Origin of the sequence: Breoghania corrubedonensis, assembly GCF_003053845.1 — a bacterium.
GTDB classification, from domain to species: Bacteria; Pseudomonadota; Alphaproteobacteria; order Rhizobiales; family Stappiaceae; genus Breoghania; species Breoghania corrubedonensis.
Map to the genome: position 1 here is coordinate 1,372,278 of NZ_QAYG01000001.1, position 115,343 is coordinate 1,487,620.

The 115,343-nt window shown below is 62.2% G+C and carries 91 protein-coding genes (1 of these 91 only partly in view); 49 read left to right on the forward strand and 42 right to left on the reverse strand.

Annotation, left to right across the window (positions count from 1 at the left end):
* From C8N35_RS06040 to C8N35_RS06065, 6 genes are all read left to right on the forward strand, one after another.
* Positions 1-41: the 3' end of a type IV toxin-antitoxin system AbiEi family antitoxin domain-containing protein gene (locus C8N35_RS06040; protein ID WP_107989115.1), read on the forward strand. It extends 577 nt beyond the left edge of the window; the window shows 41 of its 618 coding nt (coding positions 578-618); its start codon lies beyond the left edge, outside the window; its stop codon occupies positions 39-41.
* Positions 34-897 carry a nucleotidyl transferase AbiEii/AbiGii toxin family protein gene (locus C8N35_RS06045; RefSeq protein ID WP_107988643.1) on the forward strand — a complete coding sequence of 288 codons (864 nt, stop codon included), beginning with the start codon at positions 34-36 and terminating at the stop codon, positions 895-897. The genes C8N35_RS06040 and C8N35_RS06045 overlap by 8 nt, the downstream gene beginning before the upstream one ends.
* A gap of 68 nt (positions 898-965) precedes the next feature.
* Positions 966-3,944: a TrlF family AAA-like ATPase gene (locus C8N35_RS06050; protein WP_107988644.1), complete on the forward strand. Its 2,979-nt coding sequence runs from the start codon at positions 966-968 to the stop codon at positions 3,942-3,944.
* A 52-nt stretch (positions 3,945-3,996) separates the two neighbouring features.
* The gene (locus tag C8N35_RS06055; protein ID WP_107988645.1) at positions 3,997-5,559 is read left to right on the forward strand and encodes an AAA family ATPase; all 1,563 of its coding nucleotides are present in this window, start codon (positions 3,997-3,999) and stop codon (positions 5,557-5,559) included.
* A 3-nt stretch (positions 5,560-5,562) separates the two neighbouring features.
* Complete coding sequence (locus C8N35_RS06060) at positions 5,563-6,417, forward strand: HNH endonuclease (protein ID WP_107988646.1); 855 nt, start codon at positions 5,563-5,565, stop codon at positions 6,415-6,417.
* A gap of 313 nt (positions 6,418-6,730) precedes the next feature.
* Positions 6,731-11,746: an NACHT domain-containing protein gene (locus C8N35_RS06065; RefSeq protein WP_107988647.1), complete on the forward strand. Its 5,016-nt coding sequence runs from the start codon at positions 6,731-6,733 to the stop codon at positions 11,744-11,746.
* Between the two features lie 62 nt (positions 11,747-11,808).
* On the opposite strand, the gene C8N35_RS23575 is transcribed toward C8N35_RS06065, so the two are convergent.
* Both C8N35_RS23575 and C8N35_RS06075 read right to left on the reverse strand, forming a co-directional pair.
* Positions 11,809-12,576 carry a hypothetical protein gene (locus C8N35_RS23575; protein WP_146177350.1) on the reverse strand — a complete coding sequence of 256 codons (768 nt, stop codon included), beginning with the start codon at positions 12,574-12,576 and terminating at the stop codon, positions 11,809-11,811.
* Between the two features lie 151 nt (positions 12,577-12,727).
* Positions 12,728-17,275: a hypothetical protein gene (locus C8N35_RS06075; protein ID WP_146177351.1), complete on the reverse strand. Its 4,548-nt coding sequence runs from the start codon at positions 17,273-17,275 to the stop codon at positions 12,728-12,730.
* Positions 17,276-17,384: 109 nt separating this feature from the next.
* Between C8N35_RS06075 and C8N35_RS06080 the strand changes: the two genes are divergently transcribed.
* The gene (locus C8N35_RS06080; protein WP_107988650.1) at positions 17,385-17,789 is read left to right on the forward strand and encodes a hypothetical protein; all 405 of its coding nucleotides are present in this window, start codon (positions 17,385-17,387) and stop codon (positions 17,787-17,789) included.
* Between the two features lie 460 nt (positions 17,790-18,249).
* Here C8N35_RS06080 and C8N35_RS06085 read toward each other — a convergent pair whose 3' ends face one another.
* The 3 genes from C8N35_RS06085 to C8N35_RS24160 form a co-directional block, all read right to left on the reverse strand.
* Complete coding sequence (locus tag C8N35_RS06085) at positions 18,250-19,566, reverse strand: tyrosine-type recombinase/integrase (protein WP_107988651.1); 1,317 nt, start codon at positions 19,564-19,566, stop codon at positions 18,250-18,252.
* 370 nt (positions 19,567-19,936) lie between these two features.
* Positions 19,937-20,413, reverse strand: coding sequence for a DNA-methyltransferase (locus C8N35_RS06090; RefSeq protein WP_245926672.1), 477 nt, complete (start codon positions 20,411-20,413; stop codon positions 19,937-19,939).
* Positions 20,410-21,183 (reverse strand): phage late control D family protein, encoded by a 774-nt coding sequence (locus tag C8N35_RS24160; protein ID WP_245926673.1) that lies wholly within the window; start codon positions 21,181-21,183, stop codon positions 20,410-20,412. Before C8N35_RS24160 ends, C8N35_RS06090 begins: the two co-directional genes overlap by 4 nt.
* A gap of 451 nt (positions 21,184-21,634) precedes the next feature.
* Between C8N35_RS24160 and C8N35_RS06100 the strand changes: the two genes are divergently transcribed.
* On the forward strand, positions 21,635-22,561 hold the full coding sequence (locus C8N35_RS06100; RefSeq protein WP_107988654.1) for a LysR family transcriptional regulator: 927 nt from the start codon (positions 21,635-21,637) through the stop codon (positions 22,559-22,561).
* 292 nt (positions 22,562-22,853) lie between these two features.
* On the opposite strand, the gene C8N35_RS06105 is transcribed toward C8N35_RS06100, so the two are convergent.
* From C8N35_RS06105 to C8N35_RS06130, 6 genes are all read right to left on the reverse strand, one after another.
* Entirely contained in the window at positions 22,854-24,185 is a 1,332-nt protein-coding gene (locus tag C8N35_RS06105) for an MFS transporter (protein ID WP_170122033.1), read from the reverse strand.
* A gap of 70 nt (positions 24,186-24,255) precedes the next feature.
* A complete protein-coding gene (locus C8N35_RS06110; protein ID WP_245926674.1) occupies positions 24,256-25,053 on the reverse strand; it encodes an enoyl-CoA hydratase-related protein in 798 nt (265 codons plus the stop codon).
* Between the two features lies 1 nt (position 25,054).
* The gene (locus C8N35_RS06115; protein WP_107988656.1) at positions 25,055-25,855 is read right to left on the reverse strand and encodes a crotonase/enoyl-CoA hydratase family protein; all 801 of its coding nucleotides are present in this window, start codon (positions 25,853-25,855) and stop codon (positions 25,055-25,057) included.
* Positions 25,856-25,987: 132 nt separating this feature from the next.
* Entirely contained in the window at positions 25,988-26,761 is a 774-nt protein-coding gene (locus C8N35_RS06120; RefSeq protein ID WP_210203394.1) for an SDR family NAD(P)-dependent oxidoreductase, read from the reverse strand.
* Positions 26,762-26,832: 71 nt separating this feature from the next.
* Positions 26,833-28,008, reverse strand: a complete 1,176-nt coding sequence (locus C8N35_RS06125) for a LeuA family protein (protein WP_107988658.1) — start codon at positions 28,006-28,008, stop codon at positions 26,833-26,835.
* Between the two features lie 9 nt (positions 28,009-28,017).
* A complete protein-coding gene (locus tag C8N35_RS06130; RefSeq protein ID WP_107988659.1) occupies positions 28,018-28,914 on the reverse strand; it encodes a fumarylacetoacetate hydrolase family protein in 897 nt (298 codons plus the stop codon).
* 470 nt (positions 28,915-29,384) lie between these two features.
* On the opposite strand from C8N35_RS06130, the gene C8N35_RS06135 reads away from it, so the two are divergent.
* The 12 genes from C8N35_RS06135 to C8N35_RS06190 all read left to right on the forward strand — a co-directional run bounded on the left by C8N35_RS06135 (position 29,385) and on the right by C8N35_RS06190 (position 45,867).
* Complete coding sequence (locus C8N35_RS06135) at positions 29,385-30,002, forward strand: ANTAR domain-containing response regulator (RefSeq protein ID WP_245926675.1); 618 nt, start codon at positions 29,385-29,387, stop codon at positions 30,000-30,002.
* Between the two features lie 29 nt (positions 30,003-30,031).
* A complete protein-coding gene (locus C8N35_RS06140) occupies positions 30,032-31,345 on the forward strand; it encodes a CmpA/NrtA family ABC transporter substrate-binding protein (protein ID WP_342753481.1) in 1,314 nt (437 codons plus the stop codon).
* A gap of 371 nt (positions 31,346-31,716) precedes the next feature.
* Complete coding sequence (locus C8N35_RS06145) at positions 31,717-33,150, forward strand: CmpA/NrtA family ABC transporter substrate-binding protein (RefSeq protein ID WP_428977088.1); 1,434 nt, start codon at positions 31,717-31,719, stop codon at positions 33,148-33,150.
* 57 nt (positions 33,151-33,207) lie between these two features.
* Positions 33,208-34,299 carry an ABC transporter permease gene (locus C8N35_RS06150; protein WP_107988660.1) on the forward strand — a complete coding sequence of 364 codons (1,092 nt, stop codon included), beginning with the start codon at positions 33,208-33,210 and terminating at the stop codon, positions 34,297-34,299.
* 20 nt (positions 34,300-34,319) lie between these two features.
* Positions 34,320-36,068 carry an ABC transporter ATP-binding protein gene (locus C8N35_RS06155; protein ID WP_107988661.1) on the forward strand — a complete coding sequence of 583 codons (1,749 nt, stop codon included), beginning with the start codon at positions 34,320-34,322 and terminating at the stop codon, positions 36,066-36,068.
* A gap of 29 nt (positions 36,069-36,097) precedes the next feature.
* The gene (gene nirB, locus C8N35_RS06160) at positions 36,098-38,563 is read left to right on the forward strand and encodes a nitrite reductase large subunit NirB (protein ID WP_107988662.1); all 2,466 of its coding nucleotides are present in this window, start codon (positions 36,098-36,100) and stop codon (positions 38,561-38,563) included.
* Positions 38,560-38,901, forward strand: a complete 342-nt coding sequence (nirD, locus tag C8N35_RS06165; RefSeq protein WP_107988663.1) for a nitrite reductase small subunit NirD — start codon at positions 38,560-38,562, stop codon at positions 38,899-38,901. Before nirB ends, nirD begins: the two co-directional genes overlap by 4 nt.
* A 28-nt stretch (positions 38,902-38,929) precedes the next feature.
* Positions 38,930-39,778 (forward strand): formate/nitrite transporter family protein, encoded by an 849-nt coding sequence (locus tag C8N35_RS06170; protein ID WP_107988664.1) that lies wholly within the window; start codon positions 38,930-38,932, stop codon positions 39,776-39,778.
* Positions 39,779-39,890: 112 nt separating this feature from the next.
* On the forward strand, positions 39,891-42,578 hold the full coding sequence (locus C8N35_RS06175; protein ID WP_107988665.1) for a nitrate reductase: 2,688 nt from the start codon (positions 39,891-39,893) through the stop codon (positions 42,576-42,578).
* On the forward strand, positions 42,550-43,728 hold the full coding sequence (locus tag C8N35_RS06180) for an NAD(P)-dependent oxidoreductase (RefSeq protein WP_107988666.1): 1,179 nt from the start codon (positions 42,550-42,552) through the stop codon (positions 43,726-43,728). The genes C8N35_RS06175 and C8N35_RS06180 overlap by 29 nt, the downstream gene beginning before the upstream one ends.
* A 346-nt stretch (positions 43,729-44,074) precedes the next feature.
* Positions 44,075-45,151 carry a four-carbon acid sugar kinase family protein gene (locus C8N35_RS06185; RefSeq protein ID WP_210203395.1) on the forward strand — a complete coding sequence of 359 codons (1,077 nt, stop codon included), beginning with the start codon at positions 44,075-44,077 and terminating at the stop codon, positions 45,149-45,151.
* Between the two features lie 11 nt (positions 45,152-45,162).
* A complete protein-coding gene (locus C8N35_RS06190) occupies positions 45,163-45,867 on the forward strand; it encodes a FadR/GntR family transcriptional regulator (protein WP_107988667.1) in 705 nt (234 codons plus the stop codon).
* Between the two features lie 177 nt (positions 45,868-46,044).
* Here C8N35_RS06190 and pdxA read toward each other — a convergent pair whose 3' ends face one another.
* From pdxA to C8N35_RS06220, 6 genes are all read right to left on the reverse strand, one after another.
* Positions 46,045-47,025 (reverse strand): 4-hydroxythreonine-4-phosphate dehydrogenase PdxA, encoded by a 981-nt coding sequence (pdxA, locus tag C8N35_RS06195; RefSeq protein WP_107988668.1) that lies wholly within the window; start codon positions 47,023-47,025, stop codon positions 46,045-46,047.
* Between the two features lie 24 nt (positions 47,026-47,049).
* A complete protein-coding gene (locus C8N35_RS06200) occupies positions 47,050-48,012 on the reverse strand; it encodes a phosphoglycerate dehydrogenase (protein WP_107988669.1) in 963 nt (320 codons plus the stop codon).
* On the reverse strand, positions 48,009-48,896 hold the full coding sequence (locus C8N35_RS06205) for a dihydrodipicolinate synthase family protein (protein WP_107988670.1): 888 nt from the start codon (positions 48,894-48,896) through the stop codon (positions 48,009-48,011). Before C8N35_RS06205 ends, C8N35_RS06200 begins: the two co-directional genes overlap by 4 nt.
* Positions 48,893-50,392 carry a tripartite tricarboxylate transporter permease gene (locus C8N35_RS06210; protein WP_107988671.1) on the reverse strand — a complete coding sequence of 500 codons (1,500 nt, stop codon included), beginning with the start codon at positions 50,390-50,392 and terminating at the stop codon, positions 48,893-48,895. Before C8N35_RS06210 ends, C8N35_RS06205 begins: the two co-directional genes overlap by 4 nt.
* Positions 50,393-50,495: 103 nt before the next feature.
* Complete coding sequence (locus C8N35_RS06215) at positions 50,496-51,440, reverse strand: Bug family tripartite tricarboxylate transporter substrate binding protein (protein ID WP_107988672.1); 945 nt, start codon at positions 51,438-51,440, stop codon at positions 50,496-50,498.
* A gap of 80 nt (positions 51,441-51,520) precedes the next feature.
* A complete protein-coding gene (locus C8N35_RS06220) occupies positions 51,521-51,985 on the reverse strand; it encodes a tripartite tricarboxylate transporter TctB family protein (RefSeq protein WP_107988673.1) in 465 nt (154 codons plus the stop codon).
* A 461-nt stretch (positions 51,986-52,446) separates the two neighbouring features.
* Between C8N35_RS06220 and C8N35_RS06225 the strand changes: the two genes are divergently transcribed.
* Positions 52,447-53,562: an iron-containing alcohol dehydrogenase gene (locus C8N35_RS06225; protein ID WP_107988674.1), complete on the forward strand. Its 1,116-nt coding sequence runs from the start codon at positions 52,447-52,449 to the stop codon at positions 53,560-53,562.
* Between the two features lie 33 nt (positions 53,563-53,595).
* On the opposite strand, the gene pyrF is transcribed toward C8N35_RS06225, so the two are convergent.
* The gene (gene pyrF / locus C8N35_RS06230; RefSeq protein WP_107988675.1) at positions 53,596-54,303 is read right to left on the reverse strand and encodes an orotidine-5'-phosphate decarboxylase; all 708 of its coding nucleotides are present in this window, start codon (positions 54,301-54,303) and stop codon (positions 53,596-53,598) included.
* A gap of 171 nt (positions 54,304-54,474) precedes the next feature.
* Between pyrF and hisB the strand changes: the two genes are divergently transcribed.
* From hisB to coaA, 7 genes are all read left to right on the forward strand, one after another.
* The gene (gene hisB / locus C8N35_RS06235; RefSeq protein ID WP_107988676.1) at positions 54,475-55,068 is read left to right on the forward strand and encodes an imidazoleglycerol-phosphate dehydratase HisB; all 594 of its coding nucleotides are present in this window, start codon (positions 54,475-54,477) and stop codon (positions 55,066-55,068) included.
* A gap of 5 nt (positions 55,069-55,073) precedes the next feature.
* Positions 55,074-55,577: a DUF2628 domain-containing protein gene (locus C8N35_RS06240; RefSeq protein ID WP_107988677.1), complete on the forward strand. Its 504-nt coding sequence runs from the start codon at positions 55,074-55,076 to the stop codon at positions 55,575-55,577.
* Positions 55,574-56,227 (forward strand): imidazole glycerol phosphate synthase subunit HisH, encoded by a 654-nt coding sequence (gene hisH, locus C8N35_RS06245; protein WP_107988678.1) that lies wholly within the window; start codon positions 55,574-55,576, stop codon positions 56,225-56,227. Before C8N35_RS06240 ends, hisH begins: the two co-directional genes overlap by 4 nt.
* A 37-nt stretch (positions 56,228-56,264) precedes the next feature.
* Positions 56,265-57,002 carry a 1-(5-phosphoribosyl)-5-[(5-phosphoribosylamino)methylideneamino]imidazole-4-carboxamide isomerase gene (gene hisA, locus C8N35_RS06250; protein WP_107988679.1) on the forward strand — a complete coding sequence of 246 codons (738 nt, stop codon included), beginning with the start codon at positions 56,265-56,267 and terminating at the stop codon, positions 57,000-57,002.
* 2 nt (positions 57,003-57,004) lie between these two features.
* On the forward strand, positions 57,005-57,796 hold the full coding sequence (hisF, locus tag C8N35_RS06255) for an imidazole glycerol phosphate synthase subunit HisF (protein WP_107988680.1): 792 nt from the start codon (positions 57,005-57,007) through the stop codon (positions 57,794-57,796).
* Positions 57,797-57,897: 101 nt separating this feature from the next.
* Entirely contained in the window at positions 57,898-58,227 is a 330-nt protein-coding gene (locus C8N35_RS06260; protein ID WP_107988681.1) for a phosphoribosyl-ATP diphosphatase, read from the forward strand.
* A 221-nt stretch (positions 58,228-58,448) separates the two neighbouring features.
* The gene (coaA, locus tag C8N35_RS06265; protein WP_107989121.1) at positions 58,449-59,402 is read left to right on the forward strand and encodes a type I pantothenate kinase; all 954 of its coding nucleotides are present in this window, start codon (positions 58,449-58,451) and stop codon (positions 59,400-59,402) included.
* A gap of 244 nt (positions 59,403-59,646) precedes the next feature.
* On the opposite strand, the gene C8N35_RS06270 is transcribed toward coaA, so the two are convergent.
* Positions 59,647-61,338 (reverse strand): methyl-accepting chemotaxis protein, encoded by a 1,692-nt coding sequence (locus C8N35_RS06270; RefSeq protein ID WP_107988682.1) that lies wholly within the window; start codon positions 61,336-61,338, stop codon positions 59,647-59,649.
* 711 nt (positions 61,339-62,049) lie between these two features.
* Here C8N35_RS06270 and C8N35_RS06275 point away from each other — a divergent pair.
* On the forward strand, positions 62,050-63,735 hold the full coding sequence (locus C8N35_RS06275) for a methyl-accepting chemotaxis protein (RefSeq protein WP_107988683.1): 1,686 nt from the start codon (positions 62,050-62,052) through the stop codon (positions 63,733-63,735).
* A 576-nt stretch (positions 63,736-64,311) separates the two neighbouring features.
* Here the strand turns inward: C8N35_RS06275 and C8N35_RS06280 are convergent.
* Positions 64,312-66,000: a methyl-accepting chemotaxis protein gene (locus C8N35_RS06280; protein WP_107988684.1), complete on the reverse strand. Its 1,689-nt coding sequence runs from the start codon at positions 65,998-66,000 to the stop codon at positions 64,312-64,314.
* Positions 66,001-66,229: 229 nt separating this feature from the next.
* Positions 66,230-68,512 (reverse strand): transglycosylase domain-containing protein, encoded by a 2,283-nt coding sequence (locus tag C8N35_RS06285; protein ID WP_245926676.1) that lies wholly within the window; start codon positions 68,510-68,512, stop codon positions 66,230-66,232.
* A 258-nt stretch (positions 68,513-68,770) separates the two neighbouring features.
* Between C8N35_RS06285 and C8N35_RS06290 the strand changes: the two genes are divergently transcribed.
* Complete coding sequence (locus C8N35_RS06290; protein ID WP_107988685.1) at positions 68,771-69,064, forward strand: DUF1330 domain-containing protein; 294 nt, start codon at positions 68,771-68,773, stop codon at positions 69,062-69,064.
* Positions 69,065-69,202: 138 nt separating this feature from the next.
* Here C8N35_RS06290 and olsB read toward each other — a convergent pair whose 3' ends face one another.
* The 3 genes from olsB to C8N35_RS06305 form a co-directional block, all read right to left on the reverse strand.
* Positions 69,203-70,171 carry a l-ornithine N(alpha)-acyltransferase gene (olsB, locus tag C8N35_RS06295; protein ID WP_107988686.1) on the reverse strand — a complete coding sequence of 323 codons (969 nt, stop codon included), beginning with the start codon at positions 70,169-70,171 and terminating at the stop codon, positions 69,203-69,205.
* Between the two features lie 388 nt (positions 70,172-70,559).
* A complete protein-coding gene (locus tag C8N35_RS06300; RefSeq protein ID WP_107988687.1) occupies positions 70,560-72,923 on the reverse strand; it encodes a PAS domain-containing hybrid sensor histidine kinase/response regulator in 2,364 nt (787 codons plus the stop codon).
* Positions 72,924-73,202: 279 nt separating this feature from the next.
* Entirely contained in the window at positions 73,203-74,732 is a 1,530-nt protein-coding gene (locus C8N35_RS06305) for a YifB family Mg chelatase-like AAA ATPase (protein ID WP_107988688.1), read from the reverse strand.
* Between the two features lie 133 nt (positions 74,733-74,865).
* Between C8N35_RS06305 and C8N35_RS23580 the strand changes: the two genes are divergently transcribed.
* Positions 74,866-75,294, forward strand: a complete 429-nt coding sequence (locus C8N35_RS23580; RefSeq protein ID WP_146177352.1) for a hypothetical protein — start codon at positions 74,866-74,868, stop codon at positions 75,292-75,294.
* A gap of 10 nt (positions 75,295-75,304) precedes the next feature.
* On the opposite strand, the gene gshB is transcribed toward C8N35_RS23580, so the two are convergent.
* The 4 genes from gshB to C8N35_RS06330 all read right to left on the reverse strand — a co-directional run bounded on the left by gshB (position 75,305) and on the right by C8N35_RS06330 (position 79,415).
* A complete protein-coding gene (gene gshB, locus C8N35_RS06315; protein WP_107988690.1) occupies positions 75,305-76,249 on the reverse strand; it encodes a glutathione synthase in 945 nt (314 codons plus the stop codon).
* 170 nt (positions 76,250-76,419) lie between these two features.
* On the reverse strand, positions 76,420-76,875 hold the full coding sequence (gene dut, locus C8N35_RS06320; RefSeq protein WP_107988691.1) for a dUTP diphosphatase: 456 nt from the start codon (positions 76,873-76,875) through the stop codon (positions 76,420-76,422).
* A complete protein-coding gene (gene coaBC, locus C8N35_RS06325; protein ID WP_107988692.1) occupies positions 76,872-78,113 on the reverse strand; it encodes a bifunctional phosphopantothenoylcysteine decarboxylase/phosphopantothenate--cysteine ligase CoaBC in 1,242 nt (413 codons plus the stop codon). The genes dut and coaBC overlap by 4 nt, the downstream gene beginning before the upstream one ends.
* 84 nt (positions 78,114-78,197) lie before the next feature.
* On the reverse strand, positions 78,198-79,415 hold the full coding sequence (locus C8N35_RS06330; RefSeq protein ID WP_245926677.1) for a penicillin-binding protein activator: 1,218 nt from the start codon (positions 79,413-79,415) through the stop codon (positions 78,198-78,200).
* A gap of 289 nt (positions 79,416-79,704) precedes the next feature.
* Here C8N35_RS06330 and rsmI point away from each other — a divergent pair, with 289 nt between their 5' ends.
* The 3 genes from rsmI (at position 79,705) to cysK (ending at position 82,259) form a co-directional block, all read left to right on the forward strand.
* Complete coding sequence (gene rsmI / locus C8N35_RS06335; protein ID WP_107988694.1) at positions 79,705-80,664, forward strand: 16S rRNA (cytidine(1402)-2'-O)-methyltransferase; 960 nt, start codon at positions 79,705-79,707, stop codon at positions 80,662-80,664.
* Positions 80,657-81,025 (forward strand): YraN family protein, encoded by a 369-nt coding sequence (locus tag C8N35_RS06340; protein WP_107988695.1) that lies wholly within the window; start codon positions 80,657-80,659, stop codon positions 81,023-81,025. The genes rsmI and C8N35_RS06340 overlap by 8 nt, the downstream gene beginning before the upstream one ends.
* A gap of 271 nt (positions 81,026-81,296) precedes the next feature.
* A complete protein-coding gene (gene cysK / locus C8N35_RS06345) occupies positions 81,297-82,259 on the forward strand; it encodes a cysteine synthase A (protein WP_107988696.1) in 963 nt (320 codons plus the stop codon).
* Between the two features lie 81 nt (positions 82,260-82,340).
* On the opposite strand, the gene trpS is transcribed toward cysK, so the two are convergent.
* From trpS to mutS, 4 genes are all read right to left on the reverse strand, one after another.
* Positions 82,341-83,390: a tryptophan--tRNA ligase gene (trpS, locus tag C8N35_RS06350; protein ID WP_107988697.1), complete on the reverse strand. Its 1,050-nt coding sequence runs from the start codon at positions 83,388-83,390 to the stop codon at positions 82,341-82,343.
* 108 nt (positions 83,391-83,498) lie between these two features.
* A complete protein-coding gene (murJ, locus tag C8N35_RS06355; protein ID WP_107988698.1) occupies positions 83,499-85,070 on the reverse strand; it encodes a murein biosynthesis integral membrane protein MurJ in 1,572 nt (523 codons plus the stop codon).
* Positions 85,067-87,874: a [protein-PII] uridylyltransferase gene (locus tag C8N35_RS06360; protein WP_107988699.1), complete on the reverse strand. Its 2,808-nt coding sequence runs from the start codon at positions 87,872-87,874 to the stop codon at positions 85,067-85,069. The genes murJ and C8N35_RS06360 overlap by 4 nt, the downstream gene beginning before the upstream one ends.
* A 278-nt stretch (positions 87,875-88,152) precedes the next feature.
* The gene (mutS, locus tag C8N35_RS06365) at positions 88,153-90,885 is read right to left on the reverse strand and encodes a DNA mismatch repair protein MutS (protein WP_107988700.1); all 2,733 of its coding nucleotides are present in this window, start codon (positions 90,883-90,885) and stop codon (positions 88,153-88,155) included.
* A 137-nt stretch (positions 90,886-91,022) separates the two neighbouring features.
* Here mutS and C8N35_RS06370 point away from each other — a divergent pair, with 137 nt between their 5' ends.
* From C8N35_RS06370 to C8N35_RS06405, 8 genes are all read left to right on the forward strand, one after another.
* A complete protein-coding gene (locus C8N35_RS06370; RefSeq protein ID WP_107988701.1) occupies positions 91,023-93,302 on the forward strand; it encodes an NADP-dependent malic enzyme in 2,280 nt (759 codons plus the stop codon).
* A gap of 127 nt (positions 93,303-93,429) precedes the next feature.
* Positions 93,430-94,095: a phosphoribosylanthranilate isomerase gene (locus tag C8N35_RS06375; protein WP_107988702.1), complete on the forward strand. Its 666-nt coding sequence runs from the start codon at positions 93,430-93,432 to the stop codon at positions 94,093-94,095.
* Positions 94,092-95,306 (forward strand): tryptophan synthase subunit beta, encoded by a 1,215-nt coding sequence (gene trpB / locus C8N35_RS06380; RefSeq protein WP_107988703.1) that lies wholly within the window; start codon positions 94,092-94,094, stop codon positions 95,304-95,306. Before C8N35_RS06375 ends, trpB begins: the two co-directional genes overlap by 4 nt.
* Before the next feature lie 77 nt (positions 95,307-95,383).
* Positions 95,384-95,806, forward strand: coding sequence for a DUF2267 domain-containing protein (locus C8N35_RS06385; protein WP_342753488.1), 423 nt, complete (start codon positions 95,384-95,386; stop codon positions 95,804-95,806).
* A 223-nt stretch (positions 95,807-96,029) separates the two neighbouring features.
* On the forward strand, positions 96,030-96,212 hold the full coding sequence (locus C8N35_RS06390) for a hypothetical protein (protein ID WP_107988705.1): 183 nt from the start codon (positions 96,030-96,032) through the stop codon (positions 96,210-96,212).
* Between the two features lie 139 nt (positions 96,213-96,351).
* Positions 96,352-97,203, forward strand: coding sequence for a tryptophan synthase subunit alpha (trpA, locus tag C8N35_RS06395; protein WP_107988706.1), 852 nt, complete (start codon positions 96,352-96,354; stop codon positions 97,201-97,203).
* A 48-nt stretch (positions 97,204-97,251) separates the two neighbouring features.
* Complete coding sequence (gene accD, locus C8N35_RS06400; protein WP_107988707.1) at positions 97,252-98,190, forward strand: acetyl-CoA carboxylase, carboxyltransferase subunit beta; 939 nt, start codon at positions 97,252-97,254, stop codon at positions 98,188-98,190.
* A gap of 46 nt (positions 98,191-98,236) precedes the next feature.
* The gene (locus C8N35_RS06405) at positions 98,237-99,556 is read left to right on the forward strand and encodes a bifunctional folylpolyglutamate synthase/dihydrofolate synthase (protein WP_107988708.1); all 1,320 of its coding nucleotides are present in this window, start codon (positions 98,237-98,239) and stop codon (positions 99,554-99,556) included.
* 42 nt (positions 99,557-99,598) lie between these two features.
* On the opposite strand, the gene C8N35_RS06410 is transcribed toward C8N35_RS06405, so the two are convergent.
* The 3 genes from C8N35_RS06410 to C8N35_RS06420 all read right to left on the reverse strand — a co-directional run bounded on the left by C8N35_RS06410 (position 99,599) and on the right by C8N35_RS06420 (position 102,819).
* Positions 99,599-100,483 (reverse strand): methylated-DNA--[protein]-cysteine S-methyltransferase, encoded by an 885-nt coding sequence (locus tag C8N35_RS06410; RefSeq protein WP_428977101.1) that lies wholly within the window; start codon positions 100,481-100,483, stop codon positions 99,599-99,601.
* A 129-nt stretch (positions 100,484-100,612) separates the two neighbouring features.
* Positions 100,613-102,121: a helicase HerA domain-containing protein gene (locus C8N35_RS06415; protein WP_107988710.1), complete on the reverse strand. Its 1,509-nt coding sequence runs from the start codon at positions 102,119-102,121 to the stop codon at positions 100,613-100,615.
* A gap of 146 nt (positions 102,122-102,267) precedes the next feature.
* Positions 102,268-102,819: a DUF2244 domain-containing protein gene (locus tag C8N35_RS06420; protein WP_107988711.1), complete on the reverse strand. Its 552-nt coding sequence runs from the start codon at positions 102,817-102,819 to the stop codon at positions 102,268-102,270.
* 22 nt (positions 102,820-102,841) lie between these two features.
* On the opposite strand from C8N35_RS06420, the gene nth reads away from it, so the two are divergent.
* Entirely contained in the window at positions 102,842-103,585 is a 744-nt protein-coding gene (nth, locus tag C8N35_RS06425; protein ID WP_107988712.1) for an endonuclease III, read from the forward strand.
* A 189-nt stretch (positions 103,586-103,774) separates the two neighbouring features.
* On the opposite strand, the gene irrA is transcribed toward nth, so the two are convergent.
* Complete coding sequence (gene irrA / locus C8N35_RS06430; protein ID WP_281261764.1) at positions 103,775-104,215, reverse strand: iron response transcriptional regulator IrrA; 441 nt, start codon at positions 104,213-104,215, stop codon at positions 103,775-103,777.
* Between the two features lie 586 nt (positions 104,216-104,801).
* On the opposite strand from irrA, the gene fabA reads away from it, so the two are divergent.
* The 3 genes from fabA (at position 104,802) to fabI (ending at position 107,683) form a co-directional block, all read left to right on the forward strand.
* Positions 104,802-105,308, forward strand: a complete 507-nt coding sequence (fabA, locus tag C8N35_RS06435) for a 3-hydroxyacyl-[acyl-carrier-protein] dehydratase FabA (RefSeq protein ID WP_107988713.1) — start codon at positions 104,802-104,804, stop codon at positions 105,306-105,308.
* A gap of 192 nt (positions 105,309-105,500) precedes the next feature.
* Entirely contained in the window at positions 105,501-106,718 is a 1,218-nt protein-coding gene (gene fabB, locus C8N35_RS06440; protein WP_107988714.1) for a beta-ketoacyl-ACP synthase I, read from the forward strand.
* 137 nt (positions 106,719-106,855) lie between these two features.
* Positions 106,856-107,683, forward strand: a complete 828-nt coding sequence (fabI, locus tag C8N35_RS06445; RefSeq protein ID WP_107988715.1) for an enoyl-ACP reductase FabI — start codon at positions 106,856-106,858, stop codon at positions 107,681-107,683.
* Between the two features lie 88 nt (positions 107,684-107,771).
* Here the strand turns inward: fabI and C8N35_RS06450 are convergent, their stop codons facing one another.
* Positions 107,772-108,353 (reverse strand): SH3 domain-containing protein, encoded by a 582-nt coding sequence (locus tag C8N35_RS06450; protein ID WP_245926678.1) that lies wholly within the window; start codon positions 108,351-108,353, stop codon positions 107,772-107,774.
* A gap of 270 nt (positions 108,354-108,623) precedes the next feature.
* Here C8N35_RS06450 and C8N35_RS06455 point away from each other — a divergent pair, with 270 nt between their 5' ends.
* Positions 108,624-109,610, forward strand: a complete 987-nt coding sequence (locus C8N35_RS06455; RefSeq protein WP_107988717.1) for a 2-hydroxyacid dehydrogenase — start codon at positions 108,624-108,626, stop codon at positions 109,608-109,610.
* 30 nt (positions 109,611-109,640) lie between these two features.
* Here C8N35_RS06455 and dnaQ read toward each other — a convergent pair whose 3' ends face one another.
* The 5 genes from dnaQ to C8N35_RS06480 all read right to left on the reverse strand — a co-directional run bounded on the left by dnaQ (position 109,641) and on the right by C8N35_RS06480 (position 113,437).
* A complete protein-coding gene (gene dnaQ / locus C8N35_RS06460; RefSeq protein ID WP_107989124.1) occupies positions 109,641-110,357 on the reverse strand; it encodes a DNA polymerase III subunit epsilon in 717 nt (238 codons plus the stop codon).
* Between the two features lie 102 nt (positions 110,358-110,459).
* Entirely contained in the window at positions 110,460-111,050 is a 591-nt protein-coding gene (gene coaE, locus C8N35_RS06465; protein WP_107988718.1) for a dephospho-CoA kinase, read from the reverse strand.
* Positions 111,047-111,949 carry a shikimate dehydrogenase gene (locus C8N35_RS06470; protein WP_245926679.1) on the reverse strand — a complete coding sequence of 301 codons (903 nt, stop codon included), beginning with the start codon at positions 111,947-111,949 and terminating at the stop codon, positions 111,047-111,049. Before C8N35_RS06470 ends, coaE begins: the two co-directional genes overlap by 4 nt.
* Positions 111,946-112,542: a Maf-like protein gene (locus C8N35_RS06475; RefSeq protein ID WP_107988719.1), complete on the reverse strand. Its 597-nt coding sequence runs from the start codon at positions 112,540-112,542 to the stop codon at positions 111,946-111,948. Before C8N35_RS06475 ends, C8N35_RS06470 begins: the two co-directional genes overlap by 4 nt.
* Positions 112,543-112,546: 4 nt before the next feature.
* Positions 112,547-113,437, reverse strand: a complete 891-nt coding sequence (locus C8N35_RS06480; RefSeq protein WP_107989126.1) for a pyruvate, water dikinase regulatory protein — start codon at positions 113,435-113,437, stop codon at positions 112,547-112,549.
* Between the two features lie 423 nt (positions 113,438-113,860).
* On the opposite strand from C8N35_RS06480, the gene hemE reads away from it, so the two are divergent.
* On the forward strand, positions 113,861-114,886 hold the full coding sequence (hemE, locus tag C8N35_RS06485; RefSeq protein WP_245926680.1) for a uroporphyrinogen decarboxylase: 1,026 nt from the start codon (positions 113,861-113,863) through the stop codon (positions 114,884-114,886).
* A gap of 14 nt (positions 114,887-114,900) precedes the next feature.
* Positions 114,901-115,335: a protoporphyrinogen oxidase HemJ gene (gene hemJ / locus C8N35_RS06490; RefSeq protein WP_281261765.1), complete on the forward strand. Its 435-nt coding sequence runs from the start codon at positions 114,901-114,903 to the stop codon at positions 115,333-115,335.
* The last annotated feature ends 8 nt before the right edge of the window (positions 115,336-115,343 follow it).

Genomic DNA, 115,343 nt, shown 5'->3' on the forward strand with positions numbered 1-115,343 from the left:
TGATCCGCCCCTATCTGGAGGCGCTGACCACCAATGGCTAAGGAGATCAAGAATATCGGCGCTTCGGTGCGCGCCCGGCTCCTCAACCTCTCCAAGGCGAACGGACAGAGCTTCGATCTGGTGCTCACGCGTTTCGCGCTGGAGCGCCTCCTGTTCCGGCTCAGTCAGTCACCCCACGCCGAGCGTTTCGTGCTGAAAGGCGCAATGCTGATGATGAGCTGGTTCGACGATCCGCACCGCGGGACGCGCGATCTCGATCTGTTGGGTTTCGGTGACCCGAGCGAAGCCGCGATGCTGGCGACATTCCGGGACATCCTCGCTCAGGACGCCGAAGACGGCGTCGTGTTCGATCCGGACACGTTGCGCGTCGACCGCATTCGCGAGGAGCTCGACTATGGCGGTCTCCGGCTGCGTGCGATCGCTTCGGTCGGCGGCGCCCGGATCAACCTCACGATCGACATCGGCTTTGGCGATGCGCTGGAGCCTGGGGCGGAAGTCGTCGACTATCCCGTCATGCTCGATCTCCCCGCGCCGAGACTGCGCGCCTATGCGCGGGAGACGGTCATTGCCGAGAAGTTCCAGGCGATGGTGGCGCTGGGCCGGGCGAACAGCCGGATGAAGGACTTCTACGACATCTGGATTCTCAGCCGGTCATTCAGATTCGATGATGACAGGCTTGCCCAGGCGATCGCAGCGACTTTCGCAAGGCGCGAAACCACGGTTCCGACCGAGCTGCCCGATGCGCTCACGCCGGCTTTCGCCGCAGACGAACAGAAACAGCAGCAGTGGCGCGCCTTTGTCGAGGATGTTGCGGTTGAACCAGGGCCTCTTGCGCTGGTTCTTGAGGAACTCGCCGGCTTCTTGATGCCGCACGCCATTCGGGCAAACGGACTATGACCAGAGGGCAGAGTGGAAGATTGTACTGAGGAAAAACACTCTGAGACGAAAATAACTAAGGGGGGCTAATGCTGAATCGTGGATCGGAGTGGCGGAGGTGGGAGCCACATGTCCATGCGCCGGGTACCGTGATGAACAATCAGTTCAGCGGGCCGAACGCATGGGACGATTATCTCACGGCGCTTGAGCGAGCCACGCCGGTCATCGAGGCCATCGCGGTCACGGATTACTACGTGACCGATACTTACGAGACGGTGTTGCAACACAAGGCCGCCGGCCGCCTGCCCGGCACCAAGCTGGTCTTTCCGAACGTGGAGCTCCGGCTCGACGTCGCGACAGCAAAAGGGGGCTTCGTTAATCTCCACCTGTTCGTCAGCCCGGAGGATCCGCAGCATCTCGAAGAGCTGCGGCGTCTGCTGTCGCGCCTGCAGTTCAATGTCATGCAAGATCGTTTCGACTGCACGCGGGCTGATCTCGTCCGGCTCGGCAAGAAGGCCGATTCCACAATCATCGACGAGCGTGCCGCGCTGGCCTATGGGGCCAACCAATTCAAGGTCAATTTCCGGCAGCTTCGCGAAGTGTTCTCCGAAAGCGGATGGGCGAAGAAGAACATCCTGATCGCGGTGGCCGGCGGCGCGACGGATGGCACGTCGGGCGTGCGCGAGGCTGCGGATCAAACGATCCGGCGCGAGATCGAGGGCTTCGCCCATGTGATCTTCGCGGGCAGTCCGGCGCAGCGCGAGTTTTGGTTGGGGCAGAAGGATCTAAGTCCCAGTGAAATCCGCGCCCAGTACGGCGGCCTGAAGCCCTGCCTCCATGGGAGCGATGCGCACAAGCTCGATGATGTCGCGTCGCCGTTCGGAAATCGCTTCTCCTGGATCAAAGGCGGACTCGAATTCGACGCCCTTCGCCAGGCGTGCATCGATCCCGGCGGGCGAGCCTATGTAGGTGAGTTGCCGCCGCACTCGGCCATGCCGTCGCAGGTCATCTCACACATCCGCATCGACGACGCAGATTGGGCCACCACGCCCGACATCCCCCTAAACCCCGGCCTTGTCGCCATCATAGGCGCGCGCGGATCGGGAAAGACGGCTTTGGCGGATGTGATCGCGGCCGGCTGCGATGCGATCACGCCGGCGGGTTGGAATGCGGACGAGAACATCAGCCCTTCGTTCCTGGCGCGGGCGCGCAAGCTGGTCGGTGCGGCAACGACGACGTTGACCTGGGCTGGAGGCGCGACAGCCACGCGCGCGCTTGATGGCAGCGATGCCAACGGCCACATGTCGTTCCCACGCGCCCGCTATCTCTCCCAACAATTCGTCGAGGAACTCTGCTCTGCGAAGGGCGTCTCCGACGGCCTCATCGACGAGATTGAGCGCGTGATATTCGAGTCGCATTCGCAGGATGATCGCGAGTGGGCACTCGATTTCGCCGAGTTGCGCGAGCATCAGACCGCCCGGTTCCAGCAGGCGCGCGAGCGCGAAGCAGAGGCGATCGGCGACATCTCGGACCGCATCGCGACCGAGTTTGAGAAAGAGAGCCTCATCGCGACACTAACCACCCAGGTCGGACAGAAGAAGAAGCTGATCGTTGATTACAATGCTGATCGCGCCAAGCTAGTCGTCAAGGGCACCGAGGCGCAGGTGGCCCGTCACACCCAGCTCAGCGAGGCGGCCCAGAAGCTTCGAAATGGGATACAGGCCCTCGGCAACCAGCGCCGCACTTTCGTCGCCCTACAGGACGAGGTTCGTAGCATGCGTGCCACCGGGGCACCGGAAATGCTTCGCCAAGCCCAGGCGCGCCACGGCAATAGCGGTCTCGATGCCAAGCAATGGGACGATTTCCTGCTGATCTACAAGGGCGACGTCGACAAGAGTCTGACGGCCTACATCACGTGGGCCGATGGCGAGGTCCACAAGCTCAACGGCGTTCCGCCGCCGCCCGGCGACCCGAATGCCGCGCTGATTCCCGAAGCCGCCGATCTCTCGACGCTTCCGCTCGCACCGATCGCCGCTGAAATGGCGCGCCTCGAGGCGCTGTTCAGCGCCGACAAACTGGTCCGCGATCAATACGCGGCGCTTACTGGCCGAATTGCGCAGGAGAACTCTGCGCTCCAGACCCTCGAAACCCGGCTTACCGATGCGCAGGGCTCCGCCGGGCGTCGGAAGGATCTGCAGACCGAACGCGACTACACCTACGGCCGGGTGTTCGAGGCGATCATCAACGAACAGAACGCGCTCGCAGGCCTCTACGCCCCGCTGATGGCGCGACTTGCAGCGTCGTCGGGCACGCTCAAGAAGCTCAGCTTCTCGGTTCGCAGGATCGCCGACGCTCAAGCCTGGGGCTCGGTCGCGGAGGAAGAGCTCCTGGATCGGCGCAAGATGGGCCCGTTTTACGGCCGGGGCTCCCTGATTGCAGCCGCGACTGAAGCGCTCAAGCCGGCCTGGGAGACGGGATCGGCCGCCGAGGTTCAGGCGGCTATGACGGCCTTCATGGCGAAATACCTGAAGGACCTGCTATCGCACGCACCTTATGGGCAGACGCAGCAGGCCGAATTTAGGGCTTGGTCGAAACAGTTCGCACACTGGCTCTTTGGCACCGACCACATCACCGTCCGCTACGAGATCGCCTACGACGGCGTGGACATCCGGAATCTGTCGCCCGGGACGCGGGGTATCGTTCTGCTCCTGCTGTATCTGGCACTGGACGATTCAGACGATCGCCCGTTGATCATCGATCAGCCGGAGGAGAACCTCGACCCCAAGTCCGTGTTCGATGAACTCGTTGCGCTATTCATCGCCGCAAAGGCCAAACGTCAGGTGATCATGGTCACCCATAACGCCAACCTCGTCATCAACACCGACGCAGATCAGATCATCGTCGCATCCGCAGGCCCACATCTTTCCGGAGGTCTGCCGCCGATCGCCTATGTAGCCGGCGGCCTAGAGAGCGCCAACATTCGGAAGTCGGTCTGCGACATCCTGGAAGGCGGTGAGGCAGCTTTCCGCGAACGGGCGAGGCGGTTGCGAGTGAGGCTGGAACGATGAGTCTGCGTGCCGCATCACTGATGGGGGTGCCCGCCGCGAGGGGGAGATTGGAATGAGATTCATCGTCAAGTTCAGGTCCGGGGACTCGCCCACGACCAATCGCTACCCCCATGCCGTGCTCGTCCAGGATAACTGGGATGACTACGGCTACAAGACAACGTTCCACGTCACGCTGCACATATCGGCCGATGAAAGCTATGACCTCGGCAGCATCAAGATCATCGAAGCGGGTCGATCCAGCGGCTATACCGAAATGCCCAAGCGGCCTTTTCAGGAATTGCCCGCAGACCATGCCTCGCTGGGTGCAGACCTCGATTATTATGAGACGCTCTACAAACTCGGACGCGACGTCTTCGAACCGTATCTCAGAGGCCTTCGAGATGTCGCGTTCGACGACGAGATCAAAGCGAGTGTCGAAGACAGCGAGGCCTATCGTGTCTCGCTGCTGCGTTTTAGTGGCGCCGAGCGGACGATCGATGACGCCACGCGGTTACTGCGTGCGCCCACCCTGCCGACGAAACGGCGAAGCGCGGGGTTTAGGGTCAAGTTCAAAACGCGGGTGGCGCGAGACTCGAACGCCTTCACGATCGACTTCGATTTTCGGCGGCGCGGCCGGCTGCCGAACCGCATCAACGCCCTGATTGGCTACAACGGGACGGGCAAGACCCGCCTGCTCTCGAACCTCGCGATCGTGGCGAGCGGCTACGGCTACGGCAGCAAAGAAGACGTGCTGGACAAGGCGGCGGGTCGGTTCGTCGGCACCGCGCCGCCGTTCAAGACTGTGGTTGTGGTGTCCTACAGCGCGTTCGATACCTTCGTCATTCCAGGGCGCACCGACGAAGAGAAAGAGAGGCTCCAGGAGAGCGGAGAAATCTTTGGATACGTCTACTGTGGTCTTCGCGAGCGATCGGACGATGACGCGCCGAACGGTGAGCAAGCCTATCGGTTGCGCACACCGGCAGAGATCGAGGCAGAGTTCCTGTCTGCGCTGGAGCGTGTCCGCCAGGCCGACCGTCTGGAGAATCTGCTGGAAATATTGAAGCCGCTCCTGCGCGATCCATCGTTCCAGCGCATCGGATTGACCCAGCTTTACGCCAATCGCGATGATGACGAGCTCGGGGAGCTTTTCCGCGGGCTGAGCAGTGGTCACAAGGCTGTCCTCAAGATCGTCACCGAGCTCACGGCACACATCTCGGGGTCGGAGCCGACGCTGGTTCTCATTGACGAGCCCGAAACCCATCTCCATCCGCCATTGCTCGCCGCGTTTCTCAAGAGCGTGCGGGCCTGTCTGGAAGCGTTCGACGGCTATGCGATCATCGCCACTCACTCGCCGGTGGTCCTGCAGGAGACCCCGGCGAAATATGTCCATGTGCTGCGCCGAGCGGCCGATCAGAACCGCGTTGTCGCGCCGAGCGTGGAGACGTTCGCGGAAAGCATCGGCGTCATCACGCAGGAGGTCTTCAATCTCGGCGACGGCTCGACCGATTGGCACGAGACACTGAGCGCGCTGGCGCGCCGAAACACGCTTGAGGAGATCGAAGAGGCTTTCGGTCGCAAGTTGGGCTTCGCGTCGCGCTCCTACGTTTTGAGCATTCGCGATGAGATTGAGGAGTAGCGGATGCGCACGATCCCGCTGCTCGCCGTCGATGCGACGGACGTGTTCGATGAGATTGCCGCGGCCAAGCACCAACCGCGGCGGGGACGGATGCAGGCGGTGCGCGCGGTGGTGCTCGCCGCCTATCAGGGCTACGAGGATGCTGTGCCAGAGGTCGGCGGGTTGGATGAAGCTCAGCTAACCGGCCCGCAGAAGGAGGCGATGCGGCACGCGTTCACCGTGGAGACCGAGCCAATGACGGCGCTCCGCGGCGATCTCTTGAAGAGAATCAGCGTCGCGCGGTGCCCGTTCTGCGGGATCAGCGAATCCTCGACATTAGATCACTATCTGCCGAAGGAGCAGTACCCCGAGTTCTCGGTGTTCCCACAGAATCTCGTGCCGAGCTGCGCGGTCTGCAACACGCGCAAGCGGGATGGCATTCTGGACGAAGGGACGAATGTGCGGATGTTCCTGCACCCCTGTTACGACATGATTCCCGACGTGGCGTTTCTGGCGGTGCGCGCGCGCATGGAGGCGGACGCACTCATTCTATCCTACCGTCTGACGCGGCCGGCCGGGATGTCGCTTCAGACCTTCCAGCATCTGCGGTCGCACTTCAAGGAGCTCAACCTCGCTGACCGGTACAGACGGATGGGCCTCGAGCATTTGGGAGGACAATATCCCGCGCTTCGTCGCGCTTTTGGCTCGGCTGAAGATGCGGAGCGCGTCGCGGAGAAGTTGATCGAGGGAGCGGATGACTTCGAGGAAGTGTCAGGCCCGAACTACTGGCTCGCCAAGCTCTATCGAGCCCTGGCCGGCAATGAAGATTTCTGTGACGGCGGCTTCGAGGCGGTTCGGGTTCAAGTCCAACCACATTGACCGCCAGCTCCATCCTAGACTTTAGTCCGCCCATATTGAACTCATCGCCATTACGAGTGGGGCGACTGCCGGGCGAAGCAATCCAGGGCGGTTAAAGACTGCCCAGAATTAAGGGGACCAATGCCGACAAATTGCCATTACGCTTTCGCCTCAGTTTTTCGGGGGTGCATGAAAGCTCACTACGGCCCAGAACCGTTGAGTGCCTAAGACGATGTCAGGAGCGCGACCGATAGCCGATTCAAGCCCGAGAGCGACGGGACCCGCCGGTCCGCAGTTCGAAGCCAAGGTCGGCACACACTATGCCCTTGCCCTGTTGGCGAGCACCGAGCCGTTCGGGCTGCCGGGCGTGATTGTCGATCGGCTTGAGTTCCAGAGGGGCGGTCAAGGGCATCCGCTTGACGACGTGATCGTGCGGGGCGCTACGCCGCAAGGCGACGATCGGTTTCTTGAGGTCCAGGTCAAACGATCGATGGCCTTCACGGAAGGCGACGCCAATTTCGCGTCAATCGTGGACGGGATCATCAAGGCGCGAAAGATAGAGCCGGACCGACGCTTTGCCGTCGCCATAGAGCGGACGACAGGCGCGATTGAGAACGGCGTGCAGGAAGCGCTCGAACTGGCGCAGCAGACCATCGACGGCACTTCGTTCCTGACGCTCCTGGAGACGCCGGGGCGCGGCAACAGGGAAATGCGGGCCTTCGTGGCTGCGTTCAAAGCGCACCTCGCGGCGAACGGCGCGACCGGGGACGACGTTCTCCATGACGTGCTGCGGTCATTCTCGGTGCTGACTTTCGATTATGCGCGCCCGAACTCCATAGCCGAGCATCATGACCGCTTGCGGGCGCGACAGCTGGCGTCTGAGAAAGGCGGCGATCCTTATGACGCGTTGTTCGGGCTTGTTCTTCGCGCCGACGCGATTGGCGGCGAATTGAACCGGAGCGAATTGGTTCGCAAGCTGAACGACCTCGGCGTGAGCGTCGGTTCCGCACCAAGGCTCGCCGCCGCGCGTCGTCATATCGAGGAACTGAGCCGCCACGCGCTCGATGATATCGGTCTTACGGTGAGTAATTGCCGGCTCGCTCGGGAAAAGCCCAGGCGCGATTTGGAGGCGCTACTTCATGCGGCGGAAACCCAGGGCGGCGTAGTTGAAATTTCTGGGCCGAGCGGCGTCGGCAAATCCGCCCTCATGAGAACTGCGATTGAGGCGCGCAAGGCGGCATCGCGCATTGTGGTGCTGGCGCCAGATCGGACGCCGGCTGGCGGTTGGCCGGCGATGCGGGCCCTATTTGGTATTGAGGCGACGGCTGAGGAATTTCTGAGCGATCTCGCCTGCGACGGCGGCGGCTATCTCTGTGTTGACGGCCTAGACCGGTTTCGGGACGGCGGGCAACGAAAGACCTTGATCGACCTCTTGCGGGCGGTGCTGCATTGTCCAGGCGTCACGTTGCTGTTCACCGCTCGACCCGGATGGGAGGAGGAAGGCGCCCTCTGGGTTGGCGAAGAGATTCTCGGACAATTGTCTGCACGCAGCCGCTTGATTGTGGAAAGGCTCGACGATGATGAAGCCGAAGCGCTCGCGAAGATGGCCCCGCAGCTTGCACCCCTGCTGAGACCGGACCATCCGGCGAAAACGCTCGCCCGAAATCCGCTGAAGTTGCGGCTACTGGTCAGAACGCGACTAGATACGGCGGAAGCGATTAGCGAAGCGGCGCTGGCGCAGGACTGGCAAGCTTCCGGCGCGGGGATCGGCGAGCGCACAAAAGGCGAGCTTCATGCCCGCAAGCGCGTGCTTCATGTTGTCGCCAACGGTCTCATCGACAATGCCGGCCTTGTCGATGTCTCCGGACAAGACGCGCAGGCCGTTGCAGAATTAATCGCGGACGAGGTGCTCGTCGAGATCCATTCCGATAGAGTCCGGTACCGGCATGATCTGTTTACGGACTGGGCGGTCGCCTGCGTTCTATCTGATGATCCAAGCGTGATCGACAGGCTGGCACTGGACGCGCCGCCGCCCTTCTGGATGGCGCGTGGGTTTGAGTTGGCGTGCCGGATGCTCGCCGAAAGCGGCACGGCCGAGGCGTGGCCGGAACTGCTCGCGCGACTGGAGGCTGAGGGGGTCGCATCCGGATGGGCAGGGCTCGCATTGTTAGCGCTGGTCCGATCCGAACGTGCGGACGTGTTGCTCGAGCGATACGACGCTCTTTTGCTTGAAGATGAAGGGGGCCGCGCGGCGCGGTTGATCCGACGCTTTGTCGCGTCGCACACCCAGTCAGCCACATCCTTGTTCAAGGCGGTTCTGCCGGAGGGGGTCGTCATGCCGGAAGGGATGACCATTCCAACCGGACCGGAGTGGATGCGTCTGATCCTGTGGTGTTTGCAGCGTTTCGACCGCTTGGGGGCAACTGCCTTGTCCGCTGCGGTCGATCTCTTCCAGAACTGGCTTGTTCTTGCAGCGTTCGGCGAAAAGACCGTGACGCCGATCTTGCTCGATCGCTACGCCGATATTCTGATCGCAGATATTGAGCAGAGGGATCGTCCGCTGCCGCGGTATGGCGCGCGCCTTCCAGAGATCAAATATGCGGTAAGCGGCGATGCGCTTGAGACGGCCCGGCTCTACCTGGCGCTTTGGGCGCCGTCTTCCCCCGGCGCCGCAGCACGGTATCTGAACGCTGTAGCGCATTCGAAACGGCCTGAAGCGGCGATGAGTCAGATCCTCGAATTCCCGGGACGGTTGCCTGGTGCTGCGCCTGCCGAATTTACGGCCGCCTTTCTACGCGCGCTCGAAGACGATGACGAGGAAGACGAATATCGCATGAGGCCGAAGCGCCGCCGCTCCTATGCGATGTCGCGCATCGACGGTCCTTTCGTGCTTGGCCGGTGTGGCATTGGCGTATTCGCGGAGATTCTTCAGGCCGCGCCCGCTGCAGGCACGGCGTTCATCAGAACTCTGACCGAGCGTACATGTGCGCCTGAGAAGGGCGATCCGGAGTTTTCGGTTCAGCTCCTGGGAGAGACCCGGAGGATTGAGGCGCCGTTCAGCTATGGCTGGTCGCGTGGGCGCGCGCCGTCGGCCATGCTGACCAAGGCGTTGTCGGCAGTGGAGCATTGGGCGCATCGAAGACTTGATGAAGGTGAGACGCTTGAAGCGGTCATTGAAGAGGTCGCCGGTGAGGCGCCGATCCTCGGGGCGTTGTGGCTTGTCATTGTCGATCTCGTCTTGTCGCATTCATCCCTGAACGGATCGAACCTACGGGATCTTCTGACGTCTCCGGAAACCCTGGCGCTCGACGCCGGCCGCGCCAATCTCGATGCAATCGATCGAATGGACGGGGGTGTTCTGGGAAGAGCCTGGCGGGCGTCGCCGACGGCCGATCAAGCTGTTGAGCAGGATTTGGCGGGCCGCGTATCACGGAGCATCGCGCTGCATGATGTATTCCCACAGCTCGTCTTCAATCTGCCCGAGGAGGAGTTGGGTGCGCTGCGTGAGCATCTTGAGGCGGCGGTGAGCCGACTTGGGCCCTGGACCGAAGACAGGGTTGACTGGGCGTCACCTGAGTTCATGGCATCCCATGCGCTTCGCCTCGCCTCACGGGACAATTATGAGCTGATTACTGAAAGAGACGCTGCGGGCGAAGAACGCAAAGGATGGAGTTATCAGTGGCCACGCGGACAGAAAAAATGGTTGGAGGAAGAGGCAACGAAGGTGACTGCGGAGCAATCGACGTTCACCCGGTCGCTGGCCGTTCGCTCTGCAATGGATGACGAAACCAGGGCGGTTAATGTCAGCGTTGCCGATGCGGAAATGATCCTGACCGAAACGGCCGCCGCCGTACCTGGGACGGACGACGATGCGTCGCATGAGCCGGATGATCCGTGGCTTGCGCGTGTATCCGCGGCAGCGCTCCTCGCCCGCGTTGGCTCCCCGGACGATCTGGCGCGGCACCGATCCGAGATTACCTCGGTCTTCGAGCAGGCGCTGCAGTCTCGAGATCAATCCAGGGCATTGCCGCGCGATGACGTCATGTACGACCCGCACGCGATGGCGATCGCCGGACGTCTATATCTCGCGGCCGCCTCCGGTGATGAGGCGAATGCGGAGCACCTCGTACAATCCGTTGTGGCATTTCCGGCGAGCGCTGCGCCGGCGTTTCTGAGACATGGCAGCGCCGTCGAAAAGATCGACGAAAAGCTCTTGATCTCACTGAGCCGCCTGGCGCTCCTCGCCTGCAGGATTCCTCGGCGCGCGCATTGTGACGAGGATGAAGCAGCTTACCAAAAACGTCGCACAGACCTGGAATCGCGCCTCGCCTCCATGATCGAAGCGGAGCGGCGATGGAGGGAAGGCGGAGCGGAGCCGGACTGGCCGACTCCGCCGTCACGCAGGTCGAAGCGTCCGAGACAGACCCTGACGATCGGCGGAAAAAGCGGCACTGAGAAACGCGCCCCGCGCGAACCGGAGTGGCCCGACTACTATTACGATGAGAGAACCGCGACGGCATGGCTGCGGATTCTCCAGCGCCTCGGCTCAAATGCCGGATCCACGTCGCAGGCTGTCATGCGCGCCAATCGCGACTGGCTTCTAGAGACAAACAGGCCGGGGGAGGACGGCAAAGACGACAGCGACATTGAGCGCGTCTGGACGCGCGGCCTGATGGATTATGCGGCGGTGCATGCCCGCAACTGGCCGGATGAACTTCACCGGGAGCTTGTACTCAGCGTGCTCAAAGCCTTTTCTGATGAGGCTTTCATTGACGCTGCGGCGGCGTTCATCGTGCAGAGCGATCTTCGTCTCATTGAAGGCTCCCCGGAGGATCGGGCTTATCTCTTGTCGGTGCGTGAGGCTTTTTGGCCGCGCCTCAAGGAAACACGGCATTGGCGTAGCCACCTGTGGTCGTCGAGCGATGGCATGGAGATCCACCTGAAGGAACTCGTCAGCGCATTCTATATGCGTTTGAGCTACGGATTTGGCGATGGGCAATCGTATACGAAGGGTTTATCCGACCCCGAATTGACACCGTTTCTGCCTTTGCTCTCAAAGGTCGCCAATGAGGCGCCGTTCTGTCCGACCATTGCCTATCTTTATTTGAATGTCCTGGAGCGCCTGGAGCCATCGACCGCTGAGGGGCCACTCGCAGCCGTGGCGGAGCGATGGGCAAAAGCGGCAAACAATCGTTTCTGGAACGAGCTCGGGATCGGCAAGCGGGCTCTTACAATTGGATCAAAGGCTGTGACCCTGACTAACAAAGCGGCGTGGAGCGTAGTCTGCGATGCCTTGCTAGCCGCTGGTGTGACAGTAGGCACCGATTTCTCAAAGCGACTTCAGGACTAGATCAGCAGGTAAAAATACCTCCATAACAGCCGTTGATCCGTCACGGCCAAACCTTCCCAGTTTCAGCGGCCTTGCTCTTCGCCGCGCAAGACTTCCACCGCTTCGCGGTAGCCGTCGGTTTCCACCCAGCCGGGCGTCCCGGCTTCGATGCAGCGCCAGATTTCAAGGTCATGAACGGTGCGGATACCGTGACGTATATTCTCAAGAAAATAGCGCTCATATCCACCGTTCTGACCGAGCCAAGCATCCGCGAGTGTCTGCGCGGTTGGTGGCTCGGCTTCCGGTAGGGTCGCGGTGGCCAGTATGATGTCCATATCCGCCGGTTGACCAGTCACTGTCTCCGGCCAGGCAAGATCAAGTTCGCCGCCAGGCCCCACAACGGACAGGCCTTCCCCTCGGATTTTTCGGAAGTGAGCATTCCAGGCCCGCCCTAGCGACTCGCGGGCTTCGTCGCTCCCAAGTAAAGCACCGACACAGCCCCAGCCGCTCCCGATCGCGCCTGATCGCGACTGGGGCGCTTCAGCCTTCCACAAGGCCGCGGCCTCGTCCTTCAGATCCTCGATCCTCTCAATCTCGCGCAGACAGGGCACAAGGGTTGCGACACCAGAGGGATCGTTGCCCCGGAAGGTCATCGTATAGGTGTCACCGCGCGATCTGGACTTGCGCCCGTAATAGATCGGTGCCCGGACTGGTATGCTGGCCGACGTGCTCAGCCGATCCTTGCGCCAATCGGCCCGTCCATTCGCGTCGTCCCAGTACAGCGAGCCTATGATCAGAATTCCACATTTCATCGGCGGTAACGTAACATGAAGATCGACTTTATTACGCATGTTTGCCAGCATCGTCCAACTTGGAAGTTACACAGGGTCGAGCCTCAAACATCGCATGGGCAGTAAAAGCCCACGCTAGCGCTTTTGACCGTGATGAGAGCAAGCGTGCCCTGAACCCCGAAAACGCCCGGGCGAGCGAAGCACATGCGCTTCAACGATGCCGGTCCTTTTCGAGCGTATCCGCACTCTTCTGGAGCTCCTTCGCCCGCTTCTTCAGCAATGTATTGGCTTCTTCCCTGAATTCGTCTCCGAGCTGATCAAGCAGACCATGTATCGAGCGTGGATCTTTGGGGTCGGCCAGATGGGCTGGGTCACCTCTTCGAATAAGCGCATGCAGCCATGCCCATTGGCGCGGCCTTGGTTGTTCAGCAATGTGCTCGATCAGCGAGGCGCATTCCGCGTCCGCCTGTCTCTGACGAAGTGCCACCAGTGCGGCCTTTTCAACGGATTCGGCCTCGTCGTCGGCGAGGTGATCAAGAAAGTCGACGGGCTCTTCAAACGGAAGCCACCCCGCGAGTTCGGCAGCGGCCAAACGATCCCCACTCACCTCGCTCCGACTCATTCGTTTCAGCGTCTCGATGAACAATGCGCGAGGTGCTGCCCGTCGCAGCAAACGGCCGATCTGATGTCGAACAGGAATGGGAGCAGCAGGATAGTCTTCGAGTAAGACTTTGCTCCCAATTTCAGCATCAAGTTGCAGTAAAAGATACGCGGCGGTCTCCGCCCGGGTGCGAAGGTAGAAGCGTTCGGCGGCAGCCAACGCCTCAGTAGGTGACGTCTTTTGCAGCGCTCTGATCGCCGCGACGACGGATGCCTCGCCTCGCCGTGGCTTTTGATATGCGATGGTATCGAGGGCCTCGCTTGCTTCATTGTCGCCGGCATCGGCGAGCGCCGCCAGAATCTCTCCTTCACGGCCAAAGCCGAATCCCTTCTTCCAAACCCTCTTCAGAAAGTCGCGTGCACCTGGAGCGCTATCAGCGTTCTCCAAAAGCTGAAACCCGATAGGGAGTTCGGAAGACTTCAACGCCGTCAATGGATGGGCGGCAAGCCAGTCCACGACCGCAGCGCGCGCCTCGGCGTCACCGTTCCAGGCGAGATAGCTAGCGGTGAAGACGCCAGAATCGTCGCGTCCCATCAACGCTTTCAAACGCGGCAAGAAAGTCGGTCGATAGTATCCGAGATGAGCCAACACGCCACGGGCGAGAGCCACTTCATCAGTCGTCGCGGTATCGCTTTCAACAATCGGCGCAAGCATGGAGCCGGCCATTTCACCGCTGAGGAAACCACATAAGTTGATGCCGTACAGGCGCTTTTCTACCTCGTCGCTTTTCAGCAGAGCCTCAACCTCCGCTAGGTGCTCGTCGCTCCAAGGTGGCCCATTCTCCCGGATTTCGACAGCTCGCAGGAAAACAGGCGATCCTCCCTGGACCATGGCGCGCAAGCCTGCGTCCGCGTGGTGTGAAGCAAGTGTGTGCATCAGCTGAATTTGCCGATAGGTGTCGCTATCGGGATGCTTCGCGATAGCCTCGAGTTTGGCTTTGATGGTCGGATTGCGTGTCCATGCGGCGGCTGTGACGCCATCAGTGCGAGCATGCACATTTGATCGTTCGAGTTCGGCGAGGACGAGCTGGTCGTAGCCCTCTCCACCGATAGCGCCCAGGATGAGGCGATACTCCTCACCATCACTATCCCGCTGCATTGACGAGCGTCCGTCACGCGAAGTCGCCTTGCACGTCGCCAATCGTTCAAAGTCGCTTCCCTGCCGCGCGGCCAAGCGCTCTAACAGAACCGGCGATGCGGCTGACGCGATTAGCGCGCATAGGTGCCCAATTGCTCCAGGTTGCACATTTTCTCCCCGCTCTTCACGTTCAAGGCAGGATTCGAAGCTATCGATCAGCCTGTCGAAGGTAGCGGGGTCGAGCAGATCCTGCTGATCTCCATACAGCATCGCCAATTCCCGGAGCGTAGCCTGTCCATCCTCTTGCTCGCGCCCGATAGTCTCCAACAACCGCGCGTGTACTGCGGGACCAGCGCGACGAAGTAGTCCTTGCAACCACCAATGACTCGTCCCCCAAAGGTCGCGCGCCGTTAGCCGATCCAAGTTTTTCAACGCCGTTACAGGCGCTAAGTACGCCAGAGCATCAAACCAAAGAGCGGCTCCATTTGGCTCTGGGTTTTCGAGGGCGGCTTCGATGCGCTTGACTTCATCATGGTCGCGGAAATAGCGGATCGAGCGCGGCATCGCGATCGCCGTGGGCGACATATGAGCGAGCAGGGCGTTCTTGATTGACGTCCAGATCGGCTTTGCGATGCGGATGTCGAGCTGCATGAGCAACCAAGTCAATTGCTCTGCATCCTCCGAATCCGTTACGGACAAGGCTTTCTCGCTCAACCAGTGTGGCGCAACCCGAACGGTGCAGGACAAAGCATTGAAGCTCTGTTCCTTCGCCAACCTGCGTCCAGACCATAGATTGCTGTCACCTTTGGCCGCGATCATGGCTGTGTTGCGCTGCTTATTGATTGACCAGAGCAACTCGACGGCCTCAGGCGCTGGAGTCGATCGCAACACAGTCAGGCCGACGCTTCTTGATTGTTCCACATCTTCTTCAACCAGCGCACGTGCTGCGTCAGCAACCTCGACGTCTGCGGTTTCCGCCACGGCGATGAAGGCGCTGGCCAAATACCGTGGTAGTAGCCATTCGTTGTCAGAATAGGGCTGGCGCGCCATCCAGGTGAGCACTGGGATAACTGGAGCGCCAAGGCTTCCAAGCCCCTCCTTGAAGAAGTGCTCATGCTCTCGCGACGCCACGCCGGAACGAACCGTGATGAGAGCCAGCTCGCCAACTTCCTCGGGCCGAGCGCTTCGCACCAGCTTCCAGAACAAGTCGTGCAGGACATAACCGAGGCGTCGCCCGAGCCGGTCCCCACGCGGCGTGGCGATACCATCCATCTGATCGAGGCGATCGGCAACGCCTTGTATAGTCGCCTCTCCCTCCAGGAAACGCCGTTCGATTTCGCCAGCGATCGCCCAATTGAGAATCCGGTCATGGGAAACCTGGAGCGCGCCTTGCGTATCCTCGCGCAGGACGCCGACGGTTATCAGTCGGTTGCGGATGGCACCGGTCAGATTCCGACTATTTGCGACCGTGGGAGTCCACGGATAGATGGCCGTTCCATCAAGCAAGGTGCCAGCGAGACCGAGCACAGCGTATGCATCGGCGGCATGGAGCGCTTGATTGCGATGCTGTGTCGTCGCCCATCGCCAGTAGCGATCCATCAGCTCATATTCACTGACCGCGCTCCAGTGTTCACTGCCCGGAATTTTGCAATAGATCGCTGCGAGCACCGGGCGCGTGAGCGACAGAAGCACATCGTCGGGAACCTTGTTGGGGTTTCGGCCCGCTCGCCGTAGATATTCGCGCAGTTCGGCCAATGTAAAATCAGGCACCGCCACCTCGCGAAGGCCTTCGACTGCCTGCGCAAGCATGCGAGTAATTCGATTTTGTGCTGAGACAACCACCTTGATTCCATGGCGAGCCCACGACCCGGTCACGAGTTCCATAGCGAGGTCAGGATCGGCTAAGTCATCAAGGAAAACTGTCAACCACACGCCGTCTTCGTCGGAGAGTTTCGGTCGGAGCCGGTCGGCAATCTGGGTCAGAGGCAGACTACGGTCGAAATCGGTCAGCCAGACCCGTTCGACGATCTTCGCTTCTAGATCGGCAAGGCGACCACGCGCGGGAAGCAAAATTGCGCATCTGTTCGCCTCAACTATTGCCAGAGCCGCGCTGCACAGTCGCCACGTCTTGCCTTGACCGGAGTCCCCACTGAGCACCGACAGCGGTGCTTCAGGCGCGATAGCAGTTGTCCGAACGTCCATCGCCCGATCATATCTGGCATGGTGGATGGCTTCCTTGATTTGCTCACGCAAGCTGGCGGGCAGGCGCTGGGCATGGGTCAGTCGGGCAGGATTGAGATCAGCAGCTCGAAGCAGCGCCTCGGTGGAAATCGCCGCGCCGACGGCGCCCAAGCCCAACAGGTGCTGCACGAGAGCCTTGCGCTTGACGGGGATCTCCTCGCGCTCTGTTACCAAGTCCGCAAGAATATCGTCGATTTCAGTTGAGATCTTGGCCTCCGACCATCCCATCACTTCAACCGAAGTCAGGAAGTCCCAAAGTTTGGGCTCAGGCGCGTCCAACGTTTTCGCAACACGTGTGTAAAGCCGCTCTGGCGAAAGGCGCTCCGTCCCCCACCGGAATGGCTGCTCCAGCGTGTCGAGATCCTGTGGTCCCCTGTCCTCGGCATCCAATATGCGCAAAGTAGTGAGAAACTCGGAGAAGGCTTCGGTACCTTCCAGATTGTCGGTAACGAACCGGAATTGCGACGACGTCTTTCCGTCTTCAACTGCCTTGAACAGATCGGGCAGCACGTTCTCGACAATTGCGCGGGTCGTCCACGGGGACGCGCCACGGCGGATCTTGATCTGGTCGACGAGACGAAGCTCGGTCTGGTGAACCTGTGCATCACCGCCCTTTGCGGGCTCCACCACTATGCGAATGCTGGCCACATCGCCGCTGCTTTTGACCTCTTCGACCATCGAATTGAGGCCGGATTTCAAGGACGTGAGCAATTGATAGAGGACGCCGGAGAAATTCCATTGCCCCCCGGTTGATGCCTCGCTTCGTCGTTTCGCTGCCATTTATGTTCTTCAACCGTTCCTGTTCAATCAAGAACTAAGCCATGGCGCCGGGAGCAACAAGCTTACTACACTAGGGGACCATCCTGCTCTCCTAATAAGAAGTCAGCCAATGTCCATCGCCCTCTACCGAACATTCCGCCGTACGTTGAAGGTTGCGCCCTTCACCGGTCGTATTATGCGTTATGACTGGACAGACCTGCCGAACCCTTTGAGTGCCCAATGGATGGCTTATTCTATGATGCTGGATGAGTTCGCGCGCGAACTGGCCAATGTCATTAATGCCTTCACCAATAATGTTCATCATTTGAAGGCCTGGTCTGATGTAATAGGGCCGCTATCCAATAAGAAAAAAATCGAGGCTACGCATGAATTCATCGATACGCTGGCAACTAATGCATTGAATCTACCCTATGCCTTGAAGGGACGATTCGGGTTCGCCGCCGCCCATCTTTGTCATCAAGCCAACATGCTAAAGGAACCTGACACTTGGATTGATGATCTTCCTCTTGACTAGGACATCTATCCTCATGTCGGAGACCAATTTGGCAAGCCGTGGAAGAGCTACAGGAAACTCAAAGGCGCACTGGACGCTATTGGAATCGGGCGTTTCAGGAAGCTACAAGCGATTTCAGGAATGCGTACAATCACCGCTTTTCACCGCGGTTTGTCGTCGGGATGACCCAACTCGTGAGGCGTATCGTTGACGAGGAGACAGGGCGTGTCTGCTACGGATTCGGGGGACATGATGCGCTCAACCTTGCCGAGATTGCAGCACTTCTAGAGAGTGAGCAGAACCGCATTTATCGGGCATTCGGTGCTTTTCAGGAACTTGTTCATGAACATGAAGCCGCGATCCGAAAGCAAGCGGAGTCGTCTGATCCGTAGGTCCCGTCACGAGTTCGCAAAACAGATAGTGATGATTTCGTCGGCTGGTTCTTTCCGCATTTCGGAGTTCGTGCGAAGTAGCCAAGTGCCTATTTGACAGCATCGACGAGTACCTGATCGATAGCGCTCTGACGGGATTGCCGATCCAGCGTGTAGGTGTTCCTCCTGAACTCGACGCCTTCGAGCAGCGCTTTGATGTATCCGGACACCGTGTCCGCAGCCATGATCAGTGTGGAGTCGAGTGTGTGGACGTATTTGCTCGTGACTGATCCCTTGGCATGACCGATCAGCGCGGCGATCGTGATTTCGGTGAATCCCAGATCGTTGGCTATACTCGCGAAGCTATGCCGCAGCACGTGAGGCGTGACGTCCCAGAGCGGGGTGCCCTTGAACAGCTTCTTCCAACTCTGCGGGAAATTTCCGACCGCATTGTCGATGCCCTGGCCGGGGAAAACATAGGTTCCGGTTCTCTGCCGCCGTTCCTGTTCCAAATATTCCACGACAGGCAATCCAACAGGGCGAACCGAGGCGCCCTCCTTGCTGTCGGCCAACCGCAAGCAGCTTCCTTCAAGGTCGACTGCGCTCCATTTGAGGTTCACGATTTCGCCCCGCCGGCAGCCCGTCAGCGCAATCAGCCGGAGAATTTCGGCGTGAATTCTGTAGTGGTCGCTTCTGCGCGCATCGCGAAGAATACCGCCCAGGGTCCGGTATTCAGCTTCACTGAGCCGACGGTCCCGAACTTGGTATTTCGGTTTGCGAAGGCCGTGCGTTGGATTGTGTTCGACAACCCCGGCCTCAACCGCATATGAGAAAATGCCACCAAGCAATCCCATCGTCCGGATCGCGGTCCCGCGGCCGCCGCGAACGATCGCCTTGCCGCGAAGTTTTTCGGTCTTGACCGTCACGCGGGTCTTCCCGGCGATGATGTCTTTCATCAGATTGTTCATGTCCGGCTTGGTGATGTCCCGCACGCGTCGTGTACCGAGAAGGGGGATGATGTGCCTGCGGATACGTCCGACATCGGTGGCAATGGTGGTATCTTTCTTCGGCCTGCCGCCTTTTCCCAGGATGAGGCCGGCTTCCATATCGGCAATGTACTGCTCGCAGAGCTGCTTGACGGTGAGCGCCTTGCGGTCTTCCTCGCGCTCTTCCGCAGGATCGTCGCCGTGAGCGACTCGGCCGAGTTGCGCCTTGGCCTCACGACGCGCACCTTCCGGAGTCCACACGCCGTGAAGGCCGATCGTGTAGCGCCGGGACCGGCCCCGCGAGCGGTATTGGATAATGTAGCTCCGCTTTCCGGAAGCGAAGACTCGGAGGCCGAATCCTGGGAGTTCGCCGTCCCAGATGACGTAATCCTTGCTGCCTGTTTCGGTCGTATCGACGACCCGTTTGGTGATCCTCGCCATAGTCCCAGTCCCTGCCGGACCCGAGTTTCGCGTAAGCACCACGTAAGCACTTGGAAGCAAATTCGGGCGTGTTCTCGGATAGAGACTTCGGAGCGTCGATCCCAAAAATCAATGTTTTTCAGGTGCTTATCGTGCTCTGGCGTACCCTATCGCACAATTCGGATGGGGTACTTGACCAGCTCCGAAGGCAGAGGTCACAGGTTCGAATCCTGTCGGGTGCACCAAACATTTCAAAGACTTAGATTAATTTTTCGCTTTGCTGTTTTCCTACAGGAAGCACATAGGAAGCAGCGCGAAGTGTAGCACGCAAAATCAGATGGCACGGCGCGCAAGATCATGTGGCAACAAAACTGATCTCGCGTGACGCTCTTTATGCCGTATTCGAAAGCCTTTCACACGCTACATTGAAATAAGTCTCCTCGCGTTCGCAGCCGACGAAGAGGCGGCCGGAGCGGATCGTGGCCAATCCGGCCGAGCCGGACCCGGCGAAGGGATCGAGCACCGTGCCAGACGGGCAGACCGTGATCAGGTCAGCCATGAGCGGCACGGGCTTGCCCGTCGTGTGGACCTTGGGTCCGCCGGCGGTGACCGAATGACGATAGACGCCCGGCAGGACCGGACCGTCGGCGCTGTGCCATTTGCCCTTAGAGCCCCAGATGATGAATTCCGACTGCTGGCGGAAACGGCCCTTCTGAGGCCTCACACCTTCCGTCTTGTCCCAGACGACGATGCCGCGCCAGGTGAAGCCTGCCGCCTGCAACGCGCTGGTTATCACCGGCAGTTGCCGCCAGTCCGAGAACACCATCACCGATGCGCCTGCCCGGAGCACGCGGTGGGCGTGCGTCATCCACAGCGTCGACCATTGCATATAGGAGAACTGCTCGCGGTTCTCGCCGGTGAATTCCGGGTACTTGCCGGGCTCCCTGATGTATTTCGCGTTGGCGCTGTCGGCCGTGCGGGTGCCGGTGTGGAGCGCGGCCGGGGCTCGACGTCGAAGCGCCAGGAGACGCAATCGGATTTGGCGATCGTGAGCGCGGTCAACGGCTGCCCGGATGCCGAACCGCTGCCGCGCTTGACCAGAAGCATCTTCCCGCCCTTGACCGAGAACAGCGCGCCGAAGCGATCGGCGATCCGTGTGCCAAAATCGAGCGCGGACTGATCAACCCGCACCGCGTGTGGAACCTTGAGGCTTGCCAGATCCGGGCTCACCTCGGCCTTCAGGCCGTGCCGGCCTGCCAGCGTCCGGATGATCCCGCCCAGCGTCTCGTCGTCGAAATGCTCCGATAACGGCTCCTTCAGGTCCTTCCGCATGTCGGCGCCACGGCCGGACAGGGTGATGAACTCGCCGCCCGGTCCGCCCTCGATCGTCGATTTCTCGACGATGAAGAGCCCGACCACCCAGACGCCGGTGCCACGAAACCCGAAACGCACCGACAGTTCGGCTCCCTCGCGCGGGATCCGGATCGCGTTGCCCGCATCATCGAAGGTCAGCTCGACGCTGTCGGCGTCCTGGCCGGTCGCGTCGCGCACGGTTGCCTCGACCAGGCGCTGATAGAAGCCGGCCGATACCGGCTGACCATCCACGTGGACCTCAATGAAGGGGTGCGTTCTCGCCATGTCAGTCCCACAAGCGAACCGAAATCCGCGCCTCCGAGATCTGCCATTTCGGCAGGGTCAGGACAGTGCCGAGCGGCAGGACGAAGCCCGCGCCCGCAACCGACAGGCCCAGCCGGAATTGTCCGGCTTATCGGGTGCGACACCAACGCACGTGGCCTTCGCCGGGCGGCACCGCTTCTTCTTCCCCTGACGGCAGAGAACGTGGTAGCGGATACAGGCAAAGATTGAAGACTTGTGATGTTTGGGCCCGACCCGACGGGGCCGGAACCTCGGTGCTTCCCCCAAAGCCCCCAGATCAACACAATGCGACCAATACAGGCATTCCCGCGAAGCACGCTATCGGCTATCAGCACTGGTGAGAACGCAAGGCGTATGATCGGCGGCAGCGGAAACAATCGGCCACCGCCAGCCCCCTCCGCCAAACGGGACGTCACAAGAGGATCGAGCCTTCATGAAAATCGACCCGCGCCGGCTACTCGAGGTTCTGGCCGTGGCACGATGCGGCTCGTTCAGCAGCGCCGCCGAAGCCCTGCACGTTTCCCAGCCTGCCCTGTCCCAGAGCATTGCCTTGCTGGAACGCGATCTCGGCATGCGGGTCCTTGACCGCGGTCGCCACGGTGCCAAGGTCAACAGTTCCGGCGAGGCTCTGCTTTTTCATGCCGAAGCGCTCGAAGAGCTTCTCGCGCGTGCGCGCGAGGAGATGGAACTTCGCGCGCAGGGCATGCAGGGGTCGCTGACGATCGGGATCACGCCGATTACATCGTCGGGCCTGCTCCCCGAAGCACTGCAGATCCTGCTCAAGGAAGCACCAAATGTCTCGGTTTCGGTTGTCGAGGGACTGGATACTGAGATCATCCGCCTGCTGCGTACGCGCAAGCTCGACATGGTGCTCAGCCGGCTGGGGGTGCAGCCTCGGCACACCGACATAACCGAAGAACGGATATTCTCGGTCGACTGGTCAATCGTGATGGGCCCGCAGCATCCGCTGCGCGATCGCCCATCGTTGCGGCTTGACGGGCTTGAGGATGTGCTCTGGGTCCTTCCAGCCAGCGGCAGCGCTTTTCGCGAACAGCTGGAACTGGTGTTCAACAACGCCAGAACGGGCTGGCCGTCTCGTGCGATCATCACCAATTCGATACTCGCCATCAAGGCGATCGTGATGAACACGGACTGCATCACCGTCATCTCGCCCCGGCTCGTTGAAGTGGAAGTCGCTGCGGGACGATTGTGCGCGGTTCCGCTCGAGGATGTCGGCTCGCTGCGCGAGGTCGGCCTGGCCTTGAGGCGATCCGACAAGCTTTCGCCGATCGCAGCGCGGTTCCGCGACATCCTGCGCGAGATCGCCAGCAGGGGAACCGACGCAACGCACAGTGCCTAGGGTGTGCCACCGTCCTGTCTCATTCATGGAGCCACACCTTGGACGACGCGATGCGAAACGCTCGGTTGTCCAGACGAGAAAGTGCGGTGGGATCATCCGATGGACGATCGTCTGCAGCCAATGGAGACAGACCGGTCCCGACAAGCGAGCTGACGGCCCGACTTGCGAGGACGGCGCCACAACGCAAATGGCCGACCCGGAAGGGTTCCGGGTCGGCCGTTGACACGATGGGGCAGGGAGCCGGCTATTTTTCTGCCGACAGGCCGGGCGCGAACGCCCGGACCGGGTTTTGTCAGCCGAGAGCCCGTTTTGCGTTTTCGGGAGCGATCAGCACACCGATGAAGGCAAGGACGGCGATCACCTCGAAGTAGATGACGACCAGATGGAAATCCTGGCCGCCCCCCATCAGGGCGGTACCGGCGAACGGAGCGAGACCGCCGCCCAGGATGATGCCGAACTGTTTGGCAAGCGAGCTGCCGCTGACACGCACCTTGGTGGGGAACAGCTCGGCTGTGAATGCCGCTTCGGGTCCGAACATCAAGGCGTGAATGAAACCGATCGAGACGACCAGCCCGCAGACGAGCAGCAGCGGGTCCTTCAGCAGCACGATCTGGAAGAAGAACGGATACCAGATCGCCGCCAACACGATGCCTGCGATGATGAAGGGACGCCGGCCGAGACGGTCAGAGTAGGCCGCGATCACCGGCACAAGGCACATTTCCACGATATTGGCGATCATCGTTCCCGACGTGATGGAAGACGGCGCCATACCAAGCTGCCGAATGGCATAACCCAGCACGAAGACCGTGCTCATGTACTGGAAGGCACTGTGAACCATGTTCACCAGGCACCCCAGGATGGTCGCCTTCTTGTAGGTTGCGATCACCTCCAGAAGCGGTGCGCGCTGCTTCTTGGTTTCGTCCTTCACCGCCTTGAAGAGCATCGACTCGTCGACATTGTAGCGCAGCCAGGTCCCGACAAGCACCAGCACGAAGCTGAGCAGGAACGGAACGCGCCACACCCATGCGGCGAAGATTTCCTTGCTGTAGACCGCGCCCAGCAGGGCGATCAGACCGGAGGCAACGATAATGCCGATCGGTCCTGATGCATTGACCCACGAGGCGAAGAACCCGCGCCGGCCCGAGGGTGCGTTCTCCATCGTCAGCGAGACGGCGTTCATGTACTCGCCGCCGAAGGCGAAACCCTGGAGAAAACGCAAGATGATCAGACCGACCGGGGCCCAGAGGCCGATCGTGTCGTAGCTTGGCAAGCAACCGATGAAAAAGCTGGACACTCCCATGAGCAGGAAGGTCATCATCAACATCGCCTTGCGGCCGAGGCGGTCGCCGTAGTGACCGAAAACCATGCCCCCAAGCGGCCGTGCGATAAATCCAAGCGCAAAGGTCGCGTAGACCGCGAGCATGCTTGCGACCGAGTCCATCTTCGGAAAGAAGAAGTGGTCGAAGACGATTGGTGCAGTGAAGGCGTATATGAAGAAGTCGTAGTGCTCGATCGCAGATCCCAGACCCGATGCCACGACAAGCCGGCGGTAGGCGGGCGTCGTCTTGCCCGCATCCCCGGCCGAGGGCGGCAAACCGTTAGGATTAGCCCGTGCTTCCTGCATGTTATCCTCCATTTGTCATTGCGATCGGTTCAGTCGTGCCGGCCTGCAGCCGGCCAATCGACCGCAGTCTTCATTGTTTTTCCGGTGACTTCCTTTTAAGAAATGCTTGTATTCGCTTTGTTTTTTCAGAAGTTGAGAAGATCAGCTGAAAGGCCTTGCGCTCGCTGCGCAGGCCGGCCTCGAGCGGTACGTTCATGCTCTCGAGCACCATTTCCTTGATCTGTCGGACGGCCAGCGACGATTGCGACGCGATCCTCGAGGCAAGCTTCAGCGCCTCGTCGAGAACGGCCTCGTCATCGACCACGCGGCTCACCAGGCCGATGGCCTTCGCCTCCTCGGCGCCGATCATGTCGCCCGTCAGGAGCAGTTGCATTGCCGCGAACTTGCCGACGGCCCGGGTGAGCCGCTGCGTGGCGCCGCCGCCTGGAATGAGGCCGATCAGGATTTCGGGCTGGCTGAACTTTGCAGACCGGCCGGCGAGGATGATGTCCGCGTGCATGGCCAGTTCACAGCCGCCGCCGAGTGCGTAGCCGCGGACCGCCGCGACTACCGGCCGGGGGCAATTGGCAATCGCGCCCCAAAGGATGTCCATGTTGCGGGCGATGATGTCGGCCGGCGTGGCATCGACATATTCGTTGAGATCTGCACCCGCGCAGAAGGCGCGGTCATCGCCGGTAATGACGATGCAGCGAACGTCCTCGGCGCGTCCCAGCGTTTCGAAGGTCGCCGCAAGCGAGCGGCGCAACTCGAGATTGAGGGCGTTGCGCACCTGCGGCCGATCAAGCCGGACGAGGGCAATGCCGTCGATGGGCCGCTCGATCACGAGGCATGGGGTAGACTCAGGGCAAGGCATGGGTGCGTCGGACATGTCATTTGCCCTTGAAGTCCGGACGCCGTTTTTCGAGGAGCGCTGCCACGGCTTCAACGTGGTCCTGCGTCCCGTGCGCCATCGCCTGGTAGGTCGCGGCTTGCGAAAGAACCGCGTCGAGGCGGTCGTGGTGCGACTGCTTCAATAGGCGTTTCGTCCAGCGCAGAACATGCGGCGGGTTTGCCGCGATGCGCTCGGCGAGCGCCATGGCGGCGGGCATGAGTTCGTCCGGCGGAACGACCCTGGAAACCAGACCGAGCGAAAGGGCGGTTTCGGCATCGACCGGATCACCCGTGAACGCCATTTCCGCGGCGCGCGAATAGCCGATGATGCGCGGCAGCAGCCAGGAACCGCCGTCTCCGGCGACAATCCCGACCCGTACGAAGCTTTCCGCAAAGACCGCCCGCTCGGATGCGATCCTGAGATCGCACATGCAGGCGAGATCGCATCCCGCGCCGATCGCCGGTCCGTTGACAGCGGCGATACAGGGCACGTCCAGTTCCCAAAAGGCTCGCGGAATGCGCTGGATGCCCGTCCGGTACTGCTCGGCGATCTGCTCCGGCGTGCCGCCGAACATGCCTTTTCTGTCGCGCATGTCGCGGACGTTGCCGCCGGACGAAAAGGCCTTGCCGTCACCCGTCACGATGACGGCGCGGATCGAAAGATCGGCGTTGGCGGAACGAATGGCCTCCTCAAGTTCGCTATAGAAGGCATCGCCGTTGAGCGCATTGCGCGTCTCCGGGTCGCTGATTTGCAGAATCAGGACATACCCGTCACGCGAGGCGTGGAGCTTGGTGCCCATGTCTCGGATTCCTTCTCGAAAACCGCCAATATTCTGATTACGCGGCCCCCACCGGGAGCCAGGCGCTGCGGCCTGCCCGAACACAGGCCGCAGCGTCGGATGAGGCGCCGGGTGCAGCCTCCCGAAGGAGGTTCAGGCGCCCACCATCGCAAGACCGCCGTTGCACAGCAGGAACTGCCCGGTCATGTGACGAGAGTCCTCGGCCGCCAGGAACAGGGTCGGAGGCACCATGTCTTCCGGCGTCGCGATACGGCCGAGCGGCGTCTGGGCGAGAACCTGCTCGCGCCGGCCATGCGTCCAATCGTGGCGGTTCTTGAGGGCTTCCGTTTCCATGAAGGCGGCACCCAGCGTGTTGACGCGAACCTTCGGCGCAAGCGCGCGGGCGTAGGATTTCGTCAGGCCGATGACACCGTATTTCGCCGCCGCGTATTGCGGTGCGCGCGGGCTGCCGGCGATAACCACCTGCGAGCCGATATTGACGATGGAGCCGCCGGGAGCATCGCCCTCGATCATGCGAGAGCCGACCTCATGGATCATGAACATCGTGCCCTTGACGTCAACCGCGAGCGTATGGTCCACGACCTTTTCGTCGAGTTCGCGCCAGGACGTCTGGTTCAACGCCATGTCGCCAACATTGTTGACGAGGACGTCGATATGGCCGAATTCGGAGAATGCGGTCTCGGTGATCGCCTGAACTTCGGCATAGCTGGCGATATTGCCCTGGACGGTGACAGCCTTGCGCCCCAATGCCCGGATCTCTTTCGCCGTCTCTTCCGCGCCAGCGGACGAGCTGTTGTAGTGGACGACGACGTCCGCCCCCTCGTTGGCGAACGCGAGTGCGAGCACCCGCCCGAACCCACGACCGGCCCCCGTCACGAGCACCTTCTTGCCCTCGAACCTGGACATCAGCTTCTCCTTCCCGTTCTGTTCGCGCATCGGGTCCCGGCAGGTATGCCGGTGACCCGAGCCCGAATCGGTTATGCGTTGCGCTCGACGATCTCGGCGAACTCGTCGTCGGAGATCAGGCCGCGTTTCGCGATCGCCAGCTTCTTCACCTCTTCCAGCAGGACCGGCACCTTTTCCTCCGCGACCTCCAGGCCGAGATCGTTGGCCCGGATGGTGATGGAGGCCGCGCCGCTCTTCTTGCCCAGACGGATACCGCGCGACGTGTCGAGCAGTTCTGACGAGTAGGGCTCGATGGCATGGGGGAGGTGGAACTGCGCGGCGACAGCGCCGGTTTCGCGAATGAACAGGTTCTGGCCGACAACCGCCTTCCAGGGCTCCAGCTCATAGCCGGCGATTTCGCGCAGCCGCTCGGAGGCGACGCGGACACGCGTCAGATCGATGCCGGTATCGATGCCGTAGAGCAGTTCGAGCGCCAAGGCGATTTCCGGGATATTGGCGTTGCCGGCCCGTTCGCCGATGCCATCGATGGTGCCGTGAATCCACTCCGCGCCGGCGTTGATGGCGGCAACGGCGCAGGCTGTGCCAAGACCGAAGTCGTTATGCCCGTGGAAGTGCACCGGCACGTCGCCGGCCCACGACTTGACCCGCTTGACGAGGTAGGTGACCGCTTCGGGACAGGCGATCGCCAGCGTGTCGACGATAGCCAGTTCCTTCGCGCCCGCCTCCAGTGCCGTCTTGTAGACGGTCTCGAAGAAGTCGAGATCGGCGCGCGTGGAGTCGACGCCGAAATAGGCGACATGGATGCCGTTTTCGGTGCCGAACTTGACGGCGTTGCGGATGCGCTCAAGCACCTTCTCGCGGGAGACACCCAGAGCCGAAAGCTTCTGGTCGGAGATCGGCGCCTCGATGACGCAGTACTTCAGATCAAGTTCGGCCACAGCCTCCACATCGGGGATCATGGCGCGGGCAAAACCCCAGATTTCCGCGTTGAGACCAGCCTGCGCGATGGCGCGGATAGCTTCCTTGTCGTCTTCGGAGACGCGCGGGAAACCGGCCTCGATGCGACCGACGCCAAGCCCGTCGACGAGCTTCGCAATCTCCAGCTTCTGTTCCGGATCGAAGACGACGCCGACAGCCTGTTCGCCGTCGCGCAGCGTCGTGTCGTAGAAGCCGGCCGTTCTTTTCGGATGGTCGGCGAGGGCCAGCTCGTTGAGCGAGCCGGTCCACACCTTGGAACGATCAATCATGTGAACCTCTCAGAAGCCTTCGAATTCGGGGGCGTCCACGCCGTAGGCGTCTTTCCAGGACACGACGTGATTGCGCAGAACGCCGATCTTCTCGATTTCGGCTTCGATCTTGTCGCCGGGCTTCAGGTACCAGGCCTGCGGATCCGCGCTGAAGGCAGCCACGCCCGACACCGTGCCGGTGGTCAGGATGTCGCCGGCCGAATAACCGGTGGGCGAGAACTTGGCGATGAGCTGCGGGAGCGTCACCGACATGTGGCTGGAATTGGATACCTGACGCTTCTCGCCGTTCACCCGCAGTTCGAGCGCCAGATTGTAGGGATCGGGAATCTCGTCGGCGGTCACGATCCAAGGACCGAACGGGCAGAACGTGTCAATCGACTTGGAGAAAACGAAGTTCGACGACTGCATTTCCCGGCGCTGGATGTCGCGCGCGGTGATGTCGTTGAAGATAACGTAGCCGCCGATATAGTCCTTCGCGTCTTCCTCACTGATGAACTTGCCGGGCTTGGCGATGATGGCGCACAGTTCCAGTTCGTAGTCGAGTTCCTTGGTCAGGTGCTCGGGATAGACGATCGCATCATCCGGCCCGATGATGGCGTCGACATTCTGGAAGAAGACGATCCACGGCTTGATCTCGGCGACCCAGTTCGAGCGATCACCCTCCTGGGCGTGTTCGGCGTAGTTGCCGGCGGTGTGATAGATCTTCTTCGGGATGATCGGGGCCTTGAGCTTGACGTCCGCGAGCGCGTAGCGACGCGATGTCTTTCGCTCCTGCGCCTTTTCCTGGACCGGCGTTCCGAGCTCGAACAGGGCGCGCATGGACGGGATATCGATAACCACGAGCTCTTCACCCTCGAGGGCACCAACGAGCTCTTCACCGTCAACTTCAAATGTCGCAAGTTTCATTATCGAGTTTCCTCTTTCGAGATTCCGGTTTCTTAATTCGATAATACATTTGCCGTTTCCACACATACTTATGGAAGCTATTACTGAAATACCTGCCCATTTATCGTGTGATTTTGTGAAGTAAATATTTCTCCACGCGGCATTTCTTGTGTCTCTTTGTGATTTTCGTATAGGTCATTATGGGAATCTCGTATAATATTATTATTTTGGATATGTATTGATTTTGATTATGGAATGAACTGCGAACCGAGAACGGTGCCTTGCCTTGGGACAGGACAACATTGCGCCAAAGTCCGGCAACGCTTGACCCGAACGAACCGCCGGAAGGGCTGATCGTCGGCCAGGGCAACGGCGGCCCAACGCAGACGGCGCGCGCGACAGGGTGTCGCGTAATCGGTTTTTGTTGCACCTGAGACGGCTTTTGCGCTGCGGAAGTTGCAACGTAACGTGGCGGTTGGAAAATTATTGCAATGCAGCATCAAGCGCTGAATAGTATCGGCATGTCGCAACCGCCGATCCGTGTTCTTGTCATCGACGAAAATCATGTCCGGGCAGCCATTCTTGTGGATGGCCTCAACGCGGCGGGCATCGTCGACGTGACGGTGCTCGAAGGCTCGGCCAACCTTCTCAAGCGGATCGTCACCGCCAATCCCGACGTCGTCATCATCGATCTCGAAAACCCCTCGCGCGATGTTCTGGAGCAGATGTTCCAGGTTTCGCGGGTGGTTTCGCGCCCGGTCGCGATGTTCGTCGACCAGTCGGAAACCGCCACCATCGAGGCGGCCGTCGATGCCGGCGTCTCCGCCTATGTGGTGGACGGCCTGAAGAAGGAGCGGGTGAAGGCGATCGTCGACATGGCGATCAGCCGCTTCAACGCCTTTTCGCGGCTACGCGACGAACTCGACGCGGCCAAATCGGAACTGGCCGATCGCAAGATCATCGAGCGGGCGAAAGGCATCCTCATGAAGCATCGCGGAATGAGCGAACCGGAAGCCTATGCGGCACTGCGCAAGACGGCGATGAACGAAAACCGGCGACTTGCGGAAATCGCGGAAAGCGTCGTCACCGCATCGAAGCTGTTCGGTTGAGGCGCAGGCGGAGAAATGGGGGCGAAACGGTGCTGAACGATCATCCAAGCCAGAGCGACAATGCGATGGCCGACAATACCAAGACCGAAGAACGGACCGTCGTGCGCGCCGGCTTCATGCCACTCGTCGACTGCGCGCCACTGGTCGTTGCCGCCTGCAAGGGATTTGCCGAAAACGAGGGACTGACGCTTCAGCTCGTGCGCGAAAGTTCATGGGCGACCATTCGCGACAAGGTTGTTTTCGGCCATTTCGAGGTGGCGCATATGCTGGCCGGCATGCCGATTGCCCGCAGCCTCGGCATCGGCCATCTGACGGTGCCGATGATCGCCCCGTGTGCTCTGGGCCTCGGCGGCAACGCCATCACCGTTTCCGCACCACTGTTTGAATCCATGGAGCAGGAACGAGCGGGGCTCGGCGCGGCCCCCGCGTCCAACGGAGCGGCGTTGGCTCGGGTCGTTCGCAAGCGTGCGTCGTCGGCCCCGCTGGTTTTCGCGATGGTCTATCCGGTCTCCAGCCACAATTACGAATTGCGCTACTGGCTGGCGGCCGCCGGCATCCATCCCGACCGCGACGTGCGTCTCGTCGTCATTCCGCCGCCGCTGATGGCCGATGCGATATCCGCCGGCCACATTGACGGTTTTTGTGTCGGCGAGCCGTGGAACTCCATGGCGGTGGAAGCGGGAACCGGCCGCATCGTTGCGACCAAATCGGAGATCTGGCGACAGAGCCCGGGCAAGGTGCTCGGCTGCCGCAGGGATTGGGCAGACGCCAATGCGGGCCGGCTCGCCGCCCTCATCCGCGCGCTCTATCACGCCGGCCAGTGGGCGGACGATCCGGCCAATCACGAGGAACTGGCACACCTGCTCGCCCAGCCGCGCCATGTCGGGGAACCGGCAAGGATCATCATGCGCGCGCTTTCGGGGCGGATGGTCCTGGCGCCCGGCGCAGACCCGATCGCGATCCCCGATTTCCAGAATTTCCACCGCCATGCGGCCACTTTTCCGTGGCGTTCGCATGCGCTCTGGTTCTTCAGCCAGATGGTGCGCTGGGGGCAGACGACGCTCACTGCGGACAATCTGGCGACGACTGCGGGCGTCTATCGTCCCGATCTCTATCGCGCGGCACTTGCCGGCACCGGAGCGGCGCTGCCAGCTGCATCCTCGAAAGTGGAGGGCGCACTCACACGCAGCGAGGCTGTCGCGGCGGGAAAGAGAGCCCTGACACTTGGGCCCGACGGGTTCTTCGACGGCCGGACCTTCGATCCGGATCGTGTGGAGGCTTATATCGACAGCTTCGAGATCAATTCCCGCAACGGATCGCTGGAAATCGACCCGGAAGGCTGACACGAGGGCTGGTTGGGGGCTGCCCGTTGCGCAGCGGATGTGCAGACTGACGCAAGGGTTTGCACAGATCCGGTGCAGGCGAACCTGCGAGGTGCCTCTCGGAGGATTGCCTAATATTCCGATAACACGTTGATATTTAATACATATCTATATCGCTTCGTTAACTGGCACGATATCTGAATGTAGACGGAGAACGCGGCCAGGGGCGGTCGCCGACAGATATTCGCCCATCGAAGGGCATCAGCAACGCCGCTGACCGGACAGGCTTTCCACTGAGAAGCCTGTGCCGGCAGCGGCTTTTTTTGTGCTTGCGACCGCCCGCCTGGCCTCACCGGCCCGATGGGCTCTCGTGGATCAAGGGAGAGGGGATCATGACGGCCAACAAGGACGATACCTGGAAATGCGTTTCGCGGCGCGGCGCTCTGGCGCTGATGACGGGAACGCTGGCGGCAGGTGCTGCGGCGCTGGGCCCGTTTGCCGGCGCAACGCCGGCGCGCGCTGAAATGCTCGACGTGGAAAAGGACGAGCTGAAATTCGGCTTCATCAAGCTCACCGACATGGCACCGCTGGCGATCGCCTACGAAAAGCACTTCTTCGAGGATGAAGGCCTCTACGTGACGCTGGAGCCGCAGGCGAACTGGAAGGTCCTGCTCGACCGAGTGATCACCGGCGAGCTCGACGGAGCGCACATGCTGGCCGGTCAGCCGCTCGCGGCCACCATCGGCTTCGGCACCAAGGCGCATATCATCACCCCGTTCTCCATGGACCTGAACGGCAACGGCATCACCGTCTCCAACGAGGTCTGGGCGATGATGAAGCCGCATCTTCAAATGGGCGCCGACGGCAGGCCGGTGCACCCGATCAAGGCCGATGCGCTGAAACCGGTCATCAAGTCGTTCAAGGACCAGGGCAAGCCCTTCAACATGGGCATGGTGTTTCCGGTCTCGACCCACAATTACGAGTTGCGCTACTGGCTGGCGGCCGGTGGCATCAACCCGGGCTACTATTCGACGACCGACATTTCCGGCCAGATCCAGGCCGATGCGCTGCTCTCCGTGACGCCGCCACCGCAGATGCCATCGACGCTGGAGGCCGGCACCATCTCCGGTTACTGCGTCGGCGAGCCGTGGAACCAGCAGGCCGTCTTCAAGGGTATCGGCGTGCCGGTGATCACCGACTACGAGATCTGGAAGAACAATCCGGAGAAGGTCTTCGGCATCACGGCCGAATTCGCCGAGAAATATCCCAACACCACTCTGGCTCTGACCAAGGCGCTGATCCGCGCCGCACGCTGGCTCGACGAGAACGACAACGCCAACCGCGCCGAAGCTGTCGAAATCCTGTCGCGGTCCGAATATGTCGGTGCGGACGCCGAAGTCATCGCCAATTCGATGACCGGCACCTTCGAATACGAGAAGGGCGACAAGCGCGACGTTCCCGATTTCAACGTCTTCTACCGCTACTACGCCACCTATCCCTACTATTCGGACGCCGTTTGGTACCTGACCCAGATGCGGCGTTGGGGCCAGATCGCGCAGCCCAGGGACGACGCCTGGTACGCCGACACGGCCGCCAAGGTCTACCGGCCGGACATCTACCTCAAGGCCGCGAAGATGCTGGTCGAGGAAGGGCTGGTCAAGGATGACGAGTTCCCCTGGGAGAGCGACGGTTACCGCGCGCCGCAGACCGAGTTCATCGACAACGTCACCTATGACGGTCGCAAGCCCAACGACTACCTGAAATCCTTCCCGATCGGCCTCAAGGGCGAGCAGACGATCGACGGCACCGACGTGGTCGGCGGCTGACGCGCCGCGCCGCGCTTCAGCGCGCCGCTTCCTTCCCGCGCAAACGGAAATGGGATCATGACGACGACATTCGATGACGCCGCCGATGATGTGCTTGCGGTCCGCAAGCGAATACGCCGCGAACGATGGCTTTCCCGCATCAACCGGGTGTCCGGCACGCTCGACGTGTTCGGGCTCGGATGGCTGGCGCCTCTGGCGAAGATGGCGGCGGGCGACAGCCCGAAGGCGCAAGGCCGTGCGCTGTGGCAACAGCTGGTCATGCCGCTCATCGGCATTCTGGCCTTTCTGGCCCTGTGGGCGACATTCGCCCCGATGGTCCAGACCTCGCTCGGCGCCATTCCGGGGCCGGTCGCGGTATGGGGACAGGCGGTCAACCTTTATGAGGACCATCTGGCCGAACGCGAGAAGGCCGACGCCTTCCACGAACGGCAGAAGGTGCGCAACGACAAGCTGGCCGCCGCCGGCAAGACCGACCGGATCAAGTGGCGCGATTACACCGGCAAGCCGACCTATCTCGACCAGATCCTGACCAGTCTGAAGACGGTGCTGCTCGGCTTCGTGATCGCCACCGTGATCGCGGTACCGCTGGGCGTTCTCAGCGGTCTTTCAAAGGGGTTTGCCGGGGCGGTCAATCCCCTCATCCAGATCTTCAAGCCGGTCTCACCGCTCGCCTGGCTGCCGATCGTCACCATGGTGGTCTCGGCGGTCTATCTCGACCCCACCGACACGCTGCCGAAGTCGCTGATCGTCTCCGCCGTCACCGTCACGCTGTGCTCGCTGTGGCCGACGCTGATCAATACCGCACTGGGTGTCGCCTCGATCGACAAGGACCTGATGAATGTCGGCCGCGTTCTGCAGCTGCCCACGACCCGGACGCTGACCAAACTCATCCTTCCCTCCGCCCTGCCGCTGATCTTCACCGGGCTGCGGCTGTCTCTGGGGGTGGGCTGGATGGTGCTGATCGCGGCGGAGATGCTGGCGCAGAACCCGGGGCTGGGAAAGTTCGTCTGGGACGAGTTCCAGAACGGGTCGTCGGATTCGCTCGCCCGCATCATCGTCGCGGTCCTGACCATCGGCATCATCGGGTTCCTGCTCGACCGGTTGATGTACGCGCTGCAGGCCGCCTTCACCTACCAGGCGAACCGGTAGGGACCGGCGGGAGGATGATTATGCCGCTTCTCAAGATCAACGGACTGTCGAAGGCCTATGGGTCCGACACCAACCGCAATGTCGTCCTCAGGGACGTCAACCTTGCGGTGGAAGAGGGCGAGTTCGTCGCCATCCTCGGCTTTTCCGGCACCGGCAAGACGACGCTGATCTCGGCAATCGCGGGGCTGATCGCGCCGGACGAGGGTGAGATCGTGTTTCGCGACAAGCCCGTCATGGGCCCGGCGCCGGAGCGGGGCGTTGTCTTCCAGAACTATTCGCTGCTGCCGTGGCTGACGGTCGCCGGCAACGTCGCTCTCGCCGTCGATCAGGTTTTCAGGCGCGAGAAGAAGACGCAACGGCGCGCGCGCGTTGCCGGCGTCATCGACATGGTCGGTCTGTCCCACGCCAGCGAACGCCGGCCGGCGGAGCTTTCCGGCGGCATGCGCCAGCGCGTGGCGGTCGCCCGTGCCCTTGCCATGAGTCCGCAGATGCTGCTGCTCGACGAACCCCTGTCAGCGCTCGATGCGCTGACGCGCGCCAAGCTCCAGGACGAGATCGAACGGATCTGGGAGGCGGACAAGAAGACCGTGATCCTGATCACCAACGATGTCGACGAGGCGATCCTGCTCGCCGACCGCATCATTCCGCTCGATCCGTCCACCCTCCCCGGGGAAGGCGCGACGCTCGGACAGGAGTTCAAGGTGGACCTGCCGCGTCCACGTGATCGCGGCGCCGTCAATCGCGATCCGGCCTTCAAGCAGCTTCGCGGCGAGATCACCCGCTACCTGATGCAGGTGGGCGCCAACAGCGCCGCCTTGCAGGAAAACGATGCCGTGCTGCCCGATGTCGTGCCGATCCGGCGCAGGCAGGGTCCACCGGCCGCATGGGCGGCGGCGGCAAAGTCGCCGATCGAGGAGCGCTACGTCGAATTCTATGATGTCTCCAAGGTCTACCCGACACCGAAGGGCCCGCTCACCGTTGTGGATGGGTTCGAGCTGAAGATGCGCCAGGGCGAGTTCGTCTCGCTGATCGGCCACTCCGGCTGCGGAAAATCCACGGTGCTCTCCATGATCGCAGGTCTCAACGAGATTTCGGACGGTGGCATCGTGCTCGACGGGCGAGAGATCGACCGGGCGGGGCCCGACCGGGCCGTCGTCTTCCAGGCGCCATCGCTGATGCCATGGCTTTCGGCGCGCGACAATGTTGGGCTCGGCGTCGACCGGGTGTTTCCGCATGCCTCCAGGACGGAGCGCAACGACATCGTCGAATACTACCTCGCGCGCGTGGGACTGGGCGACGCGATGGACAAGGCGGCGGTCGAGCTGTCGAACGGCATGAAGCAGCGCGTCGGCATCGCCCGCGCCTTCGCGCTCAGTCCCAAGCTGCTGCTGCTCGACGAGCCCTTCGGCATGCTCGACAGCCTGACGCGCTGGGAGCTGCAGGACGTGCTGATGGAGGTCTGGCAACGCACGCAGGTCACTGCGATCTGCGTCACCCACGATGTCGACGAGGCAATCCTGCTCGCCGACCGCGTGGTGATGATGTCGAACGGCCCGAATGCCCGTGTCGGAAACATCATGGAGGTGAACCTGCCGCGTCCGCGCACCCGCAAGGACCTGCTCGAACACGCCGACTACTACGCCTACCGCGAGGAGCTGCTGGAATTCCTGGAAGCCTATGAGGGCGGGGCCAATCCGACGCCCGAACAGATCGCCTCGATCCAGCAAAAACGCACCACCCGCCAGCGCGCTGTCGAAGCCGCGGAATAGCATTGGCAATGGCACCACTGGAGCCCGTCATGGACCACAACGTGCAACGCGAGAAACTGGTCATCATCGGCAATGGCATGGCGCCGGGCCGCATGCTGGAACATCTGTTCGAACAGGCACCCGAGCGATATGACATCACCATCTTCAACGCCGAGCCCCGGGTCAACTACGACCGCATCATGCTCTCGCCGGTGCTGTCGGGGGAGAAGACCTTCGATGACATCGTCATCCATGGCGACGGCTGGTACGCCGAGCGCGGCGTCATGCTCTACAAGGGCCACCGCATCTCTGAAATCGACGTAAAGGCGAAGACGGTGCGTTCGCATGTCGGCGAAGTCGCCTCCTACGACAAGCTCGTCATCGCGATAGGTTCCGCGCCGTTCATCATCCCGATCCCGGGCAAGGACCTGCCGGGCGTGCTGACCTATCGCGATCTCGACGATGTCGACGCCATGCTGCTGGCCTGCCAGTCGCGCGGCAGGGCGGTCGTCATCGGTGGCGGCCTTCTGGGGCTCGAGGCGGCGGCGGGGCTGAAGCAGCGTGGCATGGACGTGACCGTTCTCCACCTCATGCCGACGCTGATGGAACGCCAGCTCGATCCCTCAGCCGGCTATCTGCTGCAGAAGGAGCTGGAGAGCCGGGGCATCAAGGTCGTCACCAAGGCGAACACGAAACAGATCGTCGGGGCGGAAAAGGTCGAGGGCGTGGAGCTGGAGGACGGAACCGTCATCCCCGCTTCGCTCGTGGTGATGGCGGTCGGCATCCGCCCGAACACCTCGATCGCCAGGGAGGCGGGGCTTAAGATCAACCGCGGCATCGTCGTCGACGACCGAATGAGGACCTCCGATCCTCATATCTATTCACTCGGCGAATGCGCGGAAGTGGACGGCCAGGTCTACGGGCTCGTGGCGCCGCTCTACCAGATGGCGGAGGTTCTGGCCGGCGAGCTTTCCGCCAACCCGGGCCCGGGTTTCGCCGACGTGGCCACGCCGACAAAACTGAAGGTCACGGGCATCAACCTCTATTCGGTGGGCGATTTCGCCGAGGGTGACGGCCGCGACGAGATCGTCTTCCGCGATGCCGCCGCCGGCATCTACAAACGCCTCGTGCTCAGCGACGACAGGGTGATCGGCGCGGTTCTCTATGGAGATACCGCCGATGGCGCGTGGTTCTTCGACCTGATGAAAAAGCAGCAGCCGGTGACCGAGATGCGCGAGACGCTGATCTTCGGCCCTGCCTATGCCGGAGGATCGCCGCTCGACCCTACGGCGGCCGTTGCAGCCTTGCCGGATGATGCGGAGATCTGCGGCTGCAACGGCGTCTGCAAGGGCAAGATCACCGCCGCGATCACCGACAAGGGACTAACGAGCGTCGACGGCGTGCGCGCCCACACCAAGGCGTCCGCCTCGTGCGGCACATGCACCGGACTTGTCGAACAGCTCCTGTCGCTAACGCTCGGCGATGCCTACAACCCGGCCGCGATAACGCCGATGTGCGGCTGCACCTATCTCGGCCACGACGAGGTGCGCCGGCTCATCAGATCCAAGGAGCTGAAATCCATTCCGGCCGTGATGCAGGAGCTTGGCTGGAAGTCGTCCGGGGGATGCGCCAGGTGCCGACCGGCACTCAACTACTATCTGGTGTGCGACTGGCCGCAGGACTACGCCGACGACTACCAGTCCCGTTTCATCAACGAACGCGTTCACGCCAACATCCAGAAGGACGGCACCTATTCCGTCGTCCCGCGCATGTGGGGCGGCATGACCTCGGCCAAGGAGTTGAGAGCCATCGCCGACGTGGTCGAGAAGTTCGACATCCCGGCCGTGAAGTGCACCGGCGGCCAGCGCATCGACATGCTGGGGGTGAAGAAGGAAGACCTTCCCGCCGTGTGGGCCGATCTGGGCAAGGCCGGCTTCGTTTCGGGGCAGGCCTATGCCAAGGGGCTGCGCACGGTGAAGACCTGCGTCGGCACGGACTGGTGCCGCTTCGGCACACAGGATTCCACCGGTCTCGGTATCCGGCTGGAGAAATTCATGTGGGGCTCGTGGACGCCGGCAAAGGTCAAGCTCGCGGTTTCGGGCTGCCCTCGCAATTGCGCGGAGGCGACCTGCAAGGATGTCGGCGTCATCTGCGTGGACAGCGGCTACGAGATCCATTTCGCGGGCGCGGCCGGCCTCGACATCAAGGGCACGGAGATTCTCGGCCATGTCGCCAGCGAGGACGCGGTGCTCGAACATGTCGTCGCGCTCGTCCAGATGTACCGCGAGCAGGGTCACTATCTGGAGCGCATCTACAAGTGGGCCAAACGCATCGGCCTCGACGAGATCCGCACCCGGATCATGGACGATGCGGAGCGCCGCGAGGCGTATTTCGATCGTTTCGTCTTCTCCCAGAAATTCGCCCAGGTCGACCCGTGGTCGGAGCGCGTCTCCGGCAAGGACAAACATGAGTTCAAGCCGATGGCGACGATCGAACTGACGGAGGCTGCCGAATGAACGCCGATATCGCCAACTGGACGCGGATCGGCGTCCTTGACGACATTCCGCGCCAGGGCTCCCGCAAGGTGCGCGCCGGCGCGATGACCATCGCGGTTTTCCGCAACGCGGACGACCGCGTCTTCGCGCTCGAAGACAAATGCCCGCACAAGAACGGGCCGCTCAGCCAGGGGATCGTGCATGGCGATTGCGTCACCTGTCCCCTGCACAATTGGGTGATCTCGCTTGAAACCGGCATGGCCCAAGGTGCCGATGAAGGGGAGACGCCCGCCTTCCGCGTCCGGCTCGACGGACAGGACATCTACCTCGATCTCTCCACCAATCTCGCCGCCGTTTAGGCCCCGTCACGGGGGAAAGGACCGAAGCATGTCTTATGTCACGCCCAAGGACTTCGCCACGCAGATGATCGATGCGGGTGAATCCAAGATCTTCATGTCCACCAAGGACACTCTGATCCGCGCCTACATGGCCGGAGCCATCCTGGCGCTGGCGGCCGCTTTCGCCGTCACCATCGCGGTGCAGACCGGCGAGTTTCTGATCGGCGCGATCCTGTTTCCGGTCGGCTTCTGCATGATCTACCTGATGGGCTTCGATCTTCTGACGGGCGTCTTCACGCTGTGCCCGCTGGCCCTCATCGACAGGCGGCCGGGCGTGACGGTAGGGGGCATCCTGCGCAACTGGGGGCTGGTGTTCGTCGGAAACTTCGCCGGTGCCATGACCGTCGCGGTCTTCATGGCGATCATCTTCACCTTCGGTTTTTCCGAAGCCCCGAATGCCGTCGGTCAGAAGATCGGCCACATCGGCGAAGGCCGCACCATTGGCTATGCCGCGCACGGCCTGCCCGGCATGCTGACCCTCTTCATCCGCGCCGTCATGTGCAACTGGATGGTCTCCACCGGGGTGGTCTCGGCGATGATGTCGAATAGCGTTTCCGGCAAGGTCATCGCCATGTGGATGCCGATCCTGGTGTTTTTCTACATGGGCTTCGAGCACTCGGTGGTGAACATGTTCCTGTTTCCCTCCGGCATCATGCTCGGTGGCCAGTTCACCTGGCTCGACTACCTTCTGTGGAACGAGATCCCCACCGTACTCGGCAATCTCGTCGGCGGGCTGACCTTCGTCGGCGCGATGATTTACGCCACCCATTACAAGACGTCACCCAAGCGCACACCGATCGTCTCCGAGAAGTCGGGCGTGATGGCCGCCGCCGAATAGAGCGGACGGACCAGACAGCGCATCTCCCCGCCGGCTTGTGCGGCGGGGAGCAGAGAACACGCTCGCGGGAGAGCCTGATGAAGGTGACGCTGACAGCGGCGGAAGGCCGGCCATGACCCAAACGGTAACAGGGACGACAGTGCGCACCACCTGCCCCTATTGTGGCGTGGGCTGCGGCGTGCTGGCGAATGCTACCGCAGACGGCACGGTGGCGATCACCGGCGACCCGGCGCATCCGGCCAATCGCGGCCGACTCTGTTCCAAGGGGACGGCGCTTGGCGAAACGCTCGATCTCGACGGCCGGCTGCTGCATCCCGAAATCGCGGGCAAGCGCGTGAGCTGGGACGAGGCGACACGCGCCGTCGCGGACACCTTTTCGCGCACCATCGCCGAACACGGACCGGATGCGGTCGCCTTCTATGTCTCCGGCCAGATTCTGACCGAGGACTACGCGATCGCCAACAAGCTGATGAAGGGCTTCATTGGCACGGCCAACATTGACACGAATTCGCGGCTTTGCATGGCCTCGTCCGTCGCCGGCCACACGCGCGCCTTCGGCACAGACACCGTTCCCGGCTGCTACGAGGATCTGGAGGAGGCGGATCTCGTCGTCCTCGTCGGCTCCAACACGGCCTGGTGCCATCCTGTCCTGTTCCAGCGGCTCATGGCGGCACGCGACGCCCGGGCGAACCTTGCCATCGTCGTCATCGATCCGCGCCGGACGGCTACCGCCACCTTCGCCGATCTGCATCTGCCGCTGGCGCCGGGATCCGACGTTGCGCTCTTCAATGGACTTCTCGCCCATCTCCATGACGCCGGCGCTCTCGACCAGGACTATATCGCGGCACATACGGAGGGGTTCGAGGCTGCGCTGGAGCAGGCGCATGAAACCGGTCTTGAGGGTGCATGCGCGCTAACCGGCCTCGATGCGCCCGCGCTTCGGCGGTTCTACGACCTCTTCGCGCGTACCGAGCGCGTGGTCACCGTCTATTCGCAAGGGGTCAACCAGTCCACGTCGGGCTCCGACAAGGTGAACGCCATCCTCAACTGTCACCTGGCGACCGGCCGGATCGGTCGACCGGGCATGGGGCCGTTCTCGGTGACCGGCCAGCCCAATGCCATGGGCGGGCGCGAGGTCGGGGGACTGGCGAACCAGCTTGCCTGCCACATGGAGCTCGAGAACCCGGCCCACCGCGCGATCGTGCAATCGGTCTGGCGGGCGCCCGTCATCGCGGACAAGCCGGGGCTGAAGGCGGTGGACATGTTTCGCGCGGTCGCGGACGGCCGGATCAGGGCGATCTGGATCATGGGGACGAACCCCGTCGACAGCCTGCCGGAGGCCGACCTCGTGCGCAGGGCGCTGGAGGCGTGTCCCTTCGTGGTCGTCTCCGACGTCATGCACGATACGGACACCACGCAGGTTGCCGACGTGTTGCTGCCGGCCGCAGGATGGGGAGAGAAGGACGGCACGGTGACGAATTCCGCCCGCCAGATTTCGCGCCAGCGCGCCTTTCTGGCTCCGGCGGGAGAGGCGCGGCCCGATTGGCGCATCATCCGCGACGTGGCCCATGCCATGGGCTTCGAGGAAGCTTTCGATTATGCCGGGCCGGCCGATATCTTTCGTGAACATGCCCGACTGTCGACCGAGAAGAACGACGGCACGCGCGATTTCGACATCGGCGCCTGCGCCGACATCACGAATGACGCCTATGCGACGCTGGAGCCCTTCCAGTGGCCCCGTCCCGCAGGAAGGTCCGACGGGGCGCCTACGCGCTTTTTCGCGCAAGGGGGATTTTACACGCCCCGGCGCCGGGCGCGCTTCATCGCGACACCACCGAAACAATCGGCATCGACGCCAAACGACGCCTTCCCGCTCGTGCTCAATACCGGCCGGATCCGCGATCACTGGCACACCATGACCCGGACGGCGAAGTCGCCGCGTCTGTCGCGCCACATCGCGGAGCCCTTCATCGAAATCCACCCGAAGGACGCAGAGTATTTCGATATCCGTCCGGCTTCGCTGGTACGGGTCGCAAACCGGTATGGTGCAGCGGTCGTGCGCGCGCTGGTTTCAAACGCGGCCAGGCCAGGCGCCGTCTTCGTACCGTTTCACTGGGCCGGCCAATGGGCGGCAAATGCGAGGATAAACGCGCTCGTGACCGGCCATACGGATCCCGTTTCCGGCCAGCCGGAGACGAAATCCGCCGCCGTATCCATTCGGCCCTTCGAGGCGGCGTGGCACGGCTTTGCGATCGTTTCAGACAAGCCTGCCAAGATCGAGGCGGACTACTGGGCACTTGCGAAAACGGAAGTGGGCTGGCGTGTGGAACTTGCCGGCACCGATACGCCGCAGGACTGGCAGGCGCGCGCACGCGGTCTTCTGGGGCTGCCGGGGGAGGGTAATGATCACTGCAATACCGATATCGTTTCGTTCAGTGACGCACGGGCCGGCCGCCACCGATTTGCGGCCTTTGCCGGAGGGCGTGTCGTCGCCGCACTCTTCATTGACCGCGAACCGGTTGCGGTCTCCAGGAACTGGGCAATCGAACACATACAGACCGGGGGCAACCGATTGGCGCTTCTGGCGGGGCGGCCGGGAGCGGACATGCCCGATCCCGGCGCCATCGTGTGTTCCTGCTTCTCCATTGGGGTCAACCAGATCTGCGACCTAATCACGTCCGGTCGCGCGACCAATGTCGCCGAAGTTGGAGCGGTGCTGAAAGCCGGCACGAATTGCGGATCCTGCCGCTCGGAAATCCGGAGCCTGATCGATGACGCCCGTTTGCCCCAAGCCATGTGAACCGGCCCTTGAGACGCGGTCTTCCGTGCGCGCCGCAAGGCGTATCGCCCCGCTCGCCAGGCTTCCGGTCTTCATGGGACTTGCCGGCAAGCGCGCGATCGTCGCCGGCGGAAGTCCCGCCGCAGCCTGGAAGGCGGAGCTACTCGCCGCCTGTGGAGCGCGGGTCATCGTTCTGGCTGTCGACGCATCACCCGAGATGCGCGACCTCTGCCAAAGGGAGCCTGTCGCCGGCACCCTGGAGCTCCAGACACACTGCTGGAAAGCGGAGGATCTCGCCGGGGCCGCCGTCGCGGTTGCCGATGCACAAGGCGACGAGGAGGCCGAAGCCTTCGCGACGGCGGCCCGGCGGCTCGGCGTTCCGGTCAACGTCATCGACAAGCCGGCCTATTGCGACTTCCAGTTCGGTTCCATCGTCAACCGGTCCCCGGTGATCGTTTCTATATCGACCGATGGCGCCGCTCCCATTCTGGGCCAGGCCCTGCGCCGCCGGATCGAGGCCATGCTTCCCCGCCATGTCGGCGCCTGGGCCAAGGCCGCCGGGCAATTCCGCACGCGCCTCGTCGCGTACGTACCCGACACTGCCACGCGCCGGGCATTCTGGGAGCAATTCGTCGACCGGCTTTTCGGATCGGGCGACGAAACCGTACCGAGCCTCGATGCGCTCCTGCAAACCGCCTGCGACGAACAGCGGGCGGGCTCGATCACGTTCGTCGGCGCAGGACCGGGTGATGCGGAGATGCTGACTCTGAAGGCGGTACGTGTGCTGCAATCCGCGGATACGATCCTGTTCGATCCCGCCGTGTCCGACGACGTCCTCGAGATGGCGCGCCGCGAGGCCGCACGCATACCGCTGCATCGACGGCCTTCACACAGCATGGCGAATGACGGGCGCGCGACAGTGCAACTGATGATCCGGCTTGCCCGCGAAGGCAGGCACGTGGTGCGGATCAACCCAGGCACACCGGAAAACAACCGCATGGCGGCGGCGGCAATAGCGGCGGTCAAGGCCGCCGGTGTCCCCCATACCATCGTTGGGGGAATCGAGACGTCGTCCGCCTCAGCCCGGATACGGGCATTCGAGCAGCACGGCTATACCGCCAACGACGGCAAGTCCTCTTGCAACCCGACAGTTGCGGCCCCCAGTCACTGACCAGATGACCGGTGGACAGAGCCGGCCCCGTCGGCCGCGTTGGCCCGACAACCTCTTCGCAGCCAGCCGGGCATCGCCGGAACCTGCGACAGTCGCTGCCGTATCGGGATATGGATGAGGCTGCGGCGCTCAGGATTTGTCCGAAACAGAACATTCAATCACAGATAGAGTACGACGCGGCCACACGGCAGAAGTTTATATATTCTCGTACATACAATCACTTATTCTTTCCTTCGCGTGTCCTTGCCAATTTCAGGGAATAAAAATACAAGTTTACAAACGACACGGGCACGGTATCGCATGCATCCGCGTGCAGGAGCCGTCGCGATGGGAAACGGCACTGGACATGGTAAAGGCTCTGATCATCGCCGACGATCTGACCGGCGCGCTTGACAGTTCCGTGGCATTTGCCGAGCGCGGCATGCGGGTCGTCGTGGCGCTGGATCCTTCACATCTTGAGGGCGCACTGGGCCTGGAGCCGGACGTCCTCGCGGTCTCCACCGGTTCGCGCGAGATGTCGGGCGATGAAGCAGGCGCCGTGGTTGGCAGTGTTTGCGAGATTGTCGGCCGTTTTCCCGGCATCTTGATGAAGAAGGTCGACAGCCGCCTGAAGGGGCCGATCGCCGCTGAAGTCGACGTGCTCAGTGTCAATGTGCCCCGCCCGGTTCTGGCGGCGCCCGCCATTCCCCGGCTCGACCGCTTCGTCGTGGACGGCGCGGTTACCGGAGCGGGTGTGACGGACCCCATAGACGTCGCGGCCGTCCTCAACCGTCCCGTCGACATACCCGATATCCGTTCGGACGACGACTTCGACAAGATCCTGCCTGACGATCTGGAAGGAACGCTGCTTGTCGGGGCCGCCGGGCTCGCGGAGGCGATCGCCCGCAAGTTGGTGCCACTTCCCCCCGCACGACATCGCCCCGTTCTTGCCGCTCCGGTACTCGCGGCGATCGGGTCGCGCGATCCAGTGACGTTGCGACAGATCGCGGCATTGGATATGGATGCCATTGTCATTGCGCCGAACGGGGCCGTTTCCAAGGTCGAGGTCCAGCCGCTTGTCATTGTTCGGCTGACCGAAGGCAAGGAAGCGATTGCGCCGCGTGAAGCGGAAAAACGGTTTTCCGGCGACATCTGCGCCCTCGTTGAAGAGCTGAAGCCGGCAACACTTTTTGCATGTGGCGGTGAATCCGCCGCCGCCATTCTTCGCCGGCTGGGTGTCGGCCTGCTTGAATTGAAGGGAGAAGCCTTGCCTGGAATCCCTGTTTCCCGCGCCCTCGACGGGCCGGTCGGGCTCGTCGTGGTAACAAAGTCCGGCGGTTTTGGAGAGCCGGACGCACTTGTTCGTCTGTTCGGCGGGTTTTCCGTCACCGCGAAAGACATCGACAACGCGCCTGGGAGCATCGCTCCCGGTCCGGCTCGCTGAAGGGGCCGACGATGAAACCACGCAAGTCGCTTGCCGACCGGGTTTATCACTCACTGTTCAGCCGCATATCGAACGGCGATTATCTTGCGAACCAGAAACTGCCGCCGGAAAACACCCTGTCGCAGGAATTCGGCGTCTCGCGCCCAGTGCTGCGCACGGCGCTGGAACGCCTGCGCGAGGAGGGGCTGGTCTATTCCCGTCAGGGCGCCGGCAACTACGTGCGCGCCCCGCAGTCGACACCCGTCGGATTTGCGCGGGTGGAAACGCTGGCCGACATCCAGCGCTGCTACGAATTCCGGCTCAATCTGGAAACCAAGGCGGCGGGCCTTGCCGCGGAGCGTTACAATCCACCCGTTCTGGCCGAGATCGAGGAAGCGCTGGAACTGCTGCGCGATGCCACCGGTTCGCACCAACACCGCGAGGATGCCGATTTCGACTTCCATCTGGCGATCTCGAAGGCCTCCAACAACCAGTATTTCGAGGCGACGCTCCGGGCGCTGCGCGATCATGTCAACGTCGGCATGACGCTGCACGGCCAGACGCTGATGCGCGACGGCGCCAAGAGCCTGCAGGAGGTTCTGGAGGAACATGCGGCGATCTTCACCGCGATCCGCGAGCGTCGGCCGGCCGACGCGAGCCGGCTGATGCAGGCCCACCTGGAGCACTCCCGCGACCGCCTGTTCGGCGGCGGGCTGATCGATCTCAGCATGAAATAGGTCGGGGGACCGAGGGCCGGTCTCGGGCGGTGGCGGGACGCGTCAGGGCGGAGATGGCGCGGGGCGTCTCGAAGGATGGGCCGCCAGAGCATATTCCGATCAGATTGAATCAACCCGGGCGGAAGGCGCTCTGGATCCCCCGGACAAAGCCGTGGGGATGAAGGCGGCAGGATCGCCTCAGCCGCGCCCGGCCGCGAGCTTGCCCGCGTAGGAGAGCGCGGAGAGCATGTTGGTGTGGTTCGCCTTGCCGGTGCCGGCGATGTCGAAGGCCGTACCGTGATCGACCGAGGAGCGGTCGATGGGAAGCCCCAGCGAGACGTTCACCGCCGTGTCGAAGGCGATCAGCTTGATCGGGATGTGGCCCTGATCGTGGTACTGGGCGACGACCAGATCGAAGGCGCCCTGATTGGCGCGGTGATAGACCGTGTCGGCCGGGATCGGGCCGGAAACGTCGATGCCCTCGGCCTGCGCCTGCTTCACGCCCGGCACGATCTGCTCGTCGTCCTCGCGGCCGAACAGGCCGTTCTCGCCGCAATGGGGATTGATGCCGGCGACCGCGATGCGCGGGGCTTCCACGCCCATCCGGCGGAAATGGTTGTAGCCGGTGCGGATCGTCTCCAGCACGCGCTCCGGCGTCGCCCGCCCGATCGCGTCCTTCAGCGAGACGTGGGTGGAGACGTGGATCACGTTCAGCGTTTCGGACGCCAGCAGCATCCACGAGCTCTTGCAGCCGGTCAGGTGCGCCAGCATGCCGGTGTGGCCGTCATAGTGATGGCCGGCGGCGTTGAGCGCCTCCTTGTTGATCGGCGCGGTGACCATGCCAACCGCCTCGCCGGCCTGGATCATCTTCACGGCCTTGTCGACATAGCGGAACGAGGCCTCGCCGCAGGCCGGCGACAGTACGCCGAAGCGGCCCGGCAGATCGGCGACCGGCACATGGACCACGGCCAGCGAGCCGGCGGGTGCCGCCTCGCCATGGGCATGCAGCGCAAGCGTCAGGCCGCAGACGTCGCGCGCGCGTTCGAGCGTGTCGAAGTCGCCGATCACCGCATAGCGCGCGCGCTCGGCATCCGAAAGGCTCGCCATGGCCTTGACGGTCACCTCGGCGCCGACGCCGGAGGGATCGCCCATGGTGATGACGATGGGTTTGTCGTTCATGTCTCAACTCCAGTGGGCAGCGGGTCAGGCGAGATCGGCGGCGTTCAGGCAGCGGCCGGGCGTCTTGCCGTCGAGGATGCTCTGGATGTCCTCGATGACCATCAGGCCCATGTTCTCCACCGACTCCTTCGTATCCGCCCCCGAATGCGGCGTGCACACCGTGCGCGGATGGGCAAAGACCGGGTGGCTCACATCCGGCGGCTCGCTGACGAAGGCATCGAGCGCCACGCCGCCGAGCTTTTCGGCCGACAGGGCCGCGGCAACGGCGTCGAGATCGACGACCTCGCCGCGCGCCAGGTTCAGCAGGCACGCGGTCGGTTTCATCAGCGCGAGCTTTTCCGCATTGATGAGCGCGGCGTTGCCAGCCCCGCCGAAGACATGCAGCGAGACGTAGTCGGACGCCGCCAGAACCGCGTCCAGCTCGACGATCTGGATGTCGTTGGCGGCGGCGAATTCGCGGTCCGCGTAAGGATCGGTCGCGAGGATCTTCATGCCGAGGCCGCGCGCCTTGAGCGCCAGCTTGCGGCCGATATTACCCAGGCCGACAATGCCCAGCACCTTGCTGCCGAGCTGGGTGCCGACCTTGCGGTCCCAGCCGCCGGAGACGACGGAGGCGTGGCCGGCGGGAATGTTGCGGGCAAGCGCGAACATCAGGCCTAGGCTGAGTTCGGCGACCGCATCGGCATTGGCGCCCGGCGTGTTGACGACCGGCAGGCCCTTCGCCGTGCAGGCGGCAATGTCGATGTTGTCGACACCGACGCCGTGCTTCAGCACGCCCTTGAGCTTCGATGCCCCTTCAAGGCTTTCCGCCTTCACCGGCACGAGGCCGACGACGAGAAAATCGGCCTCCGCGATGTGATCCGACATGCCGCCGTCGGGCTTCGACGTATCGGCGGCGCGGATCAGGGTCCAGCCCTTTTCCGCGATCAGGTCCGGCACCCGGCCGTGCTTGCCGAAGCCGGGGGAGGTGGTGAGGATCGTGGTCATGCCGCAATCAGCCCGTGCTTTTCAAGGATCGCGCGGATCTGCGCGTCCTGTTCGGGGTTGGGCAGCAGGGCGGGCTGACGGCTGGCGCCTACGGAATTGTCCATCACCCACAGCGCGCGCTTGACCATGGCGGGCGGGAAGCCCAGCGCATAGAGATCGACGCGTAGCGCCGTGTAGGCTTCCTGCGCGGCGGCCGCACCCGCCTCGTCGCCCGCATTGAAGCAGGAGACGATGCGCGCCAGCACTTCCGGCATCACGTTGCCGAGCCCGGAGATGGGGCCCGCCGCACCGTTCTGCAGCGCCCAGTGGACGAGGTGGTCGGGGCCGGAATAGACGTCGAAGCCCTCGACCTCGCGCCCGATCGCCATGTAAGCCTCGAGCGTGTCCTGCTTGCCGCCGGAATCCTTGATGCCGGCGATGTTGCCGTGGGCGGCGAGCCGGCGGGCCGTTTCCGGCTCGATGTGGTTCTGCGTGCGGGCCGGGATGTCATAGAGATAGATCGGCGTCTTCACCGCATCGGCGACGGTGGTGAAGTGGCGCTCCAGACCGTCCTGCGTGCAGGCGATGAAGAAGGGCGTGATCACCGCGATGCCCTCGACGCCGATGCGGTCGATCTCGCGGGCGAGCTTCACCGTCTCGAAGGTGGCGGGCATGCCGGCGTTGACGATGACCTTGGCCTTGCCGGAAACCTCGTCGACGACGGCCTCGGTGAGCGTCACCTTCTCCTCGAAGGTGAGGGCGGAGAAATCGCCGTTGGTGCCGGCGCACAGGATGTTGTTGCCGGCTGCGACCTGGCGTCGGACCTGGGCGCGTGTCGCTTCGAAGTTGATGGTTTCGTCTTCGTTGAAACAGGTCACGAGGGCGACATAAGCGGACTTGGTCATTTCGTTTCCAGGGTCATGGTCTTGGCCTCCCGGCGACGGGCGAGGAACCGGGAGAGAACCGGCCAGCCGAGCGAGAGAACCGTCAGGGTGAGGAACAGGATGGTGAGCGGACCCGAGGCGAAGGCGAAGAGATCGTCATGGGTCTGCATCAGGCCGCGGCGCAGGTTGGCCTCAAGCATGGGGCCGAGGATCATCGCGATGCACAGCGCCGCCTGGCTGAAGCCGAACTTCTGCATGACCCAGCCGAGCACGCCGAACCCGACCATGGTGTAGAGGTCGACCGGGTTCAGGTTGATGGCGAACGAGCCGATGAAGCAGAAGATCATGATCGCCACGGCAAGAATGTGGCGCGGCACGGCGAGGATGCGGCTGAAGAGCGGGATCAGCGCCATGCCGAAGATGAACATGAAGATCGTGGCAAGGAAGGTGCCGCCGAAGATGCCGACGATCACGTCCGGGTTGGTCTGGAACATGATCGGCCCGGGCGCGAGACCCTGGATCATCAGCCCGCCCATGAGGACCGCGGTGACCACGTCGCCCGGGATGCCCAGCGCCAGCAGCGGAATGAGGGCGGCGGCGCACACGGCGTTGTTGGCGCTTTCGGTCGCCGCGATGCCCGGCGCGTAGCCGGTGCCGAACTTTTCCGGCGTCGGCGAGGAACGGCGCGCCTCGTTGTAGGAGATCCACGAGGCGGTGCCGGAGCCGACGCCCGGGATGATGCCGATCAGCGTGCCGATGAGCGACCCGCGGATAAGCGCGCCGCGACTTTCCTTCATGTCCTGCCACGAGGGCCAGCGGCCGCGCACCGGCTGGATGTTCGGCTCGGCGCGCGCCATGCGCTCCATCAAGGTGAAGACCTCGGAAAGCGCGAAGAGCCCGATCAATGCGGGGGTGAAGGCAAAGCCGGATGCAAAGCCGGAGAAACCGAAGGTGTAGCGCAGCACGCCGGAGATCGGATCGGCCCCCACGCAGGAGATCAGGATGCCGAGGAGGCCGGAGATGGCGCCCTTCAGCAGATCGCCGGAAAGCGAGGCGATGATGGTAAGGCCGAAGAGAGCAAGGGCGAAATATTCGGGCGCACCGAATTGCAGCGCGATGGAGGCAAGCTGCGGCGCAAGGGCGGCGAGCACGACCGCGGCGACGAGGCCACCGATGGTGGAGGCAATGGTCGCCATGCCGAGCGCCTTGCCGGCCTCACCTCTCTGCGCCATCGGATAGCCGTCGAGCACCGTGGCAGCGGACGCGGGCGTTCCCGGGGTCCTCAACAGGATGGAGGAAATGCAGCCGCCATAGATGCCACCGATATAGATGCCGATGAGCATGTTGAGGCCCATGACGGCCGGCATCCCGAAGGTCAACGGTATGAGCAGGGCCACGCCCATGGTGGCGGTCAGCCCCGGCAGAGCGCCGATGATGAGCCCCCCGAGCGTGCCCAGCATGATCGCGCCGAGCACATTGAGATGAAAGAGGGGAGCGAGATAGGCGAGCGTCTCCATGACCTTCGGCCTGTCTTGATGTCTTTTGATAAGCGCTGGAAACAAGCAGCGGGCCGGAGCCGACCGTTATGGCAGCTCCGGCCCGGAACCCGTGGGGCGATACCTACTTGTTCATGCCGTACATGCCGATATCCTTCAGCACGCGTTCGGCGGACTCGCTGTCCTTTTGAGCACGCGCCTTGAAAGTGGCCGCATCCTCGTAGGTCACGAACTCACCCATGTCGGTCATCTTCTTGATGAACTGCTCGTCGGTCGCGACCTTCTTCACCGCCTCGCGCAGGAAGGCGAGATCCTCTTCCGGGATACCCTTCGGCGCGATGATGCCCTTCCAGGAGGACCAGGTGAACTTGATGCCCTTTTCAACCGCCGTCGGGGTGTCGGGGAAGAGATCGATCCGCTTCGGCTCCATCACGAAGATCGGCGTCATGTTGCCGGCCTCGGACTGGGCCAGAGCCTCGGCCGGCGAGGCGACCATGGCGTCGATATGGCCGCCGACGCAGGCCGTGCGCGCATCGGACGAGCCATTGTAGGGCACGTTCTCGATCTTGATGTGCGCCTCATCCGCGAAAGCCTGGGCAGAGACATGGTTCGCGCCGCCGGCACCGGAATTGCCGATCTGCGGTGCCTTTGTCTTGGCGTATTCGAAGAAGCTGTCGAAATCCTTGAAAGGGGCGCCCTTGCAGGCGACCATGACCTGGAGGCTGCGCGCGTACAGACCGACGAACTCGACATCGTCCAGCTTGTAGTCGGTACCGCCAAGATGAGGCAGGATCGCGATCGGGCCTTGGGCGCCGGTGCCAAGCGTGTAGCCGTCGGGGCGGGCATGCACGGCTGCGGACGTGCCGATGGCGCCGCCACCACCGGGCTGGTTGCGCACGACGATCTGCTTGCCATCGTAGAGCCGCTTGAAGGCATCGGCGACGACACGCATCGACAGATCGGTACTGCCGCCGGCCGAATAGGGAACGATCACCTGGATCGGGCGGGCGGGATAGTCAGCAGCGGCCGCTGGGGCGACTGCAGATGCGCTCGTCAGAGCGAGAGCCATTCCGATAATCAATTTCCGCGTCACGTCGGCTTCCTCCGTATCGTATTCCTATTGTGTCCGTTGCCGTGATCGTCAGCAGATCAGGGCAGCCATACGGCCAAGACTGTGGTGAAGGCGTAGTAGACGGCCGTCGTCGCCACGCACGGTAGCAAAATCAGAACCCAGATGCGGCGCTCGCCGAAAAGAACCAAGCCAGCCACGAACGCGACCAGGGTTGACGGGATATAGCCGACACTCATGAAGGCGCCCGCATAGGCAACCATCAGGACGGCAAACAGCCCCATGCGTACGAATGTCCCGCGATCCGGCAGACTTACCGTCTCGCCGGTACGACCCGATCGCATGCTCAGTACGGCGCGCACGATGAGGATCGAGGCAAGCGCCGAGATGAGGGCGATGACCAGCCAGGGCACGAAAGCCGAGCCGGCGACAGATGTGGCCGGAGCAGAGTGCACATAGGCCGTGCGCCAGGCGGCGAAAGCGCAGAACGCCAGAAGGGTCGCGCCGATCGCAACATCGCTTTTTCGAGAGTCCGTCCCGACCATGGGTGTCCTTGATTGCGGTTTTCCGACCGACGAAGGGCCGATCTGCCCGCACCTCCCTAACCAGCTACATGGGCGGAAAGCAGAATGCTTAGGTCGTGTTTAGATGTCAAATCATAAATAGATATGTTTGCCCAATTGGTGAGTTTTTGCCTTTTCCTTGAGCAATCCGAGGATTCGGCCGTGCTCAAAGATAATTCCGAAAATCGAATTAATTCTTTATAATCATAATATTAATTCCGATTTCCTTACATTCAGTCTGACAATCTCGACATTCCGTCCTTTCCAAGAATTTTCGATATACCAATTGACAAATTTTTGATCAGAGACAATTTTCTGTTGGATTTCGCGAGCATGCCGCCTGCCGGAAACGACTGATCACGATGCGTTGAACGGTGGCAGATGCTGACTTTTCCGGGTGGCTCATCCCCCGGAAATCACTCCCGGAGCTGTCGGAGATCACAATGCTCGAATTGACATGTCCCATCGAACTGCAAAGACCGCCCCTGCTTCATTTTGGCGCAGGGACAGTGGCGCACCTTGCCGACTGGGCGCATTCGAGAGACTACAAGCAGCCCTTCATCGTGGCGGATCCGATCAACGCGGCGCGGCTCGATCAGCTCGGCCTCGGTGACATCCGCTGCTTTGGCGACGTCACGGCAGAGCCGGATACCGTGATGCTGGAGCGGGCGGTGGCGGCAGCGGCGGGCGCCGATCTCGTCATCGGATTTGGCGGTGGCTCGGCAATGGACCTTGCCAAGCTTGTCGCCGTCATGGTCGGGCGCACTCTCCGCCTCGAAGAGATTTCCGGACCGAACCGCGCACCGGAGCGCGAAGTCGGACTGGCGCAAATCCCGACCACAGCCGGCACCGGTTCTGAAGTCGGTACGCGTGCGCTCATCACCAATCCAAAGACCTTCGCCAAAATCGCGACCGAGAGCGTTCACATGCTTGCGGATATCGCGATCATCGATCCGGCATTGACGCAATCCGTGCCGCCGTTCGTCACGGCCGCAACCGGCGTCGATGCCATGGCGCATTGCGTGGAGTCCTACACCTCCAAGCGCGCACATCCGTTGATCGATGGCTATGCGCTGCAGGGAATCGAGCTTGTCGGAAAATATCTGAAACGCGCCGTGGACGACGGATCGGATACCGAGGCACGCGCGGGAATGGCGCTCGCTTCCTTTTATGGCGGCGTCTGCCTCGGCCCGGTCAACACTACCGCCGGCCATGCCGTTTCATATCCGCTGGCGCGTTACAAGATCCCCCACGGCATCGCCAATGCGTTGATCTTCCCGCACGTCCTGGCCGCCAACGCGCAAGCCGCGGCCGACAAGACAGCCAGGATCGGCGCCGCCCTCGGTTTTGAGACCGGAACTTCGCAACAGGTGCTGGATGGAGCGATGGACTTCTGCCGCGCTCTGGGACTGGACATGAGGCTAAGGGCCCATGGCGTGCCGAAGGACGATCTCGCCGACATGGCGAAGGACGCGCACGGCATCCGCCGGCTGCTCGACTGGAATCCGGTCGATCTCAGCGTCGAGGAAATTCTCGCGATTTACGAAAGGGCCTGGTGAGCGCGCGGCCGCTCACCGGTGCGCGGCCGCGCCTCAAAGGGCTGCCGCGATCTCCTCAACGACATCTTCGGCCGCCTTGCGGCGGTCGGCGGCGCCGGTGATGGGGCGGCCGCAGACGATATAGTCGGCACCGGCACGGATGGCATCGCCCGGCGTCATCACACGTCTCTGATCGTCGGCCGAAGCACCAACCGGACGGACACCCGGCGTGACAAGCACCAGATCGGCGCCAACAAGATCGCGCAACTCGCCCGCCTCACGCGGCGAGCAGACAATGCCGCCCATACCCGCCGCACGCGCCGCGACCGCGCGCGACTTCACAAGCTCCACAGCCGACCCGGCATAGCCGGCAGCCTTGACGTCCTCATCATCCATGGATGTGAGAACGGTGACGCCCAGCAGGCAGAGATCGGCCGCGTCGAGCCCGGCGACGGCGGCGCGCATGGTCTTGGGGTAGGCGTGGATGGTGACGAAAGTCATGCCCATCTTCGCGATGTTGCGGACCGCCTGTTCAACCGTGTTGTCGATATCGAGCAGCTTCACGTCAAGAAAGATCTTTTGGCCTTCGCGCGCCAGCTCCTGCGCAAAGGGCAGGCCGCCGGCGAACTGAAGCTGCATGCCGATCTTGTAGACGCCGACTGCTCCCTTCGTCTGCGCAACAATTGTGCGCGCCTCTTCCACGGTGGGCACATCGAGCGGCAGAATGAGCCGGTCGGTCGCGGTCTCGGGCTTGAAGGACATCGGCGGGCTCCTCGAATCGGTCAATGTGCCTATGGTTAGTCGATCCTGCCTCGCGAGGAAATCAGCCTCGCACACGCTCTGGCCGCCGCAAGTGACGTTCAGCGCTATTTTCTTCGCTCCGCTCGACTGCTAAGAAGCCTGCGTTCCTTGGAATTGAAGGATTGATCCCGCATGCGTTCTGCTTCGATCACGCGCGCCACGAAGGAAACCGATATCCAGGCGACCGTCGCACTCGACGGCACCGGCGCCTACGATATCGTGACCGGCGTCGGTTTTCTCGATCACATGCTGGAGCAGCTCGCCCGGCATTCGCTGATCGACATCACGGTCAGGGCGGCGGGCGATACCCATATCGATTTTCACCACACCACCGAAGACGTGGGCATCGCACTCGGACAAGCCGTACGCCAGGCGCTGGGCGACATGGCGGGCGTGACCCGCTATGCGGACGTCCACCTGCCGATGGACGAAGCGATGACGCGCTGCGCGGTGGATGTCTCCGGCCGGCCGTTTCTTGTCTGGCAGGTGGAGTTCTCCAAGCCGAAGATCGGGGATTTCGACACCGAACTCTTCGAGGAGTTCTTTCGCGCCTTCGCCATGAATGCCGGGATTACCCTGCACATCGCCAATCTCTATGGCACCAACTGCCACCACATCGCGGAAACCTGTTTCAAGGCGGTTGCGCGTGCGCTGCGCGATGCCGTGGCGCTCGATCCGCGTCAGGGGCAACGGGTACCCTCCACCAAGGGCCGGCTGGGAGATTGATCGCGATGACCGTCTACATGGCCATGACGCCTTTGCCGTCCGGCAACGCCGAACAGGATGCGAACCGCGTCGTCTTCATCAAGGAGGGTTTTTGCTGGCCCGCCTTCTTCTTCGCTGTGCCGTGGCTGGTCTATCGCGGCATGTGGCTTGCGCTAGTCGGCTATCTCGTTCTGGCGATCGTCGTCACGGGCGCGGGAGACATCATTGGCGGGGTGGCGCCCTTTGTCGTGGGCCTTGCCTTCTCCGTGCTGTTTGCGCTGGAAGCCAACGAGATGCGCCGCTGGTCTCTGGAACGGCGCGGCTACAACCTTGCCGGCGTGACATCAGGCGCCAATCACGACGAATGCGAAACACGCTTCTTTTCGGCCTGGAAAGGACCGGAGCAGGTCAATCCACCCCTGTCAGCGCGCCACAGCGGTTCCGCGCGTGACGCCGCGCCCAACCCGTTGACCCGCGAGCCAACGCCCTCCGACGAGGTGATCGGCCTGTTTCCGGAGGCGTCCCGATGACTGTCGCCATCATCGACTACGGTTCGGGTAACCTGCACTCGGCGACCAAGGCGTTCGAGCGCGCCGCGCGCGAAAGCGACGTTGCCGAAGAAATCCGCCTGACCGCCGATCCCGATGTGGTTGCGGCCGCCGATCGTGTTGTCCTGCCGGGCGTGGGTGCCTTCGCCGATTGCCGGCGCGGACTTGCGGCGGTTTCGGGCATGGATGCGGCGCTGGAAGAGGCGGTGATCGCCAGGGGCCGGCCGTTTCTTGGCATCTGCGTCGGCATGCAGCTCATGGCGGAACGCGGTCTCGAATACGAAACCAGCGAGGGGCTTTCCTGGATCGCAGGCGATGTGGTGCAGATGAAGCCTGCGGACGAGACCCTCAAGATCCCGCATATGGGCTGGAACACGATCAACGAAACGGCGAACGTGCACCCCGTACTTGACGGCATCCCGACCGGGCCGGACGGGTGGCACGCCTATTTCGTCCACTCCTATCATCTGGCGGCGGCGAATCCGGATGAGGTGATCGCTGGCTTCGACTATGGCGGCGCATTCACAGCCATGGTCGGACGCGACAACATGGTGGGCACCCAGTTCCACCCGGAAAAGAGCCAGAAACTCGGCCTCGCCCTTATCGCCAATTTCCTGAAATGGAAGCCGTGAGCGCCCCGGGCGCGGCCACGGCGACACGGATAGACCCATGATCCTCTTTCCCGCGATCGACCTGAAGGGCGGCCAGTGTGTGCGCCTGAAGCTCGGCGACATGGCACAGGCGACCGTCTTCAACGACGATCCCGGCGCCCAGGCCCGCACCTTCGAGAACCAGGGTTTCGAGTGGCTGCACGTGGTCGACCTCGACGGCGCATTTGCGGGTGAAAGCCGCAACGGCGCGGCGGTCGACGGCATCCTCGCGGCCACGTCGAACCCGGTGCAACTGGGCGGCGGCATCCGCAACATGGCGCAGATCGAAGCGTGGCTGACGAAAGGCATCCGCCGTGTCATCCTCGGCACCGTCGCCGTGCGCGATCCCGGTCTCGTCAAGGCGGCCTGCAAGGCGCATCCGGGTCATATCGCCGTCGGTATCGACGCCAGAGGCGGCAAGGTCGCGGTGGAAGGCTGGGCGGAGACCTCGGAGTTGACCGCCGTCGATCTCGCCAAGCGCTTCGAGGATGCCGGGGTCTCGGCGATCATCTACACCGATATCGACCGGGACGGCGTGCTGAAGGGGCTCAACATCCCCTCCACGCTGGAACTGGCGAACGCCGTCTCCATTCCCGTCATCGCCTCGGGCGGTCTTGCGTCAATCGATGACGTGAAACGACTGCTGGAGCCCGACTGCGCCGCTCTGGAAGGCGCGATTTCGGGCCGGGCGCTCTATGATGGGCGCCTCGATCCTGCGCAAGCGCTGGCGCTGATCAAGTCGGCGCGAGGAAACTGACCATGCTCAAAGCCCGGGTAATTCCGTGTCTCGACGTCAAGGATGGCCGTGTCGTCAAGGGTGTCAACTTCGTCGATCTCATCGATGCCGGCGACCCGGTGGAAGCCGCCAAGGCCTATGATGCGGCGGGCGCCGACGAATTGTGCTTCCTCGATATCACGGCAAGCCACGAGGACCGCGGCATCCTGCTCGACGTGGTGCGGCGCACCGCCGAGCAATGCTTCATGCCGGTAACGGTTGGCGGCGGCGTGCGTACGGTTGAAGATATCCGCGCATTGTTGAAAGCCGGTGCCGACAAGGCCTCGATCATGACCGCGGCGGTGAAAGACCGGCAGTTCGTGCGCAGAGCGGCCGAGAAATTCGGCAACCAGTGCATCGTCGTCGCGATTGACGCCAAACGGGTGAGCGGCAACGGCGAGCCCGGACGTTGGGAGATCTTCACCCACGGCGGGCGCAATGCGACAGGCATCGATGCGGTGGAATACGCGCAGGAAGTCGTGGAACTGGGCGCGGGCGAACTCCTGCTGACCTCCATGGACCGCGACGGCACCAAGGTCGGCTTCGATATTGATCTGACCCGCACCATTGCCGATTCGGTGCATGTGCCAGTGATCGCATCGGGCGGTGTCGGCACCCTCGATCATCTCGTCGAAGGCATCCGCGACGGCCATGCGACCGCCGTGCTCGCCGCTTCGATCTTTCACTTCGGGACCTACACGATCGGTGAGGCCAAGCACCACATGGTCGTTGCCGGGATACCGATGCGCCTCGACGGCGAAGAGAAATTGTCCTAAATGATGCGGCGCACGCGTTCCGCACGTTTCAAGGGGACATTTGGAATGCGGGCGCAGTGCTTCGCCGCGCCCGCCGCCGGTCCCCACGACCAAGGCCTGTCATGTCCGATTTCACACTGAACGATCTCGCCGACATCGTCGCCAGACGTGCGCGTTCCGGGGACCCCGGGTCCTACACGGCCAAGCTCATTGGCAAGGGTATCGCGAAATGCGCTCAGAAACTCGGCGAGGAGGCGGTGGAAACCGCGATCGCCGCCGTCGAGCGTGATCGCGCGGGCGTCACTTCGGAGGCGGCCGACCTGCTCTATCATCTGTGCGTGGTGCTGGAAGCGGCGGACGTGCCGCTGGACGATGTCATGGCGGAACTCGCCGGGCGGACCGGACAGACTGGCCTGGAGGAAAAGGCCGCACGACCGAAAGACCCGCAATAAGGCTTGTGTCGCACAAGAGTCACGTGAAGCCCTGAGGGGCGTTTCGGCCAGATCCGCTCGAGATGGCCGGAGTTCCCTTCAGGTCCAAGTCGGCGATCATGACCGGCCGATGCGCCTGGTCCCTGATCGCCCTGTCCATCGGGAGGACCGCCGGCAAGGCGGCTGATGGACCTGAGCTGCAGGATCTGGTTGGAGCGCGCAAGCCCTTGCGCGGTGAACGCATGGATGAAGTGATACCGGCAGAACTCTCGCCCTATACGACCTTTACCGAGACCGAATGGGCCAGACTTCGCGCCGACACACCGATGACGCTGACGGCGGAGGAAGTCCGTCGCCTCCAGAGTCTCAATGACCCCGTTTCCCTCGCCCAGGTGGAGAGCATTTACCTGCCGCTTTCTCGCCTTCTCTCCTTCTACGTCGAGGCGATGCAGGGCGTGCATCTGGCAACCAAGAAGTTTCTTGGAACCAACAGCAACAAGGTGCCCTACATCATCGGCGTCGCAGGATCCGTCGCGGTCGGCAAATCGACCACGGCGCGCCTCCTGCAAGCCCTTCTGGCACGTTGGCCGGCGAGCCCGAAGGTCGACCTGGTGACGACCGACGGTTTCCTCTATCCGAACGCCGTGCTGGAACGCGAAGGGCTGATGCGGCGCAAGGGCTTTCCCGATAGCTACGACCTGCCGGAGCTGCTGCACTTTCTCTCCGACATCAAGGCCGGACGGCGCAACGTGCGGGCGCCAGTCTATTCCCACTTCTACTACGACGTGATGCCGGGCCAGTCGATCTTCATCGACCGGCCGGACATTCTCATCGTGGAAGGGTTGAATGTGCTGCAGACCTCCAAGCTGCCGCGCGACGGGAAGGCTGTGCCTTACGTTTCGGATTTCTTCGATTTCTCGGTCTATATCGATGCGGAGATCCCGATTCTGCACGACTGGTACGTCCAGCGCTTCATGCGGCTGCGCGAAACGGCATTCCGCGATGAGGGCTCTTACTTCCACAAGTATTCCAAGGTCACCGACAAGGAGGCGATGGATATCGCCAACGACCTGTGGACCAACATCAATCTGGAAAACCTGTCGGAAAACATCCTGCCGACACGGCCCAGGGCCGACCTGATCCTGACCAAGGCGGTGAACCACTCCATCGAGCGGGTGGCGCTGCGCAAGATTTGACATTTCCTCTGGTGCCCCAACAGGCTCACAGTCGAGCTCGTTGTTCGCTACATCGTTGAACTCATGGACGCGCAAGACAGGCCGAACGGTCGCGGCAGAATGCGGAGCTTCGCGCCGAGGTATCTGTCCCTGACACCATCACCCGAGCGCCGCCTTGAGCATCGTCAGGAAACTCGGGCGAAGACACGCAAAACGGCCCGCCAGTCACCCGGCGGGCCGTCTTTTCTTCAACCGAGTACCTGGATCAGGCAGCGTCCGCCGACTTGATGCTTTCGAGGAATGATCCGACCTGCTCGCGCAGCACCAGCGCCTCCCTTTCAAGGGCGGCGGAGGCGTCCGCGACCATGGACGCGGCCTCGTTTGTGACCTGGGCGGCCCCGGAGACGCCTTCGATATTCTCCGACACGTCCTGCGTGCCGCGCGAGGCTTCCTGAACGTTGCGGGCAATCTCCGTCGTCGCGGCGCCCTGCTCCTCGACCGCCGCCGCGATGCCGGAGGTGATCTCGTTGATCTGGTTCACCGTATCGGTGATCTCGCTGATCGCCCCCACGGCAAGCTGCGTCTCACCCTGGATCGACGAGATCTGCGAGGAGATCTCTTCCGTCGCCTTGGACGTCTGGTTGGCGAGCTCCTTCACTTCCGCGGCCACAACCGCGAAGCCCCGGCCCGCTTCTCCGGCACGCGCCGCTTCGATCGTGGCGTTGAGCGCCAGAAGGTTCGTCTGCTCGGCGATCGCCTGGATCAGGCTGACAACCTCGCCGATGCGGGTCGCCGCATCCGACAGGCCCTTGATGCGCACATTGGTGCTGTCGGCCTGGGTCGCCGCCTGGGAAGCGATGTCGCTCGACGAGGACACCTGACGGCTGATCTCCGCGACCGAGGCCGCGAGCTCTTCCGCCGCCGAGGCGACCGTTTCCACGTTGGAGGACGCTTCGGCTGCCGCACCAGCCACCGCCTTGCTCTGGCTCGTGGTCTGTTCCGCGCCCGCATTCAGGTTGGTGGACGCGTTGCGCAGGTTCGTGACGGAATCCGCGATGGTATCCAGCAGCGAGCCCATCTTGATCTCGAATTCCTTCGAGGCCGTCCGGATCTCTTCTGCGCGCTCGTTATCCCGCTCCAGACGGTCTGCCTGGGTCGCCTCAAGAACGCGTCGCTTGCGCTCGTTGTCGATGAAGACCGACATGGTACTCGCCATCGCACCGATCTCGTCGCGCCGGTCGGAACCTTCGACCTCGATCTCGGTGTTGCCATCAGCGAGCGCCTGCATGTTGCCGGTGAGCTTGCCCAGCGGCAACGTCACATTGCGAATGGCAGAATAGGCGATAGCGAATGCGATCAGGCCGCCAACGAGGCCGAAACCAATGACGATCGCGGCGTTGTTCCAGAAGGTGGACTCGATATCGTCGACGAAGACGCCCGTCGCGAAAACCCAGCCCCAGGGGTCAAACCGCTCACTCCATGAGGTTTTCGGCGAAAGCGCCGTCTCGCCAGTCCGGTTCCAGTAATAGACGGCAGATCCGCCACCCTTGTCGGCCGCGGTGAAGAGATCGCGGATGAAATAATTGCCTGCCTTGTCCTTGATGCTCATGACCATCTTGCCCTCGTCAGCGGGCTTGGGGGGCATGATCACACGACGGCCGTCCTTGTCGAGGCCGAATACATAGTTGCTTCCGTCAAAGCGGATGGCACGAATGAGATCGCGCGCCTGCTGCGTCGCTTCCTCATGGGTGAGTACGCCGGACTGCTCCTTCTTGTAGTAATATTCGGCGACGGACTTCGTTACCTGGACTACTGTCTGCGTCATCTTCTCGCGCTCCTGATAGAGCGTGCTGCGCAGCGTCAGGAGATAGGAAGTGGACAGGGCGATGCCTAGGACAGCGAGGGTGAGGACGGGAAGCCAAACCTTCGTGCCAATACTGAGTTTATTAAGGGACATGAGATGGTGCCTGAATACCTTGGAGAGGTTGGGCAACAATGTTCCCTGCGTCTTAAGAAGCTGTAAAATTAACGAGAAAAATCAAATGACTAAAGGTCTCGTCACGTCATTTTTGCCGTGTAGAAAGGCTCTCCGGCGCACCTGCGGAGGGATTTTTCGCGAAACGATTTGGATTACGCCGACTCCTTGTCGGTTCCTGAGAGGTCCCACCGAGCGGCTGATTTGCTCCAACCTATTGTTAAAATTGAAAAATGCGAAATAGCGGTCGTGATGTTTGATCTTGGGCGATCACGCGGATGCGTCTTCAGCGATGAGGGAAGGAACATGTCAGGCTCCGCGGCGCGCACATGCGCCGGATCGCCGCGCCTCGCCGCGCTTGCAGCGGCGTCAACGCTACCCCGCCGACAAGTAAGTGTTTGTAAGCCCCCCCGCACAGCGCGCTGTAGATCCAGCTTCGGGAGGCAGGGACTTGCGGCCGTTTGGAACCTGCCGCGACCACACGGTCGTGTCTGCATGGCTGCAATACCGGAAGACACCCTTGCCGGCAGCCAACAAGGGTGACAAGCAAGCTGAAATTCGTTTACGGAGGTGAAATACTTAATCTAATTGGATTCATTGTGATGTTACTAATTCATTACGTACTTTTTACGATGCGTTAATTTATTTCGCGCACTAATTTAACATCTCAATTTCCTCATAGGGCGTTCTGAAATGAGCCTGGGCAAATTCAATATCGGCGTGAAGATCTGGATCCCCGTCATCACGCTGGCAATCCTGTCAACCGTCATTGCGGTCTTCAGTCTGTACGAAATGCAATCCGTTCTAATGGCCGAGCGGATCGCAAAAACGCGAAACATCGTACAGGCCTCCAAATCAATCGCCGGCTATTTCAAGAGCCTGGAGGATTCAGGAACCCTCACGCACGAGGAAGCGACCCAGCAGGCGCGCAATACAATCCGCGCCATTCGTTATGACGGCGGCAATTACGCCTTCGCCTATGACGACAAGGGGGTGCGGCTTATATCGCCCGACGTGACACGAGAAGGCGTCGCGGCTCTCGACGCGCAAGACAAGAGGGGAACCTATTACATTCCCGACCTGATCGCGCGGGCGAAGGAGGGCGGCGGCAAGACGAGCTACTACTGGCCCCGTGTCAACAGCTCCGAACCTCTGGAGAAGCTCGCCTGGACCGAGTATTTCGCCCCCTGGGGCTGGGTGCTGGGTTCCGGCACCTATATCGATGACGTGGAGGCGACGTTCCGCTCACAGGCATTGAAACTTCTTGCCTTTGCGCTCATAGGCGGCGCCCTTGCCGGTGTTGCGGCTGTCCTTGTGATCCGCAATGTGGCACGGCCGCTGAAGACGCTGACGGCCAACATGCTGGAACTGGCGGAAGGAAACGTCGCGGTCACCGTCACAAGTATGGATCGCAACGACGAGATCGGCGCGATGGCAGGTGCGATGGCGGTCTTCGTGGAGAACGAGCGCAAGCGCCGCGATCTCGAGGCGACCCAGGCAGACCGCCTGGAGCAGGATCGTCAGCGGTCGCAGGAGATTCAGACGATCTCGAGAGATTTCGAAGGTCAGATCGGCTCCTTGCTTGAAACAATAGAAACCTCCGTCGGAAACCTGAAAAACGCGTCTACCAACCTGAACGCGGGCGCGGAACAGACCACGAGCCAGAGCAGGACGGTCGCGGGCGCGGCAGCCGAGGCCTCCTCGAACGTGGAAACGGTCGCATCTGCGGCAGAGGAACTTGCCACCTCCGTCGCGGAGATCAGCCGCCAGGTGGCCTCCTCCAGCGAGATCGCCACCCAGGCGGCGGCCCAGGCGAATGCCACGAACGAACGCATCATCGGTCTGTCGGGCGCCGCCAGCCGGATCGGCGAGGTCGTCGGCCTCATCCAGGCGATCGCCGAGCAGACGAACCTTCTGGCGCTCAATGCCACGATCGAAGCGGCGCGTGCCGGAGAAGCGGGCCGGGGCTTCGCGGTTGTGGCCGCGGAGGTGAAGGAACTCGCCACCCAGACCTCCAAGGCAACCGAGGAGATCTCCTCGCAGATCTCGTCGATCCAGGCCGAGACGCAAGAGGCGGTGGGGGCGATCAGCGAGATCACCGAAACGGTGAACCGCATCAACGATATTACTGCGGGCATCGCGGCCGCGGTGGAACAGCAGGGCGCAGCCACGACGGAGATCGCCCGCAACGTGCAGGAAGCCTCCAACGGCACGCGAGAGGTGTCAGCGAACATCGAAGGCGTCTCCGGCGCGGCGGAGGTCACCAATCAGGCTGCCTCGACCGTCTTCGACGCATCGAAGGCACTGGAACACGAAGCGCGGGAGCTGCGGGAACACGTCTCCAGTTTCCTGTCCGGCATCAAGAAGAACGTAGCCTGACGCTTGCGTCCCCGGGGTAGGCAACCTCCGCCCCGGGGACGACGGCTATCCGGATCGCGCACTTCGTGAAGACCGAATGCCTGACGATCCGGACAGCGACCCGATTATGCTCATTGGTCCCCGGCCCGCGCCCTTGGGCGGGCCAGCGACGAAGCGACCGGAATATGCTCTCGCCGCCGAGACCGACCCGAGAGGGTCTCATCCATCGACATCCACATGGCCACAGAGCGCACCAATGCCTTGCGTCAGCTCGTCCACAACACGGGCGCGGACGGCATGAGCTCCAGCGGCTGAAGAAAAGCACTGTTCCCTTTGGTTTCAGGCGCCGACCAGGCCCGCAACCTCATTGAGCAACGCTTCACCTCGGTCCAGTCGCAACCCGACGGGATCGCCGTACGTTTCACGTCCCGAGCCTCATCTGACCGGCTGCAGCTACTCTGAGATCGTTATGAACCTCAAGCAAGTTCCAGAATCTGCAACGACGCACATGTTGCAACATCCGCCCCACAGAACAGCAAAAAGGCCCGCCGGGATAAAAGTCGGCGGGCCTTTTTCGTTTGGGTATGTGAGCCGCCGTCAGGCGGCGTCGGATACGTTGATGCTTTCGAGGAATGATCCGACCTGCTCGCGCAGCACCAGCGCCTCCCTTTCAAGGGCGGCGGAGGCGTCCGCGACCATGGACGCGGCCTCGTTTGTGACCTGGGCGGCCCCGGAGACGCCTTCGATATTCTCCGACACGTCCTGCGTGCCGCGCGAGGCTTCCTGAACGTTGCGGGCAATCTCCGTCGTCGCGGCGCCCTGCTCCTCGACCGCCGCCGCGATGCCGGAGGTGATCTCGTTGATCTGGTTCACCGTATCGGTGATCTCGCTGATCGCCCCCACGGCAAGCTGCGTCTCACCCTGGATCGACGAGATCTGCGAGGAGATCTCTTCCGTCGCCTTGGACGTCTGGTTGGCGAGCTCCTTCACCTCCGCGGCCACAACCGCGAAGCCCCGGCCCGCTTCTCCGGCACGCGCCGCTTCGATCGTGGCGTTGAGCGCCAGAAGGTTCGTCTGCTCGGCGATCGCCTGGATCAGGCTGACAACCTCGCCGATGCGGGTCGCCGCATCCGACAGGCCCTTGATGCGCACATTGGTGCTGTCGGCCTGGGTCGCCGCCTGGGAAGCGATGTCGCTCGACGAGGACACCTGACGGCTGATCTCCGCGACCGAGGCCGCGAGCTCTTCCGCCGCCGAGGCGACCGTTTCCACGTTGGAGGACGCTTCGGCTGCCGCACCAGCCACCGCCTTGCTCTGGCTCGTGGTCTGTTCCGCGCCCGCATTCAGGTTGGTGGACGCGTTGCGCAGGTTCGTGACGGAATCCGCGATGGTATCCAGCAGCGAGCCCATCTTGATCTCGAATTCCTTCGAGGCCGTCCGGATCTCTTCTGCGCGCTCGTTATCCCGCTCCAGGCGAACCTGCTGTTCCGCCTCAAGAACGCGCCGTTTGCGCTCGTTTTCAACGAAAACGGTCATCGCATGCGCCATCGCGCCGATCTCGTCGCGCCGGTCGGAACCTTCGATCTCTATTTCGGTGTTGCCATCGGCGAGTTCCCGCATACGCTCGGTCAGGCTCTTGATAGGCTTGGACAAATTGCGAATGGATGCAAAGGCGATACCGAATGCAAGCAGTCCGCCAACTGTCCCGATGCCGATGATCTGGAGTGCTCTGGTCCAGAATGTATCCTGGATATCGTCAATATAAATGCCGGTACCGAACACCCAGCCCCACGGTTGAAATTCCTGAGCCCAGCTCACCTTCGGCAACGGGACGTCGCCGCCCTTGCGCGTGACGTAGTAAGGAACGGTACCGCCCCCCGCCTTGGCTACAGCAAGCATCTCTCGCACCTGATACTTGCCGTTGGCGTCTTGCGTATTACTCGCGTCCTTTCCTTCCAGCGAAGCCTTGGACGAGATAACCCGAATGCCATCAGTCGAGTAGACGAAGGCATAATTGTTGCCGTCATAACGCATGGAGCGGATCGCATTGCGCGCCAGGCGCTGGGCTTCGTCGCGGGTCAACTCGCCCTTCTTTTCCAAGTCATGAAAATGAGCGGCGACTGAGATCGCGAGCTGAACGACGCTGCGGGTCTTTTCGACGCGCTCTCCATAAAGGGAGCTGTGCAACGAAGAAAGACTGAAAACCGCCAGAATTATCACGAGGATCGCAAGGGTCGCCACCGGAACCCAGATCTTTACGCCGATGCCGAATTTGTTCAAGGACATGGGGACTGCCTGCATGAAAGGGAAATTTCACGCAATTCTTGGCCGACTTCCGTTAAATACCTGTGAAAAAAACAATGTAAATATATGCATCTCCTTTCTTTACGTCAGTTTATTCCATGTAATAACGTATATCCGGAATACAGATATTGTTAATTTCAAATTATAAAGAAAAAATATAGCACTCAAGGAAGATTTGACGAATAAAAATTCTCTCCAGTAGATTATATTCTCACCCGCCGCCAAAAAGACGATGAAAAAAGCCATTTCCCCCTGGAGGCGGCAGGACGCGGTTGCCGTTCTCTATGGTGCGGCCGCCGACGACATTGCGCGCGGGGGCAGGGCGCGGCGTTTCACGGACAACGACCGGACCGCCGACCGGTATGCCCGGCAACTCCACCAGAGGCATGTGCTCATGCGCCTTGACCATGAAATCATGCCAGATCGACGCTGGCAGCGTGCCGCCCGTGGCCGCTTTCGTCGGCGATCCGTCATCGTTTCCGAGCCAGACGGCAGCCGTGTAGTTCGCCGTGAATCCGATGAACCAGGCGTCGCGCAGATCCTGGCTCGTCCCGGTCTTGCCACCGGCGGGGCGGTCTCCGAGGCGCGCTCTCTTTCCGGTTCCCGTGATCAGTGTCTCCCCCAGCATGGAATCGATCTCGCGCAGCGTTCCGGACCGGATAACCTGGCCCGGCCCATCGATGACCCTGTGATAGAGTACCTTGCCATTTTCGGTCTTCACAGACCGGATGACATAGGGGATGACACCCCAGCCGCCGTTCGAGAAAGGTACGTAGGCAGCGGTGATTTCCAGCGGCGTCACCTCGGACGTACCAAGCGCGATCGACGGATTGACCTTGAGTTCGGACGTGATGCCAAGGCGCCTAGCCGTGGCCGCGACATTCTTCGGCCCGACTTCCTGACCGAGCTGGGCGGCAACCGTGTTCAGGGAATAGGCGAGCGCCTTTCGCAGCGTCACGGAGCCATAATATCTCTTGGTGTAGTTCTTCGGCTTCCATCCGTTGATGGAAACGGGCTGGTCGACGCGGATCGTATCGGGCGTCAGTCCCTTTTCCAGTGCCGCGAGATAGACAAACGGCTTGAATGCCGAACCGGGCTGACGTTCGGCGGAAACCGCACGGTTGAACTGGCTCTTGCGGTAGTTGCGCCCACCGACCAGCGCCTTGACCGCACCGGAAGTGTCGAGCGCGACCAGCGCGCCCTGGCTCACACCCAGCTTCCCGCCGTTCTTGTCGAGGGCATCGCCGAGCGAATGTTCCGCTTCGTGCTGCAGCCGCAGATCGATCGTGGTGTCAACGATCACGTCCTGATCTATCCGGCCGATATAGCCAGGCAACAGGTCCATCACCCAATCGGCAACGTAATTCGTACCGGAAGCGCCGTTGCCGGCAACCGCAAGAGCCGGGTGGTCAATGGCGTTCTTTTCGTCGTGGGCGGAGATGAACCCTGCGTCATGCATGGCCTGCAGTACCAGCCTGGCTCGCTTTTCTGCCAGATCGGGATTGCGATTGGGCGCATAGCGCGACGGCGCCTTGAGAAGCGCCGCCAAGGTGGCGGCCTCCGCCAGGGTCACCTGGCGTGCCGATTTGCCGAAATACCGCCTTGCCGCTCCATCGACCCCATAGGCACCGGCACCGAAATAGACCCGGTTCAGGTACATTTCCAGAATCTGGTCCTTGGAATAGCGGGTCTCCAGCCACAGCGCGAGAACCACCTCCTGCATCTTGCGGCTTATGGTGCGCTCGTGCGTCAGAAACAGATTCTTCGCAAGCTGCTGGGTAAGGGTGGAGCCGCCCTGAACCACGCCGCCGCGCACCAGATTGGTGACAACCGCGCGGGCAAGCCCTATGACGTCGATACCAAAATGGCTGCGGAACCGTCGGTCCTCGATGGCGATCACCGCTTGCGGCAGGTACTTCGGGAGCTGCTCCAGACGCACGGCCTCACCGCCCGTCTCGCCACGATTGGCGATCAGACGCCCCTCGGCAGAGACAATCTTGACGTTGGGCGGGCGCGAGGGAACCTTCCAGTCGTAGCTCTGGGGAAGCTGTGCCGCGAAATAGGCAAGCGTACCGGCCACAACGATGAAACCCCAGACGCTCGCCACCACCCCCCAGTAAAAGCCCCGCTTGAGAAGACGCGTGAACCTGCCGCCGCCGACGTTTTTGCGACGTGACTTGCGGCGCTTTCGGGCAGATGACGGCCGCGGCGAACGCGTTGCGGCCGCATCGGGCGTTGTCTTTGTCTGCGATGAGGACTTGCGCCGGTGGTCGGGATTTCCAGCCGCCTTGAGCGGAACCTTCTTGGCCGCGCCAGCGGATTTCGCGCCTTTCGCCCCCGCGGTGCCGCCTGTCCCGGTCCGACTGGCCGATTTCGGCGCCTTGCCTGCCATGGCGGGACGATCGGAGGAACCAACCAGCGTGTCGGGCGTCTTCGAAACGCGCCCCATAACCGGTTCGATACGTTCGCCGCGTTTGCCGCGTCTGCTGGCCATTGGCCGCCTCTCGCGTCCCGTTGTCGATGAATGAGGAAGGCTGGCAGACGAGCTCCCACACCTTTGTCATCACGCTAGAATGCGGCGCTTTAAGGCGCGGTTAAGCTTGACGGAATTTCAACAGTACCGACGGTACCGGGCTGGGGTGAGGATCCAAAAGTGAGATTGGATTTTTGCTCTTGAACCGGACGGCGCACTCGCCAACACTGCGCCCACGCAACATGTTCATTATTGGTTTTGAGTGCCAGGGAGGTTTGAATGGCCAAGGGATACTGGATCGCGCGGGTCGATGTGGATGATCCGGAGACCTACAAGGACTATGTCGCGACGGCGAAACCGGCATTCGAGCGTCACGGCGCCCGTTTTCTGGTACGCGGCGGCGACTACTCCGCCCTTGAAGGCACGTCGCGCAAACGCAACGTGGTGATCGAGTTCGACAGCTACGAAGAAGCTCTCGCCTGCTACAATTCTCCCGAGTACCAGGCGGCGAAGGCCATACGCACAACGGTTTCAACCGGCGACCTTCTCATCATCGAAGGATATGACGGCTGACGCAGAGCCATCGGTTCGGGGCGCCCCCTCGAACCGATGCGACGGCCGGGCCACCCGGCCACTCTGTCCTTGAAGTCTCCGCCCTTGAAATTCCGGCCTTGAAATTCCGGCCACCCGGCCGGCAAGGCGCGAAGCTGACTAGCTTGCGAAGCGCTCCGCGCCGCTGCCGTAGTAATTGATATAGCGGCTATTCAGCGAGGCGACCGGCAGGATAATCAGAGCGTCGGTCGTTCCGAACTGATGATCGATCACCGCACCGTCGCCGATATGTGCGCCAAGCCGGAGATAGCCCTTGATGAGCGGGGGCATTTCGCGAAGCGCGGCTCGCATATCCACCGATTCGGGGGGCAGCCGGTTCATTTCGACATAGCGTTCATCAAGCGCCCGTACACGCCATTCTTCAGGCGCGCGGGCGCAATGATGCAGATACGAAAGCGGCAGGGCGAGCCTGTCGGGGTCGGTACCCTCGAAGGACGCACACCCGATCATCGCATCGATGCCGTGCATCAAGACATAGGCCCAGATCCCGTGCCACAGAAGTTCGACCGTCCGCTTGGTGCGATAGGGTTTGAGAACGCAGGAACGGCCGAGCTCGAGAAAATTGAGATCGGGCTTGGCGTCGAGCAATGGCTGGATGTCGTATTCGCCGGCGGTATAGAATCCTCCGAAACGTTCGGCCACTGACTGGCGCAGAAGGCGATAGGTGGCAACGATCCTTGGTTTGCGGCGACCGAATGGCTTGGCGCGTTCGGCAACATCGTGATCAAGAACCAGAAGATGATCGCAGAACTCGTCGAAGGTATCGGCGTCACGGCCCGAGGCCAGCGTCTGGCCGTCGGCTATCGCCGACATTTCCTCGTAAAATACATGATAGCGCAGTTCCTGCGCCTTCTTGATCTCGGAAGCCTTGCGCGCGAGGCGCACTTCCAGCGAGCCGATACGACCGAGCGAAACCGACGCGCCGACGGAACGGCGGGCATCCGGTCCCGTCAACGGCAACGCGAAGCCGTGCCCCGGCAGCCAACCGCCGCTGCGCGAGGTGTCACGGTTGATCGGCATGAACTTGCGCACCAGTCTGGTGGGCGACAATTTGCTTGGCTGTGTCATGACTATCGGCCTCTGCCCCGCATTGTTGCCCGTCGCATCGGGTGCGGCTCGGCGCTTCCCCGTTTTTCCGGCCGGCTTAAGCTCCGGCACGTTGGTTGAACGCTGAAGCAGGAGTGTTTGCCAAAGCAAATAACTGTCCAGCTTGAACTGTCATAAACCACAGATTTCCGACAATTGGATGACACCGGCACAAGCCCGCAAGCTGGAGCCCGCCTTGACCGACCTGCGTTGCGGCTCCCTATCGTTAGCCGGCAATATAACGGGTGCAACTGTCCGCGTCACGCAAACGATCGTGATTTGTGGCACTCCGGCAGGAGAGGTTCCGGGCCCGTGGACCGCAACGGGCTCAGGATACGGCTATCGGACTTGATCTGGTGTAATCCGCCTTTCAGGCGATCCCGACAGCTTCGAGAAGATCGGAAAGGGCGTCCGGATCGAGCGGTTTCGTCAGGAAACCGTCTGCGCCAACGCGCTCCGCCTCGGCGCGGGATTCCGGGGTTATGTCGGCGGTCAGCGCGAAAATGCGCACCCTCTCCAGATCGTGAGTGCGTTCGGCCTCGCGGATGCGGCGTATCGCTTCAAGCCCGTCAATGCCCGGCATGTGTAAGTCCATGAAGACGACGGCCAATGCCGGTTCCGCCCCCGCATGGGCACGTTCGACAAGGGAAAGTGCGGTTTCCCCGTCCCGGGCGACGACCACCTCATGGCCATGCTTCTTCAAAAGCGCCGTCGTCAGCAGAAGGTTGATATCATTGTCCTCGGCGACGAGCATGCGGAGAGACTTCCGAGGCGCGCCAAAAACGTCGCGTTCGTCTCGCCAGGCGCTCTCTTCCGCACCCACCGGCTCACCGGCGATAAGCGCCGCCATCACCTTGACCAGCGAGACACTGCGCACGGGCTTGACCAGATAAGCGTCGAAACCGGCCTGTCGAAGCCCGGGCAATTGCGCGCGCTCAGCCGGAGTGATCATGATCACCACCGGAGCCGCCGTACCGTGTGACCGAAGCCCCGCGAGCCAGCCGCCGGGATCTGAAAGCGATGCATGGTCGGCGAGCAGGACGGCGCAGTCTTTCAAGACCCCGGCCGTCTCTTTCATCGGAGTTTGGGAAAGGGCGGTCACGGCACACCCAAGATCGCGCAACCGGCGCTTCATCAACGTCGCAGCCATTCCGTCACCATAAAGCAGCCCGATCCGCCGGCCTGAGAAATTCGCCCGGATCGGCGCCGTCGTCTGCGCACCGACGGTCGCATCGAACGTGAAGGAGAACGTCGCTCCCCGGCCGGGTTCGCTGTCGATGACGATGCGACCGTTCATGGCTTCGACGATGCGTTGCGAGATTGCCAGGCCGAGCCCGGTACCGCCATGGCGCCGTGCCGTGCCCGGGTCGCCCTGTTCAAATTCGGTAAAGAGGCGGGTGGCCGCCTCACGCGACAATCCGATGCCCGTATCATGGACGCGCGCGGTGAGGCGGAGCACATCAGGAGCGCGCGGATGATCGCCTGCGGAAATATCGCTCGCCCGCACGATTTCGATAAGGACACCGCCGCTATCGGTGAACTTGATGCCGTTGCCGGCGAGATTGATAAGCACCTGGCGCAGCCGCGGAGCATCGACTAGCACATCGTCAGGCACATCGGGGGCGACGTAGCTGGCTATATCGAGCCTCTTTGCCTGGGCACGTGGCGCAAGCAGTTCCACGACACGCTCCGCCAGAAGCTCCAGCCGGGTGGGAACGGGCCGAAGTTCCAGCCTGCCGGCTTCGATACGCGAGAAATCGAGCACCTCATCGATCAGACCCAGAAGGGCTTCGCCGGAGGTCGCGATCGCATCGACATAGCTTGCCTGTTCGGCAGAGAGAGTGGTGTCACGCAGAAGCGTCCCCATGCCAAGAATGCCGTTGAGAGGGGTCCGGATCTCGTGGCTGACGGTCGCAAGAAAACGCGACTTGGCCTGACTGGCCGACCGCGCCTGGTCGCGTGCCTCCACAAGCGCCTCTTCGGCTCGCCGGCGGGGCGTGATGTCGCGCAAGATTGTCTGAACAAGAGGGCCGTGGCCACCATCGCGCACAGGCACGTCGAGCCGCGCAAACCAACGTGGCCCGGCTGCGGTTTCCAGAGCCAGATCGGTCACCCCGGGCAGGGCCTTGCCCGCTTCATCCGCCGTATCGGGCGCCTGCGACCGCGGAAGGCGGAAGGCCTCGTCGCCGAGCTTCGCGGGATCCACGTCGAAACAGCGAGCGAACGCCTCGTTCGCATAGACGATGCGGCCTTGCGTATCGCGGCGGATGATGATGTCACCGAGAGCGTTGATGACCGAGCGATGCCGATCATCGGACTCGCGCAGTTCCCAAACCAGATCGTCGAGCGCTTCCGCCTGACGTCGCAGTTCCGTCGTTTCCGCGGCATGTGCCGCCTTGTGGCCGCCAATATCGACATGCTTCAGGATCGCTACTGCACCCGCTCCGGCGAGAAAGGCAATTGCAAGCCCGGCCAGTGGGGCCGGCGAAGGTTTCTCGAGAAGGAAAACGCCAAAGGCAATTGTCGCGAGAACGAGAGCCGAAGCGGCGGCAAGAAGCCAATGGCTGAGTTGCGGACGTGCGTCGGCCTGTGCACCCGGCCAGACATCCAGCCATTCCTGCGGATGTGGTTGCGCCGACGCGGAACGATCGTGCAGCGCGCGAGCGGCTTGCGACGGGGGCGACAGTGGCGCCCCTCCCGAAATGTCATCCCGCTCCTCGGCCGTCTGCTGCATGGCCGCTCATCGTCCCCCATTTGCGCGCTGGCCCGGTTCAAACCACGGGCCCCGCGCTGGCCCTCACCCTCGGGTTGAGCCGCGTTGCTTTGGACCAATGTGGCGCAAAGGCATTGCCAAAGCCTTGCCACACATCGAGAACGCGCAAGTGATGAGAAGGACGACAGGTTTCACGGCCCCGCATTGGGGGTCGCGCCGCGATGCCGCGACCGATGTCTCGCTCTTCAATGGATGGAAAGACGCGACATTCCGGCGAGAAACCGACTGGCGGCGGAAAGATCAGGCGGCGTTCGCCCTGTTGGCGATGGTGCCGCGATAGGCGAGAGCTTCTGCGATATGCGGTCTGCCGACCTCCGGCCGACCGTCGAGATCGGCAAGCGTGCGGGCGAGCTTGAGAACGCGATGATAGCCTCGCGCGGAAAGTGCCAACGCATCGGCGGCATCGCCGAGCAATGTCATGCCGGCCTCATCAGGTTTGGCAACCTGCTCTACGAGACGGGCACCCGCCTGCGCGTTGCAACGCGCCGAGACGCCGAGCGTCTGGTAGCGCTCCGCCTGTAGCTGGCGGGCAACGGCCACGCGCTGCGCTATCGAGGCGGAACTCTCCGAAATTCCGGGACGGATCAAGTCACGGGCGGTAACGGCGGGCACCTGGATGGTGAGATCTACCCGGTCGAGAAAGGGACCTGATATCCGGGCCTGGTAGTCGGCCGCGCAGCGTGGCCCCCGGGCACAGGTGTGCCCCGGCTCGCCCGCATGGCCGCACCGGCACGGGTTCATGGCAGCGATGAGCTGGATGCGTGCCGGATAGGTGACCCGATGGTTCGCACGCGCAATCACCGTCTCGCCGTTTTCGAGCGGCTGGCGCAGACTGTCGAGAGCTTGTGGGTTAAATTCGGGCAATTCGTCCAGAAAAAGCACACCGTTATGGGCGAGCGAGACTTCCCCCGGCCGCGCCTTGATGCCGCCCCCGACAAGAGCCGCCATGGAGGCGGAATGATGAGGCGCGCGAAAGGGGCGGCGATCAGAAAGCCGGCCATCGGCCAGTTCGCCGGCAAGCGAGGAGATCATCGAAACCTCGAGAAGCTCCTTCGGCGTCAGCGGCGGCAGGATGGAGGGAAGCCTCGCCGCGAGCATCGACTTGCCCGCCCCCGGCGGGCCGACCATCAGAAGATTGTGTCCACCGGCCGCCGCCACCTCCAGCGCCCGGCGCGCGCTTTCCTGGCCACGCACCTCCGACATGTCCGGCAAACCTTCCACCGGCGGTCGCAAGCCCGCCCGCGGACGCGCGAGCACTTGCGTACCCTTGAAGTGATTGGCAAGCTGAATGAGGCTTCTGGGTGCCAGAATGTCCATCTCGGAACTCGCCCAGGCGGCTTCCGAGCCGCAATCTGCCGGGCAGATGAGCCCGCGTTCCAGCGCGTTGGCCCCAATCGCCGCCGGCAGCGCACCTGCCACGGACGCGATTGTCCCGTCGAGCGCCAGTTCTCCGACGACCACGTAGTCCAGCAGCTTGTCGGCGGGAATGGCACCCATGGCGGCCATCAGGCCGAGCGCGATGGGCAGATCGTAGTGGGAGCCTTCCTTGGGAAGATCGGCGGGGGCAAGATTGACGGTGATGCGCTTGGCGGGAAGAGACATCCCTGACGCGATGAGCGCGCTCCTGACACGTTCCCTGCTTTCGGCGACCGCCTTGTCGGCGAGGCCCACGATGTTGAACACCACGGATCCGGGCCCAACCTGAACCTGAACGTCGACAGGAACCGCATCAATCCCCTGAAAGGCCACCGTAGTGACGCGACTGACCATGGCTGCCCCCGACTTTCCCGCTCCTGACGACCAAGACTAACCTTACGGCAGTCTTTCAGGGGGTTCAAGAACGTAATGGGAACAGACCAGAGCCGGCCGGCGCGTTCCATCTGGACACGAAAATGGCCGGCAGATGCCGGCCAAGCCGAGGAGAGTCCTGGGTTTAAGCAACCGCCAGAATAATGACGGCTGCCGTCCCGCCCGTGATCAGAGGCACGAGCAGATAGGGCAAAGTCAGGCGAACCATGCCTTTTCCTTTCTTATTATTGGTGTGGGTTGCGGCTTATATAGGAAGGCGCGCCGCATCTTCATGAGATTTTTCGCATTTGATGAAAATTTCTTCAGCGCGCGCCATTGCCTGTTTTCATGGCATTCGGGCAGGCTTGCGGAGCCATCGGCGTGCGGTGTTGAACACGGTCACGAAAACCAGACCGCCGGTCGGCCGATATACAACTTGGAAAACAAGATCAGAAGCCGCGAATTTGCGGCCACACACGGTGATGGGAGTGCGGTCAAGGTTCCGCACTCCTCCAAACATCAGCCGATCGGCAATATCGGGTAGCCGGAACGGGTCAGCCGGCGCACTTGGCCTCGATCGTGTCCCAGACAAGGGCCGCGATGTCCTCCCCCCCGAGCTTGGCCACCGCGCGGATGCCCGTGGGTGCGGTAACATTGATTTCCGTCAGCCAGCCGTCGATCACATCTATGCCCACGAGCAGCAGCCCGCGTTCGCGAAGCGCGGGCCCCAGGCGGGCACATATCTCGCGCTCGCGATCGGTGAGATCGGATTCCTTCGGCGCACCGCCGCGCACCATGTTGGACCGAAGGTCACCCTTCGCCGGTACGCGATTGACGGCGCCCGCGAACTCCCCATCGACGAGCAGGATGCGCTTGTCGCCGTGCTTGATGTTGGGGAGGAACTTCTGGATCACCCAGGGTTCTCGGAAGGTGGCGGCGAAGAAATCGTAGAGCGAGCCGTAATTGAGATCGTCGTTCGTGATGCGGAAGACCGCCGCGCCGCCGTGGCCGAAAAGCGGCTTCATGACGATTTCGCCGTGCTCGGCACGGAAGGCGTCGATCTCGCTCCTGTCGCGGGTGATCAGCGTCGGCGGCATGAGATCGGTGAATTCGGTGACGAAGAGCTTTTCCGGCGCATTGCGCACCGAGGCCGGGTCATTCACTACCAGCGTCTTCGGGTGGATTTTCTCCAGCATATGCGTGGCGGCGATATAGGAGAGATCGAAGGGCGGATCCTGACGCATCAGCACGACATCGATATCACCCAGGTCGGTGCGTATGGCCTCGCCCAGTGTGAAATAATCGTCCGGGTCGTCGCGCACTTCGACAGGCTCGAGGCGAGCGGTAACCGTGTCTGCGTTCATGGCGAGCCGATCGGGCGTGTAGTGATAAAGCGTGTGGCCGCGCTTTTGGGCTTCCAGCATCAGGGCGAACGCGCTGTCGCCCGCCATGTTGATCGTGGAAATGTGGTCCATCTGGACAGCGACGCGAAGCGGCATGAGACTTGGCTCCGATGAAATCTCGGGTCGCCCAGTAGCGGGCGGCGGCAATGGTGATCAGGAACGGATCGGCCGGATCGGGCCGATGAGGCGGGTTTCGCCCTTCATATGTGGCGTCGGCAGCGTTTTGTCCACGCCGCCGGCAGGGACATTGGTCACCGCGTGCGGGTCTAATGCGTTCCTGTGGAGCCGAATCCGCGACCACCGCGCACCGTCGCACCCAGATCATCGACGGGGATGATCTCCGCACGCGAAACCGGAGCCACGACAAGCTGGGCGATACGCGCGCCGCGCATGACCTCGAAAGCCTCCTGGCCGAGGTTGACAAGGATCACCTTGATCTCGCCACGATAGTCGGCGTCGATCGTACCCGGCGTATTGAGGACCGTCACCCCGTGTTTCGCCGCCAGGCCCGAGCGCGGACGGACCTGCGCTTCGAACCCGGGCGGCAGGGCAATTGCGACACCCGTGGGAACAAGAGCGCGCGCACCCGGCTCCAGCCGCACCGCTTCTCCATCTTCCACAGCGGCCATGAGGTCCACGCCTGCAGCCTCTTCGCTCTGATAGGCCGGCACCGGCAAACCAACACCATGCGCCAGAATGCGCAGCTTTACGGGAACGCTCATTCATCCTCCGGTTCGAAATGTGCCGCGATCCGGGCAACAAGCCGGTCTGCCACCTGTCGCTTGTCGAGCCGTGGCCAGGCCTCTACACCGTCACGCGACAGTATCTGGATCTCGTTGGCATCGCCGCCCATGATGCCCGTTCCGTACGCAGGCGTGGAGACGTCGTTGGCGAGAATCCAGTCCGCGCCCTTGCGTTCCAGCTTGGCTTTGGCGTTGGCAAGAAGATCCGCCGTTTCCGCAGCAAAACCGATGACGAGGGCGGGACGTCCCTCGCCACGATGGCCGATTCCGGCCAGGATATCCGGGTTTTCGGTGAACTCCATCACCGGCGGACGACCGGAGCCGTCTTTCTTGATCTTCTGTGCAGCCGCGCCCTTGACCCGCCAGTCGGCAACCGCTGCGGCCAGGATGGCGATATCGGCCGGCAACGCCTTGTCTACCGCCTCCTGCATCTGGCAGGCGGTCTCGACATGGACAACCGTCACGCCGGCCGGATCGGGCAGGGAGACAGGGCCGGAGACGAGCACCACGTCCGCGCCAGCCGCGGCGGCGGCAGCGGCGATTGCGTGGCCCTGCTTGCCGGACGAGCGGTTGGCGATGTAGCGCACCGGATCGATAGGCTCATGCGTCGGCCCGGAAGTGATGACGACACGCCGGCCTTCGAGCAAACGGGCCTTTCCGCCATTGGAGACGTTTTCAAAATGCGTCTCGGCGGCTGCGGCGATGTCCAGCGGCTCGGCCATGCGGCCAACACCGGCCTCGCCCGATTCCGCCATCTCGCCGGCCATCGGCCCGACGAACGCTACGCCATCGGCTGCAAGCTGCGCGACGTTGCGCCGGGTCGCGGGATTAGCCCACATGGCGGAATTCATGGAGGGGGCGACAAGGATCGGGATCTTGCATGCAAGCAGCGTGGCGCTGGCGAGATCGTTGGCCAACCCATGCGCCATCTTGGCCATGAGGTCGGCAGTGGCCGGAGCAACGACCACCAGATCGGCCTCGCGTGATAGCCGGATATGGCCGATATCATGCTCCGCAGCGCGGTCGAGAAGTTCGGTAAAGACCTGCTCGCCAGTGATCGCACCGAAGGCAAGCGGGGTGACGAAGTGTTGTGCGGCCGGCGTCATCACGGCCCGCACATGCGCACCGCGTTCCTTCAGCCGACGAACAAGATCAAGTGCCTTGTAGGCGGCGATGCCGCCCGAGACGATCAGCAGAATGCGTTTGTCATGCAACATCAAGCAGTCCCCGCGGCGAACGCCGTCGCCGAATGCCCAATCCCGCCAAGCCCCGGAATGGGCGGCGGGACGAGATGATCCGCATCAGTTGACCGCCTGGAAGGTCTTCGGTGCTGGCGAGATGACGTTCGAGCCGGAGCCGGTCGCTTCGTAGATCGCGAGCCCACGCTCGTTGGTACCGTCGCGGTTGAAACGGAAAACCCCGTCAATGCCGAGGAAGCCGTCACGGTTGGTGAGAACGCCGGTAGAAAACCGGCGCTGGCCGGCGCTGCGCACGAGACCGGCGGCAAGCACGGTCGCGTCATAGGCAAGTGTGGCGTTGCGCGGCGGCTGCGCACCGTAGGCGGCGGCATAACGTGGAGCGAAGGACTTGAAGCCGTTCTTGTCCGGCGCGGGATACCAGCCGCCGGCGACCATGCGATCGGAGAGCACCTTGGGATCGTCCCATTGGCCGGAGCCCAGGAATTTGACCGCGCTGCGATTGATGCCCTGCGCCGTCAGGACGCCGATCGCGTAGGCAGGCACACCGCCGCCATCGGGGATGAAGATCGAATCAGCACGGCGCGCGGACCCGGCCAGCGCCGTTGCCTTGGCCTTCAGGTCCGCGGTGTCGACGCCGCGCGCGGGATCAACCTTGTAGCGCTCTATGCCGACGATACGGCCACCGGTACGGCCCACCGCCTGACGGAAAGCGGCTTCCGCGACAGCACCGTAACTGTTGTCGGGAATGAGGGCTGCGTAGGAGGAGCGCCCCTTTGAATTGGCGTAAGAGATGATGCGCGCGACATCCTCCTGCGGCAGGAAGGAGAGCAGATAGACGCCCGGCGATGCTGCGGACGCATCGGAGGAGAAGGCGATGACAGGAACACCGGCCGTGCGCGCGGCAGCGCCGGCACCGCTGACGGCGGGGGCGAAGACCGGCCCCAGGATCAGTTCCGCACCTTCGGAAATCGCCGCCTGCGCCGCGGCACGACCGCCATCGGCGGTACCGCTGGTATCCTTGACGAGGATCTGAACGTCAGCGCCGGGAAAATCCTTCAACGCCAGTTCCGAGGCATTGCGGAAAACGGTCGCGATCTGACCGGCATTGGCTCCCGCGGATTTCGGCAGGAGCAGGGCGACACGGACCGCCCCGGTGCCGACGACTTCGCCGGTGGGGACTCCGCCGTCCTGGCCTGGCCCGGACTGAGGGTAGAAACCGGGGGTTGAACCGGTGCAGGCGCCAAGCGCTCCGAGCGCCGTGAGCATTACCGCCGCCACGAGGGGTCTTGAGCTTCTGATCCGCCCGAATACGCTGCGCACGTCTTTTCCTTCCCCGAAAAGTCCCAAGCCTTACGAAAGAACGCCGGATTTTGGCGTTTTGGCGGAAGCCTGTCAAAAACTTCACGCCAGTTGCCGAAACCGCGGCGCTGCATGCCCATATGCGGGCGGTTCAAAAGCGGACCAGCCAAGCGGTTTGCAGGGCCGGCATCCAGCCGGTTACAAGAACTCCCGCGCCTTGAAGGGCGCAAGAAAATCTCGCATGTGCGTCATGGCGCATTTGCTGCCGGCAAACAAGACCGCTGGTTATTGCAGGACAGGGAAAGAAGTGATGGCAAGCGACATCTCGGACGCTCACGGGAACGCGGGCGGGGATGCCGACAAGGCGAGCGAACGACACCGCCGGTATGCAATCGGCGCCGCCGGATTGACCGCGCATGCAGCGGAACCGGGTCTCCACGTCGTTTCCACGCCAATCGGCAATCTCGGCGATATCACGGTGCGGGCGCTGGAAACACTTGCGGGATGCGATCTGGTTGCCTGCGAGGACACGCGCGTCACCCGCGTGCTGATGGAGCGCTACGCGCTTTCCACTCATCTCGTTGCCTACCACGAGCACAATGCGGCGAAAGTCGGCCCGCGCCTTTTGGCCGCGCTTGAAGAGGGCAAGGCGGTGGCCGTGGTCTCTGATGCGGGAACACCACTCCTGTCCGATCCCGGCTACCGGCTGGTCGTTGCCGCGGTGGAGGCGGGACACAAGGTGATCCCCATTCCGGGTGCTTCCGCATTGCTGTCAGCCCTGGTCGGGGCGGGATTGCCCAGCGATACCGTCCTTTTTGTCGGCTTCCTGCCCCCAAAGAGGGCCGCGAGGCTGCGCCGGCTGGAGGAACTGAAGGGTGTTTCGGCAACAACCGTCTTTTACGAGTCACCGCGCCGCCTTGCCGACACCCTCGCCGACATGATCGAGGCGCACGGCGCGGATCATCCTGCCTGTGTGGCGCGCGAACTCACCAAGCGCTTCGAGACGTTCAAGCGAGGCCGCCTGGGCGAAATTGCCGCCTTTTATACCGAGAACCCGCCCAAGGGAGAGCTCGTCATCGTGCTCGCTCCCGCCGAACCGCTTGTTGCCGAAGCTGGTGACGTGGAAGAAATGTTGCGTGAGGCGCTGGCGGAGATGCCGGTAAGCGCCGCCGCCGCCCAGGTCGCCAAGCGCACGGGGCGCGACCGCAAGACACTCTACAAGCAGGCACTTGCACTGCGCCAGAACAAGGACAGAAACGGGGATGGCTAGACGTGCGCGCCGGGCGGCGTACCGGCTTGGCCTTGCCGCCGAGACCCGCGCCGCCCTTTGGCTGCGTCTGAAGGGCTACCGTATCCTCGCCCGGCGCCACAAGACGCCGGTGGGCGAGATCGACCTGATTGCCCGCCGGGGCAGGACAGTGGCCTTCGTCGAGGTCAAGGCGCGCGCGAACCGGGATGCAGCCCTTGAAGCAATCACCCCGCAGGCGCGCAGACGCATTGTGGAGGCGGCCCATCTTTGGCTGGCGAAAAATCCCGGCGCAATGAATGCCACCTTGCGTTTCGATGCCGTGCTGATCGTTCCCCGCCAGCTGCCCCGCCATCTCGCCAATGCCTGGGAGGCACATCGGTGAAAAAGTCTCGGGAAGGGGTGGTAGCGACACGGCGCCGGCTTAGATGAACCGGGAGCAGACGGGTCTGCGGAACGAATTTCGATCCAGGCGAGATACTCTCGCGAAAACAGGTACTATTTTGCCAATATCCTGTATTTTTTGGAATTTAATACCAATCGAGGAGGGCAATGCCCCGATTGGGAGACTCGCAGCGTGGCCACCTGCGCACTAAAATCCGGCGAAGCCCGGCGGGAGAGCGGGCAGGGAGCGCGATCAAGAAGGGAGAGTACCGATGAGTGAAAAACTCGGACGAGGACGCATCTACAATTCGATCACCGAAACGATCGGCAACACGCCTATCGTCCGGCTCGACCGCCTTGCGAAGGAACTGGGCGTCGAAGCGAACCTGCTGGCAAAACTCGAATTCTTCAACCCGATCTCGAGCGTCAAGGACCGCATCGGCGTCGCCATGATCGACGCGATGGAAGCCGCGGGTAAAATCAAGCCCGGCGAAACGACCCTGATCGAGCCGACCTCGGGCAATACCGGCATCGGCCTCGCCTTCGTGGCAGCGGCGCGCGGCTACCGGCTTATCCTGGTGATGCCGGAGACCATGTCGATCGAACGGCGAAAAATGCTTGCCCTGCTCGGTGCGGAACTGGAGCTGACCGAAGGGGCGAAAGGCATGAAGGGGGCGGTCGCCCGGGCCGAGGAGTTGGTGAAGGAGATCCCGAATGCGGTGGTCCCCCAGCAGTTCGAAAACCCCGCCAACCCCGAGATCCACCGCAAGACCACCGCCGAGGAGATCTGGAACGATACGAATGGCGCCGTCGACGCCTTCATCTCCGGTATCGGCACTGGCGGCACGATCACCGGCGTCGGCCAGGTCTTGAAGAAGCGCAAGCCGGATGTTCGCGTGATCGCCGTGGAGCCGGCCGACAGCCCCATTCTGTCGGGCGGCCAGCCGGGCCCTCACAAGATCCAGGGCATTGGCGCCGGTTTCGTGCCCGGTATCCTCGACACTAAGGTCTATGACGAAGTGGTGGGGATCACCAACGCGGAATCCTTCGAGATGGCCCGTCTCGTCGCCCGGATCGAGGGCGTGCCGGTCGGCATTTCTTCCGGTGCCGCTCTCGCCGCAGCCGTGAAGGTCGGCAAGCGGCCTGAAATGAAGGGTAAGAATATCGTCATCATCATCCCCTCGTTTGCCGAGCGCTATCTGTCGACGGCCCTGTTCGAGGGACTGGGCGAATAAGTACCGGCAACGATTTGCTCAATGAAAAAGCGCCCCGGCGATGATCCGCCGGTGCGCTTTTTTCATGTCCGCTCGAAGCGCCTACTTGCGCGTCGACAGGAAGCCGACAATGTCCTTCACGCCCTGAAGCACAGGGCGGGCAATGGCGTCGGCGCGGTCCGCACCATCTGCCAAAACGCCCTCGATATAGCCGGGATCGGCCTTAAGACGACGCATCTCGTCCGCGATCGGTGCGAGCTTGGAAACCGCCAGATCCGCAAGCTCCGGCTTGAAGGTGGAGAACTGGGCGCCGGCATGCGTCTTCAGCACGTCCGCCGCAGTCGTCTCGGCGAGGGCGGCATAGATGCCAACCAGATTTGCTGCGTCCGGACGCTCCTTCAGGCCGTCCTCTTCGCCGGGAAGCGGTTCGGTGTCGGTCTTGGCCTTGCGGATCTTCTTGGCGATGGTGTCTGCATCGTCGGTCAGGTTGATGCGGGCAAGATCGGAAGGATCGGACTTCGACATCTTCTTGGTGCCGTCGCGCAGGCTCATGACACGCGTCGCGGGACCGCTGATGACCGGCTCGGTCAACGGGAAGTACCCGTCAGCATCGCCCAGCCCCAGCGCGCTGATGCGCTCGCCATAGTCGTTGTTGAACTTTGCGGCGATATCGCGGGTCAACTCCAGATGCTGTTTCTGGTCCTCGCCGACAGGCACATGCGTGGCCTTGTAGAGCAGGATGTCCGCAGCCATCAGGTTGGGGTAGACGAAGAGACCCGTGGAGACGTTCTCCCGGTTCTTGCCGGCCTTTTCCTTGAACTGCGTCATACGGTTGAGCCAGCCCATGCGGGCGACGCAGTTGAACACCCAGGCAAGCTCGGCATGACCCGACACCTGGCTCTGGTTGAAGATGACCGAGCTCTTGGGATCGATGCCGGCGGCAATATAGGCCGAGGCCACTTCGCGGATCGCGGCCTGCAGATCGGCAGGGTCTTGCCAGACGGTGATGGCATGCATGTCGACGACGCAGTAAATGCAATTGTGGGTTTCCTGCAGACCCGCAAAGCGCTTGATCGCGCCGAGATAGTTGCCGAGATGGAGATTGCCTGTCGGCTGGACGCCGGAAAAGACGCGAGATTCGAACGCACTCATTGATGAGGGACCCTTCGTAAAAACTGCTCCGGTGGAGAGAGCCTTGGCGTTATCGCCAACACAGGTTGTATGCGCAAGGCCGTTCGGCGACAGAATTTGCCCCGTTCATCACGCCTTTGCGCCCCGCTTCTTCAGCGCCGCGCGGAAATAGCCGAGAAGGTCGGAAGCCCCCGTCACCTGCACGAAGACCGCGAATGTCACCATGCCGACAAGAACAAGCGCGGCAAGCGCGCCGCCTCTGATCGCAAGGGACGCATGGCCGAAAACGGAAGCCAGCAGCAGATAGCCCGCCAGCACCACACCACCCATGAGAACACTCGCAAGTATCAGAAGCGGAAGCCGCTTCTTCAACGATCTGTCGGGTACGAATTCGCCGCGCCGCCACAAGGTGACGATCAGCAACCCGGCATTGATCCAGCCGGCCAGCGACGTTGCGAGGGCGATGCCGACATGGGCGAGGAAAGGGGCGAGCAGCAGCGCGCCAACGACATTGACGACCATACCGATGCCCGCAAACCACATCGGCGTGGCCGTGTCCTCGCGCGCGAAAAAGGCCGGCGAGAAGACCTTTATGAGGACGAACGCGGGAAGGCCAAGGCCGTAGGCCGCAAGGGCCGCCGTCGTCGCCGCGGCGTCCTGCGCGGTGAAGGCGCCACGTTGAAACAGGACGTCGACGATCGGGTAGGGGATGGCGACGAGGGCAATGGCGGCGGGCAGGGTGAGCGCAAGACCGAATTCAAGCGCGCGGTTCTGCGTCGTAAGGGCCCCGCGCGAATTGCCCGACCGCAGAAGGCGGGAGAGATCGGGCAGCAGGACGACGCCGATAGCGATGCCGACGATGCCGAGCGGAAGCTGGTAGATGCGGTCGGCGTAGTAGAGATAGGAAACGGCGCCCGCCTGAGTGGAGGCGATAATGGTGCCGACGGCAATGTTGATCTGGGTGATGCCGCCGGCGACCGCGCCCGGCAAACCCAGCTTCCACAGACGCTTGACGGCAAATGTGTAGCGCGGGCGGCGCAGCTTCAGCGAAAAGCCGAAACGCCTGAGCGCGTAGACCAGCGACACGAGCTGGACGACACCGGCAAAAGCCACGCCGGCCGCAAGCACGATGCCGGACGTCCGGCTCGCATCAAGCCCGAGAACGGCGATGACCGAGAGAACCGCGATCATCACGATATTGAGCAGAACAGGCGCGAGCGCGGATGCCGTGTATCGGTTGAACGTATTGAGCACGCCGCCGATCAGAGCAATCAGCGACATGCACAGGAGGTAGGGAAAGGTGATGCGCGAGAGCAGCACCGCCAGATCAAACTTGGCCGGGTCTTCGGCAAAACCCGGCGCCAGAACCCAGACGAGGCCCGGCATGGCGATCTCGGCAACCGCGGTGAGCGCCACCAGCGTCCAGAAGAGAGCGGCGAGAACCTCCTCCGCGAACCGGCGGGCTCCGTCGCGGCCATCCTCCTCCAGCGAACGGGCAAAGAGCGGCACGAACGCGGAATTGAAGGCGCCTTCGGCAAAAAGCCGACGAAACAGGTTGGGCAGGCGGAAGGCGACGAAAAAGGCGTCCGCCACCGGTCCGGTTCCGATGAAGCCGGCGATCAGCACATCGCGGACAAATCCCAGCACACGGCTTGCGGCCGTCGCGCCGCCGACGGTCGCGAAATTCCTGAGCAGGCTCATTTCGCGGCGACCACGGCGCGCTGGCCCGGCTTGGCTGCGCGCGCACGGCCTTCACCATCGAAGGCCTCCGTCAGGCGCTGGCGAATGTTGGCCTGGCGCGTGATGTTGGAGATCTTCTGGCCGGTGAGATCTGTCACGTAGAAGACGTCCACCGCCCGTTCGCCGAAGGTCGCCACATGGGCCGAAGCGATGTTGAGGTTGAGCGCGGAGATCTCGCGGGTGAGATCGTAGAGCAGGCCAGGTCTGTCGAGGCCGGCCATTTCCAGAACGGTGTGCTGCTCGGAGACCGCATTCTTGACCAGAACCTCCGTTTCCAGGCGGAAGGCGCGCGCCCGGTTGCGACCGGAACTCTTGTGCGCCACGCTTTCAGGCAGTTTTTCCTTGCCGCGAAGACAGTCGCGAATGAGCTTCGTCACCCGTTCACCGCGCCGCTTCTCATCCGCGTCGTCGGGAAGCTCCCGGGTCACGAAAATGGAGTCGAGGGCGAGCCCGTCGGTCGTGGTGTAGATGTGCGCGTCGACGATATTGGCACCGGCAACCGAGCAGGCTCCGGCGATGGTCGACAGCAGACGCGGATGGTCGGGCGCCAGGACCGTGATTTCGGTAACACCCTCGAAGGCATGGGTGGCAACGCGGGTCGCCAGCCGATCGCCGGACTTGTCCGCCTCGCGGATCATGTTGGCGTGGATGCGCTTGTCGTCGAGATCGACCCGCACCCAATAGGCGGGATAGTGGCGTCGGTGATAGTCTTCCACCTCCTGCGCGCTCCAGTCCTCCAGCACCTTGGCAAGCTCGGTCTGGGCGGCGGCAACTCGACCTTCGCCAACATGCGACGGACCGCCGGTGAGTACCGTTTCCGTCTCGTAGTAAAGCGTGCGCAGGAGCTGACCCTTCCAGCCGGTAAAGACGCCGGGACCCACTGCCTTGATATCGGCGACCGTGAGAATAAGCAGCAGCTTCAGACGTTCGGGGACCTGAACGACCGCGGCGAAGTCGGCGATCGTCTTGCGGTCGTTCAGATCGCGCGACTGGGCAATCGTGCTCAGCAACAGATGATATTCGATCAGCCAGGAAACGGTATCGGTTTCAGCCGCGGTCAGGCCGAGGCGAGGACACAGTCGCTTGGCGATGCGGGCGCCCGCGATCGAATGATCCTCCGGCCGCCCCTTCGCGATGTCGTGCAGAAAAAGCGCGACATAGAGCACGCGACGATTCTGGATTTCCTTGATGAGGCCGGTGGCAAGCGGATGATCTTCACCGCGGTTGCCGCGTTCCAGTTCCGACAGAACGCCGATCGCACGCAGCAGGTGCTCGTCGACCGTGTAGTGATGATACATGTTGAACTGCATCATCGCCTCGACCTTGCCGAAATCAGGGATGAAACGGGAAAGCACGCCGGCCTCGCTCATGCGCCGCAACACCGTCTCGGGATCGTTTCGCGAGGTGAGGATGTTGAGGAAAAGCCGATTGGCTTCGGGATTGGAGCGCAGATCCTTGTCGATCAATCGCCTGGAACGGCGCACGAGGCGCATCGCGTCGGGGTGAAAGAGAAGGTCATGGCGTTCGGCCAACGCAAAGATGCGGATCAGATTGACCGGATCGCGCTTGAAGACGCTCTCGTTGGTGACATTCAGGCGTTGGTTGTCGATGACGAAGTCGACCGATCCGTCGAGCGGCCGGCGGCGGCGGGAACCGCGCAGCACACCCAGGAATCGCGACAGGCCCGGTGTCTGCTTGACGTGCTTTTCCTCCAGATCCGCACAGACGATACGCGTCAGATCGCCCACGTCCTTGGCGACAAGGAAATAGTGCTTCATGAAGCGTTCGACATCACGCTGGCCCGGGTGGGCCGTGTAGTCGAGGCGCTGAGCGATCTCGCGCTGGATATCGAAGGAGAGACGCTCTTCCGCACGGCCGGTGAGAAAATGCATGTGGCAACGTACAGCCCACAGGAAGTCCTCGCACTGCGCGAAGCGATTGTATTCCCGCTTCGAGAAGACCCCCGCCTTGACCATCTCGCTGCCAGACTGGACGCGATAGGCATATTTCGCGATCCAGAACAGGGTGTTGAGATCGCGCAGGCCTCCCTTGCCCTCCTTGACATTGGGTTCCACCAGATACCGCGAGGCGCCCTGGCGACGATGGCGTTCGTCCCGCTCGGCAAGCTTGGCGGTAACAAACTCGGTGGCGGTGTTCTTCACCACTTCCTCATCGAAGCGCTTCGTCAGTTCCTCAAAGAGCGGCTCGTCACCCCAAAGAAAGCGGGCTTCCAGGATCGCGGTGCGGATCGTCATGTCGGAGCGCGAAAGCCGCACGCACTCATTCACCGAACGCGTCGCATGTCCGACCTTCAGGCCCAGATCCCACAGCATGTAGAGGATGTACTCGACCACCTGCTCGCCCCAGGGCGTCTGCTTGTAGGGCAGCACAAAGAGGAGATCGACGTCGGAGCCCGGCGCCAGAGTGCCCCGTCCGTAACCACCGACGGCGACTACCGCCATGTGTTCGGCCGAGGACGCGTTGGTGACCCGATAGACGTGCCAGATAGCGAAATCGTAGATGATGCGAATGATCTCGTCTTGGACATGCGCCAGGCGCTGCGCACAAAGGACCCCGCCGCCATCCTCGCGCAGGCGTCGCTCCACTTCGTCGCGCCCGTACTGGTATGCCGTCTTCAGACGTGCCAGTACGTTGGAGCGGATCCGGGGATCGGATCCATCTCCATCCACCGTCAGCGCGCTGAGCTCGTCACGTAAGCCATCGGCATCGATCAGTTCGGCAAAGCTGTCGCTTTTGTGGGTCATGGGGGAGGGGTCCGGAAACAGCGAGTCGTGCCACGTTACATCAGGGTCTGGCGCAACGCACGTAGGGCTTTGCAGTCGCGGAAATACCGGTATCCGAAACCGGTGGCCCGCCGTTCAATCGGCATCCACTTTAGATAACACCATTGTGGCAATGCTCCGTCCGACGGAATCCGTACGGGATGGGATTGTCGTGCTTTTCTTTTCGCCAACCGACGGAACGTCCGGACGCTGTCGGCTCTCTCGCGTGATATCGTGCCGCCGACGAGCGGTTTCCCGCCTCACGCCTTCGTCTCCGAACGCTTCGCCTTCAACCGATAGAGCGCCTCGTGCGCCTGGCGCGGGGTCATGTCGTCCGGGGCGAGCGCATCGAGCAGCTCACCCAATTCATCGGTGAGTGAGCCGGCGCCAGCAGCCTGTGGGCGCGCGATCTGGGCCGCGAACAGCGGCAGATCGTCGATCAGCGCCTGGGCGGGCGCTCGCCGGTCCTGTTCCTCAAGCTGTGTGAGCACCGCACGCGCACGCTCCACGACCGAACCGGGCAGACCCGCGAGTTTGGCGACCTGGATACCGTAGGAGCGGTCGGCCGCACCCGGCACGATCTCGTGCAGGAAGACGACGTCGCCCTTCCATTCCTTGACCTTGACTGTGGCGTTCTCAAGTCGTTCGAGACGCTGCGAAAGGGCCGTCAGCTCGTGGTAGTGGGTGGCGAACAGCGCGCGGGCGCGGTTGACCTCGTGCAGGTGCTCGATCGCGGCCCAGGCGATCGACAGGCCGTCGAAGGTCGCCGTCCCGCGTCCGATCTCGTCGAGGATCACCAACGAACGCTCGCCCGCCTGATTGAGGATGGCGGCCGTCTCGACCATTTCCACCATGAAGGTGGAACGGCCGCGTGCCAGATCGTCTGCGGCGCCCACCCGCGAAAACAGGCGATCGACCACCCCGATATGCGCGGAGGTGGCCGGAACGTAGGCGCCGATTTGCGCAAGTACCGCGATCAGCGCGTTCTGGCGAAGGAAGGTCGACTTACCAGCCATGTTTGGGCCTGTAACAAGCCAGATGCAGCCATTCCCGACATCCTTCTCGGGCCCCAGATGGCAATCGTTGGCGACGAAAGGCTCGCTTGAATCGCGTCTGAGCGCCTGTTCGACTACCGGATGACGGCCACCTTCGATATCGAAAGCGAGGCTGTCATCGACCATCGGACGCGCATAGCCTTCGGCTTCCGCGAGTGTCGCGAGCGCGGCGGTCACGTCGAGAACGGCGAGCGCTTCGGCTGCCGCCTTGACGGCATCGCCCGCAGCCACGATCGAAGCCGCCAGATCGGCGAATATTTCCAGTTCGATGGCGAGCGAGCGATCACCGGCATTGGCGATCTTGGTTTCCAGATCACCAAGCTCGGTCGTGGTAAAGCGCATCGCGCCCGCCATGGTCTGGCGGTGGATGAAAGTGCCAGGATCGCTGGTAAGCTTCTCGGCATGCGCGGCAGGAACCTCGATGAACCAACCCAGCACATTATTATGCTTGATCTTGAGAGCGCGGATTCCGGCGGTCTCGGAATATTCGGCCTGCAGGCGGGCGATGACCTTGCGGCTCTCGTCGCGAAGCTGGCGCAATTCATCGAGTTCGGCCGCATAGCCTTCGCGCACGAAACCACCATCGCGCTTGAGAAGCGGCAAGTCGTCGTCAAGAGCAGCAGCGAGCTTCTCGGTCAGATCGCGCGGGACAGCGGCAAGCGCCGCGCGGGCGGCGACAAGTTCGGCCGGCGGCTCGGACGGGCAGCCGTCCAGAAGGGCGGCAAGCGCAATCGATGCCTCGAGCCCGTATCGGATGGCGGCAAGGTCGCGCGGTCCCGCCCGCTCGAGCGCGATGCGCGACAGGGCGCGCGGCATGTCGGGAGCTTCTCGCAATGATGTCCGCAGGCGCTCGCGCAGCAGCGTGTCTTCGTACAGAAAAGCGAGCGAATCATGCCGCGATGCGATCTCGTCCGGATCGGTCAGCGGCGCGGCGAGACGGCCGGCAAGCAGGCGCGAGCCTCCTCCCGTCACCGTGCGGTCAATAACGGACAGAAGCGAGCCGGTCTTCTCGCCCGAAAGCGTGCGCACCAGTTCCAGGTTCGCCCGCGTTGCCGGGTCGATCAGCATGGCGCGGCCGGCAGAGTCCCGCGCAGGCGCATCGAGCGGCGGGCGCTGGCCGAGCTGTGTCTTCTCGACATAGGCGACGACGGCGGAAGCGGCGCACAGTTCGGCGCGGGTAAAGGCGCCGAATCCGTCAAGCGTTGCAACCTGATAGAAGGCGGCGAGCCGGTCGGCGGCGGTCGCGCCGTCGAAGAGCACGCGGGCGACGGGCGTGACCGAACCACGCAGATTGCGCCAGACCTGTCGCAACTCCGCATCGTCGTCGAGCACGTCGGGAATAACGATCTCGCTGGCATCGATGCGAGCGAGTTCGGCCGGCAGGTTAACTGCGTCGGCTTCGGTTACCCGGAAGGCGCCGGTGGAAATATCGATCCAGGCGATGCCGAAGGTGCCGGCACCCTCTCCGGTGCGCAGGCGGGAAACAGCGGCCAGATAGTTGTTGGCGCCGGCCTCCAACAACCGGTCCTCGGTCAATGTACCGGGCGTGACGAGGCGCACGACGTCGCGGCGAACGACCGACTTGGAACCGCGCTTCCTGGCTTCGGCCGGATCTTCGGTCTGTTCGCAAACGGCGACGCGATGGCCAAGCGCGATGAGTTTCTGCAGATAGTCATCGGCCGCGTGGATGGGAACGCCGCACATGGGAATGTCCTCGCCCAGGTGCTTGCCGCGCTTCGTCAGCGTGATGCCGAGGGCCCGCGAGGCAACCTCCGCATCCTCGAAGAAGAGCTCGTAAAAGTCGCCCATCCGATAGAACAGCAGACTATCGGGGTTGGCCGTCTTGATTTCGATATACTGCTCCATCATCGGCGTGGCTTGCGGAGGCGAAGCGGGCCGGGAGGAAGCAGGTTTGGTTTCAACCTTGGCACTCGTCATGGCGGCGACGTTATCAAACTGATTAGGGAGTTTCACGGTCCCCACAAGCACGCGCGCCTTGTGGCCCCTGTTTTCGGGGGATAATGTCGCGGCCCACCCGGGCGCAGGACGACCCGGAGAAAACCACGGGGAGAATAATGGCATCTCGCGACGAACCGGCAAAAGGCGGTCTTTCCTTCACCGATCAGGAAGCACTCCTGTTTCACCAGCAGGGCAAGCCTGGAAAGCTGGAAATCGTACCGACCAAGCCGATGGCAACGCAGCGCGACCTCTCGCTCGCCTATTCGCCCGGCGTGGCCGTTCCCGTGCTCGCCATCAAGGAGGATCCGTCGCGCGCCTTCGACTACACCGCGCGCGGAAATCTGGTCGCCGTCGTGACCAACGGTACGGCCATCCTGGGGCTCGGCAATCTCGGGCCGCTTGCGGCAAAACCTGTGATGGAAGGCAAGGCGGTGCTTTTCAAGCGCTTTGCCGACGTCGATTCGATCGATCTGGAAATCGATACCAGCGATGTCGATGAATTCATCAACTGCGTGCGCTATCTGGGCCCCACCTTCGGTGGCATCAACCTGGAAGACATCAAGGCGCCGGACTGCTTTATCATCGAGAGCCGTCTTCGCGAACTAATGGACATTCCCGTCTTCCATGACGACCAGCACGGCACCGCCATCATCGCGGCAGCCGGCCTCATCAATGCGGCGATGATCACCGGTCGTGACATCACCACGATGAAAGTCGTGTGCAATGGTGCGGGGGCCGCCGGCATCGCCTGTATCGAGTTGATCAAGGCGCTGGGGGTGGCGCATGACAACGTCATCCTGTGCGATACGAAGGGTCCGATCTACAGGGGCCGCGAAGCGGGCATGAACCAGTGGAAGTCGGCTCATGCGGTCGACACGGACGCACGTTCGCTTGCGGACGCGTTGAAGGGCGCCGACGTCTTCGTGGGCGTATCGGTCAAGGGCGCGCTGACGCCGGAGATGGTCGCATCTATGGCCGACCAGCCGATCATCTTTGCCATGGCCAACCCGGATCCGGAGATCACGCCGGAAGAAGTGGCGGCGGTGCGCGAAGACGCCATCATGGCGACGGGCCGCTCCGACTATCCCAACCAGGTCAATAACGTCCTGGGCTTTCCCTACATCTTCCGCGGCGCCCTCGACGTTCAGGCAACCACCATCAACGAGCCGATGAAGGTGGCCGCAGCCCACGCGCTGGCTGCACTCGCCCGCGAGGACGTACCCGACGAGGTCGCCGCCGCCTACAAGGGCAACCGGCCAAGGTTTGGTCCGGAATACATCATCCCGGTGCCGTTCGATCCGCGCCTGATCTCCTGCATATCCCCAGCCGTCGCAAAGGCGGCGATGGATTCAGGCGTCGCGCGCAAGCCGATCGTCGATATGGAATCCTATGCGCAGACGCTCAATGCGCGCCGTGATCCCGTCGCCGGCACGCTGCAGCGCATATTCTCCAAAGTTCGTTCGGCGCCCAAACGGGTGGTCTTCGCCGAAGGCGAGGAGCCGCAGGTCATGCGTGCAGCCTCCAGCTTCGTCGCGCAAGGGCTCGGCGAGGCGATACTGATCGGTCGCGAGGACGAGATACGACGCGTGGCCAGCGAGGCCGGCATCGAATTGCGGGCCGGAATCGAGATCCAGAACGCCCGGCTTTCAAACAAGAACAAGGACTACGCCGAATTCCTCTTCGCGCGCCTGCAAAGGCGCGGCTATCTGCTGCGCGATTGCCAGAGGCTCGTCAACGGCGACCGGAACTACTGGGGTGCGATCATGGTCGCGCGTGGGGATGCGGATGCCATGGTGACGGGGAGCACCCGCAACTACTCGGTGGCGCTCGATACGGTGCGCAAGGTCATCGACACAAAGCCCGGTCACCGGGTGATCGGCGCCTCGCTGGTTCTGGCACGCGGACGGCAGGTGCTGGTGGCCGATACCGCCGTTCACGACATGCCGACTTCGGAGGAACTGGCAGATATCGCGGAAGAAGCCGCGCATGTCGCGCGCAGGCTCGGCTATGAGCCGCGTGTCGCCATGCTCGCCTTTTCCACCTTCGGCCATCCTGCCAGCGAGCGCGCGGAACGCGTGATCGAGGCAGTCGCGATCCTCGACAAGCGCCGGGTCGATTTCGAATATGACGGCGAAATGGCCGCGGATGTGGCGCTCAACATGGACGCCATGGCCGCCTATCCGTTCTGTCGCCTTTCAGGGCCGGCCAATGTTCTGATCATGCCGGCATTCCACGCCGCTTCCATCTCCACCAAGATGCTTCAGGAACTGGGCGGCTCCACCGTGATCGGCCCGCTTCTCGTCGGACTCGACAAGCCGGTGCAGATCGTGTCGATGTCGTCGAAGGACAGCGACATCGTCAACATGGCGGCTGTGGCAGCTTACAATGTGACGTAGGGTACGAAATCACCTGCGTCGATCTCATGTGTCGTTCCGGCCGTACTTCGGCATTCCCAAAAGCCGCGCGGCCGGGATGATGCGCTCCATCTTTCTTGTTCAACAATCTCCCAGTCGGCAACCGGCCATGCCCACCCTCGTCAAGATCTGCGGTCTTTCAACGCCCGACACGATGAACACCGCCCTTGAAGCCGGGGCCGACATGGTCGGGCTCGTGTTTTTTGCAAAGAGCCCGCGTCACGTGTCTTTCGAGGCCGCGTCAAAATTGGCCGCGATCGCGCGCGGGAGGGCGGAGATCGTGGCGCTGACAGTCGATGCCGACGACGAATTTCTCTCGCAAATCATGGAGAAGGCCGCGCCCGACTGGCTGCAACTGCACGGGTCCGAAACGCCGGGACGCTTGCGCGAAATCCGGACTCGTTTCGCAACGCCGGTCATGAAGGCATTCGGCATCCGCGAACGCGGCGACCTGGAGGCGATTTCAGACTATGCTGGCATCGCCGACCGGATCCTCTTCGACAGCAAACCTCCCAGGGACGCCACGGTTCCCGGCGGTTCGGGCAAACGCTTCGACTGGCGCCTTCTGGAAGGCCTTGACCTCCATACACCCTTCATGCTTTCCGGAGGGCTGGATGCCGGAAATGTCGCCGAGGCCCTGGACACCACGGGCGCGCGCGCCGTCGATGTCTCTTCCGGCATCGAAGCTACGCGGGGCGTCAAGGACCCGGCGCTGATCCGCAGATTCATCGAAACCGTACGCGCATTTGATCTAGAACGAGGACAGGCGAAGTGAGCCAGAAGCCGAACACATTGCGTTCCGGACCGGACGATACCGGTCATTTCGGCATTTTCGGTGGACGCTTCGTCGCCGAAACCCTGATGCCGCTGATCCTGGAACTGGAAGCGGCCTACGAGGCGGCCAAGGCGGATCCGGCCTATGCGGCGGAGCTGGAAAACCTCAACACTTATTACACCGGCCGGCCGAGCCCGCTCTATTTCGCGGAACGTCTCACGGAGCAGCTAGGCGGCGCAAAGATCTACTTCAAGCGCGACGAGCTGAACCACACCGGCTCGCACAAGATCAACAATTGCCTCGGCCAGATCCTGCTTGCCAAGCGCATGGGCAAGACCCGCATCATCGCGGAAACGGGCGCCGGCCAGCACGGCGTGGCGACCGCCACGGTGTGCGCGCGCTTCGGACTTCCCTGCGTGGTCTACATGGGGGCGACGGACGTGGAGCGGCAGGCGCCCAACGTCTTCCGCATGAAGCTGCTGGGCGCGGAGGTGATCCCGGTCACCGCCGGTGCCGGAACGCTGAAGGACGCGATGAACGAGGCGCTGCGCGACTGGGTGACCAATGTCGACGACACCTACTATCTCATCGGAACAGCTGCCGGACCGCACCCCTATCCGGAGATGGTGCGCGATTTCCAGTCGGTGATTGGTCGCGAAACGCGCGAGCAGATCATGGAGGCCGAAGGCCGGCTGCCGGACGCGCTCGTTGCCGCTGTCGGCGGCGGATCGAATGCAATCGGCCTGTTCCATCCCTTCCTGGACGACCCGGACGTGCAGATGTGGGGTGTCGAGGCGGGCGGGCTTGGCCTCGAGGGTGACGAGCATTGTGCCTCGCTCAATGCCGGCCGGCCCGGCGTTCTGCACGGTAACCGCACCTATCTGCTGCAGGACGACGACGGCCAGATCTACGAAGGCCATTCGATATCGGCCGGCCTCGACTATCCCGGCATCGGGCCAGAGCATTCCTGGCTCAACGATATCGGCCGCGTGACATACGTGCCGATCATGGACAACGAGGCGCTCGACGCGTTCCAGATGCTGACCCGTGTGGAAGGCATCATCCCGGCGCTGGAGCCGGCGCATGCGCTGGCCCAGGTGATCAAACTCGCGCCGAAGATGGACAAGGACAAGATCATCGTCATGAACCTGTGCGGCCGTGGCGACAAGGATGTCTTCACCGTCGGCAAGATTCTCGGATACGACATCTGAGCGCGGATCGCCGTCGCGGCCGGACCGCATCCGGAACCCGCACGGCGACCTCACAGAAGAAGACCGCTGCCGTGCCAATGCCGAACGACTACCAGCGCGCAGGGCCCGTGTTCGAACGGTTCATCGAGGGGGCCCGCGACGCGCTGGACCTGACCACCCGCAACCAGACCTATACGGTCGTGGAAGGCGTGTTGCGGACATTCCGCCGCCGCCTCAACGTGGAGGAGGGGCTGCGCTTTGCCGACACGCTGCCGGCGGTTCTGCGCGCGCTGTTCGTCGAGGGATGGGATATCTCGGTGCCGCCCGTCGCCTATGCCGAGCGATCGGTGCTGGAAGAGGAGGTGGCCGGCCTGCGCCGCCACCACAATTTCGCCCCGCACGGCAGCATCCGCGCCGTTTCCAGCGCGCTGCGCCGTTTCGTGGACGAGCAGCGCTTTGACCAGGTTCTAGCGTCGCTTGGCGACGAAGCGTGCGCCTTCTGGAGCGTCGAGGCCGACTAGAATGGGTCACGGCTGGATGGGCAACAGCCGAAAGACCCGCGACTCCACTTCCGCCAGGCCATGAAACGATCCGGCGTGCGATCCTCGCGCGTGGTTCCGGCCGGCGCGATTGCCGAGCCATGCGGAAGACACACGGCACCCATGCTCATTACCTGATTGTTGTGCGCTGCACAAAGGGCGATATCGGGATCAGAAACCTCCGAAAAACAAGGAGAATTCCAAAATGGTTTTCCGCTCCTTCCTTGGCTCCGTTCTCGGCGTGTTCGACGATATCCAGCGTGCCGGACGTGCGAACGCCACCTATCACAAGTTTTCCATGATGTCGGACGACGAACTTGCACGGCGCGGCATCAATCGCGGCGATGTCATGCGCGTCGCCCTGAGGTCCGGCTTCGGCGACCTCTGACCTCCATTCCGGCCCCCCCCGGCGGCGCCGCGACCGACGCGGCGCATTGACAGAGGGACACCGCCGCCCCTACATCCTCTGTCTGATCGTGGCGTCGGGCATATTGCCCGTGCGCCGGTAGGATGATGGGACTTTGCCAATGAGCCCGACAGACGGGACCCGGATTGACCACCGCTTTGCAGCCTGTGCCAAGGAAGGTCGGCCGGCCCTGGTGACTTTCATCACGGCGGGTGACCCCGATTTCGACACGTCGCTGGCGATCCTGAAGTCCTTGCCGGACGCCGGTGCGGACGTCATCGAACTTGGCATGCCGTTCTCCGATCCGATGGCGGAGGGCCCGACGATCCAACTCGCCTCTCAGCGCGCACTGGCCGCCGGCCAGACCATGAAGAAGACACTCGCCATGGTGCGCTCCTTCCGCGAAAACGACGTGGAGACGCCAATCGTTCTGATGGGCTACTACAATCCCATATATGCGTATGGCAACGACGCCTTCCTGAAGGATGCGCGCGAAGCTGGCGTGGACGGCCTGATCATCGTGGATCTGCCGCCGGAAGAGGACGAGGAACTCTGCATTCCGGCGATCAAGGCCGGGATCAACTTCATCCGGCTCGCGACACCCACCACTGACGACCACCGGCTTCCCGCCGTTCTCGCCAACACCTCCGGTTTCGTCTATTACGTCTCCATCACCGGGATCACCGGCACAGCAACACCCGATGCGCATCGGGTGGCGGAAGCGGTGACACGGATCAAGGGACATACTAAACTCCCCGTTGCTGTCGGTTTCGGTGTCAAATCAGCCGCGCAGGCCAGCGAAATCGGTCGCAACGCGGATGGCGTGGTCGTCGGCTCGGCGATCGTGAACGCAGTGCGCGCGAGCCTCGACGCGGAAAACCGCGCCACAGAAACGACGGTTTCAGCCGTCACACAGCTGGTTGCCGATCTCGCTCGCGGCGTGCGCGCCGCGCGATCCCAAGCCGCCGAATAGCGGCTGACAGGCAATCCATCGGTTTAAACAGATACCGGAACCCGACCCGTGAACTGGATCAACAACGTCGTCCGACCGAAAATCCAGAGCTTCCTGCAAAAGCGGGATACCCCGGAAAACCTCTGGATCAAATGCCCGGAGACGGGCGAGATGGTGTTCCACCGCGATCTGGAGCAGAATCAGTGGGTGGTGCCGAGCTCCGGCTGCCACATGCGCATCTCGTCGCGCAAGCGACTTGAGTTCTTCTTCGACGATGGCGCGTTCGAGATGTTGGAGACCCCCGAGGTCACGGTTGATCCGCTGAAATTTCGGGACGAGCGGCGCTACACCGACCGTCTCAAGGATGCAAAGGTCAAGACCGGCCTGGATGACGCCGTGATCGTGGCAAGCGGTGCGGTGAAGGGAACGAAGATTACCGCGGCCGTTCAGGATTTTGCCTTTATCGGCGGTTCGCTTGGAATGGCGGCAGGCGAGGCGATCATCGCCGGGCTCGATCACGCGCGCAAGGCCGGCACGCCCTTCGTGCTGTTTGCGGCCTCGGGCGGGGCGCGCATGCAGGAAGGCATCCTGTCGCTGATGCAGATGCCGCGCACGACCGCCGCGATCCGGCTCCTGAAGGAAGCCGGACTTCCCTATATCGTCGTGCTGACAAATCCCACGACGGGCGGCGTCACCGCATCGTACGCGATGCTCGGCGACATCCACATTGCGGAGCCGGGCGCTCTGATCGGCTTTGCGGGACCGCGCGTCATCGAACAGATCATCCGCGAGAAGCTTCCCGAAGGCTTCCAACGCTCAGAATACCTTCTGGAGCATGGCATGGTCGATATGGTCGTCCATCGCCACGAATTGCCCGAAACGGTCGCGCGGATCTGTTCGCTGCTGATGAGCGAGCCGGTAATTACCAAGGTGCTCGAACCGGAACCGCAGGATGCGGAGACAACGGACAACGCACCCGCCGGGGAAAAAGCCGCCGAAGAGGCCTGACCGAGCCTGCGTCTCCTTTCACTCGAGAAATTGCGAAGATCCGCCGATGGATCACAGTACGCCCATACTGGAGCGCCTGCTTGGTCTCCATCCCAAGGAGATCGACCTGTCGCTTGGCCGCATGCAGCGGCTGCTCGATGCGCTCGGTAATCCGGAACGTCACCTGCCGCCGGTCATCCATGTCGCCGGCACCAATGGCAAGGGTTCGACCACAGCTTTCATGCGCGCGATGCTGGAAGCGGACGGAAAACGCGTTCACGTCTATACCTCTCCGCATCTGGTGCGCTTCCACGAGCGTATCCGGCTCGGTCGTGAAGGCGGAGGCCAGATCGTCGACGACGGGGTTCTGTGCGAGGCGCTGCGAACGGTCGAGCAGATCAACGCCGGTGAGCCGATCACATTCTTTGAAATCTCGACGGCCGTCGCCATGCAGCTCTTCTCGAGCCACCCGGCCGACATCCTGCTTCTGGAAGTCGGGCTCGGTGGCCGACTTGACGCGACGAATGTCATCGACGCTCCGCTCGCCTCGGTGATCACATCGGTTTCGCTTGATCACGAGCGTTTCCTGGGCAACAGGATCGAGGAAATCGCCTTCGAGAAGGCCGGCATCCTAAAGCGCGGCGCTCCTGGCGTGATCGCGCCCCAGGAAGACGCGGTTCGCGCCGTAATCGAACGCCAGGCGGCGCGCGTCGGTGCCCCGCTCAAGATCGGTGGCCAGGACTGGATGGCGCATGAGGAACACGGCCGGCTCGTCTATCAGGACGAAGACGGTTTGCTCGACCTGCCGAAACCACGCCTTGTCGGCCACCACCAGTTCACGAATGCCGGAACTGCAATCGCCGCGCTGCGGGCAGCCGGTATCTGGCCCGGCACGGAAGCCACGGAATCCGGACTTCTCAACGTGTCATGGCCAGCGCGAATGCAGCGCGTCCACGCCGGAGAGATCATGAACCATGTCCCGGAAGGGGCCGAGATCTGGCTCGATGGCGGGCACAATCCGGGAGCGGGAACAGTCATATCCGCCGCCATGGCGGAGCTTGGCGACAAGGTCGACCGGCCCCTCTATCTCGTCGCCGGCATGCTGACGACCAAAGACCCGGTTGGCTTCTTTCACGCCTTCGAGGGGCTCGCGCATTATGTGCTGACGGTCCCGATTCACGCCTCCGATGCCGGCCGTACCCCGGAAGAACTGGCTGATCTTGTAAGCCAGGCCGGCCTGATCGCGGAACCGAAGCCGGATCTCTATGCCGCGCTTGATCGGGTCAGCGAGCTTTCGGCCGGCGATGTACCCCCGCGCATTCTCATCTGCGGTTCGCTCTATCTTGCCGGCGACGTTCTGGCGCTCAACGGTACGCCACCGCAATAGGCGCGCCCCAACGCAAGCCTGCAAGGGTGAGGCTCCACCGCTTCACGCGGTCGCTGTCGCGGTTACCCCTGCCTCCCAGCCGAGGATCGCGCGTTTGCGGGTCAGCCCCCAGTGATAGCCGCAAAGCGATCCGGTCTTGCCGAGAACGCGATGACAGGGGACGACGAAGGAAACCGGGTTCTTGCCAACAGCCGTTCCGACAGCCCGTGCCGCTGACGGCTTTCCGATGTGCGCTGCGATGTCGGAATAGGTGGTCGCGCGTCCAAGCGGGATTGCCAGAAGGGTTTCCCACACGCGAACTTCAAAATCGGTTCCGATGAGAACGATGCGCAACGGTGTTTCGGGCGACCAGCGCGCCGGATCGAAGATGCGGGCGCAATAGGGTTCGATCGCCGCCCGATCTTCCACATAATCCGCCTGCCGCCAGCGACGCGTCATGTCGTCGAGCGCCGCTGCCTCCTCACCGGGATCGGAGAAGGCAAGACCTGCAAGACCGTGCTCGGTGACCATCACGAGAGCAAGCCCGAAGGGTGACGGGTGGAAGCCCCAGCGGATGATGAGACCGCGCCCACCGGCACGGTAGGCACCGGGCGTCATCGCCTCGTGAACAACGAAAAGATCGTGCAGCCGGGCAGGGCCGGAAAGGCCGACCTCGAATGTCGTATCCAGGACGGAGGCTGAATCGCGCAGGAGCTCGCGCGCGTGGTCAAGCGTTAACGCCTGCAGGAATTGTTTCGGCGTGAGTCCGGCCCAACGATGGAAGACGCGCTGGAGATGCATGGGCGACATGCCTATGCGATCCGCGATTTCCTCAAGGGAGGGCTGATCGCGCCAACGTTCCGTTATGAACTCCAACACGGCACGAACAGTCGCGTAGTCACCGCCCATTTCGCGCGAAAGAGATTTCGTGTCGGCCATGCTCGGCATGTCCATTGCCACGGTCATGGTGCTCGTCTCCCCTGGATCCGACATGTGTATGGGCGGTTTCTGGTGGGAGAAGGTAAGCGCCCGATGACAGGCAAACCACCCGTTTCTTGCGCAGGCGGCGATGATCGATCAGGCATGATCTGCCTGAGCTTCGGCGGTCACGGCATTTGGATCGCCCGCCGCCGTGCGCCAGCCGAATTCCGGGATGGCGATCTGACGATTGCCGGAAAAGTCCGTGCTGACGACAATGAAGTCGCGTTCTTCCATATAGGCGATCAGGCGTCGCGCGCGGCCGGTGGATCGTGTTCCGTAGATCCGCGCGATTTCCGCATCCCCCGGACAGGGGTCACCCGCCATCGCCGCACGCGCAAGGACGAGGAACACCCCCTGCATGTCGTCCGGCAGGCTGCGGGACAAATCGATGGCGTGTTCCCAATCCGGCGTCCTCTCGTCCTCCATACCGACGCCGGCGCGGGCCACCGCAAGGCGCTGACGAAATGTCGGAAGATCCATCGGCGCGCCCAGCCGGGCGATGCGCATGCGCACCTGGAAATCCTGATAGAGGACGGAAACCGAACGGAAACCGGCTTCCGGATCGTTCAGAATGTCATGAAGAATGCCGTCGATTGCAGCTTCGCGCTCCGCCTTGTCCATCGCGGGGCTGGCGGCTTCGGCCTGTTCGTTGGCCGAAACGCGAGCCTCGGCGAGCTGGGTCAGAAGATCTGGCGCAGGTACGGGAGCCGGCTTGCGCACGACCGGGCGATGATATTCCACCGGCTCATCGGCACCGCGCGTGAAGATCAGATCGCGCGCATCTTCCGGCGGCTGATCCGGAAGCGGCATCAACTTGAAGCTTCCACCGCGGGCTGCGGTTTCGACCGAGCCAATCGTGACCGTAACGGCACGGCGGGTAATGGCGGAACCGAGCGCGATGAAGTGGCCGCGTTCCAGGTTGCGGAAGGCCTCCGCCTGACGGCGCTCCATACCGAGCAGGTCGGCAGCGCGCTGCATGTCGATATCGAGAAAGGTGCGCCCCATCAGAAAATTGGCAGCCTCGGCGGCGACGTTCTTGGCAAGCTTTGCGAGGCGCTGGGTGGCGATGATGCCGGCGAGACCGCGCTTTCGACCGCGGCACATCAGGTTCGTCATTGCGCCCAGCGAGATGCGGCGAGCCTCGTCGGAAACCTCTCCGCCACCCGACGGCGCGAAAAGCTGAGCCTCGTCGACGACGACCAGCATCGGATACCAAAGATCGCGCTCGGCATCGAAGAGACCGTTCATGAAGGCTGCGGCCGCCTTCATCTGGATGTCGGCATCGAGCCCTTCAAGATTGAGAACGACGGAGACGCGATGCTGGCGCACCCGTCCCGCGATGCGGGCGAGGTCGCTCTCGCTCGTCCCTTGCGCGTCCACCACCACGTGACCGAACTTGTCGGCGAGCGTGACGAAGTCGCCTTCCGGATCGATCACGGCCTGCTGCACCCATTGCGCACTCTGTTCAAGGATCCGGCGCAGAAGATGGGATTTGCCCGAGCCGGAATTGCCCTGGACGAGGAGACGGGTCGCCAGCAGTTCCTCCAGATCGAACATGGCCGGCGTCCCTTGTGACGTCATGCCAATGTCGATGCCGACCTGCATTCCTGCTCCTGAAATTGAAATGGGGAAAGCGCGGCTCATCCGGCCGCGTCACTGTTTGCGGAAATTAGCACGAAACCGCAGGAGAGCGGTGACAAGAGGGTCGTTCCTCCACAGCTTAGCGCCAGGTTTGCGCCTTGAATCACAGCCTATGCGGATCCAGCCGCGGGACCGCCCCTGCGTGCAGAGGCAAACGCGCTCCCAAGCGCTCGGCTGAAATCCTCGCGATCGGCGGGGTTGAGGAACTCGCCGACCGCCACCGCGCGACCATGGGAACGAAGCCGCAAACCCGTCACGCCCTCGTCCTCGATCCGCGTCACTTCGATGCGAACCCACGCCGGATTGAACCGATAGAGTTGAACCTCCCCGCGTGACGAGACCTTGCGCAGGACAACCTCCTCAATGGAAACATGGATCTCTTCAAAAGCTCGCGCATCGCGATAGTTTTGGCGAAAGGCAAACCAGACGAGCGCCACGTCGAGCCCGAAGAAGCCGAATACCGGCCAAGCGCCGATGGCGATGCAGAACAGTCCCGCGGTGAACGAAATACCGACGAGGACCAGCATCAGCACCAGAAATCCGCGAGGGCCGAGTGAACGGTACGGCGTGAGCACAGCCGAAAAGAATGGATCGGGCGCTCCCCTCGGTCCGCCCGTTGCATCGGATCCCAGATCCTGTGTTTTCGTATTGGCGTCACTCATGGAGCTTCAGTATAGAAGACAAATGGCCAGAACCAAGACAACGTCGAAACTCTTAGCGGCCGAGGCCGTATCCGGGGCGAAAAAGGCCCCCGCAAAACCGGCGGCGGCACGCAGGCGCACCAGGGCGCCCAAATATACGAGAGACGAGATCACGGCGATCTTCGAGCGGTTCCGCGAACGTGAGCCGGAACCGAAGGGCGAGCTGGAATACGTTAATCCCTATACACTTCTGGTGGCCGTGGTGCTTTCGGCTCAGGCGACCGATGCGGGCGTGAACAAGGCCACACGGGGTCTCTTTGCCATGGCCGACACCCCGGAAAAGATGGTGGCGCTCGGCGAAGACAAGGTTCGCGAGGCGATCAAGACGATCGGGTTGTTCCGCAACAAGGCGAAGAACGTGGTCGCGCTCTCTGAAATGCTGATTTCCGAGTATGGCAGCGAGGTTCCACGGTCACGCGAAGCGCTGGAGCGTTTGCCTGGCGTGGGCCGAAAGACGGCGAATGTCGTATTGAACATCGCTTTTGGCGAACCGACCATCGCAGTGGATACGCATTTGTTGCGGATCGGCAATCGCCTTGGCATCGCTCCGGGCAAGACGCCGCTTGAAGTTGAATTGGCGCTCGAGAAGATCATTCCCGACGCCTACCGTCTCCATGCTCACCACTGGCTGATCCTGCATGGCCGGTACGTCTGCAAGGCGCGCACGCCGGATTGCGGACGATGCATCATCGCGGATTTGTGCAAGTCACCGGATAAACGGGTGTGACGCGCCAGCCATCAAGAGCGAAACGGCCACGCCTCCCGAACGAGCACGAGACCAACGCATCAAACGGTTGCGGCCGCGCGCTAATTCATGATTGCGGCGTGAGCAGATAGCATCCGCGAGCCGCAGAAGATTCACAAGTTTTTCGCTTCAAAGACGGCACAAATCCGCGACAGGTTGCCGCGTCTATTGCTATTCGCTGCGCCGCAGACGCACGACCACGTCGACCCGAACGATCTCCATGCCGGCGGGCGGCGGGGGAAGATCGTCCACCGTCACATTCGCGCCCGGAATGTCGACGACCCGGTTCTCTCCTTCGATGAAGAAGTGATGATGGTCGCTGACATTGGTATCGAAATAGGTCTTGGTGCCTTCGACCGCGACCTCGCGCAACATGCCTGCCTCGGTGAACTGGTGCAGGGTGTTGTAGACGGTCGCGAGCGAAACGGGAACGCGCGCGATAACGGCTTCCTCGTGGAGGAGCTCCGCCGAAATATGACGGTTTCCCTTCGAAAACAGAAGCTCGGCAAGCGCCAACCGCTGGCGCGTCGGCCGCAGGCCGGCATCGCGCAGCATGTCGCGCACACCGTTGCGCGATTGCGGAGAATGAATATGAATATGCTGGTCGGCCATGACTTTTACAGAGCTGCCCTTGGACAAGGTGGCATCACGCGCAGGTTGCCACACTTCGCGGGGGCGCCAGCACGATAAGCGTGCAAGCTGCACCACCAATTCGCCGAAGAAAGACGTTTATCGGGAGTTTTACGCCCCATCTCCGGTATTTCGCGCCGATGACTTTCGAACTTGCCCGCTGAGGTCTTTATGACGGAGATATTTTTCGAAAATCTCCGACTTCGCGAACCGCATCCCTGGGTTATCCGTCGAAGCGATCAATCATCCGTTCGGATGCGGAACCACTTCAACCATCAGCTTCACATTTGTCTAGATAATAGGAAATCCGAAGCTTTAGCGCAACCAGACTGATTTGACAGAGCTGACGACAACCGGACAGCATGAAGCCCCACTACCGGCACAGTCCCGATGGCCTCCCTCCCACGAATTCGTTCGAAATCGTTATGTCCCTTGCCCTTTCGAAGCAGATACTCCTGTGATAGGAAGGCGCCATCAAAAAACGAACGATGGTGAAATCCGCCTCAAGGTGCGTCAAGATGGAGCACATTCAGGCAGGAATCCCTCGGCAGAACAGTGCGGGATCGGAATGCAGGAACGCGCCTCTAGCTACAACTACGAAGATCTACTCGCCTGCGGGCGCGGCGAACTGTTTGGCGCGGGCAACGCGCAATTGCCGCTGCCTCCCATGCTCATGTTCGACAAGATAACCGAAATCGCCGAAGAGGCAGGCGCCTACGGCAAGGGCATGGTGCGCGCGACCCTGGAGATCAAGCCCGACCTCTGGTTCTTCCCGTGCCACTTCAAGGGCGATCCGGTGATGCCTGGCTGTCTTGGCCTCGATGCACTGTGGCAGATGGTCGGATTTTACCTCGGCTGGCTCGGCTCCTCGGGCCGGGGGCGGGCGCTCGCGGTCGGCGAGGTCAAGTTCTCCGGCATGGTCACCCCGGACGTCAAAGAGATCGAATATGGTGTCGATCTCAAGCGGGTGATGCGCTCGAAGCTCGTTCTAGGCATCGCCGATGGCTGGCTGAAGGCGGACGGCGAGGAAATCTATCGCGCCACGAACCTGAAGGTCGGCCTGTTCCAGAGCTGACACTTCCGCGACGCCGCGCCGCCATACCGGTGGGCGCAGTGTTTCGGTCTGCGTAACCATATCCGCGTAAAATCAGCCCGAGGGGTCACAGGACGCCTCGGCACGATAATCATCGCTTTAATGACAGCTTCCGGCCGCCGGTAACCCCGGTCGATCGTCGGGTACAAGCGAAACAGGATCGAGGAGACCGCCATGAGGCGTGTGGTCGTCACCGGAATGGGCATTGTATCGTCGATAGGCAATACGACGCAGGACGTTCTGGCGAGCCTTCACGACGCCAAGTCCGGCATCGTATTCGCCGAGGACTACGAGAGGATCGGTTTCCGCTGCCAGGTCCATGGGGACCCGAAGCTTGATCCGGCCGATGTCCTTGACCGTCGCACCATCCGCTTCATGGGTACGGGTGCCGCGTGGAACTACATCGCCATGCAGCAGGCGATCGCCGACAGCGGTCTGGAAGAGAGCGAGATCAGCCACGAACGTACCGGCCTGATCATGGGATCCGGCGGTCCTTCGACGAGGGCAATCGTCGAGGCGGCCGATATTGCCCGCGACAAGGGACCGCGCCGCATCGGGCCGACCGCCGTGCCCAAGGCCATGTCTTCGACCAACTCCGCGACGCTCGCCACGCCGTTCAAGATCCATGGCGTGAACTATTCGATCTCTGCCGCCTGCGCGACCACCAACATCTGTATCGGCAACGCCGCAGAGCTCATTCAGTGGGGCAAGCAAGACGTGATGTTCGCCGGCGGCGGCGAGGAACTCGACTGGACGCTTTCGGTGCTCTTCGACGCCATGGGCGCGATGTCCTCCAAGTACAACGACACACCGCAGATCGCTTCGCGCGCCTACGACGCCAATCGCGACGGCTTCGTCATCGCGGGCGGTGCCGGCGTTCTCGTGCTGGAGGAATACGAGCACGCCAAGGCGCGTGGCGCCAAGATCTATGCCGAAGTCGCCGGCTATGGCGCAACTTCGGACGGCTACGACATGGTCGCACCGTCGGGCGAAGGGGCTGCGCGCTGCATGAAGCTCGCGCTTTCCACCGTCGATTGCCCCGTCGACTACATAAACCCTCACGCCACCTCCACACCGATCGGCGATGCGAAGGAAATCGAGGCGATCCGAGATGTCTTTGGCGACAAGATTCCGCCAATCTCGGCGACAAAGTCGCTCACCGGCCATTCGCTGGGCGCTGCCGGCGTGCAGGAAGCGATCTACTCGATCTTGATGATGAACAACAATTTCATCGCCAAATCGGCGAATATCGAGGAACTCGATCCGGCCTTCGCAGACATGCCGATCGTGCGCGATCGCATCGACAACGCCAGGATCGACTGCGTCCTCTCGAACGGGTTCGGGTTTGGCGGCACGAATGCTTCCGTCGTTTTCAAGCGATTGGGCGTTTGAGTGGGGAATTGAACCGCCAACCGTAAAAATTGCGGCTAATGACCGTTGAGACCGGTCGCATCGACAAAATTCTGGAAACCGGCAGTCAGAGTTTCTGACCGCGCGGCGTCCCTTTGCAGCGAAATAAGGAGAGTCGCATGACCGGTTTGATGGAGGGCAAACGCGGCCTTGTCATGGGTGTCGCCAACGATCACTCGATCGCATGGGGTGTCGCCAAGGCGCTGGCGGAGCAGGGTGCGGAACTGGCATTTACATATCAGGGAGAAGCTTTCGGACGGCGTGTGAAGCCACTTGCGGCATCGGTCGGTTCAGATCTCCTTATCCCGTGCGACGTGGAGGACATCGCATCCGTCAAGGGCGTGTTCTCAACCTTGAAGGAAACCTGGGGCGGCATCGACTTTCTCGTTCATGCCATCGCCTTTTCCGACAAGAGCGAGCTGAAGGGGCGCTACGCGGACACCAGCCGCGAGAATTTCTCGCGCACGATGGTGATCTCCTGCTTCTCATTCACCGAAATCACCCGCCTCGCCGCGGAGCTGATGCCCAATGGCGGCTCGATCCTGACGCTGACCTATGGCGGCTCGACCCGGGTCATGCCGAACTACAACGTCATGGGCGTCGCCAAGGCGGCGCTGGAATCCTCGGTGCGTTATCTTGCGGTCGATTACGGCTCTCAGAAAATCCGCGTCAACGCGATCTCGGCCGGTCCCGTGCGTACGCTGGCTGGCGCCGGCGTTTCCGATGCCCGGCTGATGTTCAACTATCAGCGCGAAAACTCGCCACTGAAGCGCACGGTGACGATCGATGAGGTCGGCGGCTCGGCCGTCTACCTGCTGTCGGGCCTTTCATCCGGAGTGACCGGCGAAATCCACTTCGTCGACAGCGGCTACAACATCATTTCCATGCCACGGCTTCGAGAGTTGCAGGCGCAGGAGGAAGCCGCGGAGAACGCTGCGGCAGAATGATGCATCCCGGGGCGCGTCCCGCGCCTGTTATTCCGGACGCGCATTGGCGCGTCCGGCGCTTTTCGGAAAACAAAAACCCGATGGCCGATCAGTTGAAGGTCTCATCGGGATAGACACCGAAAAGCAGGGTCTGATCGACCCAGCCGGCCCAGTCCTTGCCGGATATCCGGCAGAACCCCTTGCCGCATTCCGAGACCGACGCAAGCACGTTCGGCTCCAGTTCCCCGACGATTGCCGCGTTGGAATCGGGCCCGGAACGAAGTGGCACGGTTCCCGACTTGTCCCAGGGCTTCACCAGCGCCGTGCGACGGCCGGACAAGAGCGAGTGGAATACCCAGCCCTCGCTGCCTTCCCAATCGCGGATGCGTCGCCAGTTTTCGAATTCCTGAACGATCTCAACCGGCAAGCCGGCGCGAACGAAGGTCCAAACCACTTCGTGATCGCGCCCTGGTCCGCGACGGACATTCACGCGGTCGGACTTGAGGCTGACGAAGCGTGGCACCGGAAGGCCACTCGCACCTTCCGACGTACCTTGCGCGAAAGCCCCCCCTCCAGGCCCGACCGTAACCCAAGTCAGGAGTGTGAGCGCAAGAAGGGCATGCGCGATGGTGCGCAACGAAATCGACTTCGTGCGGTTTCGGTACATGTGGCTGCGACGTCCGTGATCCATGAGTCTAACAAGAAGCTCCGGGCTCATTGTTCAGCTTGAAGCCACCCGCCTGGGGGCGCTACGGTCTAACCCGAATCCCGCAGGGTCAAGGAGCGGGCACGTGGCGAGCAGAATTTATTGCGCGTCGGGTTGCGGCTTTGACCGGTTCGGCTTGTTTCTTCCGGACCATCTGGTATGGAAACAACAAGCTTCAGCCGGTACCGGTTGGCGACAGAATGCGTCGATTACGGTTAAGGACCCCTCAACGAACTGGTCTAGGCGAGGACCGAAATGCCCATCAAGAAACCCCTTGTCGTGGTTACCCGGACCTTGCCGGATGTCGTAGAGACGCGCATGCGCGAATTGTTCGACACCCGTCTCAATGACGGCGACAGGCCCATGAGCCAGGCCGAACTCGTCGAAGCGGTGAAAACCGCCGACGTTCTGGTGCCGACCGTGACGGACAGGATAGACGCGGCCGTTCTCTCCCAGGCGGGTCCCAATCTTCGGCTGATCGCCAACTTTGGCAATGGCGTCGACAATATCGACGTGAATGCAGCCAACAATCGCGGCATCACGGTGACGAACACCCCCGGTGTGCTTACCGAAGATACCGCCGACATGACGATGGCGCTGATCCTCGCCGTGCCGCGCAGGATCGCCGAAGGTATCAAGATCCTGGAAAACAACGAATGGCACGGCTGGTCGCCGACCTGGATGCTGGGACGGCGAATCTGGGGCAAGCGCCTCGGTATTGTCGGCATGGGTCGAATCGGTCAGGCGGTGGCGCGGCGCGCCAAGGCCTTCGGGATGTCGATCCATTATCACAATCGCCGCCGCGTGCCCGCCAAGATCGAGGATACGCTGGAGGCGACCTATTGGGAAAGCCTTGACCAGATGCTGGCCCGGATGGACGTGATTTCCGTCCATTGCCCGCATACCCCGGCAACTTACCACCTGCTTTCAGCCCGACGGCTCAAGCTGATGAAGCCTGAAGCCTATCTGGTCAACACCGCGCGTGGCGAGGTGATCGATGAGGCCGCACTCACGCGGATGGTCGAAGCGGGAGAACTGGCCGGAGCCGGTCTCGACGTTTTCGAACACGAGCCGGCGGTCAATCCGAAGCTCCTGAAATCCGAACGCGTCCTGCTGCTTCCGCACATGGGATCGGCCACCATCGAAGGCCGCATCGACATGGGCGAGAAGGTGATCATCAATATTCGCACCTTCATGGACGGCCACAGGCCCCCCGACCGCGTTCTGCCATCGATGTTGTAGTCGTCCCGGACGCGCCTCTTCTGGCGTGCGCTACGACAGCTCGTCGATCTCGATATATTGGCGCCACACAGCCTCGTCGCCGATCTTGGCGACGAATTTCGCATGCGCTGAAATCTCGGCTTCGCTCAACCGCGAGGGTAGTGGCGTCGGACGCGGCTTGATCGAATGCCGGATGGCCGGTCCGCCCGTGCCGTGATCCTCTTCCTCGTTGATTGTCATCAGTCCGAGCGAGGACTGCTTGCCGCCAATCAGCTCGATATAGACTTCCGCCAGCAGCTCCGCATCGAGAAGCGCGCCGTGCTTGGTGCGGCGGCTGTTGTCTATGCCGTAGCGCGAACACAGCGCATCAAGCGAATTCGGGCCGGCGGGATGACGGCGCCGGGCCAGCTGCAACGTATCCAGCACCTGTTCGTTGCCGATCGGCGGAAGGCCGAAACGCTGCAGCTCCATGTTGATGAAGCCCATGTCGAAGGCGGCGTTGTGAATGACGAGCGTCGCATCACCGACATAGTCCACAAAATCCCGCGCCAGATCGGCAAAGAGCGGCTTGTCGCGCAGAAATTCCTCCGACAGGCCGTGAACGTTGAAAGCCTCTTCCGGCATGTCGCGTTCGGGATTGATGTAAACATGATAGGACTGGCCGGACGGGATGTGATTGACCAGTTCAACGCCACCGATTTCCACCAGCCTGTCGCCACCACGCGGATTGAGGCCGGTCGTTTCGGTATCGAGCACGATCTCACGCATCATGAAGTCCTGTTGGTCTGGCTTGGGATAGACGTTTCGCAAAGAGCCATCTAGGCGGCGGCGAATCACTGTTGCAACCATAGAAGGCCGATGGGCGGCGGCTTATCCCCCCATCGCCGCTGTTGCACGCAGTATCGCCGCAACGCGACGGCGTGCCGGCTCCAGTCCGTGACCTGTCTCGATCATGAAATGGGATCGTCGACGCTTTTCTCCGTCCGGCATCTGGCGTGCCAGGATAGCGTCGAATTTCTCCAGGGTCATTTCCGGCCGTGCGAGGACACGTTCACGCTGAATTTCCGCGCTCGTGGTGACGAGCACCACCGCGTCCACGTGCTCTTCCCCTCCCGTTTCAAAGAGAAGCGGAATGTCGAGAACCGCGACAGGACATAGTCTGGCCCGCGCATCTGCGAGAAAGTGGTCGCGCACCTCGCGTACAAGGGGATGGATTATAGCCTCGAGCCGCGCCAGGGCTGCCGGTTTCCCGACCACGTATTCGCCCAGTGCCGCGCGATCGACGACCCTGTTCACGACCGTTCCGGGAAACGCCCGCTCGATCGCGGGAGCGGCCTTGCCGGCATAGAGGGCATGGACAGTGGTGTCGGCGTCGTAGACCGGGATTCCGGCTTCGGCGAACAGCCGGCCGGTCGTTGATTTTCCCATACCGATGGATCCGGTGAGACCGAGCACGATCATGGTTGCGACCCCGGGCCGTTTCCGTTGGTCATATCCCCTTCCGTGAGGCCCATGTCGGCCAGAACGACGCGGCGCAGCTCGGGCGTTACCTCCGGCCGGCGACCGAACCAGAGTTCGAATCCCGGCACTGCCTGATGGAGCAGCATGCCCAGACCATCAACGGTCATAAGACCGCGATGACGGGCAAGTTCCAGAAGCGGCGTTTCCAGAGGTACGTAGACGGTATCGGTCACCACTGCGCGTGCCGGGAGCGGCGCGAGATCGATGTCGAGTGGCGGTTGACCTTCCATTCCAAGAGAAGTCGTATTGACGAGAACCGTGGTGCCTTCGAGGACATCCGGCAACTTGGAAAAGTCATGGACGTGAACACCGGATCCGAAACGTTCGGCAAGAGCTTCCGCCCTGCTGCGGGTACGATTGAAGATGTGGACGGTCAGACCGCGCGACAGCAATGCCCAGACTACGGCACGCGCCCCGCCCCCCGCCCCAAGGACAACTGCGTTCCGGCCGGTCTCATCCCAGCCTGGCGCGCCTGAATCGAGCGACCCCAGAAAGCCAAGGCCATCCGTATTGCTGCCCTGAAGGCGGCCATCGCCCAGAACAAGCGTATTCACCGCACCGACAAGCCGTGCCGTTTCGTCGACCTCATCGCAAAGGGCGAAAGCCGCTTCCTTGTGCGGAATCGTCACATTTGCGCCGATAAGGCCGGATGCGGCGAAGGTGCGGAAAAAACTCTCCGCCGCTTCAGGCTGGAGTGGCAGGAGATCATAGCTTCCCGCAATCCCATGGATCTTCAACCAGTGGCGGTGGATGATTGGCGAGCGTGAGTGCTTCACTGGCCAGCCGATCACGGCCGCGCGCGGTGCTTTTTCTGTCTGGTCATGATGAGATGAAATCACGTCTCGATTTCTCCTTCGTCACGCAGGAACCCCAGGAGGGGGAGAAGCGGCAGGCCAACGATAGTGAAATGATCACCTTCGATCGCCTCGAACAGCTGGATGCCCTCACCTTCGATCTGGTAGGAGCCAACGCTTTTCAAGGCGACATCACCGATCCAGGTGAGATAATGACCGAGGAATTCAGGCGAGAAGTTGCGCATCGTCAGGGTTGCCGAGGCGACGTGGCGCCAGATCGCAATACCGTCACGCACGCAGACGACCGCAGAATGAAGCTGATGCGAACGCCCTCGCAAGGCCAGCAGATTGGCGCGGGCTTGCTCGATCGTTTCGGGTTTGACGAAAACCTCTCCATCGAAATCCAGCACCTGATCGGAACCGATAACAAGGGCTCCCGGATGGCGGTTTGAAACGTCTCCCGCCTTCGCTTCCGCCAGGACGAGGGCGATATCCTCGGGCGCCAGATTCGCCTTGCGCAATGGTTCATCCACCGCGCGCTCATCGATATCGGCTGCCTCGGCCTGAATTTCCAGGCCCGCGTCACGCAGCATCTGCGCCCGCCACGGACTTGCGCTCGCCAGAACGATTTCGCTCATGTCGTCACTCTCCTGGTATGTCGCGCAATTGTTTGCGCTCCTTCATCAACGACATGATGGCAGCTGCCGTTTCCTCGATCGAACGGCGGGTGACATCGATCACCGGCCAGCCATGTTCGGCGCACAGCCTGCGCATGAAGCTGATTTCTTCCGAAATAGCAGATCGATCGACATAACGTTCGTTCTGTCCTATCGCATTGAGCGACAAAAGACGGTTCTGGCGAACCTGCAGGATCCGTTCGGCGCTGGCGACGAGGCCGACGACGAGAGGCCGGCGAACCTCAAAAAGCGCCGGCGTAATCGGGATTTCCGGAACAATTGGAAAATTAGCTGCCTTGATGCCGCGATTGGCCAGATAGATGCTCGTCGGCGTCTTGGAGGTTCGGCTGATGCCAATGAGAACGACATCGGCCTCGTCGAGCCCTTCGGGCATCTGACCATCATCATGCATCATCGTGTAGTTCAGCGCATCAATGCGACGGAAATAGTCGGCATCAAGCGCGTGCTGGCCACCGACCCGTCGCGTTTCCTGGACTTTCAGATAAGACTGGAAGACCGCGAAAACCGGATCGAGAATATTGACGCAAGGAACGCCATGATCGCGGCATACACGCTCTAGCCGATGGATCTGTTCGTCCGCAACAAGCGTATAGAGAACGATGCCGGGTGCGGCCTCGATTTCGGTCAGAACACGATCGAGCTGGCGATCGGAGCGGACCAGCGGATAGACATGTTCGATCGGCTGAATATTCTCGTACTGAGCGAGCGCCGCGCGCGAAACGGTCATCAGGGTTTCGCCCGTGGAATCCGAAATCAGGTGCAAATGGAAGAAGCTACGCGGATCGCTCACTGTTTCATCCCCAGATGATGATCGGCCCTGTGAATGAGCGGGCATGACTCTGCCTCCTTTTGAAAAGGACCTCACCATCATGCCCATAGCGGTTATTTCATCAACAGATACGGGGTGGCGGGATAGTTTTTGTGAAACGACTCCGGGAATCGGGGATTTTACGAAGAGGCCCCAGGTTACCGACTTCTCATCCGCACTTTATGCACAGCGCCAAATTCGTTAACAAGGCGTTAACGTCCTCCAATTCCTTAAGGTCCGTTTAAGGAATTGGGCGGACCCACAACCGCCATGGGGAATTCGTCCCCAACCACCCTGTTGATGGGAACAACCAATCGGATAATTGTGGATGGATAATAATCACGGCAATCCACACTCAAACCAAATAAACAGATCTCTTAAAGAGATTCATTGATTAGACGTTTTAAGGGAAAAGGGACGAGCCGAATGCGATCACAGGAGAGAGCCGTGATGCGGGTACTGGCTGGAGAAAAGCTCTGGCCACCCCCCGTCTGGATGATGCGCCAGGCAGGACGCTATCTCCCGGAATATCGCGAAGTCCGCGCAAAGCAGCCCGACTTTTTGAAGTTCTGCTATGATACGGATCTGGCTGTTGAGGTGACCCTTCAGCCCATCCGTCGCTTTGGCTTTGATGCGGCAATCCTGTTCTCGGACATTTTCGTCGTTCCCGATGCGCTGGGCTATCCCGTTCGCTTCGAGGAAGGGCGTGGCCCCGTTCTCACGCCTCTCTCAAGCGACGTGCTGGATGCACTCGTTCCCGAAAGGGCGCACGATCATCTCTCGCCCGTCATGGAGACGATGCAGCGCCTGAGAGCGGAACTGCCCACGGAGACGACATTGCTCGGCTTTTGCGGGGCTCCCTGGACGGTGGCGTGCTATTCCGTGGCCGGTCATACCACTACCGAGCAGACTGCGGCCCGTATCGGCGCCTATAGCGATCCGGAGATGTTTCAGCGCTGGATCGACCTTCTGGTCGATGCTTCCGCCGACTATCTCGTTCGTCAGCTTGATGCGGGCGCCGATGCGTTGCAGATCTTCGATACGTGGGCAGGCGTTCTCGATGATGCCGGTTTCCAGCGCTGGTGCGTGGAACCGACGCGACGGATCGTTCGGCAAGTGCGCTCCGTCCGGCCTGATGCGGTGATTATCGGATTTCCCAAAGGCGCTGTTTCACGACTGAAAAACTATGTCGCAGAGACCGGGGTCAATGCGGTTGGCCTTGATTGGACGGCGCCACTTCATCTCGTCCGTGACGTTCAGGCTCTGTCGCCGGTCCAGGGCAATCTCGATCCGATGAGACTGGTTGCGGGAGGCCGCGCGCTCGATGAAGGCGTCGATCAGGTGCTCAACGGATTGGGCGGGGGACCCCTTGTCTTCAATCTCGGACACGGTATCGTGCCGCAGACCCCTGTTGCTCACGTTGAGCAGATGATCAATCGCGTGCGCACGGCGAGCGATCCAGGCCAGAATAGCTAGGTTGGGACAGCGTTTTGAGTGGTGAACTGTTACTTTGGTTCAAGGCTTTCCACATCATGGCGGTCATCGCCTGGATGGCGGGGCTTTTCTATCTGCCAAGGCTGATGGTTTATCACACGAAGGTCGATCCGGGCTCCGAGGCTTCGGAGACCTTCAAGGTGATGGAGCGCCGTCTATTGAAAGCGATCATGAATCCGGCGATGATCGCGGCCTGGATCTTCGGGCTGCTCATCGCCTGGGGGTTCGGGGATTTCGCCGAAGGATGGTTTCACCTCAAACTGCTTCTTGTCTTCTTTCTTTCCGGGTTCCACGGTATGCTGGCCAAGCATGTGAAGGAATTTGCTGCCGATGCAAATCAGCGGCCGGAGCGCTACTATCGGATCATCAACGAATTCCCGACCCTGATCATGGTCGTGGTCGTTATTCTGGTGATCCTGCGTCCCTTCTAGTTTTACGG

Bases quoted from the DNA above. Each gene is read 5' to 3' on its own strand.
- C8N35_RS06045 (WP_107988643.1), top strand. From the start codon at position 34: ATGGCTAAGGAGATCAAGAATATCGGCGCTTCGGTGCGCGCCCGGCTC.
- C8N35_RS06050 (WP_107988644.1), top strand. From the start codon at position 966: ATGCTGAATCGTGGATCGGAGTGGCGGAGGTGGGAGCCACATGTCCAT.
- C8N35_RS06055 (WP_107988645.1), top strand. From the start codon at position 3,997: ATGAGATTCATCGTCAAGTTCAGGTCCGGGGACTCGCCCACGACCAAT.
- C8N35_RS06060 (WP_107988646.1), top strand. From the start codon at position 5,563: ATGCGCACGATCCCGCTGCTCGCCGTCGATGCGACGGACGTGTTCGAT.
- C8N35_RS23575 (WP_146177350.1), bottom strand. From the start codon at position 12,576: ATGCGTAATAAAGTCGATCTTCATGTTACGTTACCGCCGATGAAATGT.
- C8N35_RS06075 (WP_146177351.1), bottom strand. From the start codon at position 17,275: ATGGCAGCGAAACGACGAAGCGAGGCATCAACCGGGGGGCAATGGAAT.
- C8N35_RS06080 (WP_107988650.1), top strand. From the start codon at position 17,385: ATGTCCATCGCCCTCTACCGAACATTCCGCCGTACGTTGAAGGTTGCG.
- C8N35_RS06085 (WP_107988651.1), bottom strand. From the start codon at position 19,566: ATGGCGAGGATCACCAAACGGGTCGTCGATACGACCGAAACAGGCAGC.
- C8N35_RS06090 (WP_245926672.1), bottom strand. From the start codon at position 20,413: ATGACGCACGCCCACCGCGTGCTCCGGGCAGGCGCATCGGTGATGGTG.
- C8N35_RS24160 (WP_245926673.1), bottom strand. From the start codon at position 21,183: ATGGCGAGAACGCACCCCTTCATTGAGGTCCACGTGGATGGTCAGCCG.
- C8N35_RS06100 (WP_107988654.1), top strand. From the start codon at position 21,635: ATGAAAATCGACCCGCGCCGGCTACTCGAGGTTCTGGCCGTGGCACGA.
- C8N35_RS06105 (WP_170122033.1), bottom strand. From the start codon at position 24,185: ATGCAGGAAGCACGGGCTAATCCTAACGGTTTGCCGCCCTCGGCCGGG.
- C8N35_RS06110 (WP_245926674.1), bottom strand. From the start codon at position 25,053: ATGTCCGACGCACCCATGCCTTGCCCTGAGTCTACCCCATGCCTCGTG.
- C8N35_RS06115 (WP_107988656.1), bottom strand. From the start codon at position 25,855: ATGGGCACCAAGCTCCACGCCTCGCGTGACGGGTATGTCCTGATTCTG.
- C8N35_RS06120 (WP_210203394.1), bottom strand. From the start codon at position 26,761: ATGTCCAGGTTCGAGGGCAAGAAGGTGCTCGTGACGGGGGCCGGTCGT.
- C8N35_RS06125 (WP_107988658.1), bottom strand. From the start codon at position 28,008: ATGATTGATCGTTCCAAGGTGTGGACCGGCTCGCTCAACGAGCTGGCC.
- C8N35_RS06130 (WP_107988659.1), bottom strand. From the start codon at position 28,914: ATGAAACTTGCGACATTTGAAGTTGACGGTGAAGAGCTCGTTGGTGCC.
- C8N35_RS06135 (WP_245926675.1), top strand. From the start codon at position 29,385: ATGCAGCATCAAGCGCTGAATAGTATCGGCATGTCGCAACCGCCGATC.
- C8N35_RS06145 (WP_428977088.1), top strand. From the start codon at position 31,717: ATGACGGCCAACAAGGACGATACCTGGAAATGCGTTTCGCGGCGCGGC.
- C8N35_RS06150 (WP_107988660.1), top strand. From the start codon at position 33,208: ATGACGACGACATTCGATGACGCCGCCGATGATGTGCTTGCGGTCCGC.
- C8N35_RS06155 (WP_107988661.1), top strand. From the start codon at position 34,320: ATGCCGCTTCTCAAGATCAACGGACTGTCGAAGGCCTATGGGTCCGAC.
- nirB (WP_107988662.1), top strand. From the start codon at position 36,098: ATGGACCACAACGTGCAACGCGAGAAACTGGTCATCATCGGCAATGGC.
- nirD (WP_107988663.1), top strand. From the start codon at position 38,560: ATGAACGCCGATATCGCCAACTGGACGCGGATCGGCGTCCTTGACGAC.
- C8N35_RS06170 (WP_107988664.1), top strand. From the start codon at position 38,930: ATGTCTTATGTCACGCCCAAGGACTTCGCCACGCAGATGATCGATGCG.
- C8N35_RS06175 (WP_107988665.1), top strand. From the start codon at position 39,891: ATGACCCAAACGGTAACAGGGACGACAGTGCGCACCACCTGCCCCTAT.
- C8N35_RS06180 (WP_107988666.1), top strand. From the start codon at position 42,550: ATGACGCCCGTTTGCCCCAAGCCATGTGAACCGGCCCTTGAGACGCGG.
- C8N35_RS06185 (WP_210203395.1), top strand. From the start codon at position 44,075: ATGGTAAAGGCTCTGATCATCGCCGACGATCTGACCGGCGCGCTTGAC.
- C8N35_RS06190 (WP_107988667.1), top strand. From the start codon at position 45,163: ATGAAACCACGCAAGTCGCTTGCCGACCGGGTTTATCACTCACTGTTC.
- pdxA (WP_107988668.1), bottom strand. From the start codon at position 47,025: ATGAACGACAAACCCATCGTCATCACCATGGGCGATCCCTCCGGCGTC.
- C8N35_RS06200 (WP_107988669.1), bottom strand. From the start codon at position 48,012: ATGACCACGATCCTCACCACCTCCCCCGGCTTCGGCAAGCACGGCCGG.
- C8N35_RS06205 (WP_107988670.1), bottom strand. From the start codon at position 48,896: ATGACCAAGTCCGCTTATGTCGCCCTCGTGACCTGTTTCAACGAAGAC.
- C8N35_RS06210 (WP_107988671.1), bottom strand. From the start codon at position 50,392: ATGGAGACGCTCGCCTATCTCGCTCCCCTCTTTCATCTCAATGTGCTC.
- C8N35_RS06215 (WP_107988672.1), bottom strand. From the start codon at position 51,440: ATGGCTCTCGCTCTGACGAGCGCATCTGCAGTCGCCCCAGCGGCCGCT.
- C8N35_RS06220 (WP_107988673.1), bottom strand. From the start codon at position 51,985: ATGGTCGGGACGGACTCTCGAAAAAGCGATGTTGCGATCGGCGCGACC.
- C8N35_RS06225 (WP_107988674.1), top strand. From the start codon at position 52,447: ATGCTCGAATTGACATGTCCCATCGAACTGCAAAGACCGCCCCTGCTT.
- pyrF (WP_107988675.1), bottom strand. From the start codon at position 54,303: ATGTCCTTCAAGCCCGAGACCGCGACCGACCGGCTCATTCTGCCGCTC.
- hisB (WP_107988676.1), top strand. From the start codon at position 54,475: ATGCGTTCTGCTTCGATCACGCGCGCCACGAAGGAAACCGATATCCAG.
- C8N35_RS06240 (WP_107988677.1), top strand. From the start codon at position 55,074: ATGACCGTCTACATGGCCATGACGCCTTTGCCGTCCGGCAACGCCGAA.
- hisH (WP_107988678.1), top strand. From the start codon at position 55,574: ATGACTGTCGCCATCATCGACTACGGTTCGGGTAACCTGCACTCGGCG.
- hisA (WP_107988679.1), top strand. From the start codon at position 56,265: ATGATCCTCTTTCCCGCGATCGACCTGAAGGGCGGCCAGTGTGTGCGC.
- hisF (WP_107988680.1), top strand. From the start codon at position 57,005: ATGCTCAAAGCCCGGGTAATTCCGTGTCTCGACGTCAAGGATGGCCGT.
- C8N35_RS06260 (WP_107988681.1), top strand. From the start codon at position 57,898: ATGTCCGATTTCACACTGAACGATCTCGCCGACATCGTCGCCAGACGT.
- coaA (WP_107989121.1), top strand. From the start codon at position 58,449: ATGGATGAAGTGATACCGGCAGAACTCTCGCCCTATACGACCTTTACC.
- C8N35_RS06270 (WP_107988682.1), bottom strand. From the start codon at position 61,338: ATGTCCCTTAATAAACTCAGTATTGGCACGAAGGTTTGGCTTCCCGTC.
- C8N35_RS06275 (WP_107988683.1), top strand. From the start codon at position 62,050: ATGAGCCTGGGCAAATTCAATATCGGCGTGAAGATCTGGATCCCCGTC.
- C8N35_RS06280 (WP_107988684.1), bottom strand. From the start codon at position 66,000: ATGTCCTTGAACAAATTCGGCATCGGCGTAAAGATCTGGGTTCCGGTG.
- C8N35_RS06285 (WP_245926676.1), bottom strand. From the start codon at position 68,512: ATGGCCAGCAGACGCGGCAAACGCGGCGAACGTATCGAACCGGTTATG.
- C8N35_RS06290 (WP_107988685.1), top strand. From the start codon at position 68,771: ATGGCCAAGGGATACTGGATCGCGCGGGTCGATGTGGATGATCCGGAG.
- olsB (WP_107988686.1), bottom strand. From the start codon at position 70,171: ATGACACAGCCAAGCAAATTGTCGCCCACCAGACTGGTGCGCAAGTTC.
- C8N35_RS06300 (WP_107988687.1), bottom strand. From the start codon at position 72,923: ATGCAGCAGACGGCCGAGGAGCGGGATGACATTTCGGGAGGGGCGCCA.
- C8N35_RS06305 (WP_107988688.1), bottom strand. From the start codon at position 74,732: ATGGTCAGTCGCGTCACTACGGTGGCCTTTCAGGGGATTGATGCGGTT.
- C8N35_RS23580 (WP_146177352.1), top strand. From the start codon at position 74,866: ATGCCGGCCAAGCCGAGGAGAGTCCTGGGTTTAAGCAACCGCCAGAAT.
- gshB (WP_107988690.1), bottom strand. From the start codon at position 76,249: ATGCCGCTTCGCGTCGCTGTCCAGATGGACCACATTTCCACGATCAAC.
- dut (WP_107988691.1), bottom strand. From the start codon at position 76,875: ATGAGCGTTCCCGTAAAGCTGCGCATTCTGGCGCATGGTGTTGGTTTG.
- coaBC (WP_107988692.1), bottom strand. From the start codon at position 78,113: ATGTTGCATGACAAACGCATTCTGCTGATCGTCTCGGGCGGCATCGCC.
- rsmI (WP_107988694.1), top strand. From the start codon at position 79,705: ATGGCAAGCGACATCTCGGACGCTCACGGGAACGCGGGCGGGGATGCC.
- C8N35_RS06340 (WP_107988695.1), top strand. From the start codon at position 80,657: ATGGCTAGACGTGCGCGCCGGGCGGCGTACCGGCTTGGCCTTGCCGCC.
- cysK (WP_107988696.1), top strand. From the start codon at position 81,297: ATGAGTGAAAAACTCGGACGAGGACGCATCTACAATTCGATCACCGAA.
- trpS (WP_107988697.1), bottom strand. From the start codon at position 83,390: ATGAGTGCGTTCGAATCTCGCGTCTTTTCCGGCGTCCAGCCGACAGGC.
- murJ (WP_107988698.1), bottom strand. From the start codon at position 85,070: ATGAGCCTGCTCAGGAATTTCGCGACCGTCGGCGGCGCGACGGCCGCA.
- C8N35_RS06360 (WP_107988699.1), bottom strand. From the start codon at position 87,874: ATGACCCACAAAAGCGACAGCTTTGCCGAACTGATCGATGCCGATGGC.
- mutS (WP_107988700.1), bottom strand. From the start codon at position 90,885: ATGACGAGTGCCAAGGTTGAAACCAAACCTGCTTCCTCCCGGCCCGCT.
- C8N35_RS06370 (WP_107988701.1), top strand. From the start codon at position 91,023: ATGGCATCTCGCGACGAACCGGCAAAAGGCGGTCTTTCCTTCACCGAT.
- C8N35_RS06375 (WP_107988702.1), top strand. From the start codon at position 93,430: ATGCCCACCCTCGTCAAGATCTGCGGTCTTTCAACGCCCGACACGATG.
- C8N35_RS06385 (WP_342753488.1), top strand. From the start codon at position 95,384: ATGCCGAACGACTACCAGCGCGCAGGGCCCGTGTTCGAACGGTTCATC.
- C8N35_RS06390 (WP_107988705.1), top strand. From the start codon at position 96,030: ATGGTTTTCCGCTCCTTCCTTGGCTCCGTTCTCGGCGTGTTCGACGAT.
- trpA (WP_107988706.1), top strand. From the start codon at position 96,352: ATGAGCCCGACAGACGGGACCCGGATTGACCACCGCTTTGCAGCCTGT.
- C8N35_RS06405 (WP_107988708.1), top strand. From the start codon at position 98,237: ATGGATCACAGTACGCCCATACTGGAGCGCCTGCTTGGTCTCCATCCC.
- C8N35_RS06410 (WP_428977101.1), bottom strand. From the start codon at position 100,483: ATGCCGAGCATGGCCGACACGAAATCTCTTTCGCGCGAAATGGGCGGT.
- C8N35_RS06415 (WP_107988710.1), bottom strand. From the start codon at position 102,121: ATGCAGGTCGGCATCGACATTGGCATGACGTCACAAGGGACGCCGGCC.
- C8N35_RS06420 (WP_107988711.1), bottom strand. From the start codon at position 102,819: ATGAGTGACGCCAATACGAAAACACAGGATCTGGGATCCGATGCAACG.
- nth (WP_107988712.1), top strand. From the start codon at position 102,842: ATGGCCAGAACCAAGACAACGTCGAAACTCTTAGCGGCCGAGGCCGTA.
- irrA (WP_281261764.1), bottom strand. From the start codon at position 104,215: ATGGCCGACCAGCATATTCATATTCATTCTCCGCAATCGCGCAACGGT.
- fabA (WP_107988713.1), top strand. From the start codon at position 104,802: ATGCAGGAACGCGCCTCTAGCTACAACTACGAAGATCTACTCGCCTGC.
- fabB (WP_107988714.1), top strand. From the start codon at position 105,501: ATGAGGCGTGTGGTCGTCACCGGAATGGGCATTGTATCGTCGATAGGC.
- fabI (WP_107988715.1), top strand. From the start codon at position 106,856: ATGACCGGTTTGATGGAGGGCAAACGCGGCCTTGTCATGGGTGTCGCC.
- C8N35_RS06450 (WP_245926678.1), bottom strand. From the start codon at position 108,353: ATGGATCACGGACGTCGCAGCCACATGTACCGAAACCGCACGAAGTCG.
- C8N35_RS06455 (WP_107988717.1), top strand. From the start codon at position 108,624: ATGCCCATCAAGAAACCCCTTGTCGTGGTTACCCGGACCTTGCCGGAT.
- dnaQ (WP_107989124.1), bottom strand. From the start codon at position 110,357: ATGCGTGAGATCGTGCTCGATACCGAAACGACCGGCCTCAATCCGCGT.
- coaE (WP_107988718.1), bottom strand. From the start codon at position 111,050: ATGATCGTGCTCGGTCTCACCGGATCCATCGGTATGGGAAAATCAACG.
- C8N35_RS06475 (WP_107988719.1), bottom strand. From the start codon at position 112,542: ATGAGCGAAATCGTTCTGGCGAGCGCAAGTCCGTGGCGGGCGCAGATG.
- C8N35_RS06480 (WP_107989126.1), bottom strand. From the start codon at position 113,437: ATGCCCGCTCATTCACAGGGCCGATCATCATCTGGGGATGAAACAGTG.
- hemE (WP_245926680.1), top strand. From the start codon at position 113,861: ATGCGGGTACTGGCTGGAGAAAAGCTCTGGCCACCCCCCGTCTGGATG.